We start from the raw sequence: 112,584 nt of genomic DNA on the forward strand, positions 1-112,584 counted from the left end.
GCAAAGCGCGCGCTGCCTCCCGGACACCCGGTTTCCGGCAGCGACTCCGGATCCAGGAGGACGATGTGCAAATCCGGGGGCAGCAACGGCATCAGCGCCTCAAGCTGCGGTGCGCATGCGTGATCGACCAGCATCACCCGCGCACCCGAGCGCTCGACAATGGCGGCGTTGCGTGCCAAGGGGAATTTGGGGTGCAACGGCACGTAGGCCATGCCCGCCGCGAGCACGCCGAGCAGACCGGTGTACGCCGAGACGCTGCGGTGCGCGAACAGGACGCAGTTGCGGCGCCCGTCCCCTGCATACGCCGCCAGCGCGGCACTCACGCGGCCCGCGCGTGCGCGCAGTTCCTCGTAAGCGTAAAAGCGGCCGTCGACCCACAAGGCGTGGTCGCCGGGCTGCCGCGCAGCTGTATCGAAGAAGAATGAATGCAACATCCCGCCTCCCAACCGAGCGGGCCGCCCCCCGTTGCGGGACCGGCGCGCTCTGAAACCCCATCCGAAAATTGTGCCGGCGCCGAGCCACCCGGCACGGTTGCGCGCCGATGTGCTTGCCTGGCGCGTGTTGTCTTGCCAACTTAGACGGCATTACCCGACAAGACAAGTTGCACCGCTTTAAATGTATTGAACTTGAGATCTTTTTCCATTCGTGCGAATGGGGGATGCGAATGGAGGCGGACTGCGCTCCACGATGGCGGCCTTCACGTAGCCGGGAGCGGGTGTGCGCCGGCCAGCCTTGCGCTGGCAACGTTCATGGCCGGTTTCCCCGCACCGTCGCGCGCCCTTGCGGGGTCCGTCCGCGCGCCACAATGGATGACGGGCCGCCCAGAAGGCTTAGTTCATCAAGCGCCGCGTATCTGGTATTGGCACGCACCGGACATCCTCGCGGCGTGCGCGCCGGACGAGCGGCGCAGGCGCAATGCGTGACGGCAGGGATCGCGGATGGGAAAGATCGTGGATGGGAAAGAAAGCGAGAACGGGAGAGGCGGCCGGGGCCGAACGGCCCCAGCGCGGAAACATTGCCAGTCGGCTGGCACCACGGGGATGCCTCCCCGGGCGCAGCCGACTGACCGATCGGGCCTTAGCTGACGCGCTCCAGCACGGCGGCGAAGAAGCCGTCGGTCTGGTGCAGGTGCGGGTAAAGCGCCAGCATCTCGGCATCTTCCGGCAAGCCGGGCACCGTGATCTTTTGCTCGGCCAGCACCTGTGCGGCGGGCACCAGGCGGAAGGCCGGGTGCGAGGCCAGGAAACCGCGCACGATGCCTTCGTTCTCGGCCTCCAGCACGCTGCAGGTTGCGTAGACTACGCGCCCGCCGACCTTTACCAGGCGCGCGGCGGACTCGAGAATGGCCGCCTGCTTGACGGTCAGCTCCAGCACCGATTGCGGCGACTGGCGCCACTTCAGGTCCGGATTGCGCCGCAGCGTGCCCAGGCCGCTGCAAGGCGCATCCACCAGCACGCGGTCGATCTTGCCGGCCAGGCGCTTGATCTTGGCGTCGTGCTCGGAGTCGATCAGCACGGGGTGCACATTGGACAATCCGCTGCGCGCCAGGCGCGGCTTGAGGTTGGACAGGCGCTTCTCGGACACGTCGAATGCATAGAGGCGGCCGGTGGAGCGCATCAGCGCGCCCAGGGCGAGCGTCTTGCCGCCCGCGCCCGCGCAGAAATCGACCACCATCTCGCCGCGCTTGGGCGCGACCAGGTTGCACAGCAGCTGGCTGCCTTCATCCTGCACTTCGACCAGGCCGTTGACGAACAGCGGCAGCTGGTTGAGCGCCGGCTTGCCGGCCAGGCGGATGCCGGACGGCGCCATCGGCGTCAACTCGGCCTTCAGCCCCGCGGTGGTCAGTTCGGCCAGCGCGGCCTCCTGCGTGGTCTTGACCAGGTTGGCACGCAGGTCCAGCGGCGCCGGGCGCAGCCAGGCATCGCCCAGCGCTTCGACAAAGGCTTCGTCGTGGCGCGCGGCCAGCTGGTCGAACAGCCATTCGGGCAGGTTGGCGCGCACGCGCGGCGCCAGGCTGGAACGCTCGATCGTGGTCAGGCGATCGAGCCATTCGCCCTCTTCCGGCAGCAAGAACGGCGTCAGTACGTCGCGGCCCAGCGTGGCGGCCAGGCCCAGCAAGGCCAGGCGGCGCTGCGAAGCACCCGTGCCGCTGGCGGCGAACTGCGCAAACTCCACGCGCCGGCGCAGCACGGCAAACACGGCTTCGGCGATGATGCCGCGCTCGCGATGGCCCAGCTTGGGGTTTTCGCGGAAGTAGTAGCTCACCACCACGTCGGACGGACGCGTGAACATCAGCACCTTGCCCAGCAGGCGGTCGATATGCTGGATATGGACAGCATGCAGGCCGCCATGCGGACCGCGGCCTTGCTGCGGGGCCTGGCCCTCGTTCGCATCGCGCGAGCGCGACAGGCGGATGGGCGTGCCCTTGTGATCCTTGTTCTTGTTGCGGACGGGCTGGCGGGCCCCTGCGGTATTGCGGCTCATGACTGCACCTCCGTAGCGGCAGCAAAGGCCGTAAACAGCTGGGATTCGGGTGGTTCGACCCGGACTACGCCGGCATGCACTTGCAGCCGGCCTTCGACATACCAGCGCACAGCGCGCGGGTAGATAACGTGTTCGCACGGCAACAGGCGCGTGGCCAGGCTCTCGGGCGTGTCGTCCGGCAGCACGTCAAGCGCGGCCTGGACGATGACGGGGCCGTGATCGAGCTCGGGCGTGACGAAATGCACGCTGGCGCCGTGGACCTTGACGCCCGCCTCAATGGCTTGCCGGTGCGTATGCAGCCCCGGAAAGCACGGCAGCAGCGACGGATGGATATTCAGCATGCGCCCGGCGTACTTGTCGACAAAGCCCGGCGTCAGGATACGCATGAATCCGGCCAGGACCACCAGGTCCGGCGCGAAAGCGTCGATGGCAGCGGCGAGCGCGGCATCAAAAGTGGCGCGATCATCATAAAGCTTGTGGTCCACCACGCCGGTAGCCACGCCGTGGTCGGCGGCATATTTCAGACCTTCGGCGTCTGGCCGGTTGGACAAGACCGCCGCTACGCGCGCCGGCCAGCCCTCGGCGGCGCAGGCGCTGACGATGGCTTCCATATTGGAGCCTCGCCCGGAAATCAGGATAACGATATTTTTCATCGCGCAATTCTACCAAGTCGGGGCCAGTACACGACCAAAGCGAGCGCATTAGGCACTTAAAACACGCGAAACCCTCGCCACAGCGCCATTTCGCATGGCCTATACGCAACGTGAACCCGCGTGCGGTGGATTGTGACGCCTCGCCCGCTCTGCTAGAGTGGCTGCTATCGTCCACGCGCAGTCCGTTAACACGGCTTCAAGTGACAACAAGGACGAACTGGGAAATTAGACGGGAAATCGCATGTCGAACGCTGCACCGACCTTGTTGGTGGTCGATGATCATCCTATGGCCTTGTCTGGCACAACCGCGTTTTTGGCGGAAGTGATGCCCGACATCGCCGTCCATGCTGCAGGAAGCGCCAAAGAAGCGTTGAATACCTTGCAGCAAGGACTCAGGCCTGACATCGTGCTGCTGGATATCTGGCTGACCGATGGTACCGGCTTCGACGCCATGCAGGCGCTCAAGACACTGGTACCTTCCGCTCGCTTTATTTTTATGTCGGCCGAGGCTACGCCTGAGATCGTGGGCCGCGCGCGCGCGCTCGCGGCCTGTGGCTTCGTCGGCAAGCACCTGGACGCCAACGCCTTCACCGCCGCCGTGCGCAAGGTGCTGGCCGGCGACACCTCCTTCCCGTCGGACGAAGCGCTCAGCGGCCGTGCTCAATCCTTCGGGCCCGCGCACGGTATTCCGGTCACGCCGGCGGAACTGGGCCTGACCCCGCGCCAGGGCTCGGTGCTGGCGCTGGTGCTGGAAGGCCTGCCCAACAAGGTCATCGCGCGCCGGCTGGGCCTGACGGAAAACACCGTCAAGGAACACGTCTCGGCCATCCTGCAGCGACTCGGCGTGCGCACCCGCATGCAGGTCATGTCGCGCATGGAGCGATTCCGCCTGCGCCAGTAACGCGCACCGGCGACGCCAGCGGCTCACGCTGACTGGGCAGGCGGCAAATAAAAAATGGGCCAGCGCGTCATGCGCCGGCCCATTTTCTTTATGCCTTCGCCGCTCAGGCGGGCCGCAGCCAGCGCCGCAGCAACAGTCTCAGCGCAGCCGGGTCGACCGGCTTGGGCAGCACGAAGTAGCCTGCCTCCTCGGCCGCTGCCAGCGCGGCGGATTTCAGGTCGCCCGACAAGAGCGCGCTGCGCGCCTGCGGCTGCGTGTTCTGCCAGCGTTCCAGCAGGTCCAGTCCGTTTTCGCTGCCAGGCAGGCGCAGGTCGCAGAAGATGATGTCCGGCTTGAGTCCCTGGAGGAACAGGCGGTCGGCATCCGCACCGTGCGCGGCGCAGGCTACCTGGATGCCCCACGCCTCCATCAGCGCAATCCATGCCTTGCGGATCTGGGTGTCGTCGTCGACCACCAGCACGGTGCCACGCAGGTGGTCGGGCTTGGCATCCTCGGCCTGCGCGTTGGCCCGCACGGTACGGATGGTTGCCACGGTCTCGGCCGCCACCGGCGCCAGCGAGAACCAGAACACCGATCCCCGGCCCGGCACGGAGCGCACGCCGTAGGTGCCGCGCATCAGCCGTACGCATTCCTTGAAGATCGCCAGCCCGAGTCCCAGGCCCTGGGACGGGTCGCGCTGCGGGTTGTGCACCTGGTAATACGGCGAGAAGATGTCCGGCAGATGCTCGGGCGTAATCCCGGCTCCGGTGTCCCACACCTCCACGCGGATATGCTTGCGGCGCTCGCGCGCGGTCACCAGCACGCCGCCGCGCCGGGTATAGCGCAGGGCGTTCTGCACAAGATTGAACAGCGCGCGGCGCAGCAGCACCGGCTCGGCCATGGCGTACAGCTCTTCGGGCACGCGCGGGGTCAGGGTCAGGCCGCTTTCTCGCGCGTCGGCGGCGAACTGGCTCATGACCTCGCTGATCAGATGGCTGAGCTCGCACGGCTCCAGCGTGGGCAGCACTTTGCGGCCCTCGAGCTTGGACAGGTCCAGCAGCGAGCGGAACAGCAGGTCGATGGTCTGGGTGCCGGCGGCCACCTGCTCCACCAGCGGATGGAGCGAGGATGACTTGTTGCGGGCGCGCAGCGCCTCCACCAGCATCACCAGCGCATGCACCGGCTGGCGAAGGTCATGGCTGGCGGCGGCCAGGAAGCGCGACTTTTCCTCGCTGGCATGCAGCGCCCTCTCCTTCTCCTCCTGGAATTGCTTGGCCAGCCTGCGGCTGTCGCTTTCCAGCTGGATGGCCCGCACCAGCGTGCGCTGCAGGTTCAGCGCATGGCGCGTGAGCATGATGGCGTACACCACCAGCAGCAATTGCACGTAGGTGCCATGGCCCGGGAAGGCGTACTCGGCCAGCAGGATATTGGGTACCAGGATCGGGATGCCGGCGTAGACCAGGTTGGAGGGCACCGGCGACTGCGCGGTAACGCCGCCCGCCAGCACGCCAAGCGCCAGCAGGTACAGCACGCTGGAAAAAACGGTGGAGCCGGTATAGAGATGCAGCAGCGCGGAGCTGCCCCAGGTCAGGCCGGTCAGGAAGGCCATCGCGCGCATATTGGCCCACCATTTGCGCGTGTGCGCCGAGCGGCTCATGGTGGCGCAGTCGCGCAGGTAGCCGAAGTAGAACCAGCTGGTGGCCGCGGTCAGCACCAGCATGACGCCGCACCAGCCCACCAGGGCACTGTGATCGGCGGCCGACCAGAAGGCGATCGCGGTCAATGCCGGAAGCACCACCGAGGCGACGATGGCGGTGGGGGAGACGCGATGGATGGTCGCCAGCAGCTTGGCCCGCGTTTCGGTATCGAGCGGAGGCCCTGGCGGCGGCAGGATTCGGTTTAGCAGCGCGTTCAAGGGAGGGCTGGGGGCAGCGAGTGCGATCCGCCGTATCATGCCGCCTTTTGGGGCACAACGCCATGACAATGGGTCGATCCGTGCACAAAAACGCCAGTCCGGGCACGCCGGCCACCGCCGCCAGGCCAAACTTGTCCACCATTCGCCTTATAATGCTCGCTTTACCCAAACGCTTGTTGCCGTCCTCGTGAAAGTCTTCCGTGGCCTGCCCAACGCCGAAAGCCGGGCGCCCTGCGCCCTCACCATCGGCAACTTTGACGGTGTGCACCGCGGCCACCAGTCTCTGCTCGCCCGCGCGCGCGCTGCGGCGGATGCACGCGGGCTGCCGCTATGCGTGATGACATTCGAGCCGCATCCGCGCGAATTCTTCACGCCGGAAAAGGCGCCAACGCGCATTGCGCTGCTGCGCGACAAGCTGGAAAGCCTGCGGCGCAACGGTGTCGACCGTGTTGTCGTTGAGCACTTCAATGCACACTTCGCGGCGCAGTCCCCGCAAGCATTCGTCGAAAACGTGCTCTGGCATGGCCTGCACACGCGCTGGCTGCTGGTCGGCGACGACTTCCGCTTTGGTGCCAGGCGCGCCGGCGATTTCGCCTATCTGCAACAAGCCGGCGTCCAGTTCGGCTTCGACGTGGAGCAGATGGGCTCGGTCTCCGAAGGCGGCGTGCGCATCTCCAGCTCCGCCGTGCGGCAGGCGCTGGGCGATGGTGATCTCGAACACGCGCGCCGCCTGCTTGGCCATGGCTATGCCATCAGCGGGCACGTGGTCCACGGCCGCAAGCTCGGTCGCGACCTGGGCTTTCCCACCATCAACCTGCGTATTTCCCACAAGCGGCCGGCGGTCAGCGGCATCTTCGTGGTGCAGGTGCACGGGCTGGCAGAGCACGCCATACCGGGTGTGGCCAGCATCGGCGTGCGCCCGACCATCGAAGATGCCGGCCGGGTGCTGCTGGAAGTGCACCTGTTCGACTTCAGTCAGAACGTCTACGGCAAGCTGGTGCGGGTCGAATTCATGAAGAAGCTGCGCGACGAAGCCCGTTTCGATGGCCTGGAGGCGCTGACCGCCGCCATTGCCAAGGACAGCGCGGACGCGCGCGCCTTCTTCGGCCTGACCGTGCCGGGCTCGCCCGAGGGCACGCCCCCGGCCGCGGGCAGCCGCGACTTCGCCACCTCCGCCACCGACCGAATTAGCTAGCGCCCCGTTCCCGCGCGGCGGGACCCGGGTCGCTACCCCAACCCGAAGCCAGCCCGCGGCACCCTCCGCAGCCGGTCCACGCTGTACCGCGCGCCCGCACCCAGCCGAGCTAGTGCCGCGCGCCAACCGAATTGCCCCGAGAATCGACATGTCCAACGACAAACGCGCCAAGCCCGAAAAAAGCAAGTACCCGGTCAACCTGCTCGAGACCCCCTTCCCGATGCGCGGCGACCTGCCCAAGCGCGAGCCGCTGTGGGTCAAGCAATGGCAAGACAAGCAGCTCTACAAGAAGATCCGGGCCGCTCGCAAGGGCGCCAAGAAGTTCATCCTGCACGACGGCCCCCCCTACGCCAACGGTGACATCCACATCGGCCATGCGGTCAACAAGGTCCTCAAGGACATGATCGTCAAGGCGCGCGGCCTGACCGGGCTGGATGCCGTTTATGTGCCGGGCTGGGACTGCCACGGCATGCCGATCGAGATCCAGATCGAAAAGCAGTTCGGCAAAGGCCTGCCGGTGCAGGAAGTGCAAGCGCGCGCCCGTACCTACGCCACCGAGCAGATCGCCCGCCAGAAGCTGGACTTCGAGCGCCTGGGCGTGCTGGGTGACTGGGAACATCCCTACCTGACCATGAACTACAGCAACGAAGCCGACGAGCTGCGCGCGCTGAGCAAGATCATGGAGAAGGGCTATGTGTTCCGCGGCCTGAAGCCAGTGAACTGGTGCTTCGACTGCGGCTCGGCGCTGGCCGAGGCCGAGGTCGAGTACAAGGACAAGACCGATCTGTCCATCGACGTAGGCTTCCCCTTCGCCGAAACCGACAAGCTGGCCCATGCCTTCAAGCTGCCGGCCGAGCAGCTCGCCGCCAAGCCGGGCTGGGTCGTGATCTGGACCACCACGCCCTGGACCATCCCGTCCAACCAGGCGCTGAACATGCACCCGGAAGTCGAATACGCGCTGGTCGATACCACGCGCGGCTTCCTGATCCTGGCCACCGAGCGCGTCGAAGAGCAGCTCAAGATCTATGAGCTGGAAGGCAAGGTGCTGGCCACCACCACCGGCGCAGCGCTGTCGGAGATCCGCTTCCACCACCCGCTGTCCAAGATGGACGCGGGCTACGACCGCCTGTCGCCGATCTACCTGGGCGACTACGTCACCACCGATACCGGCACCGGCATCGTGCACTCGGCGCCGGCCTACGGCGTGGAGGATTTCCAGTCGTGCAAGGCGCACGGCATGAACGACAGGGACATCATCAGCCCGGTCATGGGCGACGGCGTCTATGCCAGCACGCTGCCGCTGTTCGGCGGCGAGAAGATCTGGGACGCCAACCCCAAGATCGTCGAAGCGCTGAAAGCCTCGGGCAACCTGTTCAATTCGCACAAGTACACCCACAGCTATATGCACTGCTGGCGCCACAAGACGCCGATCATCTACCGCGCCACCTCGCAGTGGTTCGCGGGCATGGACGTGGATCCGGTCAACGAAGACGGCACCAACGGCGCGACCCTGCGCGAAACCGCGCTCGCCGGCATCGAGGCGACCGAGTTCTACCCGGCGTGGGGCAAGCAGCGCCTGCACAACATGATCGCCAACCGGCCCGACTGGACCCTGTCGCGCCAGCGCCAGTGGGGCGTGCCGATGGCCTTCTTCCTGCACAAGGAAACCGGCGCGCTGCACCCGCGCACGCCGGAGCTGCTGGAGGCAATCGCCAAGCGCGTGGAAGTGCACGGCATCGAGGCCTGGCAGACGCTCGACCCCAAGGAACTGCTGGGAGAAGAAGCCGCCATGTACGAGAAGAACCGCGACACGCTCGACGTGTGGTTCGACTCAGGCACCACGCACTGGACGGTGATCCGTGGCTCCCACCGCGAAGACCTGTACGACGCATCGGCCGACCTGCCCGACGGCCGCCTGGCCGACCTGTACCTGGAAGGCTCGGACCAGCACCGCGGCTGGTTCCATTCGTCGCTGCTGACCGCCTCGATGCTGTATGGCAAGCCGCCCTACAAGGCGCTGCTGACCCACGGCTTCACGGTGGACGGCGAAGGCCGCAAGATGTCGAAGTCGGTCGGCAACACGGTGTCGCCGCAGGACGTGTCGAACAAGATGGGCGCCGAGATCATTCGCCTGTGGGTGGCCTCGACCGATTACTCCGGCGAGCTGTCGATCTCCGACGAGATCCTGAAGCGCGTGGTGGAAGGCTATCGCCGCATCCGCAACACGCTGCGCTTCCTGCTGGCCAACCTGGCCGACTACGACCACGCACAGCACGCGCTGCCGGCGTCGGAATGGCTGGAAATCGACCGCTACGCGGTGGCCCTGACCGGGCGCCTGCAACAGGAAATCCTGTCGCACTACGACGGCTACGAGTTCCACCCGGTGGTCGCCAAGCTGCAGACCTTCTGCTCGGAAGACCTGGGCGGCTTCTACCTGGACGTGCTGAAGGACCGCCTCTACACCACTGCGGCCAACTCGAAGGAACGCCGCGCCGCGCAGAACGCCGTGTACCACATCACCCAGGCGATGCTGCACTGGATGGCACCGTTCCTGTCGTTCACCGCGGAAGAGGCCTGGCAGATCTTCGGCCATGGCACGGAGCACACCGACACCATCTTCACCAGCACCTACTACGACGTGCCGGCGATCGACCAGGCCGACGACCTGCTGCAGAAGTGGCACGTGATCCGCGAAGCCCGCGCCGAAGTCACCAAGCAGCTCGAGGCGGTGCGCGTGGACGGCGAGATCGGTTCCTCGCTGCAAGCCGAAGTCACCATCCAGGCCGGTGGCCCGGTGCTGGCCGCGCTGCAGAGCCTGTCCGACGACCTGCGCTTCGTGCTGCTGACTTCCGCTGCCAAGGTGGCCCCGGCGCCGGAAGGCGGCGACCTGCTGGTCACCGTGACGCCGTCGGTGCACGCCAAGTGTGAGCGCTGCTGGCACTACCGTGCCGACGTTGGCCGCGACCCGGCCCACCCCACCCTTTGCGGCCGCTGCGACAGCAACCTGTTCGGCGCCGGTGAACACAGGAGCCATGCCTGATGGCCGCCACCACCACGCGCACCGCGCGCGGCACCAAACGCGCCAGCAGCAAGGGCACCAAGGGCAGCAACACCACCCCGCTACTGTGGATGGCGTTCGCCCTGCTGGTGATCGTGCTGGACCAGTTCTTCAAGATCGTCATCGTGCGGACCTTCGCCTACGGCGAATCCCGTCCGGTAACGCGCTTCTTCAACCTGGTGCTGGTCTATAACAAAGGCGCCGCCTTCAGCTTCCTGGCGAATGCGGGCGGCTGGCAGCGCTGGTTCTTCACCGGTCTTGGCGTGGTGGTGGGGCTGTTCATCATCTGGATGCTGTACCGCCATACCGGGCAGCGCCTGTTCTGCTTCGCGATCTCGCTGATCCTGGGCGGCGCCATCGGCAATGTGGTGGACCGCGTGGTGTACGGCCATGTGGTCGACTTCCTCGACTTCTATGTGCGCAACTACCACTGGCCGGCCTTCAACGTGGCGGACTGCGCCATCACGGTGGGCGCTGTGCTGCTGATCGTCGACGAACTGCGTCGCGTTCGCCGGCACTGAGGCCACTCCAGCGTTCCGACCGCGCCCGCGTCATGCGGGCGTTTTTCATGGTGCCGGATGGCGACGCGCAAGGCGCGCCGGCAGCGCCGCCAACGCGCGCGCGGGCAAGCCGGTATTATTGACGCTTCTCCGGCGCGGGGGCAGCAGGCGCTGCCGCCTGCCGCGACAGCCGGACAACCACTTCAAGCGAAGAGCATATCCATGGATCTGCGAGGCAAGCATCTCGTCCTTGGCCTGACTGGCGGCATCGCCTGCTATAAGTCGGCCGAACTGGTCCGCCTGCTGACCAAGGCCGGCGCCACCGTGCAGGTGGTCATGACCGAAGGCGCCACCCAGTTCATCACGCCAGTGACCATGCAGGCACTCTCCGGGCGCACGGTCTTCACCTCCCAATGGGACGCGCGCGTGGGCAATAACATGGCCCATATCGATCTCTCGCGCGAAGCCGACGCCATCCTGGTCGCGCCCGCGTCCACCGATTTCCTCGCCAAGCTGACACACGGCCTGTGCGACGACCTGCTGACCACCCTGTGCATCGCCCGCAACTGTCCGTTGCTGGTGGCACCGGCCATGAACCTGCAGATGTGGCAGGCCCCCGCCACCCAGCGCAACGCCGCCCAGTTGCGCAAGGATGGCGTGACCCTGCTGGGCCCCGGCAGCGGCGATCAGGCGTGTGGCGAAGTCGGCGACGGCCGCATGCTGGAGCCATCGGAACTGCTTGCCGACATCATCGCGTTCTTCCAACCCAAGCCGCTGGCCGGGCGGCGCGTGGTCATCACGGCCGGGCCCACCTTTGAAGCCATCGACCCCGTGCGCGGCATTACCAACCGGTCCTCTGGCAAGATGGGCTTTGCCATCGCGCGCGCGGCCCGCGAGGCCGGCGCCGACGTGGTGCTGGTGGCGGGCCCGACGGGCCAGCCCACGCCGCGCGGCGTAGCCCGCACCGACGTGGAAAGCGCGCAGCAGATGCACGATGCGGTGATGGCGAGCCTGCCAGGCGCCGATGTGTTTATTGCGGTCGCGGCGGTGGCCGACTGGCGTCCCGCCGAAGTCGCCAGCCAGAAGCTGAAGAAGGCCAACGATAGCGACACGCCGACACTGCACTTCGTGCAGAACCCCGACATCCTTGCCGCCGTGGCCGCAAAGCCGAACGCGCCCTATTGCGTGGGCTTTGCCGCCGAGAGCGAAAAGCTCGAGCAATATGGCGAGCAAAAACGCCAGCGCAAGAACGTGCCCCTGCTGGTGGGCAATATCGGCCACCACACTTTCGGCATGGACGACAACGAGATCGTGCTGTTCGATGCCCAAGGCATGACCCGCCTGCCGCGCGCCGACAAGCTGACGCTGGCGCGCGACCTGGTCGCGGCCATCGCCCAGCGCCTGCCCGCGCGCCGTTGAATCGGCGCGCCCAGCCCCCGAACATCACCCGGCCCCGGCCCTGAACATGTCCGCAAGCAAACCCAAACTGCGCCTCTCGGTGCTCGACCAGAGCCCGGTCATCGCCGGCCACAACGCGCGCGATGCGCTGGCCGCCACCGTGGAGCTGGCGCAGGCCGCCGACGCGCTGGGCTACACCCGCTACTGGTGCGCCGAGCACCACGGGCTGCGCGGCGTGTGCAATCCGGCGCCGGAAGTCATGCTGGCGCGCCTGGGCAGCGTCACCAAGCGCATCCGGCTGGGCTCGGGCGGCGTCATGCTGCCTTACTACAGCCCCTTCAAGGTGGCGGAGCAGTTCCGCATGCTGGAGGGCCTGTTCCCGGGCCGCATCGATCTTGGCGTAGGACGCGCGCCGGGCGGCGACATGCGGACCGCACAGGCGGTGGCCATGGGCCAGTACAACCGGGGCGACCAGTTCGAGGAGCAGGTGCAGGACCTGTCCTGGCTGTTCCGTGGCGAGATGCCGCCCGGCCATATCGCCGAGGGCGTGGTGCTGCAGCCCGAGATCGACACGCGGCCGGAGCTGTGGGTGCTGGGATCGAGCGACTTCGGCGGTGCCCTGGCGGCACGCCTGGGGCTGCGCTTTGCCTTTGCTCACTTTATCAATCCGCATGCGGGGCACGCCGTCGCCCAGCAGTACCGCCGCGACTTCGAGGCGGGCTATGACGAGCGGCCTTATAGCGCGGCGGCGATCTTCGTGATCTGCGCCGACACCGAGGCCGAGGCGGCGGAGCTGGAGCGCGCCGTGGACCTGCGCCGGCTGCAGATGGCCTATGGCGTCAACGCGCCGATCCCCTCGCTCGCGCAGGCCGCGCAGCACGAGCTCAGCGAGCGCGACCGGCTGATCGTCGAGCGCGAGCGCCCGCGCACCATCTGCGGCACGCCCGAACAGGTGGCGCAGCGCATGCTGGCCCTGCGCGAGCGCTTCCTCGCCGACGAGCTGGTGGTGCTGAGCGTGGCCGCCAGCTACGCGGCGCGGCTGCGCACCTACGAACTGCTGGCGCAGGCGTTCGACCTGTCGGGCGATTAAGGGCGATTAAGGGCGATTAAGGGCGGCTAAGGGCGGCTGGGGGGCGACCAAGCTCGGCTATCATCTCGGGTTGCCAACGTTTTAGTTTTCCCGGGACCGACCAGCCATGACATTCGAAGCCAACCCCACCGTCGAAATCAAGGTGCTTGACGCACGCCTGCATGAATGGGGCCTGCCGGCTTACCAGAGCGATATGGCGGCGGCGATCGACCTGCACGCCTGCCTGGACGCCGCGCTCACCATCGAGCCGGGCAGCCCGGCGCAACTGGTGCCTGCCGGCATCTCCGTGCACATGGGCAACCCCTACATGGCGGCCACCATCGCGCCGCGCTCGGGCCTGGGCCACAAGAAAGGGCTGGTGCTGGGCAACTCGATCGGCGTGATCGACGCCGACTACCAGGGCCCGATCATGGTGAGCGTGTGGAACCGCAATGCGCCCGGCACCGAGCCGATCGTGATCCAGCCGGGCGAGCGCATCGCGCAGATGATGTTCGTGCCGGTGCTGCGGCCCGTGTTCAAGACCGTGGAAGTGTTCTCCGAAGACACCGTGCGGGGCGCGGGCGGCTTCGGCTCGACCGGCGTGCATCACGCCAAGAGCGGCAGCTAAGCGGGAAAGACGGCGCGTTTGACGATACGGCGTTAGCGCGCCTGCTCGAACAGCAGCGCCACGCCGCCGGCCAGCGCGGCCGGAATCAGGCTCTCATCGGGCCCCAGGTCGAGCGCTCCGACGCGCGCCTCGCGCCAGCCGCGGCGGGCCGCGGCCAGGTCGCTGGTGCGCAGCCGGATGGCGGCGTACCCCGGCACGGCGCGGCGCACATGCTCGGTGCCGGTCGCGGCGGCAAGCGCCTGCGGCGTGGTCACCACCAGCGTGGCACCATCCAGCGCCAGGCTGCAGATGTGATCGCTCAGTTGCGTCATCTCGCCGCCGGTCAGTTCGGCATAGGCACGCCCGGCAGCCTCGACCAGGGATGGCGCCACCACCAGGAACATCGTAGCGATGCCCAGGGCGCCGTTGGCATGCGTGGTCCATTCCGGACGCCACAGCAGCTCCGGCGTGCGGTGCTCGCAGATGAAGTAGCGCGCGCCCGGCGCATCGTCGATCGCGGCGACGCGGAAGGTCGCGGGATGCTCCGTGCCATCGTCCAGCCGCACCGGCCGCGAGAACTCGATCGGGTCCGAAGTGTGCCAGCCGCCACCGCGCAGCTGTGCCGCGTCGGTGAAGGTATCGCTGCTCTTGCAGGACAGCCCCGCGCAGCCACCCCCGGCCTCCTGCGCATCCCAGTAGTACTGCCGCGTCGGGCTGGGCGCGGTGACATGCAGCAGCTCAAGATAGTCGCGCGCCAGCATGACGCAATGATTCTGCGAGCCGAGCGTGTGGTAACCGCGCGGCGTCAGCGTGAAGCCAAACCCGCGCCAGGCTTGCGCCGCGGCGTCAAGGTCGGGACACACCATCACGGCGTGGTCTAGCGGTTCCATCGTCATCGCACCCTCTCGCTTCAATCGAACTGGATATTGGCCTTGCGCGCCACTGCCTGCCATTTGTCGTGCTCGTGGCGCACCAGGCTGGCCAGCTCGGCGGGGCTGCCGCCCACGATCTCGAAGCCCTGCATGGCCAGCGCATCCACCACGCGCTGCTGCCGCAACGACTGAACCAGGGCATCGTGCAGGCGCGCCACGGTCGGCTCCGGCAACCCGGCCGGGCCAAACACGCCGATCCATGAATAGGCTTCGAAACCGCGATAGCCTTGCTCGGCCACGGTTGGCAGCTGCGGGAACTGGCGCAGGCGGCTTGTGCCGGTCACGCCAAGCAGCTTGATCGTCTTGGCAGCCACATGCGCCTGCACCGCCGCATAACTGGAGAAAAACACGTCGACTTCATTGGACAGAACCGCCTGCACCGCCGGGCCGCCACCTTTGTACGGCACGTGGAGAAAGCGCACGCCGGCCTCGGTCGCCAGCGCCTCGGCGGCTAGCTGGTTAAGGCTGCCGATGCCGGAAGACGCATAGCGGACACTCTCCGGCTTCTGCCGCGCCATGGCGACCAGCTCCTTCACGTTGGACGCGGGCAACGACGGGTTGGCCGCGATCACCAGCGGAAAACGCACCAGTTGCGAGATCGGCGTGAAGTCGCGGAAGGTATCGTAGGGCAGGTTCTTGTAAGCAAACGGGTTGATGGCATGGGTGTCGAACGCCATCAACAGCGTGCTGCCGTCGGGCTTAGCCCGGGCCACGGTACTCGAAGCAACCAGGCCACCGGCGCCGGGCTTGTTGTCGATCACCACCGTCTGGCCGAGCCCGCTCTTCAGGCCGGGCTGCAGCTGGCGTGCGACGATATCGACGCTGCCTCCCGGAGGGAACGGCAACACCATGGCGATCGGACGGCCGGACGCGCCTGTCGTGGCATCGCCACCCAGGGCAGCCAGGCCAGGCACGGGAATCAGGGGCATCGCGCCAAATGGCAACGATTTGAGCAGCAGGCGGCGCAGCCGCGAGCGTTGGGATTGGGACATCGGGTACTCAGACGGATGGCGGGCATACAGCTGCGGTGCGCAGCCGCACCCGGCCAAAACAAAAAGGGCGGCATCGCTGCCGCCCTGTATTTTGCCCGAGGATAGCACGAATTGCAGGCAAGGTCCGCTCTGCCTGCCCTTCGCGCTTCGTCCTAGACTTCCGCTTTCTCGTTTTCCGGTGCTTCCGGCGGTTCCGCGGCAGCCTCGGCAAAGTCCAGCTTGATCTGGTCCTGCTCGTCGAGATCCACCACCACCCGGCCACCGGACACCAGCTTGCCGAACAAGAGTTCGTCAGCCAGCGCCTTGCGGATCAGGTCCTGGATCAGGCGCTGCATCGGCCGCGCGCCCATCAGCGGGTCGAAACCCTTCTTGGCGAGGAACTTGCGCAGGTGGTCGCTGAAGCTGGCTTCCACCTTCTTCTCATGAAGCTGCTCCTCAAGCTGCATCAGGAACTTGTCGACCACGCGGAGGATGATTTCCTCGTCGAGCGAACGGAAGCTGATGATGGCATCCAGCCGGTTACGGAACTCCGGCGTGAACATGCGCTTGATGTCGACCATCTCATCGCCCTGCTCGCGCGAAGACGTGAAGCCGATGGTGGCGCGGTTCATGGTTTCCGCTCCCGCGTTGGTGGTCATGATGATGATCACGTTGCGGAAGTCGGCGCGGCGGCCATTGTTGTCGGTCAGCGCGCCATGATCCATCACCTGCAGCAGGATATTGAAGATATCCGGATGCGCCTTCTCGATTTCGTCCAGCAGCAGCACGCAGTGCGGCTTCTTGGTGACGGCCTCGGTCAGCAGGCCGCCCTGGTCAAAGCCCACGTATCCCGGCGGCGCGCCGATCAGCCGGCTCACCGCATGGCGTTCCATGTATTCGGACATGTCGAAGCGCAGCAGCTCGATGCCCATGATGAAGGCAAGCTGCTTGGCCACTTCGGTCTTGCCCACCCCGGTCGGGCCGGAGAACAGGAAGGAGCCGATCGGCTTGTCCGTCTTGCCAAGGCCAGCGCGCGACATCTTGATGGCCGAAGCAAGCGCCTCGATGGCCGGCTCCTGGCCGAACACCACCGATTTCAGGTCGCGATCCAGGGTCTGCAGCTTGCTGCGGTCATCCTGGTTGACGCTCTGCGGCGGGATGCGCGCGATGCGCGAAACGATGTCCTCGATCTCGCCCTTGCCGATGGTCTTCTTCTGCTTGGACTTGGGCAGGATGCGCTGGGCTGCACCAGCCTCATCGATCACATCGATGGCCTTGTCCGGCAGGTGGCGGTCGGTGATGAAGCGCGCCGACAACTCGGCCGCCGCGGTCAGCGCCGCTGCCGCGTACTTGACGCCATGGTGCTCTTCGAAGCGCGACTTCAGGCCTCGCAGGATCTGCACGGTCTGGTCGACGGACGGCTCCACCACGTCGATCTTCTGGAAACGGCGCGACAGGGCCGCGTCCTTCTCGAAGATGCCTCGGTATTCGGTGAAGGTGGTCGCGCCGATGCACTTGAGCTGGCCCGACGACAATGCCGGCTTGAGCAAGTTGCTGGCGTCCAGCGTTCCGCCCGAAGCGGCGCCCGCGCCGATCAGCGTGTGGATCTCGTCGATGAACAGGATCGCGTTCGGATTGTCCTTGAGCGACTTGAGCACGCCCTTGAGGCGCTGCTCGAAGTCGCCGCGGTACTTGGTGCCGGCCAGCAGGGCGCCCATGTCGAGCGAGTACACGACCGCCTTCTCGAGGATGTCGGGCACTTCGTTCTTGGTGATGCGCCAGGCCAGGCCTTCGGCGATCGCGGTCTTGCCGACGCCCGCCTCGCCCACCAGCAGCGGGTTGTTCTTGCGCCGGCGGCACAGCACCTGGACCACCCGCTCGACTTCGCTCTCGCGGCCGATCAGCGGATCGATCTTGCCGGCCTTGGCCAGCGTGTTCAGGTTCTGGGTGAACTGCTCGAGCGGGCTCTCCTTGCCATCACCGCCTTCGCCCTCGGCCGTGCCGTCGCCGTGCTTGGCGGGCTCGGCCTGGTCCTTGCGGATGCCATGGCTGATGAAGTTGACCACATCCAGCCGGGTCACGCCCTGCTGCTGGAGGTAGTACACCGCGTGCGAGTCCTTCTCGCCAAAGATCGCCACCAGGACATTGGCCCCGGTCACTTCCTTCTTGCCGTTGGAAGTGGACTGGACATGCATGATGGCGCGCTGGATGACGCGCTGGAAGCCCAGCGTAGGCTGGGTATCCACCTCGTCGGTACCAGGCACCACGGGCGTGTTGTCCGCGATGAAGTTCTTCAGACTGGTGCGCAAATCCTCAATATTGGCTGCGCAGGCGCGCAAGACTTCCGCTGCCGTGGGGTTGTCAAGCAACGCCAGTAGCAGGTGCTCCACGGTTATAAACTCGTGGCGTGCCTGCCGGGCTTCAACAAACGCCATGTGCAGGCTGACTTCCAATTCTTGCGCAATCATGCTTCCTCCATCACGCACTGCAACGGATGACCCGCCTGCCGTGCGTGGGTTGACACCAGCTCGACCTTCGTTGCCGCGATATCCCTGGTATAGATGCCGCAGACCCCCTTACCCTCCCGGTGGACGGTCAACATGATCTGCGTTGCCGTCTCCCGGTCCCTGCTGAAATACTGCTGCAGGATCATCACGACGAACTCCATCGGGGTGAAGTCGTCATTCAGCAGCAACACCTTGTACATGGCGGGTGGTTTGAGCGCCTGCTCTTTCCGCTCCAGTACGGTGCCTGCTTCGCGTTGTGGGACATTTGCCAGCCGTGTAGCCATGGCTTTATTCTAACCCTTACGCACAACTCTGCAATTTGGGGAAAAGACACCGGATTCAAGAGGCCGATGCAGCGGCCATCCAGATTCCGTGGACGCCGAAGGCATCCGGGTTCACTCGTGGGTCACTTGAATGGGAAGGCGCACGCCATTGCGGTGCGCCCTTTCCCTCCAAAATACCATCTACAGCCGTTCCTTTCCCGCCACACCCTACCAGGAGTGGGGAATCTGCCAACTTGACAGTGCGCAGGTTTGACAGAAGAATCGTTCGCACATTCACGTCTGGTTACGCGAGCCAAGCAATAGTCCGGACTGAGTGATCCGTGAGCAGGGAGGCCCACGAATCCAGCGGCGGCGAGTCAGCACATCAAACTGGCCGCCACGCGGTGCCCGCACAGTCGTGCCTTTGCGCCCGACCCGGTTCCGTCCGGGCAGCGCGCAAGAACACTAGCCGGGCACCCACTGGCCGCGGCGCTTTCCCCCGCTCGTATCCTGCTTTTTTTGTTGGGGGAGTTTATGGCAAGCGGTATCGTCAAATGGTTCAATGACGCCAAGGGCTTTGGGTTCATCAAGCCGGACGACGGCGAAGAAGAACTGTTTGCGCACTTTTCGGCCATCCAGATGAATGGCTTCAAGACCCTGAAAGAGGGTCAGCGCGTATCCTTCGAAATCATCCAGGGCCCCAAGGGCAAACAAGCCACCAATATCCAGGATCACGCCTGAAGATTCGGTGCGCGGCCGCACCAGCCGGTAGAGCTTGAGGTGGCCACGACAGGATGCGGGGGGATCATCCCCGGAACGGGATCGGCCTGCCCTGCCCCAGAGCACGCAGGCTGAACAGCAGCACGTAACGCATCCGACAAAAAGCCCGGCCAGGTCAATGCCGGGCTTTTTGTTTGGCTCGCTGGTCGCGCCTTTTAGCCTGCCACTTCGATTCCTCATTGATTTCCGGTCGTTTTTGTAGCTCTTGGGGGGCTTTTTGCATAATTTTGGCTGTTTCCGCACATTCGAACGCCCCAAAATGTACGTCATTAGGCGCAAAATATCTTGCCCTCCAGTGCCAGCACTATCCAGCCAGTAGATCAACAGGAAGTCGCCGCCAACGTGGCATTCGCGATGGTCGGCCCAGCCGCCCATGAGCGCATGGTCCAGCCACTCAGGCCCGAACGGCGCGCCGTCGGCCTGTGGAAAGATGGCTAAGCACTTACATCGAGATTGCCGACTATGGCGGCAGCGCTAGTCTGCCGTGGGGGTAGGTGACGGGCCGCCCAGGAATCCGCGAGTAGGAAGGTGCCGACGAAGAATGCCACCCCTACGCAATAGGAGGCAATGATGCGCCACCGCCCGGGAGCATGTAGAACAAGCGCTAGCAACACAAGCACCAGGCCAATCAGAGCCAGGAGACAAGCCAGAGCAAGTGCGGCGCCGGCAACCGCCACCATTGGGCCGGTCGTCACCTGGTCGATGGTTGTTATCGGCGTAGCCACTGTGTAGGCGCCAAAGGCCACGCCCAGGAGCGCTAGGCCGATACTGATGCAGTCCACGGCGCGTGCAAGCCCGCCACTGGCCCTTTTCATCGGAGCCCCTCGTCAGCGACTCGCTGCGCCAGGGCGGTCCAACGCCGCGGGCTGTCTGGTGTCACATGCGCATAGTAGAAATGCCCTTCCCCTTTGTCTGCAATCATTTGTTTGCCGAGCAGAGGTGCCGCCACAGCTGCCGACTATGGCGGCAGCGCTAGTCTGCCGTGGGGGTAGGTGATGCCCAACCCAGGAACCAGCTAGCACAAATGCCCCCACGAACAGCGCAAGCCCGACGCAATAGGCCGCAAGGCTTCGCCATCGGTCAGGAGAGCGCCGCATGAGCGCTAGCAGTACCAGAATCAAGCCAATCAGCGTCAGCAGACACGCAGTTGCAAGCACAACAGCAGTAACAACAACCAATGAGCCGGTAGTGACCTGCGCGCGAGTGATAGGAGTGAGAAAGGTAAAGACTGCAAAGGCCAAACCCAAGAGCGCAAGGCCAATGGCGATGCAATCCACCGCACTCCCAACCCTGCTCCTAGTTTGTATCATCTGAGCCCCTCGGCGGCCACTCGCTGCGCCAAGGCGGCCCAACGGCGCAGACTGTCTGGCACCACATGCGCATAGTAAAAATGCCCTTCTCCTTTGCCTGCGATCATTTGCTTGCCCAGCAGCGGAGCCGCCACAGCAAGCTCGGCCCACGGCATCCCCGCGTAGATTGGATCTCCATGTTCGGTCAGATTGATCACGGTGGTCTTGCGAATACTTTTGTGGCTACGCAGATCCGCTAGAAACCCGGCCTCGATGGGTGAACCCACCAGTACTAGATGGTCAATCACGTGCCCGGCCCGGGCATAAGACCATGCAGTCTGAGCGGCCAGGAGGGAGCCATAGCTATAGCCGATCAGATTGAATTGGGATGCCTCTGCTGCCATGCCACTCATAATTGTCCATTCCCCGTTATCGCGCGAGCGGATGGCCAGGCCGGATCGGATGGCATCGATCAGCGTGCCTACGAACTCATAGTCCTTGGGAAGATCGATAGTCGCCGAGTTTGTGATGCCTGCAAAGCAGTGGGCAATCCCTGCCCTCCGGAACGCCTCGAGTTGTGGCCGCACGTAGTCGCCATCCAGTCCGGCCCCACCCCAATACAGAGTCCCGCGAGGCCGCAGCAGATAGACTTTCACAGGCGCGCGCTTCTCAATCGGAGTCAATGGAATTTGTATCGTATTGATTGGTTGCATCAGGCATCCTCCCCAAAAATCTCCAGCGTCATGGTCGCCGCGGTATCGCTCGAAATGCGCTCGGTCATACCGCTGTCGTCCGTTCGCGCCTCAATCGATCCGCCATCGCCTGTGAGGCGGTAGCGCCGGCGTGCCAGGGGTTGGCCGGAGTTTTCGTCCAAAAGTTGCACCTGTTGGTCGTAGCGGGGATTAGAGGCCAAGAAGGGCGCCGCGGGGAAATCCGTTGTGCCCGCGATAACTTCCTGCGCGCTTGCCATTCCAGCACTCTCGGCTTCGTCGTCGCACCAAGTCTCGCCGGCGAGAGTGGCGATAATGCTCGGACGTGTCGGGCACCTGCAGAGCACGATATCGCCATCAGCCGCCGTCTCGCCCATGAAGCTAATACGGCGCGGTCCGCCAGCCTTTGCAATGATGCCGGTGGTCTTGCAGGCTTCGCAGTAGGCTTGCCCACCGATAAGCGCTACCTGGTGGCCGGCACCGTCGCCAATAGTGAAAACTGGCCCGTCATACGGGAGGATGACGCCATCTGGTGAAAGCCTGTCGCCCACACACGCAACTCTGCGCATCATGGTTTGGCCTCCCAGGTTGCGGTCAACTGCTTCACGTTGTGCATACGTTCTCCCATGGATTGATTGATCGGCGTTTGGCGCCTCCCTACTTATGCGCGATACAGCACCAAAATCAATCGGACATTTCTGCAAGTGCGGAGAGCGTTTTCCTTATGTGTCCTATTCGGTCTTTTTTTATGTCGACCTGGCTGCACACTTGCCGGGTAGTACCTCCTGATACGACGGGATGAAAAAAACCCCGGCGACCTTTGCGTCGCCGGGGTTTTCGGTTCAGGCTGAGACGGCCTGATCTGCGCTTACATGTTGTCGATCATCACCTGCCCAAAGCCCGAGCACGACACCTGCGTCGCGCCTTCGAGCAGGCGGGCGAAGTCATAGGTGACCTTCTTCGACAGGATGGACTTCTCCATCGAGGAGATGATCAGGTCGGCGGCTTCGGTCCAGCCCATGTGGCGCAGCATCATTTCCGCGGAGAGGATTTCGGAACCCGGGTTCACATAGTCCTTGCCGGCGTACTTTGGTGCGGTGCCGTGGGTGGCTTCGAACATGGCCACGGAATCCGACAGGTTGGCGCCCGGGGCAATGCCAATGCCGCCAACCTGGGCCGCCAGCGCGTCGGAGATGTAGTCGCCGTTCAGGTTCAGCGTGGCGATCACCGAATATTCGGCCGGGCGCAGCAGGATCTGCTGCAGGAAGGCGTCGGCGATGGCGTCCTTGATGACGATTTCGCGGCCGGTCTTCGGGTTCTTGAACTTGCACCACGGGCCGCAGTCGATCAGCTCGGCGCCGAATTCCTGCTGTGCCAGCTCGTAGGCCCAGTCACGGAAGCCACCTTCGGTGAACTTCATGATGTTGCCCTTGTGCACGATGGTCACCGACGGCTTGTCGTTGTCGATCGCGTACTGGATGGCCTTGCGCACCAGGCGCTTGGTGCCTTGCTTGGAGACCGGCTTGACGCCAATGCCCGAGGTATCCGGGAAACGGATCTTCTTCACGCCCATTTCGTTCTGCAGGAAGGCGATCAGTTTCTTGGCCTGGTCGCTTTCCGCTTCCCATTCGATGCCGGCGTAGATGTCTTCCGAGTTCTCGCGGAAGATCACCATGTCGATCTTTTGCGGCTCGCGCACCGGCGAGGGCACGCCCTTGAAGTACGCCACCGGGCGCAGGCAGACGTACAGGTCCAGTTGCTGGCGCAGGGCCACGTTGAGCGAGCGGATGCCGCCGCCAACCGGCGTGGTCAGCGGGCCCTTGATGGACACCACGTAGTCCTTGAGGACTTCCAGGGTTTCTTCAGGCAGCCACACGTCAGGGCCATACACCTTGGTCGACTTCTCGCCGGCGTAGATCTCCATCCAGGAAATCTTGCGCTTGCCACCGTAGGCCTTGGCCACGGCTGCATCGACCACCTTGATCATCACCGGGGTGATATCCAGGCCCGTACCGTCGCCTTCGATGAATGGAATGATCGGATTGTCCGGAACATTCAGCGAAAAATCCTGGTTGACCGTGATCTTTTCGCCGGCCGGAACCTTGATATGTTGATACATGACGTCTCCAGTACGGAACGGGGGGTTGCAACGAGCCGCCGGATTCGTGACCAGACGGCGAGATTTGGGTGGCGCGTGGGCATTCTAACGGCGATTGGCGCGCGGGCGAGCCGCTGCGCACCACACGCGGACTGCCCGGCTATGCGTCACACGTACACAGGTCTTATATAAGACATAAGACCATTTTGTATTATGCAACAAAATTTCATGATCCGCCATCCTGGCCGGACCCGCGCCGGGCGGCGCGGGCTACGGCATACTGACGCCCCATACTGACGCTATTCATGCGCCTATCCGCGCGCCAGGCCCCAATACTCTCGATGACGCTGATCGCACTGAACAAACCCTTCGGCACCATGAGCCAGTTCTCCGCGCACCCGTCGCGCCCGACTCTCGCCGACTGCGTGCAGCGGCCCGGCGTGTATCCGGCGGGAAGGCTCGACGCCGACAGCGAAGGCCTGCTGCTGCTGACCGATGACGGCATCTTGCAGGCGCGCATTGCCGATCCGCATCACAAACTGCCCAAGACATATCTGGCCCAGGTCGAAAACGTGCCCGGCGAAGCCGCCCTGGCGCACCTGCGCAATGGCGTCGACCTAGGAGACTTCCGCACGCTGCCGGCGCGAGCGCGCTGCGTCGACGAGCCAGGCTTTCTGTGGCCACGCAATCCGCCGGTGCGATTTCGCGCCGCCATCCCGACCCAATGGCTCGAACTCGAGATCCGCGAGGGCAAGAACCGCCAGGTGCGCCGAATGACCGCGGCAGTGGGATTTCCGACTTTGCGCCTGGTGCGCGTGCAAATTGGCATGCTCGACCTGCGTACGCTCGGACTCGCGCCAGGGCAATGGTGCGAGATCGATCCGAGCGCGCTCGGCCTGGAAGCCGTAGCCGCGCCACGTCCCCGCGCGATCGTGCGGGGGGACGGCTCGAGGGCGGCGACCAGCCCCGCGGAGCGGCGCCACGCACGCCCTCGCGCAAAAAGTTACAAATATTAACAAGTCGTGGGTCAACGGCTCACCGCCTCGTTTCGTTTTTGACACTGACGCGTCGCATACGAGTACGAGTCAACTCTTCCGAATCGATTTACCTTCGAGGTTGTTAAGCATGAACAAACTGATCGCTGCTCTGGTTGCCGGCCTGTTCGCCACCGGCGTTTTCGCCCAAGCCGCCGCACCCGCACCGGCAGCGCCGGCTGCTGCAGCGCCTGCCGCCGAAGCACCGGCTGCAAAGCCCGCGACGAAGAGCGCCAAGAAGTCCAAGAAGCACGCTCACCACAAGACCAAGGCTGCTCCGGTTGCCAAGGCTGACGCTGCTCCGGCTGCCAAGGCTGAAGCTGCTGCAACGAAGTAAGCGTTTGCAGGCAGGCCGGGCTTCGTGCCCGGCAAGCAAGGCAGGTCGCCCGCAAGGCGCCTGCCTTTTTTCTTGCTCGCGACAGTAGGGCCTGCTGCAACGAAGTGGAATATTTGTCCGTGCCGCTCGCGCGGTAGCTGCGCTATGCTGGCGGCTGTCCCGAACCCGTCATTCGCCGCTCCAACTCATGCGCCCTTTGCTCAAGAACCTGTTCGTCAGCGGCTGCGCGCTCGCCGCCATGGCCGCCGCCTGTGCCCAGTCCCCGGCCAGCTTGCCGGTCAGGCAACTCACCGCTGGGATGTACGCGATCAAGGCGGAAATCGCCGCCACGCCGGAAGCCCGCGAGCTTGGCCTGATGTACCGCAAGACCATGCCCGCCAACGAGGGCATGCTGTTCGTGTTCGAAGAGAAAGCCGGACACTGCTTCTGGATGAAGAATACCGACCTGCCCCTGTCGATCGCCTTCCTGGCCGATGACGGGTCCATCGTCAATATCGAAGACATGGCGCCCCAGACTGAGAACAACCATTGCCCGCGCGCGGCCGTGCGCTACGCGCTGGAGATGAACAAGGGCTGGTTTGCGCAGAAGGGCCTGAAGGCCGGCGCGAAGATCGGCGGCCTGCCGCAGGCGCGCTAAAGAAAGAGGAAAAAGCAGGCGTGCGGCAGCATGGCTGCCACGCCTGCCGGCAACAGGATCAGTCGCGGAAGTTGTTGAAGTCCAGCGGCGCTTCGGGGACGTCCTTGCGCAGCAGCGCGATCACGCTCTGGAGATCGTCGCGCTTGGTCCCCGTGACACGCACGGCGTCACCCTGGATGCTGGCCTGCACCTTGATCTTGCTGTCCTTGATCATCTTGACGATCTTCTTCGACAGATCGCCGGTGACGCCCTTCTTGATGGTGATGACCTGCTTGACCTTGTCACCGCCGATGCGCTCGGTCTTGCCGTAGTCGAGGAAGCGCACATCGACATTGCGCTTGGCCATCTTGCTGATCAGCACGTCCTTGACCTGGCCGAGCTTGAAATCGTCATCGGCGAACGCGGTGAGTTCGTTCTCCTTGTGCTCGACCCGTGAATCCGAACCCTTGAAGTCAAAGCGGTTCGTGATTTCCTTGTTGGCCTGCTCGACCGAGTTCTTCACCTCGATCATGTTCGCTTCGCACACTACGTCAAACGACGGCATTGCATTCTCCTTGTCTTGCTGCGTGTTGCTTGTTGCCTGTACCGGGCGCGCGCCGGCTGGCGGCGGCGCTTACGTATAATCCAGCCTACCCTGCAGTCCGGTGCCGTCGACCCCGGCGGGCCGCTTCACCTTTCCCTTGCATGGCAGATTTCCTCGAATTTTATCCCCTGCGCCGCCACAATACATTCGGATTCGACGTGCGCGCGCGCTTTGCGGTGCACGTGCGCAGCGAAGCCGACCTGCTGGCCGCCCTGGCCGATCCCCGCGCGCAAGGCCTGCCGCTGGTGGTGCTCGGCGGCGGCAGCAATGTGGTCCTTACGCAGGACCTTGACGCGCTGGTGCTGCTGATGGAGATTCCCGGCTACGCGGTGGCCTCGGCGGATGCCGCCCACCTGGTGACGGCCGGTGCTGGCGAGAACTGGCATGCGCTGGTCTGCCGCACGATCGCCGACGGCCTTCCGGGCCTGGAAAACCTGGCCCTGATCCCCGGCACCGCGGGCGCCGCGCCGATCCAGAACATCGGCGCCTACGGCGTGGAGCTGCGCGAGCGCTTCGACAGCCTGCGCGCGTTCGACCGCCATAGCGGCGAATTCGTCCACCTGACGCTGGAGCAGTGCCGGTTCGCCTACCGGGACAGCCTGTTCAAGCGTGAGGGGCGGGACCGCTACATCATCACCGCCGTCACCCTGCGCCTGCCGCTGCCGTGGCAGCCAGTGCTGGGCTATGCGGAACTGGCGCGCGAACTGGCGCAAGATCCTGCGGCGCATCCCACGGCAGACCGCGTCCGCGACGCTGTGATCGCGATCCGCTCGCGCAAGCTACCCGACCCGGCCCAGGTCGGCAATGCCGGCAGCTTCTTCAAGAACCCGGTGGTGGGCGCCGAACAGCGCGACGCGCTGCTGATGCGGTATCCCAACCTGGTCAGCCATGCCCAGCCTGACGGCAGCTACAAGCTGGCAGCCGGCTGGCTGATCGACCAGTGTGGATTCAAGGGGGTCAGCGACGGCCCGGTGGGCGTCTATGGCAAGCAGGCGCTGGTGCTGGTGCACCACGGCGGCGGCACCGGGCAGGCGCTGCTGGCGCTGGCGCACCGCATCGCCGATGCGGTACAGGCCCGCTTCGGCGTGCGGATCGAACCCGAGCCGGTGGTGCTTTAAGCCGTCCGGGCTGCCGTGATCAACCGAAGTGGCAGACGTAGTCCAGCGTTTCGGTCACTTCGATATCGAAGCTGCTGTCGCCGGGCACATTGAACTGCTGGCCGGCGCCATAGGTATGCCACTGGTCTTCGCCAGCCAGCTTGACGCGGCACACGCCGCCATTGATTTCCATGATTTCCGGGGCGCCGGTGTTGAAGGTCAGGGCGGCGGGGAAGATCACGCCCAGCGTCTTGCGGGTGCCGTCCGGGAACAGCACGGTGTGGCTCACGCACTTGCCGTCGAAGTACAGGTTGGCTTTCTTGACGACGGATACGTTGTCGAACTGGCTCACGCTATTTCTCCTTGATGCTCTTGGTTCTGGATGACTGAATCGGGAATACCGCAGGGCAAGGCGGCGCAAAAAAGGGGCCATGACGGCCCCTCTTCTGTTGCATGCCTGCAGCCGGCTTACTCGCCGCGCTGGCGGCGAGCGTTTTCGGCGATGCGCATGCGCAGCGCGTTCAGCTTGATGAAGCCGCCGGCGTCGGCCTGGTTGTAGGCGCCGCCGTCATCATCGAAGGTCGCGATGGTCTTGTCGAACAGCGTGTCCTTGGAGTCGCGGGCGACCACGATCACATTGCCCTTGTACAGCTTGACGCGGACCCAGCCGTTGACCTTGGCCTGGGTGTGGTCGATCAGCACCTGCAGCGCGCGGCGCTCCGGGCTCCACCAGTAGCCGTTGTAGATCAGGCTGGCGTAGCGCGGCATCAGGTCGTCCTTCAGGTGAGCCACTTCGCGGTCGAGCGTGATCGACTCGATAGCGCGGTGGGCCTTCAGGATGATGGTGCCGCCAGGGGTTTCGTAGCAGCCACGGCTCTTCATGCCGACGTAGCGGTTTTCCACCAGGTCGAGGCGGCCGATGCCGTGCTTGCCGCCCAGGCGGTTCAGCTCGGTCAGCACTTCAGCCGGGGTCATGCGCTTGCCGTTCAGGCCAACGATATCACCGCCCTCGAACTCGACGTCCAGGTACTCGGCCGCGTCCGGTGCGTTCTCCGGCGACACGGTCCAGCGCCACATGTCTTCCTCGGCCTCGGCCTTGGGGTCTTCCAGGTGGCGGCCTTCGAAGGAGATGTGCAGCAGGTTGGCGTCCATCGAGTACGGGGCGCCGCCCTTCTTGTGCTTCATGTCGATTTCGATGCCGGCCTTTTCAGCGTAGGCCAGCAGCTTCTCGCGCGACAGCAGGTCCCACTCGCGCCACGGGGCGATGACCTTCACGCCCGGCTCGAGGCCGTAGTAGCCCAGCTCGAAGCGAACCTGGTCGTTGCCCTTGCCGGTAGCGCCGTGCGACACAGCGTCGGCGCCGGTGCTGCGCAGGATTTCGATCTGGCGCTTGGCGATCAGCGGACGCGCGATCGAGGTGCCGAGCAGGTACTCGCCTTCATAGACGGCATTGGCGCGGAACATCGGGAAGACGAAATCGCGCACGAACTCTTCGCGCAGGTCGTCGATGAAGATGTTTTCCGGCTTGATGCCGAACTTGAGCGCCTTCTGGCGGGCAGGTTCGAGTTCCTCGCCCTGGCCGATGTCGGCGGTAAAGGTGACCACCTCGCACTGATAGGTGTCTTGCAGCCACTTCAGGATCACCGAAGTGTCCAGCCCGCCGGAGTAGGCGAGCACGACTTTCTTGATATCGCTCATGTTCGACTCGATGCGAAAAGTAAGCGCGGCCAGCCACAAAGCCAGTCACGCGAGAAAAAGGGATGCGGAAAGACCGCTATTTTGACACGTCCGCCCCGGCTTGGGCGGCACTTGGCGAGCCGGGCGAGCATGCGGGCACCGGATTGGCGCGCCGCATGTGCGCCAATCGTGGCGCCACCCCGCCAATGTTCAGTAACGCCCGCAGAGCAGGTATTCCATCAGCGCCTTCTGCACATGCAGGCGGTTCTCAGCCTCTTCCCAGACCACGCTCTTGGGGCCATCGATCACGGCGGCCTCGACTTCCTCGCCGCGGTGGGCAGGCAGGCAGTGCATGAACAGGGCATCGTCGCCGGCGCGATCCATCATGGCGGTAGTCACCATCCAGTTCTGGAAGGCGCGCTTGCGCGCGTCGTTCTCGGCCTCATAGCCCATGCTTGTCCACACGTCGGTGGTGACCAGGTCGGCACCCTGGCAGGCGGTCAGCGGATCGTCGAACACCTTGACCAGATGAGCGGCCGTTGCCGGCACCATGGCCGGATCGAGCTGGTAGCCGGGAGGCGCCGAGAAATGGAACGTGAAGCCGAGGCGCTCTGCGGCCTGGATCCACGTGTAGGCCATATTGTTGGCGTCACCGATCCATGCGACGGTCTTGCCGCGGATGCTGCCACGCTGCTCGATGTAAGTGAAGACATCGGCCAGCACCTGGCAGGGATGGTATTCGTTGGTCAGCCCGTTGATCACCGGCACGCGCGAATGCGCGGCGAAACGCTCGATGATTTCCTGGCCGAAGGTGCGGATCATGATGATGTCGACCATGCGCGAGATCACCTGCGCCGCGTCCTCGATCGGCTCGCCGCGCCCCAGCTGGGAGTCGCGGGTGTTGAGGAAGACGGCATGGCCACCGAGCTGGTGGATGCCGGCCTCGAACGACAAGCGCGTACGAGTCGAGTTTTTCTCGAAGATCATGGACAGCGTGCGGTCGTGCAGCGGATGCCATGTCTCGTAGTTCTTGAACTTGGTCTTCAGAATCCGTGCGCGGTCCAGCAGGTACTCGTACTCGTCGGGAGTCAGGTCGCTGAACTGGAGGTAATGCTTGATCGAAGTTGGGCTCATAAAACAAAGAAGGCGGCTCGGTGGTGGCATGCCGCCATGAAGGGTTCATGACCTGACCATGCCGCGGAGCCGCCTTTCGCGTCGCTTACGCAATTTAACTGTAAGAATCATAAGGGATTATTGTGGCTTTGGCGAGCGTGCACGGCACCTCGCCCGGCATGGAGGCTTATGCGCGAGTCTTATATAAGATATAATACTGGCTGATTCACGCGGGGCCCGGCATACCCATGCCACCGCCCGCTGCCGGCATCAAAAGTGCCCCCGCCGACACCGACGCCCCCGCCGCCACGGCCGGAATGAAACGAACTAATCGTTTCCTGGCCGCGTCAAACGGGCTTCCGTTTGGTCAGTCTGGCGGGTTTACCGTCGAGTCACCCGTCTTATCCCCGCAGTCTCATGAATCCCACAGTTCGCGAATACTTCATCCAAGGCATCACCAAGGAAGGCAAGACCTTCCGCCCAAGCGACTGGGCTGAACGACTGTGCGGCGTGATGGCGCAATTCCGCCCCGAAGGCGACACCGGCGACCCCCGCATCACTTACTCACCTTACGTGCGGCCAGTGATGGCCGGCGGGCTGAAGAGCGTGGTGGTCGATGCGCGGCTGCGCGATATCGAGCCCAAAGCGCTCGACTTCGTCCTCAACTTCGCGCGCGACAACAACCTGCAACTGGTCGAGGCCTGCTCACTGGAGTGAGCTCGCACTGAAGCAGCTGCGGCATGGCCGCAGCTAGCCGCACATACCCTCAGGACAGGTGTCAGCCCAAAGCACGAAGCAAAGTACAAAGCAAAAAAAGCTCGTCAAATGACGAGCTTTTTTATCGGCTGGACTACCCCGTAAGGCGATCCACCCTGCCGGCTGACAACCTGACCAGAACCCTGGCACACCGCCGAGGCGGCGCAGCCACGCAATGGCCGGCGAACAGCCGGAAGGTGCCTGGCTTGCGCCCGGCACCAGTGCCTATATCAGGCAGCCATCGACTTGATAGCCGACGACAGGCGCGACTTGTGGCGCGCAGCCTTGTTCTTGTGCACGATCTTCTTGTCGGCGATAGCGTCGATGATCGATTGCGAGTTCTTGAAGATCTCGGCAGCAGCAGCCTTGTCGCCGGCTTCGATTGCCTTGCGAACAGCCTTCACTGCGGTACGCAGACGCGAACGCAGGCTGGAGTTGTGGGCGTTCTGGGCGACGGCCTGGCGCGCGCGCTTGCGAGCTTGTGCGGAATTTGCCATTTAAGTAGATTTCCTGAATTCAGATGCGTGCCCGACGGGAGGACGGAGCAAACCGCGGACACAATTAAGTGCACATCAAGCGACCCGGGATGCACTGGCACACGAATCCGGAACGCAACTAGCCTTGTGAATCGGCAATTATACACACAAGAAAAAGCGGCTGGCAAGCCGAGCCACACCTCATCTCGAGCAGGGCGAAGCAAACGCCGATATACGTGCATATCCGGGCGCCTGCGGGGCCAAACCGTATAATACGCGCCACACCGGCCCCGCCCTCGCGTGGCCTCGATGCAACTTTGGCGCGCGCCCGGCGTCTGAACCCGGTTCGCACCGGCGGTCCGACCCACGCTGCCGCCGCCACCCCTTGCCGCCGAACCATCTTGAACCTGCTCAAAGCGCTCGCCACCATCAGCAGCCTGACGATGCTGTCGCGCATCACAGGCCTTATCCGCGAGATCCTGATCGCGCGTGCCTTTGGCGCCTCGGACATGACCGACGCCTTCAACGTGGCGTTCCGCATCCCCAACCTGCTGCGCCGGATCTTCGGCGAGGGCGCATTCTCGCAAGCCTTCGTGCCCATCCTGGGTGAATACCACAGCAAGCGCGGCGAGACCGAGACCCGCGCGCTGATCGATGCCGTTGCCACGGTCATGACCTGGGTCCTGATGGGCGTCTCGCTGCTTGGCGTGATCGGCGCGCCGGTGGTCATGATGGTGGTCGCCACCGGCTTTCGCCAGCATGGCGGAGAAACCTATGACGCGGCGGTCTTCATGACGCGCGTGATGTTTCCCTACATCGGCCTGATCTCGCTGGTGGCGCTGGCCTCCGGCATCCTGAACACCTGGCGCCGCTTTGCCATGCCGGCCTTCACCCCGGTGCTGCTCAATATCTGCCTGATCATCGCCGCGCTGTTTGTCGGCCCGCATATGGCGCAGCCGATCTACGCGCAGGCCTGGGGCGTGCTGGTGGGCGGCATCCTGCAGCTGGCGGTGCAGATTCCGGCGCTCCGGCGCCTGGGCGTAATGCCGCGCCTGCGCTTTAACCTGCGCGCGGCCTGGGCGGAGCCGGGCGTGCGCCGCGTCATGCGGCAGATGGCGCCGGCGCTGCTGGCGGTCTCGGTGGCCCAGATCAGCCTGATCATCAATACCAATATCGCCTCGCGCCTGGCCGCCGGCAGCGTGTCCTACCTGACCTATGCCGACCGCCTGATGGAATTCCCGACCGCGCTGCTGGGCGTGGCGCTGGGCACCATCTTGCTGCCAAGCCTGTCGAAAGCCAGCGCCGAGGAAAACCGGGCCGAATACTCCGGCCTGCTGGATTGGGGCCTGCGCCTGACCTTCCTGCTGGCCGTGCCGTGCGCGGTCGGGTTGTTCGTGTTCGGCGCGCCGCTCACGGCGGTGCTGTTCAACTATGGCAAGTTCGACGCCCATGCGGTGGAAATGACCCGCCAGGCGCTGGTCTCCTACGGCATCGGCCTGCTGGGACTGATCCTCATCAAGATCCTGGCGCCGGGCTTCTATGCCCGCCAGGACATCCGCACCCCAGTCAAGATCGCCCTGCTGGTGCTGGTGATCACGCAGTTGTCCAACTACGTCTTCGTGCCGCGCTTTGGCCATGCGGGCCTGGCGCTGTCGATCAGCTTCGGCGCCACCGTCAACGCGCTGCTGCTGTTCCTGGGCCTGCGCAAGCGCGGCTTTTACTCGCCGGCCAAGGGCTGGTGGCTGTTCCTGGCCCAGTTGCTGACCGCCGTCACGCTGCTGGCGGGCATGCTGTTGTGGTTCGCCCGCAACTTCGACTGGGTCGCCCTGGGTGCCACGCCATTGTTGCGTATCGCCCTGCTGGCCTCGTGCCTGGTACTTGCGGCAGTCGTCTACTTCGGTACACTGTGGCTCATGGGGCTGAGATACTCCGCTTTCAAGCGGAGAGCCGGCTAACAAGCCCCCGCCTGCCAAACCTGCCCTTTTCGCCAGCGCCAGACGGCGCCGGCCAAGGGTTGCGGCAGCGCGCGGTGCAGGGTCAAGGCTACTGAGGTTGTGTCAGAATGAGATGAAGCGGTTCTGCCCAGGCGCGCGACCGCGGACGGTACCAACACCCTACCGTCCGGGAAGGCACGCCACGCCGCCAGCATTCATCCGGAACAGCCGCCAGGCCGCATTCAGGAACGCCGCAATGACAACCACGAAAGTCCTGGAATACTTTGCCAGTCTCGTGGCAGACGAGAACGGTATCCCGCTGACAGAGACCGTGCTCTCGATCGCCCAGGATGCCTATCCGGACCTGGACCTGCAGGCCGAGCTCGCAGCGCTCGACATGCTCGCGGTACGCCTGAAACGCCGCGTCGCCGAAGGTACGCCGGCCATCCAGCGCATGCGCCTGCTCAATCATTTCTTCTACCGCGACCTGGGCTTCGGCGCCAACGCGAACGATTACTACGACCCCGACAACTCGTACCTGAACGTCGTGCTCAAGCAGCGGCGCGGCATCCCGATTTCGCTGGCGGTACTTTATATGGAGCTGGGCCAGCATATTGGGCTGCCGCTCAAGGGCGTGTCCTTCCCTAACCATTTCCTGGTGCGGATGTCGATTCCGGCCGGCGAGGTGGTGGTGGACCCGCTCACCGGCGAGACCTTGTCCAAGGAACAGTTGCAGGAGATGCTCGATCCGCACCTGGAGCGCGAGGGCATCGCGGATCCCAACGAGGTGCCGCTGGGCCTGTTCCTGCAGGTGGCCAGCCACCGCGAGATCGTGGCGCGCATGCTGCGCAATCTCAAGGCGATTTATCTGCAGGAGTCGCGCTGGCAGCGCTTGCTGGCGGTGCAGAACCGCCTGGTGATCCTGTTGCCCGGATCGATCGAGGAGGTGCGCGACCGCGGGCTGGCGTATGCCAACCTGGAGTGCTTCCGCCCGGCGCTTGCCGACCTGGAAGCCTATGTGATGGCGCGCCCGGATGCGGCCGACACCACCCAGATCCGCGACCGCATGCCGGCGCTGCGCATGATGAGCCGCAGCGTAAGCTGAAAGTAACTGACACTCAGGCGGGGGCAGGCCGAGGCCCGCCCCCGCTGGCTCAGGAAGGACGGCGCTTGCCGCCCCGCACCAGCTTCCACAGGCCACCCAGCACCAGCGGCACCACAGCCGCGCCGATGCCCGCCAGCACGATCAGGTTCAGGTACTGCTTGATGAACGGCAGGTTGCCGAAGAAGTAGCCGGCAAACACCAGGCCCAGCACCCAGGCCGCCGCGCCGATCACGTTGAACAGCTGGAACTTGGCAAAAGTCATCTGCGACACGCCGGCCACGAACGGCGCGAAGGTACGCACGATCGGCAGGAAACGGGCCATCACCAGCATCTTGCCGCCATGGCGCTCGTAGAAATCGTGCGTCTTGCGCAGCGCCTGCTGGTCCAGGAAGCGCCAATGGCCGTCGAACACTTTCGGCCCGACCCAGCTGCCGACAAAGTAGTTGACAGTATTGCCGCCAATCGCCGCCACCAGCAGCAGGCCGACCAGCGCCCATTCATTCATGGCGTGCGTGGCGCAGAAGGCGCCGGCGATAAACAACAGGGAATCGCCCGGGAGAAAAGGCAGCACCACAAGCCCGGTCTCCGCGAACACGATGGCGAAGAGGATGGCGTAGACCCACGCACCGTAGTTCTGGATGACGGTGCCTAGGTATTTGTCGACGTGCAGCAGCATGTCGATGAACTGCAATGCGATATCCAATTCGATCCCCGTTCGATAATTTGCCGACATCATACAAGACCGGACAGGCGCCAAAGTCACCTTGCCCAACCACTTTTCATCCATTGCACGCCCATGGGCCAGGCGGCGCACCCACGTATAATTCCGCCCATGCCTGCCCAAGCCCCGCACCCCGCCCAGCCGCTCCGTCCCATCCGCCCCCTGCCCGACCAGCTGATCAGCCAGATCGCGGCCGGCGAGGTGGTGGAGCGCCCCGCCTCCGTGGTCAAGGAACTGCTGGAGAACGCGCTGGACGCCGGCGCCACCCAGCTCAACCTCCGCCTGGAGGAAGGTGGCGTGCGCCGCATCGTGATTGCCGACAACGGCTGCGGCATTCCCGCCGATGAGCTGCCGGTCGCGCTCAAGCGCCACGCCACCAGCAAGATCGCCTCGCTGGACGAGCTTGAAGCGGTGCTGACGCTCGGCTTTCGCGGCGAAGCGCTGGCCTCGATCGCCTCGGTGTCCGAGCTGACCCTGACCAGCCGCACCGCCAGCGATACCCACGCGATGCAGGTGATCGCCGACACCGGCGTGGTACAGCCCGCATCCGGCGGCGTGGGCACCACCGTCGACGTGCAGCACCTTTACTTCAACACGCCAGCGCGCCGAAAGTTCCTGAAATCCGAACAAACCGAGTTTGGCCACTGCCTGGAAATGGTGCGGCGCGCGGCGCTGGCGCGCCCGGACGTGGCCATCTCGGTCCATCACAATGGCAAGCCGATGGAGCACTGGAACGCCGGCGACGTCGCCACGCGCACCGCCCAGGTGCTGGGCGCCGACTTCGCCAACGCCCGGCTGCCGCTGGATGAAGAGGCCGGCAGCTTGCACCTGTACGGCTTTGCCGGGCTGCCCACCGCCTCGCGCGGGCGCCCGGACCAGCAGTTCTTCTTCGTCAACGGCCGCTACGTGCGTGACAAGCTGCTGACCCACGCGGTGCGCAGCGCTTACCAGGACGTGCTGCACGGCGACCGCTTCCCCTCCTACGTGCTGTGCATGGACCTGCCGCCCGAGATGGTGGACGTGAATGTGCACCCGTCCAAGATCGAAGTGCGTTTCCGCGAATCGCGCTCGGTGCACCAGTTTGTCTACCACGCCGTGCAGCGTTGCCTGGCGCGGCAGGCCGGCGAGCAAGGCGACAGCCTGCATACGTCGGTCGGCGCGGACGATCCGGCGGCGGTCGAGCCGATTGGCGGTGCCGGCGGATTCCCGGGCGCGCGAAGCTTTGGCGGCGGCTCCAGCGGCTCCGGTAGCCTCGGCGGCTTCGGCGGATCGGGCAGAAGCGGCGGCATGGGCGGCGGCGCCAGCCCGCGCCCGTGGGTCGACTATACGGCCGCCGCACGGCAGACCGAGCTCGGCGTGGCCCAGCCCCGGCAGGCCTACCTCGGCATGGTGCGCGACGCGATCCAGCCGGGCGGCGGGTTTTCACGCGGCCCCGGCGCCTATGTCCCGCCGGCCGGCCCGGGCGCCACGCCCCCGGCCTGGCTGGCCGATGCGCAAGCCGCGCGCGAGAACGACCCGCCCGGCCTGCTGGACCAGATGGCCCGCCAGGAACTTCCCGAAGACGAGGCCAGCCCGCTGGGCTATGCCATCGCGCAGCTGCACGGCATCTATGTGCTGGCGCAAAACGCGCGCGGCCTGGTGCTGGTGGATATGCACGCTGCCCACGAGCGCATCCTCTACGAGCAGATCAAGACCGCGCTCGAAGCGCGCGAACTCGCGGTGCAGTCGCTGCTGATCCCGGTTACGCTCACAGCCAGCCCCGTGGAGATCGGCACGGCCGAAGAGCACCAGGAAACCCTCACCCTGCTCGGCTTCGACATCGCGCAGGTCTCGCCCACCACGCTGGCGATCCGCGCGATTCCCGCGCTGCTCAAGCAGGCCGACACCGAAGCCCTGGCGCGCGACGTGCTGCGCGACCTGCAAGCCTTCGGCGGCTCGCGCGTGCTGGTCGAACGCCAGAACGAGCTGCTGGCCACGCTGGCTTGCCACAGCGCGGTGCGCGCCAACCGCAAGCTCACGCTGGAAGAAATGAACGCGCTGCTGCGGCAGATGGAGCAGACCGAGCGCGCCGACCAGTGCAACCACGGCCGGCCCACCTGGGTGCAGCTGACCGTGGCGGAACTCGACCGCCTGTTCCTGCGCGGGCAGTAAGCCGCGTGCCCGACGACTTGATGACAACCGCCTCATCCAGCAGCACCGCCGCGGCCGCATCAGGCCACGCCCCGGTGGTCTGCCTGCTCGGCCCCACCGCCTCCGGCAAGACCGCCGCGGCGCTGGCGCTGGCCGCGCAGACACCGATCGAGATCATCAGCCTGGACTCGGCCCTGGTCTACCGCGAGATGGACATCGGCACCGCCAAGCCCTCGCCCGCCGAGCTGGCCGCGGTGCCGCACCACCTGATCGACATCATCGACCCTGCCGATAGCTACTCGGCCGCCCAGTTCGTCACCGACGCCGAGCGGCTGATCGTGGAGATCCGCGCGCGCGGCCGCGAGCCGCTGATCGTCGGCGGCACCATGCTGTACTACAAGGCGCTGACGCAGGGCCTGAACGACCTCCCACAAGCCGATCCGGCCCTGCGCGCCGAGCTGGACGCGCTGGCCGCCGAGCGCGGCTGGCCGGCGCTGCACGCCATGCTGGGCGAGGTCGATCCGGTCACCGCGGCCCGCCTCGCGCCCAACGATGCCCAGCGCATCCAGCGGGCGCTGGAGATCCACCGCCTGTCCGGCCAGCCCATGTCGGCGCTGCTGGCGCGGCAGGCCGACGAGCGTGCCTTTGCCGGCGCCGCCGACCGGCGCTATCGCGTGATCGCGCTGGAGCCGTCGGACCGCGCCGTGCTGCACGCGCGCATCGCCGCCCGCTACGACGCCATGTTGGCTGGCGGCTTTATCGAGGAAGTGCAACGGCTGCGCGCGCGCGGCGACCTGCAGCCCACGCTGCCCTCGATCCGCTGCGTCGGCTACCGGCAGGTGTGGGAATACCTCGACGGCGAGACCGATTTCGACACCATGCGCGAGCGCGGCCTGGCCGCCACCCGCCAGCTCTGCAAGCGCCAGCTGACCTGGCTGCGCAGCACGCCCGAGCGGGAGGTTGTGGACTGCCTGGCGCCGGACTACGTCGCGCAGGTAGCGCGGCTGGCGCGGATCGGGCAAGCGTAGCGTCACTGGGGGGCAGGTGTGACGGATAAGCGATAATCGTCGTTTGTATCTTGCCGATGACGTCAAATCCCGCCATGTCTGCCACCGATTTCGTACTGCGCCCCGCCACTTCCGATGATTGCGAAACCTTGCTCGCGCTGATCAAGGGACTGGCCGAATACGAGAAACTCTCCCACCTGGTCGAAGCCACGCCGGAAAAGCTGCGCGAGGCGCTGTTTGGCCCGCGCCCGCATGCCGAGGCTGTGCTCGTGGAGGTCCCCGGCACCCAGGGCCCGCAGGCCGTCGGCTTTGCCTTGTTCTTCCACAATTTCTCGACCTTCCTGGCCAAGCCCGGGCTGTATCTGGAAGACCTCTATGTCGACCCCGCCTGGCGCGGCCATGGGCTGGGCAAGGTTCTGCTCAAGCATCTTGCGGCGCTGGCGGTGGAACGCGGCTGCGGCCGCTTTGAATGGAGCGTGCTGGACTGGAACACGCCTTCCATTGATTTCTACCGGGCAATGGGCGCGGACGTGATGCCGGACTGGCGAATTTGCCGGGTGACCGGGGAGGCGCTGGCGAAGCTGGGCGCGGCGCAGTCACTCCGCAGACCGTAGATCGACGGTCTGCGCCCGACGGGCAAAAAAAACGGCGCATGCCTGAGCATGCGCCGTTTTTTTATTGGAGCGGGACCGCTCAGGCCACGATGGTCTGTGCCTGGCCTTCTTCGCGCTCGCGGATCTCGCCAATCTGCCATACGGCTTCGCCAGCGGCTTGCAGATGACGAATGGCGCGGTCGGCGTCTTCCTTGGCGACGATCACCACCATGCCGATGCCGCAGTTGAACACGCGGTGCATTTCGTCATCGGCAACGTTGCCCTGGGCTTGCAGCCACTGGAACAGCGGCGGCAGGGTCCAGGCGTCGCGCTGCAGCACGGCGGTCACGTTCTGCGCCAGCACGCGCGGCACGTTCTCGGTCAGGCCGCCGCCGGTGATGTGGGCCATGCCCTTGACCGGCAGGGTCTCGATCAGCGACAGCAGCGGCTTCACGTAGATGCGGGTGGGCGCCATGATGGCGTCCTGCAGGCGCTGGCCGTGGAAATCGCCGTTCAGGTCCGGCTTGGCCACTTCGATGATCTTGCGCACCAGCGAGTAGCCGTTGGAGTGCGCGCCCGACGAGGCCAGGCCCAGCACCACGTCGCCCGGCACGATGGTGGTACCGTCGATGATGCGGCTCTTCTCCACGGCGCCAACCGCGAAGCCGGCCAGGTCGTACTCGCCATCGGGGTACATGCTGGGCATTTCGGCGGTTTCGCCACCGATCAGCGCGCAGCCGGACAGCTCGCAGCCGTGGGCGATGCCTTTGATCACGGTCGCCGCGGTTTCCACGTCGAGCTTGCCGCAGGCGAAGTAGTCGAGGAAGAACAGCGGCTCGGCACCCTGCACCAGGATGTCGTTGACGCTCATGGCGACCAGGTCCTGGCCCACGGTGTCGTGGCGGTTCAGCTGGAAGGCCAGCTTGAGCTTGGTGCCCACGCCGTCGGTGCCGGAGACCAGCACCGGCTCCTTGTATTTCTTGGACAGCTCGAACAGCGCGCCAAAGCCCCCGATGCCGGCCATCACGCCTTCGCGCATGGTGCGCTTGGCGAACGGCTTGATGCGATCGACGAGCGCGTCGCCCGCGTCGATATCGACGCCGGCATCGCGGTAGGAGAGGCCTGCCTGGCCGGAAGTGGGGGATGCGCTCATGGGAACCTGCTTTTCCTGGAGTATGAAGTGAGGAATGCGGCGCTCACGACGGCGATTTGCGGCCGCGAGTCCAGTAGAATTGCAATTTTAACGGATACGGGCTTCCGGCTTCCAGTTTCCGGTGTTCCGTGTCATGAAGTATTGTCCGCAGCCATTCCCGATGAAGATGATTCCGGCAGCCACCGGCCGTTCTGCCCGCGCCCTACAGGCGGTCAGCGCCTGCCAGCCGCGACGCGTTTACCTGACAGATGATCCGTACCCAAAGTAACCGATAAGTCATGTTTCAGCGTCCCAAGCAGCTATCGCTTGAACTTGGCAGTCCGCCGCCCTCGACCTTCGAGAATTTTTTCGTTGCGGTCAACCGCGAGCCGGTGCAGCGCCTGCGCGACCTGGCCACAGCGGTGGCGCAGGAGCGGGCCGCCGACCGCCTGATCTACCTGTGGGGCGAAGTGGGCTCGGGCCGCACCCACCTGCTGCATGCGGTCTGCGACAGCGGCTACCAGGCCGGCATCCGTTGCCGCTACCTGAGCCCGCATCACGCCTTGTCGGACTTCATCTTCGACCCGAGCTGCCAGCTCTACACCGTGGACGATGTGGAGCTGCTCGACGAAGCGCGCCAGATCGCCGTGTTCTCGCTGTACAACGAGGTCCGGGCGCATGTGCGCACCGCCATCGTGGTGGCCGGCAGCCAGGCGCCGCTGGCCATGCCGGTGCGCGAGGACCTGCGCACGCGGCTGGGCTGGGGCCTGGTCTATCAGTTGGCACCGCTGTCGGACGAGGACAAGATGGCGGCGCTGGTGCAGGCCGCGCGCGAGCGCGGGCTGCAGCTTTCACCGGAAATCCCGCACTGGCTGGTCACGCGCAAATACCGCGACATGCCCAGCCTGATGGCCCTGCTGGACGCGCTGGACACCTATTCGCTGGAGCGCAAGCGCGCCGTCACGCTGCCCCTGCTGCGGGAAATGTTTGCCGAGTTGCGCGAGTGAGCCAGGGCCTGCGCGCCGGCGCGCGTGACCCATGGCATGCACCGTGCTTGCCTTTGTTTGCATCCAGAGACGTTAAGAAAGCTCTCACAGTCCCGTTAATGTAAAATCGCCGCCCATGAATCTGGCATTGTTCGACCTCGACCACACCTTGCTCCCGACCGACAGCGACCACGAATGGGGCCGCTTCCTGGTGCGCCTGGGCGTTGTCGACGAGGAATTCTACCGCCGCAGGAACGACGAGTTCTTCGGCCATTACAAGGCTGGCACCCTGGATATCCAGGCTTTCCTGCGTTTCGCGCTGGCGCCGCTGGCGGCCAATCCGCGCGACCGCCTGGAAGCGTTGCGCGGCCAGTTCATGCGTGAAGTGATCGATCCGGTCATCACCCCGCAGGCGCGCGCACTGGTCTACAAGCACCTCGACGCTGGCGACCTGTGCGCCGTGGTCACCGCCACCAATAGTTTCGTCACCGCCCCGATCACGGCGGCCTTCGGTATCAAGCACCTGATCGCCACCGAGCCGGCCACCGTCAACGGCAAGCCCGACGGCGCCTTCACCGGCGAAGTGGCTGGCATTCCCAGCTTCCGCGAGGGCAAGATAACCCGGGTGGAAGCCTGGCTAAAGAGCATGGGCACCCAATGGGATGCCTTCGAAAACACCACCTTCTACAGCGATTCGGCCAACGACCTGCCGCTGCTGGAGAAGGTCAGCGAGCCGATCGCCGCCAACCCGGACGATCGCCTGCGTCACCACGCCGCCGCGTCAGGCTGGCGCATCATGGACCTGTTCTGACGTGATCAAAAAGCTAATCAACCGGCTGCTAGGCAAGCCGGGCACCCAGCAGCGCCCCGTCAAACGCCGTGGCCAGCGCGCCCATGCGCCGAATATCGTTGCGCATGCCGAGCACCAGATCGACCAGTCGCTGATCTCGCGCAACGCCATCAAGGTCACCTCCACGCTGCAGCAGGCAGGCTACGAGGCGTTTATCGTCGGTGGCGCGGTGCGCGACCTGTTGCTAGGCATCAAGCCCAAGGACTTCGACGTCGCCACCAACGCCACGCCTGACCAGGTGCAGGCGCTGTTCCGCCGCTCGCGCATCATCGGCCGGCGCTTCCAGATCGTGCACGTGACGTTCTATGGCGGGCGCGAGCAGGAGATCATCGAAGTCTCCACCTTCCGCGCGCTGGTCGACGCGGTGGCCAGCGAGACCTTGCCCGAAGGGCGCCGCCTCAAGCGCGCCGAGCTCGACAGCAAGACCCACGCGATCGATGCCTCGGGCCGCGTGCTGCGCGACAACGTGTGGGGCTCGCAGGCCGAAGATGCGGAACGCCGCGACTTCACCATCAACGCGATGTACTACGACCCCGCCCAGCAACTGGTGTACGACTACCACCAGGGCATGGAGGACATCCGCGCGCGCACGCTGCGCATGATCGGCGATCCGGTCACGCGCTACCGCGAGGACCCCATCCGCATGCTGCGCGTGGTGCGCTTCGCCGCCAAGACCGGGTTCACGATCGACGAGGACACCCGCCAGCCGATCGCCGACCTGGCCTCGCTGATCCACAATGTGCCCAGCGCGCGCCTGTTCGACGAGATGCTCAAGCTGCTGATGTCGGGCCATGCCTGGGCGTCGCTGCAGGAGCTGCGCAAGGCCGGCCTGCACCGCGGCCTGCTGCCGCTGCTGGATGTCGCGCTGGAGCAGCCGATGGGCCAGCGCTTCGTGCAACTGGCGCTGGACAACACGGACCAGCGCGTGCAGGTCGGCAAGCCGGTCTCGCCGGGCTTCCTGTTTGCCGCGCTGCTATGGCACCACGTGCTGCAGCGCTGGACCACGCTGCGCGAGGAAGGCGAGCACGCCATTGCCGCGCTCAATATCGCCATGGACGACGTGCTGGAGCGCCAGACCGGCCAGCTCGCCATCCAGCGCCGCTTTGTCACCGATATGCGGGACATCTGGGGCATGCAGCCGCGCTTCGAGAAGCGCGTGGGCCGCATGCCGTTCCGCCTGATCGAATCGCCGCGCTTTCGCGCCGGCTTCGATTTCCTCTACCTGCGCTGCGAATCCGGCGAGCAGCCGGCCGAGCTGGCGAAATGGTGGCAAGACTTCCAGGATGCCGATAGCCACGGCCGCGAGGACCTGATCGAAGCGGTGCGCCCGGTGCGCGGCGCCGGCAAGCAAGGTGGCGGCAGCGGCGGCGCGGGCGATGCCGAAGGCTTTGAGCACGCCGGAGATGGCGATAGCGGCGACAGCGGCGGCCCGGCACGGAAGAAGCGCCGTCGGCGCAGTCCGCGGAAATCGGATAAAGTTTCTCCGCGGAGTGATATGGACGCGAGCCAGGAATCCGGCTCCACTGCAGACCGGAAAACCGGCAAGGTACGCGTCCAGCCGGAGGAATCGTAATGACACTTGCCTTTATCGGCATCGGAGCCAACCTGGGTGACGCCCGGCAGGCTCTGAAAGATGCCATCGTGTGCCTGGCCCAGCAGGTCGGCATCACGGTGCTGGCGAGATCGTCGCTCTATCGCACGGCCCCGGTCGATGCAACGGGCAACGACTATTACAACGCGGTGGTCAAGGTAGAGACCTCGTTCACCGCCGCCCAGCTATTGCGCATCTGTCACCACATCGAGGATCAGTTTGGCCGCGAGCGGCCTTTCCGCAACGCACCACGCACCCTCGACCTGGACCTGCTGGTCTTTGGCGATGAAATCCACCAGGACGAAAAGCTGGTGGTGCCGCATCCACGCCTGGCCGAACGCGCCTTCACGCTGGTACCGCTGCTTGAGCTGGATGCCGAACTGGTTGTCCCCGGCCTTGGCCGCGCGGCGGATTACTTGGCCGCGGTCAGCGCGCAGCGCGTCGAGAAGGTCTCCTTTTGCAAGTGCACGCGGCAACTGGACGCGCGCGGCGAGTCCTGAAGCCATGGCCGGCAGCGGCAAGCCGGCCCCGCTTTATCCGCCCTGTACTGTGTAGTTAGTTCCCCCCTAGCCGACCGGACCCGCCCATGCTCGAACACCTGCGCCGCATCGTGGTGGAAGGCCCCATCGGAGCCGGCAAGACCGCGCTCGCGCAACGCCTGGCGCAAACCCTGCGCACCGGCGAATTGCTCGATGCGGCACGTGAAAACCCCTTCCTGGAACGCTACTACCGCGAGCCCGCGCGATACGCGCTGCCGCTGCAGCTGTCGCTGATGAACCAGCGCGCGCAGCAGCTCAAGGCCTGGCAGGCGGCACTGCTGGCGGGCCAGCGCATGGTGGGCGATTTCCTGTACACCAGGGACCGCCTCTACGCCGGGCTGACCCTGCCCGAGGACGAACTGGCGCTGTACGACGCCCTCGCCGCGCGCCTGCCTGCCCAGGGCCAGCGCGTGGACCTCGTCATCGTGCTGCAGGCCTCGCCCGCCCTGCTGCGCGAGCGCATCACCCGGCGCAACGCGCCCGGTGAGTCCAATATCGACGATGCCTATCTGGAGCGGCTGTCGGATGCCTACGGTGAGCTGTTCCACCGCTACGACGAGGCGCCGGTCATGATCGTCGACACCGCCCACTTCAGTCCTGTAGACAACGACGCCGATTTCCGTACACTACTGTCGCGCATCGAAAACATGCGTGGCCGCAAGGCCTTTCTCAATCTCGCTGCGCCCTGACAGGTTCTCCCGCCTGCCAGCCTTCACCATAACGACAGCAGTCGCTGCCGCGAATCCAGTGGCCCCATCCCAGGGCCGAGCGCCTCGCGCAGTACGAACTGAAAGGGGCAAAGGCCTTGCCGCACGGATACAGATGCGTTGATGCACTGATCATGAACGCACTGCGGCATTGCGGCAGGCCCGGCTCCCGTCTCTCTACCGGCCCAACGTCATGAGTTATCTCCTCGATCCCTCCCGCAAGACCGTCACCATCCCCAAGCTGCAAGCGATGCGCGCCGCAGGCGAAAAAATCGCCATGCTAACCGCCTACGACTCCAGCTTCGCCGCGCTGCTCGATTACTGCGGGGTCGAGGTGCTGCTGGTCGGCGACTCCCTTGGCAATGTCATGCAAGGCCAGCAGACCACGCTGCCCGTGACGCTCGAACAAGTTGTCTACCACACCGAATGTGTGGCGCGCGGCAACCAGAGCGCGCTGCTGGTGGCGGACCTGCCTTTCGGCACCTATCCCACCCCGGAAGCCGCCTTCACCAGCGCCGTGGCGCTGATGCGGGCCGGCGCGCAAATGGTCAAGCTCGAGGGCGGCGACTGGCTCGCGCCCACCGTCAAGTTCCTGGTCGAGCGCAGCATTCCGGTGTGCGGCCACATTGGCCTGACGCCGCAGTCGGTGCACGCGCTGGGCGGCTTCAAGGTGCAGGGCAAGACCGATGAAAGCGCGGCGCAGCTCAAGCGCGACGCACTCGCGCTGCAAGCCGCGGGCGCCCAGCTGATCGTGATGGAAGCGGTGCCGGCGGCCGTGGCTGGCGTGGTGACCGGCCTGCTGACCATCCCGACCATCGGCATCGGCGCCGGCGCGGATTGCTCCGGCCAGGTGCTGGTGCTGCAGGACATGATCAACGTCTACCCGGGCCGCAAGGCCAAGTTCGTGCGCAACTTCATGGAGGGCGCCGGCTCGATCGAGGCCGCCGTGCGCGCCTACGTGGCGGCCGTGAAGGACGGCAGCTTCCCGGCCGTCGAGCACACCTTCTCGGCCTGAGCGCGCGCCGGCGATGGAGATCGGTGCCGCCACCGTCGCGGCCTTTGCGCTTCTGGCCAGCGGTGACGGCGCCATCTGGTTCATCGTCTGGACCTCGCTGGTGGTGGCCGTGCTCGGGCTGGCGATTGCCACCGTGCCGGCCATCGGCGCGGCCTACCTGATCGCCAGCCACGATTTTCCCGGGCGGCGTGTGGTGGTGGTGGCGGCGCAGGCCTTCCTCTCCTTCCCAACCGTGCTGGTCGGGCTGGTCCTCTACCTGCTGTTCACCCGCCACGGGCCGCTGGGCCATTTCTCCCTGCTGTTTACCCGCGGCGGCATGGTGCTCGGGCAAGCGGTGATTGGCTTCCCGGTGGTGCTGGCGTTTGCCCTGTCCACCTTGCAGGGGGCGGATGTGCGGTTGCGTGAAACCGCCTGGGTGCTGGGCGCCGGGCGCTGGCGGACCTTTTTCACCGTCCTGCGCGAGATGCGCTTCGGCCTGATGGCCGCGCTGGTGGCGGGCTTTGGGCGGGTCATCGCCGAGGTGGGTTCGGCGCTGATGATCGGCGGCAATATCGAAGGCGCCACCCGGACCATCACCACCGCCATCGCGCTGGAAACCAGCAAGGGAGAATTCGCCCAGGGTATCGCGCTGGGCGTTGTGCTGATCGCACTGGCAGTGCTCGTCAATGTGATGCTGGCGTGGCTGCAAGGCGCGGGAGGATTTCGCCGATGAGCACCCTGCCCGCGCGACGCACGCCTGACGGGCAGGCGCTGCCACCTTCCCAGCTGCCGCCGCTGCTGACGGTGCGCGGTTTGCAGCGCCAGGTGGGCGCGCGGCGGCTGTTCGATATTGCCGAGCTTGTCTTCCCACGCGCCGCTTTGGTCGTGCTGACCGGTGTCAATGGCGCGGGCAAGAGCACGCTGCTGCGCATGGTGGCGGGGCTGGAGCGCGCCCCCGGCGCGACCGTGGCCTGGACCGGCGAGGACGGCAAGCCGCGCGACGCCGCGCTGGATCCGATGCCCGCCGCGCTGCGCCAGCGCATTGCCTACCTGCATCAGCATCCCTACCTGTTTCGCACTTCGGTGCACGAGAACATCGCCTATGGCCTGAAGGCGCGCGGCATGCCCGACGACGAAGTCAGGCGGCGCGTGGGTGCCGCGCTGGGCTGGGCCGGCATCACGCACGTCCAGGACACCGCCCCGGATTGCCTGTCCGGCGGCGAGGTGCAGCGCGTGGCACTGGCCCGCGCCAAGGTGCTGGAGCCCGATTTGCTGTTGCTGGACGAGCCCACCTCCAGCCTGGACGGCCACGCACGCGAACAGGTGATCGGCCTGGTGCAGGGCCTGGCCGCCGAGGGCCGCAGCGTGGTGATGGTCTGCCACGACCGCGAGCTGATCAACCTGCCGGGCGTGGTGCGCTGGAAGCTCGGCGACGGACGGCTGGATACGCGCCATCCCTAACGCCTGGCTCAGGGTGTTGCCGACAACTCCGCCGATAGCACGCCCCGCAGCGAATTCGCCAGCGCTAGTGCCTCCGCGCTCAGCAGCATGGCCCGTGTGACAACCGCCTCGCGCACCGTCCCGCCGAGGTAGCGCGCACCATCGCCCAGCACCGCAGCGCGCATCACGCCGGGCAGGATATCGGCAGCCAGCGGCGGCGTCAGCCACTCGCCTTGCACCTTGACGAACACCGAGCTGCGGCCGCCTTCGAGCAGCTCGCCGCGGGCGTTGAAGAACAGGCTGTCGAAGGCGCCGGCGCGTTCGGCAGCTTGCCAGCCGGCGTCATAGACAGCACGCGCGCTGGTCTTGTGGCGGCGCAACGCGTCCGCGACCGGCAGCGCCTGCGCTGCCAGCACCACGCGCACCGGGGCCGCGGTGAGCGGCGCCACCGGGCCGTGGGCAACGGTGAAGCTGCCCGCCTTGTCCAGCGCCAGCCGCAGGCGCCAGGTGCCGGCACCGAGATCCGCCACGGCCGCCTGCACTAACGCCAACGCGCGAGCGTGCTCAAACCCAAAACCGAAGCACGCAGCGGAAGCCGCCAGCCGCGCCAGATGCTGGTCCAGGCGCTGGCACGCTCCGTCTTCCACCCGCATGGTTTCGAACAAGGTAAAGCCCGGATCGTGCGCGGTCAGGAAGCGTGCCTTCCAGCCGCACTCGGCAAATTCCCCCGCGGCGTCGCTGTCATGCACGATGCCGCCGCCCACGCCCATCTCGCCCGCGCGCAGTCCGTCGGCGCCCTGCGCGCCCAATACCAGTGTGCGGATGGCGACCGACAGCGCAAAGGTACCTGGCCATGCCTGCGCTTGCCCTTCGCCGGGCGCATCGATCCAGCCGAGCGAGCCGGTGTAAAGGCCGCGCGGCGCGCTCTCCAGCTCGCCGATGATCTCCATGGTGCGCCGCTTGGGCGCGCCGGTGATGGAGCCGCAGGGAAACAGCGCGCGCATCAGATCCGCCAGGCTGGTGCCAGCGCGCGCCTTGGCGGTCACGGTGGAGGTCATCTGCAGGACCTGGCCGAAGGGCTGCACCACGAAGCGATCGGGCACGGCCACCGTACCCGGCACCGCGACGCGGCCCAGGTCATTGCGCAGCAGGTCGACGATCATCACGTTCTCGGCGCGGTTCTTGGCGTCGGCCGCCAGCGCCAGCGCGGCCTCGGCATCGCGCGCGTCGTCGCCCGTACGCGGCGCCGTGCCCTTCATCGGGCGGGTGAGCAACTGGCCCTGGCCGTCATGCCGGACGAACAATTCCGGCGACAGCGACAGCACCCAGCCATCGCCCGGCAGCCGCACCAGCCCGCCGTAAGGCACTGGCTGGGCGGCACGCAAGGCGGCATAGAGCGCCAGGGGATCGCCAAACTCGGCAAAGCGCAGGCGCTGCGTGAAGTTGACCTGATAGGTGTCGCCAGCTTCGATCCACTGGTGGATGCGAGCGATGGCGGCATGGAAAGCCGGCTCCGGCGTGTCGGCCAGGACATCCATCAAGCCGGCCTGCTGTTCCGAGGACGGCGCCAGCCATTGCGCGACCTGCGCCTTGTCCATTCGATGCATCTCCCTGAACCACAGCAGGCGCAGCGCGCCATCGTGGAAAGGCAATGCGCAATCGACATGGACCGGCACGCCAATCAGCGGGCCGCCGAATTCGTAAGGCGCAAACAACGTGGCGTGCCAGCCCTGGCGCCAGCCATCGGCCAGCAAGGCATCGAGCGTGCCGAGCGCGGAGGCATCCGGCAGCACGTCTTCACGTGCAAAGCCGGTGTACAGGCGCGAGGATGCCTCGCCGGATATGGCGGTAGCGTCGTCGAGCAGGACGAAGGGCTGGGCGACGCTGGCCGGGCCGGATACGGGCGCTTGCGGGATTGAGGAAGAAGACGAGCGGGTCAGGGAGACAGCCACGGCAAATCACCAGCGTAAATTGAGGTCGCCAGAAGGCGGGCGATATCGCATTATCGCGCGCGCGCCCTCTCCCCGGCCCTCTCCCACAAGTGGGAGAGGGCCGGGGAGAGGGGTGGCTTAGCTAGGCGCCACTTGAAGCGAAGCCCACGGTTTGAGCGCGCCAAAAAACAAAAAAGCCGGCCACGCATCAAAGCGTGGCCGGCCGCATGCTCCCAGGCCGGATCAGCTGAAGAAGCTCTTCACCTTGTCGAGCCAGGATTGCTCCTGCGGGCTGTGGCGCGAGCCACCTTCATGCACCGAGCGGTCGAACTGGCGCAGGATGTCCTTCTGCGCCTCGGTCAGCTTGACCGGCGTTTCCACGTTCACGTGCACGTAGAGGTCGCCGGGATAACCCGAGCGCACACCCTTGATGCCCTTGCCGCGCAGGCGGAAGGTCTTGCCAGGCTGGGTGCCTTCGGGCACCGGGAAGCTGGCCTTGCCGCCCAGCGTGGGCACTTCCAGGTCGCCGCCCAGCGCCGCGGTGGCGAAGGAGATCGGCATCTGGCAGTGCAGGTCGTCGCCGTCGCGCTCGAACACCGCGTGCTGCTTGATGTGGACTTCCACATACAGGTCGCCCGGGGGGCCGCCGTTGATGCCCGGCTCGCCATTGCCCGAGGAGCGGATGCGCATGCCCTCGTCGATGCCGGCGGGAATCTTCACTTCCAGCGTCTTCTGCGACTTCAGCTTGCCCTGACCGTGGCACTTGGTGCACGGCTTGGGGATGTGCTTGCCGGTGCCGTGGCACTTGGGGCAAGTCTGCTGCATCGAGAAGAAGCCTTGCGACACGCGCACCTGGCCCGCGCCATGGCAGGTCGGGCAGGTTTCGACGTTGGTGCCGGGCTCGGCGCCATTGCCGTGGCAATGCTCGCACTCGTCCCAGTGGGGCACCCGGATCTGCGCGTCGTGGCCGTGGGCGGCCTGCTCCAGCGTGATTTCCATGCTGTAGCGCAGGTCGGCGCCGCGGTACACCTGCGGGCCGCCGCCGCGGCGTCCGCCGCCAGCCTGGCCGCCTTGCTGGCCAAAAATATCGCCGAAGATGTCGCCGAAGGCTTCGGCGAAACCGCCGTAGGCCTGGCCGCCGCCGCCGAAGCCGCCCGCCATGTTGGGGTCGACGCCGGCGTGGCCGTACTGGTCGTAGGCTGCCTTCTTCTCGGGGTCCGAAAGCATCTCGTAGGCCTCTTTGACCTCCTTGAACTTCTCTTCGGAATCCTTGCTGTCCGGATTGCGGTCCGGGTGGTGCTTCATCGCCAGCTTGCGATAGGCCTTCTTGATCTCGTCGTCGCCGGCGTTCTTGCCCACCCCGAGCACTTCGTAAAAGTCACGTTTTGCCATGGTGGCTGCTTACCTGATGGGCCCGGAAGCGTCCAAAGCCCGCCCGGGCGAAATAGCAAAAAAGCCGAGCGAGGCATTCGACGGCGGTAACCCGCTTGGTCCAATGTCCGTCGCCCGGCGTCGGGATGGGGGCTGGCGCTGGTGTTGCGCACCGCGCCCCCGCCCCGCTCTTCCATTACTTCTTGTCGTTGACTTCCTTGAACTCGGCGTCCACGACGTTATCGTCCTGCGGATGGGCTTGCTGATGGCCCGCACCGGCAGCACCGGCACCGGCTGCTGCGCCCGCGGCGCCCGCTTCGCCGGCCTGGGCCTGCATGTCCGCATAGACACGCTCGCCCAGCTTCTGGCTGGCTTCGGACAGCGCGCTGACCTTGGCATCGATCTCGGCCTTGTCGCCGCCGCGTGCGGCGTCTTCCAGTTCCTTGATCGCGGCTTCGATCTTTTCCTTCTCTCCCGCTTCCAGCTTGTCGCCGTATTCGGTGACAGCCTTCTTGGTCGAGTGGATCAGCGCGTCGGCCTGGTTGCGGGCATCCGCCAGCTCACGGGCCTTCTTGTCTTCCTCGGCGTTGGCCTCGGCGTCCTTCACCATGCGCTGGATCTCGTCTTCCGACAGGCCCGAGTTCGCCTTGATGGTGATGCGGTTTTCCTTGCCGGTCGCCTTGTCCTTGGCGCCCACGTGCAGGATGCCGTTGGCGTCGATGTCGAACGAGACTTCGATCTGCGGCGTGCCGCGTGCGGCCGGCGCGATGCCTTCGAGGTTGAATTCGCCCAGCAGCTTGTTGCCGGTGGCCATTTCACGCTCGCCCTGGAACACCTTGATGGTCACGGCCGGCTGGTTGTCGTCAGCGGTCGAGAACACCTGCGCATGCTTGGTCGGGATGGTGGTGTTCTTGGTGATCATCTTGGTCATCACGCCACCCAGCGTTTCGATGCCCAGCGACAGCGGCGTCACGTCCAGCAGCAGCAGGTCCTTGCGGTCGCCCGACAGCACGGAGCCCTGGATCGCGGCGCCAACGGCGACGGCTTCGTCCGGGTTCACGTCCTTGCGCGCTTCCTTGCCGAAGAACTCCTTGACCTGTTCCTGCACCTTGGGCATGCGGGTCATGCCGCCGACCAGGATCACGTCATCGATTTCGCTGACCTTGACGCCGGCATCCTTGATGGCGATGCGGCACGGCTCGATGGTGCGCAGGATCAGTTCCTCGACCAGCGATTCCAGCTTGGCGCGGGTCATCTTCAGGTTCAAGTGCTTAGGACCGGAGGCATCCGCCGTGATGTACGGCAGGTTGATTTCGGTCTGCTGCGAGCTCGACAGTTCGATCTTGGCCTTTTCAGCGGCTTCCTTCAGGCGTTGCAGCGCGAGTACGTCCTTGGACAGGTCGACGCCCTGGTCCTTCTTGAACTCACCGATGATGTAGTCGATGATGCGCTGGTCGAAGTCTTCGCCGCCCAGGAAGGTGTCGCCATTGGTCGACAGCACTTCGAACTGCTTCTCGCCGTCAACGTCGGCGATCTCGATGATCGAGATGTCGAACGTGCCGCCACCCAGGTCATACACGGCGATCTTGCGGTCGCCCTTTTCGTTCTTGTCCAGGCCAAAGGCCAGCGCGGCCGCGGTCGGCTCGTTGATGATGCGCTTGACGTCGAGGCCTGCGATGCGGCCAGCGTCCTTGGTGGCCTGGCGCTGCGAGTCGTTGAAGTAAGCCGGCACGGTAATCACGGCTTCGGTCACCGGCTCGCCGAGGTAGTCTTCGGCGGTCTTCTTCATCTTGCGCAGCACTTCGGCGGACACCTGCGGCGGTGCCAGCTTCTGGTCGCGCACGGACACCCATGCGTCGCCGTTGTCGGCCTTGACGATGGTGTACGGCATCAGGCCGATGTCCTTCTGCACTTCCTTTTCTTCGAACTTGCGGCCGATCAGGCGCTTCACCGCATACAGGGTGTTGCGCGGATTGGTCACCGCCTGGCGCTTGGCAGGCGCGCCCACCAGGATCTCGCCGTCTTCCATGTAGGCGATGATCGAAGGGGTGGTACGCGTGCCTTCGGCATTTTCGATCACCTTGGGCGTATTGCCTTCCATGATCGCGACGCAGCTGTTGGTGGTACCGAGGTCGATACCGATGATCTTACCCATTATTCTCTCCTCTTGAGCCCCGCTATCCGCGGGGACTGCAATTCATCCTGAGGCCGAAATGTGGCCGTCCGGGGCCATTTCAAGGGCCGGAAGTGCAATTCCGACTAAATTCCTCGGCTTCTCCCTCTGATCAACGGCAGGCTGGCGGGCCAAGTTGAAGGGTGTTAGGAGACGTTGCGCGCCAAGTGTGGTTTTTGTGCTTCTTAAGTCATTTAAAATGGGCGCGGCTAACGGCCTCGCTGCCATAGGACATCGCTGCCCCCGCCGGCCCGGTTGAGCACGCGCGACAGCACGAACAGCAGGTCGGACAAGCGGTTCAGGTACTGGCGGGGCGCCTCGTTCAGGGCTTCCTGCGCGCCCAGCGCCACCAGCGCGCGCTCGGCGCGCCGGCACACCGTGCGGCACACATGCGCCACCGCCGCGGCCCGGCTGCCGCCCGGCAGGATGAACTCGGCCAGGCGCGGCAGGTTGGCATTGTAGTGATCCAGCCATGCGTCCAGCTGCAGCACCTGCTCGGGCTTGACCAGCACGTAGCCGGGGATGGAGAGTTCGCCGCCAAGGTCGAACAGGTCGTGCTGGATATGCAGCAAGGCCGAGCGGACATCGTCGGGCAGCGTCTCGGTGAGCAGCACGCCAAGGTTCGAGTTGAGCTCGTCCACATCGCCGATGGCGGCAATGCGCAGGCTGTCCTTGCTGGTGCGGCTGCCGTCGCCAAGCCCGGTGGTGCCGGCATCTCCGGTGCGGGTGGCGATCTTGGAGAGGCGATGGCCCATGCGGGTCTCCTGCGTTGGCGAATCCAGCATTATGGCGCGCATCCGGCCCTTCGCGTTAGCGCGCTGCCCGGTGCCGGGTGGCGGTTGCGGCGCCCGCCCAACGAGCCGCCCCGGGTGCGGCGTAGAATAACGGGATTCGCTTGATACGCTACCGGGTGCGATTACCGGCGCCGTTCAGCGCGGCCTTGCCATGGCCGGCGCTGCGCGTCCCCGGCCCCCACAGACCCGCCGGAGACGCCATGAACCAACCCCTTGCCCACGCCACGCTGGTGCGCCAACCCCTGCCCGCCGCCGTGCGTGACGCCTTGCAGGCCCGCTTCGGCGAACGCTTCTCCACCTCCCCCGGCGTCTGCGACCACCACGGCCGCGACGAGTCGCCCTTCCCGCCGGCAGCGCCGGACGGCGTGGTCTTCGCCCACACCACCGAGGAAGTGGCCGAGGTGGCCCGCCTGTGCAACGAGCACCGTGTGCCGCTGATCGCCTACGGCGCCGGTTCCTCGCTCGAAGGCCACCTGCTGGCGGTGGCCGGCGGCATCAGCCTGGACCTGTCGCAGATGAACAAGGTGCTGTCGGTACAACCCGAAGACCTGAACGTGACGGTGCAACCGGGCGTGACCCGCAAGCAGCTGAACCAGGAAATCAAGGACTCCGGCCTGTTCTTCCCGATCGACCCGGGCGCCGATGCCTCGCTGGGCGGCATGTGCGCCACGCGCGCCTCCGGGACCAACGCGGTGCGCTACGGCACCATGCGCGAGAACGTGCTGGCGCTGACGGTGGTCACCGCCGACGGCCGCATCATCAAGACCGGCACCCACGCCCGCAAGTCCTCCGCCGGCTACGACCTGACCCGCCTGATGATCGGCAGCGAAGGCACGCTGGGCATCATCACCGAGGTGACGGTGCGGCTGTACCCGCAGCCCGAAGCCATCTCGGCGGCCATCTGCAGCTTCCCCAGCATGGGCAGCGCGGTGCAGGCAACCATCGAGACCATCCAGCTGGGCGTGCCCGTCGCGCGCGTGGAGTTCGTCGACGCACTGGCCATCCGCGCCATCAACCGCCACGACAACCTCTCCATGCCGGAGGCGCCACACCTGTTCTTCGAGTTCCATGGCACCGAGGCCGGCGTCAAGGAGCAGGCCGAGACCGTGCAGCAGATCGCCGCCGACAATGGTGGCCAAGGCTTCGAGTGGGCCACGCGGCCGGAAGACCGCAGCCGCCTGTGGAACGCGCGCCATACCGCTTACTTCGCCATGCTGCAGCTCAAGCCGGGCTGCAAGGCGGTCACCACCGACGTGTGCGTGCCGATCTCCCGCCTGGCCGATTGCGTGACCGAGACCGAGCGTGACCTCAACGCGTCCAGCCTGCCTTGCCCCATCGTGGGCCATGTGGGCGACGGCAATTTCCACGTCGCGATCCTCACCGACCCTGAAAAGCCCGAGGAACTCGCCGAGGCCGAAACCATCAACCAGCGCATCGTGGAACGCGCGCTGGCCATGGGCGGCACCTGCACCGGCGAGCACGGCGTGGGGCTGCACAAGATGGATTTCCTGGTCAGCGAGCACGGCGAAGACGCGCTCGACCTGATGCGCGCCATCAAGAACGCGCTCGATCCCAACCACATCCTCAACCCGGGCAAGATCTTCCGCCCGGTACGCTAAGGGCTCGCGCGGCATGGCATCCGTGTTCAACCGCGTCCCGCCGCTGCACCTGCTGATCGCGTTCGAAGCCGCCGCCCGGCTGGGCAGCTTCGCGCGCGCAGCCGAGGAGCTGTCGGTCACGCCCAGCGCGGTGTCGCACCGCATCAAGAACCTGGAAGAGCTGTGGGGCGAGGACCTGTTCGTGCGCGCCAATGCCGCGCTGCGGCTGACGGCCGCTGGCACGCGCTACCTGCGCAATGTGCAGGATGCCCTCAAGGCGCTCAACGAACTGGCCCGGCCCGAGTACAACAAGCTGCGCACCCGCCTGCGCGTGGCGATCCCGCCCACCTTCGGCCGCCAGCACCTGGTGCCGCGCCTGCCCGAGTTCACGGCGCTGTACCCCCACATCGACACCGAGCTGCACCTGGCCATCCCCTTCCTGGACGTGAAGGCGGAAGACACCGATGTGGAGATCCGCTACGGCACCGGGCGCTACCCCGACCTGAAGACCACCAAGCTGCTGGTCGAGCCCGTGTTCCCGGCCTGCGGGCGCGAGTACTACGAGCGCATCGACGGCCGCGCCATCACCAAACCCGAGCACCTGCACAACCTGGTGCTGCTGCGCAGCCCGCTGGAGCCCTGGAAGCCGTGGTTCGAGACCGCGGGCCTGGACTGGCCCGAGCCCCAGACCGGCCCGCAATTCAACGACATCGGCCTGATGCTCGAAGCCATCGCCTCCAACCAGGGCGTGGCGCTGGTGCGCCAGCGCATGGCCCGGCACTGGCTGTCGCTGGGCCAGATGGTGCGGCTGCTGGACATCGAATCGGTGTCGCCGCACGGCTACTACATCGTCGAGCGCGAACAGGCGCCGCTCAAGCCGGAGGCACGGTATTTCGTCGACTGGCTGCTCAGCCTTGACTGGTAAGACTGGCTAGCTGTCCGGCCAACCCCATTCGGAGACACTCCCCATGCAGATCCGTCTGCTCACCCCCGCCGATGCTGGAGCCTTCCAGGCGCTGCGCCTCGAAGGCTTGCTGGAAGCGCCCGCCGCCTTCGGTTCCAGCTTCGAGGAAGAGCGCGACCTGCCGCTGGCCACCATCGCCGGCCGCCTTGAGGCAACGCCCGAAAAGGCCGTGATCGGCGCCTTGGAAGCCACCGAGGGCGGCACCGCGCTGGCCGGCGTGGTCGGGGTGATGCGCGAGGACAAGGCCAAGCAGCGCCATAAGGCGTTTATCTGGGGCATGTATGTGGCACCGGGCTATCGCGGCCGGCGCCTCGGGCGGCAGCTGATGGAACAGGCGCTGGCGGTAGCCACCGCCATGCCCGGGCTGCGCCAGGTCACGCTCAGCGTCAACGTCATCAATGCGCCAGCGATTGCGCTCTATGAGGCCATGGGCTTCGTGCGCTACGGCGTGGAGCCGCAGGCGCTCTATGTGGCACCGGACTACCACGACAAGCTGGAAATGGTGCACATGCTGGCGCCGCGCGGACAATAAAGCGCCCTGTTGGCGCCTTGCGCCGCGCCGGTGCTAAGCTGGATTGATACCGGCCAGCCCACGTACGATCGTCCCTGCCACCGCCCGCATGGCACGTTCCGGGCCCATGCCGGCATGAGCGATTTTGATCGGCCCACCATGCGGAATTCACGTTGCCACGAGGCTGCGCAGCCACCTGGCTGCGCTATAGTCCTTGCTCCCCACCCGCGTCCGCCCTGCCATGGCGGGCGCCGGCGGCCATAACAGGAGTTGCCATGAACGCCCCGCACGAAGTCTCACTGGTCGCCGACGACGCACGCCGCAGCGCGTTGCTCGCCGGCCTGGCGAAAATCCTGCCCGATGCGGCGTTGTTGTGGAAACCCGAAGACACCGTGCCCTACGAGTGCGACGGCCTGGCGGCCTACCGCCAGGTGCCGATGGCCGTGGCGCTGCCCGATAGCGAGGACCAGGTCTGCGCCATCCTGCGCCTGTGCCATTCGCTGCAGGTGCCCGTGGTGCCGCGCGGCGCCGGCACCAGCTTGTCCGGCGGGGCCATGCCGATCGCCACCGGCCTGGTACTGTCGCTGGCCAAGTTCAAGCGCATTGTCAGCGTGGACGTGCGCTCGCGCACCGCGGTGGTCCAGCCCGGCGTGCGCAATCTCGCTATCTCAGAGGCGGCCGCGCAGTACAACCTCTATTACGCCCCCGATCCTTCCTCGCAGATCGCCTGCACCATCGGCGGCAACGTCAGCGAGAACTCGGGCGGCGTGCATTGCCTGAAGTACGGCCTGACCGTGCACAACGTGCTGCGCGTGCGCGCCGTCACCATGGAGGGCGAAGTGGTGGAGTTCGGCTCGGAAGCGCCCGATGCGCCGGGGCTGGACCTGCTGGCAGCCGTGATCGGCTCCGAAGGCATGCTGGCGGTAGTCACCGAGGTGACGGTCAAGCTGATCCCCAAGCCGCAGCTGGCGCAAGTGATCATGGCCAGCTTCGATGACGTGGCCAAGGGTGGCAACGCGGTGGCCGATGTGATCGGCGCCGGCATCATCCCGGCCGGGCTGGAGATGATGGACAAGCCCGCCACCGCCGCGGTCGAGGAATTCGTGCGCGCCGGCTATGACCTGGACGCCGCCGCCATCCTGCTGTGCGAGTCCGACGGCACGCCGGAAGAAGTGGCCGAGGAGGTGGAGCGCATGAGTGAAGTGCTGCGCGCTTCCGGCGCGAGCCGCATCCAGGTGTCGCAAAGCGAGGCCGAACGGCTGCGCTTCTGGAGCGGGCGCAAGAACGCCTTCCCCGCCGCCGGGCGCATCTCGCCGGATTACTACTGCATGGACGGCACCATCCCACGCAAGCATATCGGCACGCTGCTCAAGCGCATCGAGGAGATGGAGCGCAAGTACGGGCTGCGCTGCATGAACGTGTTCCATGCGGGCGACGGCAATATGCACCCGCTGATCCTGTTCGATGGCGCGGACCAGGACGAATGGCACCGCGCCGAGCTGTTCGGCTCCGACATCCTGGAGAGCTGCGTGGAGCTGGGCGGCACGGTGACCGGCGAGCACGGCGTGGGCGTGGAGAAGCTCAATTCCATGTGCGTGCAGTTCTCCGCGGAGGAGCGCGAGCTGTTCTTTGGCGTCAAGGCGGCCTTCGACCCGGCGCGCCTGCTCAACCCGGACAAGGCCATCCCCACGCTGGCGCGCTGCGCCGAGTATGGCCGCATGCATGTGAAGCGCGGCCTGCTGCCACACCCTGACCTGCCCCGATTCTGAACATGGCCGCTCAAAACGCCACGCAACGCACCCGCAGCAGCGCGCAAACCCGCCAGCGCCTCGGCAAGCCCGAATCCGGCTGGCGCGAGCGCTGGTACACCATCATCTTCGAGGCCGGCACGCGTAACGGGCAGCTGTTCGACATCACCCTGCTGCTGGCCATCGTGGCCAGCGTGCTGATTGTGATGTTCGACAGCCTGCCGGCGGTAAGCCTGCGGCTGGGCCGCGTGTTCACGGTGCTGGAGTGGCTGTTCACGCTGTTGTTCACCGCCGAATACCTGATGCGCATCGTGGTGGTGCGCCGCCCCTTGCGCTATGTGTTCAGCTTCTTCGGCGTGGTCGATTTCCTGTCGATCATCCCCACGTGGCTCGCCTTCTTCGTGCCCGAGCTGGCGTTCCTGATCGACGTGCGCCTGCTGCGGCTGCTGCGCGTGTTCCGGATCCTCAAGCTGACGGTGTATTTCGAGGAAGCGCAGATCCTGTACCGCGCGCTGGCCAACAGCCGGCGCAAGATCTTCGTCTTCCTTGGCACGGTGTTCATCATCACCGTGATCCTCGGCACCGTGATGTATGTGGTGGAAGGCCCGCAGCACGGCTTTACCAGCATCCCCGTGAGCATGTACTGGGCAGTGGTGACATTGACCACCACCGGCTTCGGCGACATGGTGCCCAAGACGCCGCTGGGCCAGTTCATCACCTCGCTGACCATCCTGCTGGGCTACGGCATCATCGCCTTCCCCACCGGCATCGTGGGCGCTGAGCTGGCCGCCAGCATCATGAAGCGGCCGCTGACCACGCGCACGTGCAACCATTGCCTGACGGAAGGCCACGAGCCCGATGCCGGCTACTGCAAGCATTGCGGCAACGAGCTGCCGCCTTACCAGGACGAGAGCGAACGCGAGCCGGCAGGGTCCCGCGCCAGCGCCGGGGCGCCACCTCGCCGTCCCACTCCTTCCGCCTGACTTAGTTCAAGCCGACACCCGCCAGCCACCATGCCAGCCATGCCAGTCGACCAGCAAGCCACCCTCACCGCCTTTCGCGATGCCATCCGGCATGCCACCGACACGCGCGCGCCGCTGCGCCTGCGCGGCGGCGGCAGCAAGGATTTCTACGGCCAGCACACGCATGGGGTGCTGCTCGACACGCGCGCCTACAGCGGCATCGTCGACTACGACCCGCCCGAGCTAGTGATCACCGCGCGCTGTGGCACGCCGCTGGTCGAGATCGAGGCGGCGCTGGCCGAGCGGCGCCAGATGCTGGCGTTCGAGCCGCCGCACTTCAGCACCGGCGCCAATGCCAGTGACGTGGCCACGATCGGCGGCGCGGTGGCCGCCGGCCTGTCCGGCCCGCGCCGGCAAGCGGTGGGCGCGTTGCGTGACTTTGTGCTGGGCACGCGAGTGATGGACGGCCGTGGCGACGTCCTGAGCTTCGGCGGCCAGGTCATGAAGAACGTGGCCGGCTATGACGTCTCGCGGCTGATGTCCGGATCGCTCGGCACGCTGGGGCTGATCCTGGAAGTCTCGCTCAAGGTGCTGCCGATGCCCTTCGACGACGCCACGCTGCGCTTTGCGCTGGACGAGGCCGCGGCGCTCGATCGCCTCAACGACTGGGGCGGCCAGCCCCTGCCGATTGCGGCCTCGGCCTGGCACGACGGCGTGCTGCACCTGCGCCTGTCGGGCGCGGCGGCCGCGCTGCGCGCCGCGCGCGAGCGGCTTGGCGGCGAAGCCGTGGACGCCGCGCAAGCCGATGCATTGTGGCGCGGGCTGCGCGAGCAGAGCCACGCCTTCTTTGCCCCGGTGCAAGCTGGCCGGGCACTGTGGCGCATTGCCGTGCCAACCACCGCCGCACCGCTGGCGCTGCCCGGCGGGCAGCTGATCGAATGGGGCGGCGGCCAGCGCTGGTGGCTGGGCGGCAGCGACACCGCGGCCGACAGTGCCATCGTGCGCGCCGCGGCCAAGGCGGCCGGCGGCCATGCCACGCTGTTTCGCAACGGCGACAAGGCCGTGGGCGTGTTCACGCCGCTGTCCGCGCCGGTGGCTGCCATCCATCAGCGGCTCAAGGCGACGTTCGACCCCGCCGGCATCTTCAACCCGCAGCGCATGTACGCCGGCTTCTGAGCCACGGGCCGCACCGCGCCACACCGCATCGATCCCCAGCCAAGGCACCGGAGAGTCCCCGAACCATGCAAACCACACTGGCCGAATTCCTGCGCGACACGCCCGACGGCGAAGAGGCCAAGTCCATCGTCGGCAAATGCGTGCATTGCGGCTTCTGTACCGCGACCTGCCCCACCTACCAGTTGCTCGGCGACGAGCTGGACGGCCCGCGTGGCCGCATCTACCTGATGAAGCAGGTGCTGGAGGGCCAGCCCGTCACGGAAAGCACACGCCTGCACCTGGACCGCTGCCTGACCTGCCGCAACTGCGAATCCACCTGCCCTTCGGGCGTGAAGTACGGCCGTCTGGTCGACATCGGCCGCAAGGTGGTGGACGACCGCCTTGCGGCCGAAGGCATCCAGCGCCCGGCGCGCGAGCGTTTCGCGCGGTGGGCACTGCGCGAGAGCATGACGCGCCCGGCGCTGTTCGGCACGGCCATGCGCATGGGCCAGCGCGTGCGCCCGCTGTTGCCGCAGGCGCTGCGCAACAAGGTGCCGCAGGCGGTCGACGCCGGCACATGGCCGCGCACCACGCATGCACGCAAGATGTTGTTGCTCGACGGGTGTGTGCAGCCCTCGATGTCGCCCAACATCAATGCCGCCACGGCACGCGTGTTCGACCGCCTTGGCGTGCAGCTGGTGGTGGCGCGCGAAGCCGGCTGTTGCGGCGCCGTGCGCTATCACACCGGCGACCACGACGGCGGCCTCGACAATATGCGGCGCAATATCGACGCCTGGTGGCCGGCGGTGCAAGCCGGCGCGGAGGCCATCGTGATGACGGCGTCGGGCTGCGGCGTGATGGTCAAGGAATACGGCCACCTGCTGCGCAACGATGCCCGCTATGCGGATCGTGCGCGCCAGATCTCGGCGCTGACCAAGGATCTGTCGGAGCTGCTGCCGAACTTCGCCGACGCCCTGCAAGACGCGGCCTCCGAGGCAAGGAGCAGCAAAGGCAGCGACGGCACCAGCGGCCGGCGCGTGGCCTATCATCCGCCCTGCACGCTGCAGCACGGCCAGCAGATCCGCGGCAAGGTGGAAGCCCTGCTGACGGGCCTGGGCGTGGACGTCAAGCTCTGTGCCGACAGCCACCTGTGCTGTGGCTCCGCAGGCACGTACTCGGTGCTGCAGCCCGATTTGTCCTATCGGCTGCGCGACGAGAAGCTCGCCAACCTGCAGGCCTCGAAGCCCGAGGCCATCGTCTCGGCGAATATCGGCTGCATCACGCACCTGCAAAGCGGCACCGGCACGCCGGTGATGCACTGGATCGAGCTGGTGGACCGCATGCTGGGGTAGGCTGGACGTGTAGTGCCGGGTTACCATGCAGTGGCATTCACCCTTGCCTCTTTTCGCCCCGCACCCGCATGCTCCAGACCTTCGCCATCCTGCTGGTTTTCCAATCCGTCGGGGAAGCGCTCAGTTATTCCCTGAGCCTGCCCGTGCCCGGGCCGGTGATCGGCATGATCCTGCTGTTCGGCTGGCTCACGTTCGACGACCGGCTGCTGCCGGTGATCCAGGGGACCACGTCCGAGCTGCTCAAGCACTTGTCGCTGTTGTTCGTGCCGGCGGGCGTCGGCATCATGGTGCATGCGCACCGCATCGGCGGCGAGTGGCTGCCGATCGTGGTGGCGCTGGTGGTGTCCACCTGGCTGGCGATCGCCACCACCGCGCTGGTGGCGCGCGCGCTGATGGGCAAGCCCCGCCCACCCGAGGATGCCGGCGCGCAAGCCGGTTCGGGAGAACAAGCATGACGCCGCGCCTGAACGAGATCTGGGTCTATCTGGCGGCCAGCCCGCTGCTCGGCCTGACCGCCACCTTGCTGGCCTATGTCTTCGCGTTCCGCGTCTATGAGCGCGCGCGCTTCTCGCCGCTAGCCAATCCCGTGATGATTGCGGTCGCGATCCTGGTCACGCTGCTGACAGTGACCGGCACGCCGTACAAGACCTATTTCGATGGCGCGCAGTTCGTCCACTTCCTGCTCGGGCCCGCTACCGTCGCGCTGGCGGTGCCGCTCTACATGCAGCTGCCCAAGTTGCGCAAGCACGTGTTCCCGCTGCTGGGCGGGCTGCTGGCGGGATCGCTGGTGGCGGTGGTATCGGCCGTGGGCATCGCCTGGCTGCTGGGCGCTTCGCCCGAGACCATGCGCTCGCTAGCGCCCAAGTCGGTCACGATCCCGATCGCCATGGGCGTGGCCGAGAAGATCGGCGGCCTGCCCTCGCTGACCGCCGTGCTGGTGATGGCCACCGGCATCATCGGCGCAGTCAGCGCCACCAAGCTGCTGAACCTGCTGCGCATTGCCGACTACACCGTGCGCGGCTTCGCCACCGGCGTGGCAGCGCACGGCATCGGCACCGCGCGCGCCTTCCAGGTCAACCAGGAGGCCGGCGCCTTCGCCGCGCTTGGCATGGGCCTGAACGGCGTGCTGACCGCGGTGATGGTGCCGATGCTGGCGGCATGGATGCCGCGCTGATCCCTGCTGACAGGACGTTGTCAGGAGCCCCCGCGCATGATCCGTCTCTCCATCACCCCTGAGAGAGACCATCATGAGCGGACTGATCAACTGGCTTGAAATTCCTGTCACGGACATGACCCGTGCCATCCGGTTCTACGAGCAGGCCTTCGAGACCACCCTCAAACGCGAAACCATGGCGCAGATCGACATGGCTGTCTTTGCCAACCATGAGCCTGGCGGCGCACTGGTAGCCGGGGAGGGCTTCCGCCCTTCGGCCGACGGCTGCCTGCCTTACCTGCACACGCAGCAGCTCACGGCGCTGCTGGCGCGTGTCACCGCCGCCGGCGGCAAGACCGTGTTCGGCCCGCTGCAGCTGCCTGGCGATATCGGCCATATCGCGCATATCATCGACAGCGAAGGCAATCGCATCGGCCTGCACCAGCCGCTGGTAGGATAGTCGGCTGCCGCGATCGTGTTACCAATACCCGCATAGAACCAAGATGAAGCCTCGATGAGCCGCCGCGCCGACCGCCTTTTCCAGATCGTCCAGGTACTGCGCGGGCGCCGCCTCACCACGGCGGCGCTGCTGGCGCAGCGGCTCGGGGTGTCCGAGCGCACGGTGTACCGGGATATCCAGGCGCTGTCGCTGTCGGGCGTGCCGGTCGAGGGCGAAGCGGGCATCGGCTACCGGTTGCGGGCCGACTATGACGTCCCTCCGCTGATGTTCACCGCGATCGAAGTCGAAGCGCTGGTAGCCGGGCTGCGGCTGCTCAAGGCCTGGGGCGGCGGTGCGCTGGCCGCCGCTGCCGATCCCGCGCTGGAGAAACTGGTGGCGGCGCTGCCGCCCGCGCGGCGTCATGCGGCGCAGCAAAGCCGCGTGTTCGCCCCCGAATTCGTCAACCTGCCGCAGGTGCGCGATGCCTTTGACGTAGTGCACAGCGCCATGAGCGCGCAACGCCTGCTGCGCCTGGACTACACCGACGCGCAACAGCGCGCCACCGACCGCATCGTGCAGCCGCTGGGCCTGTTCTTCTGGGGCAACAGCTGGCTGCTGGCCGCCTGGTGCACCACGCGTACCGACTATCGCAGCTTCCGCCTGGACCGCTGCCGCGGCATCGTCATGCTGGAAGACCGCTTCCACGAAACACCCGACCGCTCGCTCAACGGCTTCCTGCGTGCAGTGCAGCACACCAGCGGCTAGCCGGCTGATCGGGTGATCTGGTGATCGGCTGACTCGGGACGCGTCCTACGCCGGCTCGGCCAGCAGCGTCTCGATGTCGCGCTTGATATCCTCGGGCTTGGTGGTGGGCGCGTAGCGCTTGAACACCGTCCCGTTGCGGCGCAACAGGAACTTGGTGAAGTTCCACTTGATCGCTTCCAGGCCAAGCACGCCCGGCTTCTCCGAGGTCAGCCAGCGATACAGCGGATGCGCGTTATCGCCCTTGACGTCGATCTTGCCGAACATCGGGAAGGTGACGTGGAATCGCGACTCGCAAAACTGGCCGATCTGCGCGGCGTCGCCCGGCTCCTGCTTGCCGAACTGGTTACAGGGAAAACCCAGCACTGCAAGGCCGCTGGCCGCGTACTGGTCCTGCAGCGCCTGCAGGCCGGCATATTGCGGCGTAAAGCCGCACTCGCTGGCCGTGTTCACGATCAGCAGCACCTTGCCGCTGAATTGCGACAGCGGCACCGGCAGGCCGGCCAGGGAGCTGGCTTCGAACTGGTAGACATTGCTCATGACGGAATCCTCGGGTGACACGGCGGTGGACGGCGGTGGTCGGCGATGTGCGCCCGCCGCTGGACAGTGTACTTTGCAACGCTGCCGTGGGTGCTCAGATCACATTCAGGTGTTCGGTGCCAGCACCCAGGTCGGGCTCGCGGTCCATGGTACCGTGCAGCTTGATCATCAAGCGCAGGTCGTTGAGCGAGTCGGCATTGCGCAGCGCGTCTTCGTAGGTGATCTTGCCGGCCTCGTAGAGATCGAAGAGCGCCTGGTCAAACGACACCATGCCCTGCTCGCGCGATTTCTTGATGACTTCCTTGAGCGCATGGATCTCGCCCTTGAAGATCAGGTCGGCCACCAGCGGCGTGCCGAGCATGATCTCCACTGCCGGCACCCGGCCCTTCTGCCCCTTGCGCGGCAACAGGCGCTGCGACACCATCGCCTTCAGGTTGAGCGACAGGTCGATCAGCAGCTGCTGGCGCTTTTCCTCGGGGAAGAAGTTGACCACGCGGTCGATGGCCTGGTTGGCATTGTTGGCGTGCAGCGTGGCCAGGCACAGGTGTCCCGTCTCCGCGTACTGCATCGCGTATTCCATGGTTTCCCGATCGCGGATTTCGCCGATCAAGATCACGTCGGGCGCCTGGCGCAGCGTGTTCTTCAATGCCACGTGCCAGGAGTCGGTATCGATGCCGACCTCGCGCTGCGTGACGATGCAGTTCTGGTGCGCGTGCACGTATTCGATCGGGTCCTCGATGGTGATGATGTGCCCGTACGAATGCGCATTGCGATGATCGAGCATGGCCGCGAGCGAGGTCGACTTGCCCGAGCCGGTGGCCCCGGTGACGATCACCAGTCCGCGCTTTGACATCACGATGTCATGCAGCGCCAGCGGCAGGTCGAGGTCTTCCACCGAAGGAATGCGCGTATTGATGGTACGCACCACCATGCCCGCCTTGCCCTGCTGGATGAACGCGGAGACGCGGAAGCGCCCGGCGTTGGGCACGGAGATGGCGAAGTTGCACTCGCGGCTGCCGTCGAACTCGCCCGCCTGCCGCTCGTTCATGATGGAGCGCACCAGGCCGAGCGCCTGGGTGGGGTTGAGCGGCTGCTGCGAGACTGGCGTGATCTTGCCGTCGACCTTGATGGCCGGCGGAAAATCCGCGGTGATGAACAGGTCCGAGCCGCGGTTGCCCACCATCAGCTCGAGCAGGTCGTTGATGTACTTGGCGGCGGATTCGCGATCGAGCATGGCGGTGTCCTGGTTCGGATGCGGCGGACTCGCCTCAGCCCGTGAATGAGTCGGGGTTCTTGGCAATGGCGCGGGCATCGCTGTAGTTGATGATGCCGCGCTTGATCAGGTCCGACAGGCACTGGTCCAGCGTCTGCATGCCAAGGCCGCTGCTGGTCTGCATCATCGAGTACATCTGCGCGATCTTGTTCTCGCGGATCAGGTGACGGATCGCCGGCGTGGCGATCATGATCTCGTGCGCCGCTGTACGGCCGTTGCCGTCGCGCGTCTTGAGCAGCGTTTGCGAAATCACTGCTTCCAGCGATTCCGACAACATGGTGCGCACCATGTCTTTTTCTTCGGGCGGGAACACGTCGACAACCCGGTCGATGGTCTTGGCCGCCGAGCTCGTGTGCAGCGTGGCGAACACCAGGTGGCCGGTTTCGGCCGCGGTCAGCGCCAGGCGGATGGTTTCCAGGTCGCGCAGTTCGCCCACCAGCACCACGTCGGGATCCTCACGCAGCGCGGAGCGCAGCGCGTTGGCGAAGGAATGCGTGTGCGGCCCCAGCTCGCGCTGGTTGATCAGGCTCTTCTTGGACGTGTGCACGAACTCGATCGGGTCCTCCACCGTGAGGATGTGGCCCATGTCGTGATCGTTGCGGTGGTCCACCATCGCCGCCAGCGTGGTGGACTTGCCCGAGCCGGTCGGGCCGGTCACCAGCACCAGGCCGCGCGGCTTCATGCACAGGTCAGCGAATACCCCCGGCGCGCGCAGGTCTTCCAGCGTCAGTACCTTGGAAGGAATGGTCCGGAACACGGCGGCGGCGCCACGCTGCGTGTTGTAGGCATTGACCCGGAAACGCGAGAGGCTGGCGATCTCGAAAGAAAAATCGATTTCCAGCCGTTCCTCATATTGCTTGCGCTGGGTGTCGCTCATGATGTCGTACACCATGGCGTGGACATCCTTGTGGCCCATAGCGGCCACATTGATGCGGCGCATATCGCCGTGGATACGCACCATCGGCGGCATGTCTGCCGAGAGATGGAGATCGGACGCCTTGTTCTTGACGGCGAAAGCTAATAGCTGCGCGATGTCCATCTATAATGACCCCACCCTTTTTGTCGTACTTATTGTTGTACTTCTTGATATGTTCGCCGGATTATGTCTGTAATCGCCGCCAACTTGCAAGCCGTCAACCGGCGCGTCGCGGCAGCCGCACAACAGGCCGGGCGGCCGGCCGGTGAAGTCACGCTTCTGGCGGTTTCGAAGACCTTCCCCGCCGCCGCCGTGCAGGCTGCGTTCGACGCCGGCCAGCGCGCCTTTGGCGAGAACTACGTACAGGAAGGCGTGGACAAGATTGCGCAGCTTGGCGATTTGCGCGACCAGATAAGCTGGCACTTCATCGGCCCCCTGCAAAGCAACAAGACGCGTGCCGTGGCCGAGCAGTTCGACTGGGTCCATGCCATCGACCGCCTGCGCATCGCCGAGCGGCTGTCGGCGCAGCGGCCCGCCGGCATGCCGCCGTTGCAGGTCTGCCTGCAGGTCAATATCAGCGGCGAAGCCAGCAAGAGCGGTGTCGCGCCAGACGAAGTGCCCGCGCTGGCACGCGCCGTGGCGGCGCTGCCCGGGCTGCGGCTGCGTGGCCTGATGGCCATTCCGGAACCGCAGAGCGAGTTGGCGGCCCAGCGCCGGCCGTTTGCCGCGCTGCGCACCCTGGCCGAGGACTTGCGCGCCGCCGGGCTGGATGTGGACACGCTCTCGATGGGCATGTCCGCCGACATGGAGGCCGCCATTGCCGAGGGTGCTACCGTGGTGCGCATCGGCACCGCCATTTTCGGCGCGCGCGACCATGCCACGGCCCCCGAGGCGACACAGGCCAGGCCGGCCTGAACGCCGGCCCCCTTCTTCCCAGACGATTTCCAGCAAGAGACCGATATGCTCAAGACTCTCACCTTTGGTTTCCTCGGCGGCGGCAATATGGCCACCGCCCTGATCGGCGGCCTGATCGCCCGGGGCGTGCCAGCCACCTCGATCCGCGTGGTCGATCCGTTCGATGAAGCGCAGGCGCGCCTGCGGCGCGACCTCGGGGTGCATGCGGCAGGCGCGCCCGACGCCGCCTTTGGCAAGAGCGATGTGCTTGTGCTGGCGGTCAAGCCGCAGCAGTTCCGCGAAGCGGCGGCATCGCTGCTGCCGCACCTGGGCGACAACCTGATCGTGAGCGTGGCCGCCGGCATCCGCCTGGCCGACATGCAGCGCTGGTTCGGCGGGCGCACCCGCCTGGTGCGCGCCATGCCCAACACCCCGGCGCTGGCCGGCATGGGCATGACCGGCCTGGCAGCGGTAGCCGGGCTGGCGCAGCAAGACCGCGACATCGCCAGCGCGCTGGCCGAAGCGGTGGGCAAGTGCGAGTGGGTGGAAGGCGACGCACAGATCGACGCAGTCACCGCCATCTCCGGCAGCGGCCCGGCCTACGTCTTCTACTTCATCGAAGCCATGGAGAAAGCGGCCGTGGAGCTCGGCCTGAGCGCCCCGCAAGGGCGCGCGCTGGCAGTGGAAACCTTCCGCGGCGCCGCGGCCCTGGCGGCACAGTCGGAAGAGCCGGTCAGCCTGCTGCGCGAGCGCGTGACCTCAAAGGGCGGCACCACCTACGCCGCGCTCACCGCCATGCAGGCCGCCGGCATCGGCGAAGCCTTCGTCAAGGCCATGCACGCCGCGGCAGAACGCGCGACGGAAATGGGCGCGGAGTTCGGGAAGGACTGAGTGAAGGCTTTTCTGCCAGGGTGACCTCCCAGCGCGCTCGCCGGAGCCGGCCAAAAAGGCCAAAACCGCCTGGGATGACGACGGCTGTCTCTCCCTCGCCCCTCAGGGGGAGAGGGCCGGGGAGAGGGGTGGCTTAGCTAGGAGCCACTCAAAGCGAAGCCCGTGGTTTTTTCCAGCACGACGGCATGACGAGCGCCCGCCCTCTCCCACAAGTGGGAGAGGGGAGCAACCCGTCGGGAAGCTAGCGCTTGCCGCTATCTGACGTGCAACATCCTTCAGCGCAGCGCATAAGCCGCCGCCACCCCGGCAAACACACAAGCGCCCAGCCAGTTGTTGTGCCGGAACACGGCAAAGCACTTCATGCGATCCCGCTCGCGAAGCAACGTGTAGTGATACACCGCGCATCCCGCCGCCGCCGCCAGCCCGATCCAGTACGGCCAGCCCAGCCCGAACTGCGTACCAGCCCAGGCCATCAGCCCCAGGAACACCGCATAGCAGATCATGATGGCGGCGACATCAAAGCGCCCGAACGTGATGGCCGACGTCTTCATGCCGAGCAGCAAGTCATCGTCGCGGTCCACCATGGCATAGGCGGTATCGTAGGCCACCGCCCAGAACACATTGGCCAGCAGCATCACCCACGCCACCACCGGCACATGGTCCTGCACCGCGGCAAACGTCATCGGGATGCCAAAGCCGAAAGCAATGCCAAGGTAGGCCTGCGGGATGGCAAAGAACCGCTTGAAGAACGGATAGGTGGCAGCAAGGATCACGGCCACCACCGCCAGCCACTTCGTGAGCCCGTTGAGCGGAATAATCAGCAGGTAGGCCAGCAAAGTCAGCACCACCGCCACCATCACCGCTTCCCACGACTTGATCTTGCCCGCGGTCAGCGGCCGCTCCTTGGTGCGCTTGACGTGTTTGTCGAAGTCGCGGTCGGCCCAGTCGTTCATGGCGCAGCCGGCAGAGCGCATCAGGAAGGTGCCGATGACGAAGATCCAGAACAGGCTCCACACCGGCCGGCCGCCCGAGGCCATCCACAGTGCCCACAGCGTGGGCCACAGCAGCAGCAGCGTGCCGATGGGCTTGTCGAGGCGCACCAGGCGCGCGTACAGGGCTAAGCGTTCAAACATGGCGAGGGGCCCGCGGCACGGGGCCGGGCAAGGCAATGGCATTCAACGAAAAACGCGCCGCGACCCGGTCAGGGCGCGGCGCGCATGGCCGGCAGCACACGAAGGCCGACGGTGGTGTCGATTCAGGGCATCAGGCCAGCATCGAGCGCAGCATCCACGCGGTTTTTTCGTGCGTCTGCATGCGCTGGGTCAGCAGGTCGGCGGAGGGTTCGTCGCCTGCGGCGTCGATGGCCGGGAACAGCGAGCGCGCGGTGCGCACCACGGCTTCCTGGCCTTCGACCAGCTTGCGGATCATCTCGGTGGCTTCGGGCACGCCCTCTTCCTCCGGGATCGACGACAAGCGGGCGTATTCCTTGTAAGTGCCCGGCGCCGGGTAGCCCAGCGCACGGATACGCTCGGCGATCGAGTCCACGGCGAGCGCCAGCTCGGTGTATTGCGTCTCGAACATCAGGTGCAAGGTGTTGAACATCGGACCCGTGACGTTCCAGTGGAAGTTATGGGTCTTGAGATAGAGCGTGTAGGTATCCGCCAGCAACTTGGACAGGCCTTCCGCGATTTTCTTGCGTTCCTTGTCGGAAATGCCGATGTTCACGCTCATCTCATTCTTCTTTGCCATGATAGGTACGCTCCAGTCTGGGGTGGCTCTGACAACCGCCGCGCCACGGGGCGCGGCACAACCCGCACATTATGGCATCACCCGGTAAAGGCAGACAAACCCTTGGCCGCGTCCAGGAACATCGCGACCGCGCCCAGCGCGGTCGCCGCCAGCCCGATCTCCGTGCGCCACAGCTTGCGCTGCAGGCGCGCCGCGTCCGCGCGGCGGGGTCGATCGTGGGCGACGTGCTGCAATTGCTGAAACTCGCTGACGAACAGTCTGAACATGGCCATGATGGTTCTCCTTGCCGGGCTTTCAAGGTGGCCCCGGGCCGGGGCCACCCGCACTGCCCTATTTCATTGCTTGCGCATTACTTCAGGTTGAGCGCGCGCTTGACGCCCTCGCCATAAGCCGGATCGGCCTTGGTGAAGTGCTCCAGCTGCACCCGCACGATGTTTTCCGGCACGCCCTGCATGGCCGCCGCAATGTTCGCGTACAGACGCTGGCGCTGGGCCTCGTCGAACAGGCGGAACAGTGCGCCAGGCTGGCTGTAGTAATCGCTGTCGACACGGTGGTCGAAGCGGTCGGCCGCGCCATCCAGGGCCAGGGGCGGCTCGATGGCGCGCTCGCTGGCCGCGTAGGCGCCTTCGCGGTTCGGCTCGTAGTTGAGCTTGCCGCCCTGGTTGCCGTCCACGCGCATCGCGCCATCGCGGTGGAAGGTATTGTGGAACGGGCACTTGGGCGCGTTCACCGGGATCTGGTTGTGGTTCACGCCCAGGCGATAGCGCTGCGTGTCGCCATATGAGAACAGCCGGCCCTGCAGCATCTTGTCGGGCGAGAAGCCGATGCCCGGCACGATGTTGGACGGGTTCATCGCGACCTGCTCCACCTCGGCGAAGTAGTTGTCCGGGTTACGGTTGAGCTCCAACACGCCCACGTCGACCAGTGGATAGTCCTTGTGCGGCCACACCTTGGTGAGGTCGAACGGGTTGATGTGATACTTGGCCGCATCGGCTTCGGGCATGACCTGCACGCGCACGTTCCAGCGCGGGAAGTTGCCGCGCTCGATGTTCTCGAACAGGTCGCGCTGCGCGCTTTCGCGGTCGCCCGCCACCACCTTGGCCGCTTCCTCGTTGGTCCAGTTGGCGATGCCTTGCTGCGACTTGAAGTGGAACTTCACCCAGAACCGCTCGTTGGCCGCATTGATGAACGAGAAGGTATGCGAGCCGAAACCATGGATCTGGCGATAGTTCTGCGGCAGGCCACGGTCGCTCATCAGGATGGTGACCTGGTGCAGCGATTCCGGATGGCGCGACCAGAAATCCCACACGGCGATCGGATCGCGCAGGTTGGTGCGCGGATTGCGTTTCTGCGTGTGGATGAAATCCGGGAATTTCAGCGGGTCGCGCACGAAGAACACCGGCGTGTTGTTGCCCACCACGTCCCAGTTGCCTTCATCGGTATAGAACTTGACCGAGAAGCCGCGCACGTCGCGCTCGGCATCCGCCGCGCCACGCTCGCCCGCCACCGTGGAGAAGCGCATGAACATCGGCGTCTCTTTGCCAACGCGGGCAAAGATCGAGGCCTTGGTAAAACGCGAGATGTCATGGGTGACCGTGAACTTGCCGTGGGCGCCCGAGCCCTTGGCGTGCACGCGCCGCTCGGGGATGACTTCACGGTCGAAGTGAGCGAGCTTCTCCAGGAACCACACGTCCTGCAGCAGCATCGGGCCGTGCGGGCCGGCAGTCTGCGAATTCTGGTTGTCGGCTACCGGCGCGCCTGCGGCGGTGGTGAGAGTGTCCTTGTCCTTGCTCATCTTGGCCTCATTTTTCTTGGGTTGGAACGGGGGAATCTGGCTGGGGCGGGATGCGGCAGAGCCGCTGGGAAATATCAGTAATCAGTACACCGTGGCGTAACAGGCCAGGCAGTCGGCCATGCGGCCGGCCAGTGCGCTCAGGAGCTCGCCGGCGGCGGTCAAGCTGGGGTTTTCGCCTTTCATGTGCGACTCCTTGTCGGTTACAGCGTGTGGATTACAGCGCGCAATGCGTCGATGGAGGAAGTCTACGGAAGGGCTATTGAATTTGACATTCAATTATTTCTAACTATGAAATAGAGCAAGCCTATGCCATGCCTGCGCGCCAGCATGGCGTAGGCCAAAGACACAGTGAAGTCAGAAAAATCGAGGGGGGAGAAAAAACAAGGCGGGGAAAGCGTGCCGCCGGCGTTGAGCGCCGGCAGGCAGGGCGCGCTCAGGCGGCTTCAGCCAGTTCCTTGGCGGCGAGCATGCTGACGCCGGGCAAGTCGCAGGCAGCCACCGCGCGGCGCAGCGCTTCCATGGCCGGCAGGCGGGTAAAGCTCTTGCGCCAGGCCAGCACCACGCGCCGGTCGGGCACGGGATCGGTGAAAGGCACGTAGGCCAGCAGGTCGTTCTTGTTGGGTTTCAGGTCCGGCACCGAAGTCCGCGGCAACACCGTGATGCCTACGCCACTTGCCACCATATGGCGGATGGTTTCCAGCGAGGAGCCTTCGAAGGTCTTCTGGATGCCGTCGGCCGCCTGCGAGAAGCGCGACAGCTCCGGGCACACGCCCAGCACCTGGTCGCGGAAGCAATGCCCGCTGCCCAGCAGCAGCATGGTCTGCTGCTTGAGTTCGTCGGGATCCACCTTGCCGGCATGCTCCAGATGGTGGCCGCGCGGCACCGCCACCACGAAAGGCTCGTCATACAGCGGCTGCACGGTCAGCCCGGAATCGGCAAAGGGCTCGGCCATGATGGCGCAATCGATCTCGCCTTGCTTGAGCAGCTCGATCAGCTTGACCGTGTAGTTCTCCTGCAGCATCAGCGGCATCTGCGGCACGGTCTGGATCATTTCCTTGACCAGCGTGGGCAGCAGATAGGGCCCGATGGTGTAGATCACGCCAAGCCGCAACGGCCCGGCCAGCGGATCCTTGCCCTGCTTGGCGATCTCGCGGATGGCCATGGTCTGCTCCAGCACGCGCTGGGCCTGCGCCACGATCTGCTCGCCGATCGGCGTCACCGAGACCTCGGAGGTGCCGCGCTCGAAGATCTGCACATTGAGTTCGTCTTCCAGTTTCTTGATCGCCACCGACAGCGTCGGCTGCGACACGAAGCAGGCTTCGGCTGCCCGGCCGAAATGGCGCTCGCGCGCTACGGCGACGATGTACTTGAGTTCGGTGAGCGTCATGACTTATCAATTTTCGTTAAGCGATAGATTTTACCTTCGATTCGATGTTCTGTCAGAGATGACAAGCAAAGCGGCGCAGGCGATACCTGGCCGCCTGCGCCGGGTGAGTCCCCGCCATCACATCAGGCCTTCAGGTAATGCTCCCTGCCACCCAGCCAGCGCAGCAGGTGCGCCTCCACCGCCTCCGGGAAACGCGCCAGCATCAGCTCGGCGGCCTCCTGGGCATAATCGACCAGCCAGGCGTCGGTGTTCAGATCGGCGAAACGCAGCATTGCCTCGCCGGACTGGCGCGCGCCGAGGAATTCGCCGGGACCGCGTATCTGCAGGTCGCGCCGGGCGATCTCGAAGCCGTCGGTGGTCTCGCGCATGGTCGCCAGGCGCTCGCGCCCGGTGGGCGACAGCGGTGCCTGGTACATCAGCAGGCAGACCGATTCCGCACTGCCCCGCCCTACCCGGCCGCGCAACTGGTGCAACTGCGCCAGGCCAAAACGCTCGGCATGCTCGATCACCATCAGCGAGGCGTTGGGCACGTCCACCCCCACCTCGATCACGGTGGTGGCTACCAGCACCTGCAACCGGTTGGCGGTGAAGTCTTCCATCACCGCGGCCTTCTCCGCCGGCGGCAGGCGCCCGTGCACCAGTCCCACCTTGAGCTCGGGCAAGGCGGCGACCAGGGTTTCATAGGTTTCCACCGCGGTCTGCAGTTGCAGCGCCTCGCTCTCTTCGATCAGCGGGCAGACCCAGTAGACCTGGCGGCCATCGGCGGCGGCGTGGTGCACGCGCTCGATCACCTCGTCGCGGCGCGCGTCGTTGACCAGCCGGGTCACCACCGGAGTGCGCCCGGGCGGCAATTCGTCGATCACCGAGACGTCGAGGTCGGCGTAGTAGGTCATGGCCAGCGTGCGCGGGATCGGCGTGGCCGACATCATCAGCTGATGCGGCACGGTTTCCGCAACCTTGCCAGCCTTGCCCGGCGCGGCGGCTGCATCGGGGTCCGCCTTGCCGCGCAGCGCCAGCCGCTGGGCCACGCCGAAGCGATGCTGCTCATCGACCACGGACAAGCCCAGGCGGGCAAACTTGACGCTGTCCTGGATCAGCGCGTGGGTGCCGATGGCCAGCTTGGCCTCGCCGGACTCGACCTTGGCCGCGGCCTCGCGCTTGGCGCGCGTCTTCAGGCTGCCGGCCAGCCACACCACCGGCACGCCCAGCGGCTCCAGCCAGGCGGAGAGCTTGCGGTAATGCTGCTCGGCCAGGATTTCGGTGGGTGCCATCAACGCGGCCTGGTAACCGGCATCGATGGCCTGGCAGGCGGCCAGCGCCGCCACGATGGTCTTGCCACTGCCGACGTCGCCCTGCAGCAGGCGGTGCATCGGGTGGGGCGCGCCCATGTCCTTGGCAATCTCTTCCACCACGCGCTGCTGCGCGCCGGTCAGCTTGAACGGCAGCGCGGCCAGGAAGGCGGTCAGCAGGCCGCCCGCGCGGCGCGGCATGGGCGGCGCGCTCTTGTCGCGCCGCGCCGCCTGGGAGCGCTTGAGGGAGAGCTGCTGCGCCAGCAGCTCATCGAGCTTGATACGTTGCCAGGCCGGGTGCGAGCGCTCGATCAGCGCGTGCTCGTCCACGTCCTGGGGCGGTGTGTGCAGCAGGCGCAGGCACTCGGGCAAGGCTTGCAGCTTGAGCTGGGCTAGCGGGCCCTGCAGCACGGGCGCCGGCAGGGTCTCGGGCAGCGGCGTGCGTGACAGCGCGCCGCCGATGGCCTTGCGCAGGTAGCTCTGCGGGATGCCGGCGGTGCTCGGGTAGACCGGGGTCAGCCGCTCGGGCAGCGCCTCGCCGGGCGTTACCGAGCGCACCGTGGGATGGACCATCTCCGCGCCAAAGAAGCCGCCGCGCAGCTCGCCGCGCACCCGCAGGCAGGCGCCTTCGGCCATCAGCTGAGTCTGGCTGCCGTAGAAATTAATGAAACGCAGCGTCAGCTCGCCGGTATCGTCGGCGATCTTGACCACCATCTGGCGGCGCGGGCGCAGGCTGACCTCGTTGGAGGTGACCACGCCCTCGACCTGCACCGTCAGCCCCATGCCCGCGCGCCCGATGGCATCGGCGATCGGCAGCAGCGTGGTCTCGTCCTCGTAGCGCATCGGCAAGTGCAGCACCAGGTCGACATCGCGCTTGAGCCCGAGCTTATGCAGGCGGGCCATGGCCGAGGACGGCTTGCCGGCGGCAGCGCCCTTGGCCACCGCCTTGCCCGCGCGGCCCGGCTTGTCCCCGGCGCGCGCCGCGGGCGGGCTGTCGTTGGTTTCCGGGGTTCGGTCGGGAGCGGTTCCTGGCATCTGGGGCGTGGCTGGCGATTCGGGTCGGCGCGCGCGCCTGGTGGCACGCGCTGGTTGGCACAAATAGGCGATATCACGCGCGCCCGGGCGGCGCAGCCGCCCCAAGCCTTACAATATCGGATTCGCCGATTGTACCTATGCCGGCCGCGCCACCGCGCGGTCTGCGGCCGTTTTTGCCCCCATGATGCTGACGCTGTCCGATTTTGACTTTGCCCTCCCGCCCGAACTGATCGCCCAGACCGCCTTGCCGGAGCGCGGCGCGAGCCGTCTGCTGGTGGTGGAAACGGACGCCGGTGAGGGCACCACCCGCCTCACAGACCGCGCGTTTACCGACATCGTCGACTACCTGCGCCCCAACGATTTGCTGGTGTTCAATGACACCCGCGTCATCAAGGCGCGCTTCTTCGGGCAAAAGGGCAGCGGCGGCAAGGTCGAGGTGCTGGTCGAGCGGGTGCTGGACAGCCACACCGTGCTGGCCCAGGTGCGCGCGTCCAAGACGCCGCCGGAGGGCAGCAAGCTGCGCCTGGCGGATGCCTTCGACGTCACTGTGGGCCCGCGCGTGGACCAGTTCTTCACGCTCACCTTCCCCGAGCCGGCACTGGACCTGATCGAGCGCCACGGCCGCCTGCCGCTGCCGCCGTACATCACCCACGATCCCGACGCCTTCGACGAAACCCGCTACCAGACGGTCTACGCCCGCGCCCCCGGCGCGGTGGCCGCGCCCACCGCCGGCCTGCATTTCGACGAGGCCCTGTTCGCCCGGCTTGACGCGCTGGGCGTGCGCCGCGGCTTCCTGACCCTGCACGTGGGCGCCGGCACCTTCCAGCCGGTGCGCACCGAGAACCTGGCCGAGCACAAGATGCACGCCGAGTGGTACGAGGTGTCGGATGCGCTGGCCCAGGCCGTGCTCGACACGCGCGCCGCCGGAGGCCGGGTGATCGCGGTCGGCACCACGTCCCTGCGCGCGCTGGAGTCCGCCGGCGCCACCGATGGCACGCTGGCCGCCGGCCGCGGCGACACCGAGATCTTCATCACGCCCGGCTACCGCTTCCGCGTGGTCGATGCGCTGATCACCAATTTCCACCTGCCCAAATCGACCTTGCTGATGCTGGTGTCGGCGCTGGCCGGGGTGGAGCCCATCCGCGCCGCCTACCGCCATGCGGTGGCCGAGCGCTACCGTTTCTTCAGCTACGGCGACGCCATGCTGCTGACGCGCCAGCCCCAGCCCTGAGCGCGCCGCGCCAGCCCGAACCTGAATCCCGAATCCCGCCATGCTCAACTTCGAACTGCTCACCACCGACGGCAACGCCCGCCGCGGCCGCGTCACCCTCAACCACGGCGTGGTCGAGACCCCGATCTTCATGCCGGTCGGCACCTACGGCTCGGTCAAGGCGATGTCGCCACTCGAGCTCGGTGAAATCAACGCCCAGATCATCCTGGGCAATACCTTCCACCTCTGGCTGCGCCCCGGGCTGGACGTGGTGGAAAAGCACGGTGGCCTGCACCGCTTCATGGGCTGGGACAAGCCGATCCTGACCGACTCAGGCGGTTTCCAGGTGTTTTCGCTGGGCGCGCTGCGCAAGATCACCGAGGAGGGCGTGACCTTTGCCTCGCCGGTCAACGGCGACAAGCTGTTCCTGTCGCCCGAGATCTCGATGCAGATCCAGCGCACGCTGAACTCCGACATCGTGATGCAGTTCGACGAGTGCACGCCGTACGAAATCGATGGCCGCCCCGCCACCCACGCGGAAGCGGCCGCCTCCATGCGCATGAGCCTGCGCTGGGCCAAGCGCTCGATCGACGAGTTCAACAGCCTGGGCAACCCCAACGCGCTGTTCGGCATCGTCCAGGGCGGCATGTTCGAGGACCTGCGCGACGAGTCGCTGGCCGGCCTGGCGGAGCTGGACTTCCACGGCTACGCCATCGGCGGCCTGTCGGTCGGCGAGCCCAAGGAAGACATGATGCGCGTGCTGGAGCACGTGGGCCCGCGCCTGCCCGCGCACAAGCCGCACTACCTGATGGGCGTGGGCACACCCGAAGACCTGGTGGCCGGCGTGGCGTCGGGCGTGGACATGTTCGACTGCGTGATGCCGACCCGCAATGCCCGCAACGGCTGGCTGTTCACGCGCTTTGGCGACGTCAAGATCAAGAATGCCGTCCACCGCAACGACACCCGCCCGCTGGACGAGTCCTGCGGCTGCTATACCTGCCGCAACTTCTCGCGCTCCTACCTGCACCACCTGCACCGGGTTGGCGAGATTCTGGGCGCGCGCCTAAACACCATCCATAATCTGCATTACTACCTGGAACTGATGAGCGAGATGCGCGAAGCTATCGAGGAACACCGCTTCGAGGCCTTCCGCCTTCGGTTCGCCGCCGATCGCGCGCGCGGGGCGCAGTCGGCCACGCCCGCCCCGGCGTGAACTTTCTGCACGGCCCGGGTCGAATAGCGGTGCCCGCAGCTGCCAAGCGGCTCGCAAGGCGCACCGAACAAACCCGTACTACACCGTAAATGCCCGGATCGGGCATGGAATGCGGTTGCAAGCGGGTGGTAGAATGATCGACTAACTGATTGACTTTGTGACGGAGAAGCAACGTGCTGATTTCTAACGCATTTGCCCAGACTGCCGGTGTCACCGGCGGCGCGGCGGGTGGCCTGATGAGTTTCCTGCCTATTATCCTGATGTTCGCGGTGCTGTGGTTCATCATGATCCGCCCGCAGATGAAGCGCCAGAAGGAATCGAAGGCAATGCTGGAAGCCCTGGCCAAGAACGACGAAGTCGTGACCGCTGGCGGCATTCTCGGCCGTGTCACCAAGGTCAACGAACAATACGTGACCATCGAAATCGCCGCGGGCACCGAAATCACGGTGCAAAAGAGCGCGGTTACCACGGTGCTGCCCAAGGGCTCGCTGAAGTCGCTCTGAGCACCGCGGCCGCGGGCGTGGCGTCGCTTGACTCAGGCGCCGCCCAGCTTCTCCCGCACCGCCTGCCTGCTTTTTCGCCCTTCCCGGCACGCCTTTAGCGCGCGTGCCCCTGCAGCCGCCTGATCCAGCACGGGTTATCCGTGGATGCCAGGCGGCTGTTTGCCAACCGGTGCGGTGGTGCCAACTGCCCGCTGACGGTCTCGTCGGCGCCACCAACCGAAGAACGACTGGCCAAAGATGAATCGTTATCCGCTTTGGAAATACCTCGTGATCCTGGTGGCTCTGGCCATCGGCATCACCTATACGCTGCCGAACTTCTTCGGCGAGGCGCCTGCCGTGCAGGTCTCCTCCGCCAAGGCCACGGTCAAGGTCGACCTGGCCATGCAAAAGCAGATCGAGCAGGTGCTGGCGCAGAACAACCTGCAGCCCGACGGCATGTTCTTCGACCTGAACGGCCAGTCCGGCTCGGTCAAGGCGCGCTTCAAGACGCCCGACGAGCAGCTCAAGGCCAAGGACGTGCTGACCCGCGCGCTCAACCCCGACCCCAATGACGCCACCTACGTGGTCGCGCTGAACCTGCTGTCGGGCTCGCCGCGCTGGCTCACCGCCATGCACGCGCTGCCGATGTACCTGGGGCTGGACTTGCGCGGTGGCGTGCACTTCCTGCTGCAAGTGGACATGAAGGGCGCGGTCGACAAGAAGCTCGACAGCCTGGCCGGCGACGCCCGCACCCTGCTGCGCGACAAGGGCATCCGCCATGGCGGCATCGACCGCGACGGTGACCGCTTGACGGTGCGCTTCAACAATGCCGACGACGCCAGCAAGGCACGCGGCATCCTGGCCGACAACCTGCGCGAGCTGGCGTTCACCCCGGATGGCAACAACATTTCCGGCGTGTTCACCGATGCGGCACGCAAGACGGTGCAGGATGCGGCGGTCAAGCAGAACATCACCACCCTGCACAACCGGGTCAACGAGCTCGGCGTGGCCGAGCCGGTGATCCAGCAACAAGGCGCCGACCGCATCGTGGTGCAGTTGCCTGGCGTGCAGGACACCGCAAAGGCCAAGGACATCATCGGCCGCACCGCCACGCTGGAAGCCCGCCTGGCCGACCCCGACGCGCCGCGCAATCCGCGCCCGGGCGACCCGATCCCCTTCGGCAGCGAGCTGTTCACGCAAGGCAACGGCGCCCCGGTGGTGCTCAAGAAGCAGGTGATCTTCACCGGCGACCGCATCGAAAGCGCTTCGGCAGGCTTCGACCAGAACCAGCGCGCCTCGGTCAACATCAAGCTCGACGCTCAAGGTGGCCGCGTGCTGCGCGACGTCTCGCGCGAGAACATCGGCAAGCCGATGGGCATCGTGCTGTTCGAGAAGGGCAAGGGCGAAGTGCTGACGGTGGCAACGATCCAGTCCGAACTGGGCTCCAGCTTCCAGATCACCGGTTCGTACTCCACCGAAGCCGCCAACGACCTGGCCCTGCTGCTGCGCGCCGGCTCGCTGGCCGCGCCGATGGAAATCATCGAAGAACGCACCATCGGTCCGTCGCTGGGCGCGGACAACATCAAGAAGGGCTTTGACTCGGTGGCCTACGGCTTTGCCGCCATCGCCGTCTTCATGATGCTGTACTACATGCTGTTCGGCGTGTTCTCGGTGGCCGCGCTGGCCATCAACCTGCTGCTGCTGGTGGCGGTGCTGTCGATGCTGCAGGCTACGCTGACGCTGCCCGGCATCGCCGCTATCGCGCTGGTGCTCGGCATGGCCATTGACGCCAACGTGCTGATCAACGAGCGGATCCGCGAGGAACTGCGCGCGGGCGCTTCGCCGCAGATGGCGATCGCCGTCGGCTTCGACCGCGCCTGGGCCACCATCCTGGACTCCAACGTGACCACCCTGATCGCGGGCCTGGCGCTGCTGGCCTTCGGCTCCGGCCCGGTGCGCGGCTTTGCCGTGGTGCACTGCCTGGGCATCATGACCTCGATGTTCTCGGCGGTGTTCTTCAACCGCGGCCTGGTGAACCTCTGGTACGGCCGCAAGAAGAAGCTGCAAAGCGTGGCGATCGGCCAGATCTGGAAGCCGGGCTCGGACAGCCAGGGCACCGTCGCCAAGTAAGCATCATGGATGTCCGCGCGCACAGAACGCGCACGGACATCCAACCAGCATAGAACGGCAGCAGGCGCTGCCGTACAAAACAGGATTCAACATGGAATTCTTCCGCATCCGGCGCGATATTCCGTTCATGAAGCACGCGTTGATCTTCAACGTGATTTCCTTCCTGACGTTTGCCGCCGCCGTATTCTTCCTGGCACACAAGGGCCTGCACCTGTCGATCGAGTTCACCGGCGGCACGGTGATGGAGGTCAACTACCAGCAGACGGCCGACCTGGAGCGCATCCGCGGCCAGGTCAGCAAGCTTGGCTACACCGACGTGCAGGTGCAGAACTTCGGCACCTCGCGCGACGTGATGATCCGCCTGCCCCTGCAAAAGGGCCCGGACGGCAAGCCCGCCACCTCGGCCCAGCAGAGCGAGCAGGTCATGACGGCGCTGCAGACAGCCGCGCCTGACGTCAAGCTCCAGCGTGTCGAGTTCGTCGGCCCGCAGGTGGGCAAGGAACTGGCCACCGACGGGCTGCTGGCGCTGCTGTGCGTGGTGGCCGGCATCGTGATCTACCTGTCGTTCCGCTTCGAGTGGAAGTTCGCAGTGGCCGGCATCATCGCCAACCTGCACGACGTGGTGATCATCCTGGGCTTCTTCGCCTTCTTCCAGTGGGAATTCTCGCTGTCGGTGCTGGCGGCGATCCTGGCGGTGCTGGGTTACTCGGTGAACGAGTCGGTGGTGATTTTCGACCGGATTCGCGAGAACTTCCGCAAGTACCGCAAGATGACCACGCACGAGATCATCGACAACGCGATCACCAGCACCATCTCGCGGACCATCATCACCCACGGCTCGACCGAAATGATGGTGCTGTCGATGTTCTTCTTCGGCGGCCCTACCCTGCACTACTTCGCGCTGGCGCTGACCGTCGGCATCTTGTTCGGCATCTACTCCTCGGTGTTCGTCGCCGCGGCGCTGGCCATGTGGCTGGGCGTCAAGCGCGAGGACCTGGTCAAGGGCGAGAAGAAGCCGGGCGACGTCGACCGCGACGACCCGAACTTCGGCGCGCAGGCCTGACGGGCCGGCCGCGGATAGATTCAAAGGCAGCAAAAAAGGGCACCTTCGGGTGCCCTTTTTTTTTGTCATGCCGTTGCGACTCGGAACGCGCTCGGAGCGCGCTCGGGATTCGCTCAGAACTGCTCGATCCACACCGCCAGGCGATCCGCGGCAAACTCCGCGGTGCGATCGGTGGGGCGGTAGACGATGGAGTCGCCCTCCCGCACAGCCTTGAGCGCGCCGCCGGTTTCATCCAGCCACAGCAGCCCGGCCAGCCAGGTGACATGCTGCGCGGACACCTCCTTATCCACCGGTTCGCCCAGGTACTCGGCAAGCGCGGCGCCCTGGATCCACACCAGGGCATCGCCATCGCGGCGCACGTTGGCCGCACCTTCCGTTGCGGCCAGCGTCTCGGCCAGTGCCGCCACCGCATCGCCGGCTCCACGGCCGGCGAGCTGCGTGCGCAGCGCGGCGAGCTTGAGCGCCACGGCGTGGCCGAAGGTGCCGCTGCGGCGGCTTTCCGCCGCCACCAGGTCGGCGTAGTCCATCAACAGCCAGTCCGGCTCGGGATTCTGCACGCCAACCAGCGCGGCCGAGGCCAGGTAGGTGTCCACCGGCTGGAAGCGCTCCGGGCCGATCAGGCTGGCCGACAGCGTGCGGATCAGGCCGATGCGCGCGGCAATGGTCTGCCGCTGCAGCACGCTCAGCTTCTCGCGCAGCAACTGGTCGCGCTCCTTGCGCAGGCCAGCCATCTCAAGCGCCTGCTTGAGCTCCATGCGCAGCGAGGTGATATCCCACGGCTTCTTGATATAGCGATGGATCTGGCCCTCGTTGACGGCCGCGACCGTATGCTCGATCTCCGAGTAAGCGGTGGTCAGGATCCGCACGATATGCGGATAGCGCTCGCGCGCGTAGCGCAGCAGCTCGTTGCCGTACTCGCCCGGCATGCGCTGGTCGGAGACCAGGACCGCAAGGCTGTCCGCGTGCGCATCCAGCAGCGCCTTGCCCTCTTCGACCGAGCCACCGGTCACGACCGGCGCCAGGGCTCCGATGGCACGCTGGAAATACTTGACGGCCGTCGCCTCGTCATCGACGAACAGAATCGCCGGTGATGGTGCCTGCGTGGCATTCGGTTCGTTCATCGATCACTCCTATGCATTCGACTCTTGGTATTGGGGAAATCCAGCGTCACTGTGGTACCCGCACCGGACGTAGACTCGATCCGGATGCCGCCACCGAAAGACTGCATGACACGGTTGCAAAAAATCATGCCCAGTCCGTTGCCGCCGGTACTCGCATGGGTGGTGACCGGATCCACCAGAAGGCGCCCCATCACCTCAGGTGGTATGCCCGGGCCGTTGTCGCAGATGCGGATCGCGGCATCGGGCTCGGCCACCACCACGAAGCGCAGCGAAGGCGCGTCGACGCCGTCGAGCGCCCGCAGCGCATTGGACAACAGCGACGACAGCACCAGCGCCACGCAATTGGGCAGCGTGCGCACGGCAAAGTCGTCATGCATTTCGATCTTTACCCACTCACGCTGCGGCCCGGCAAAGGGGTAGGTGTCGAGCAGCGCGGCGATCAGGCCGCCGGCGGTCACTTCCCGGCTGGCGCCCGCTTGCGTGCTCGGCCGGCTGCCGCTGCTGCGCACCGACTGCAGGAACGACGAAATCACGGCCAGGCAATACTGCGCGTTGTCGTGCATCGACGTGGCCGCCTGGCCAATCTCGCTCTGGCGCAGCGGATTGTATTCCGCCGCGATACGGCTTTCGATACCGCGCGCAAAATTTGCGATCGCCGCCAGCGGCGTGTTCAGTTCGTGCGCCAGGAAGGCCAGCGTCTCGTCGATCGCCATCAGGCGCTGATGGCGGATCGAGCGTTCGCGATAGCGCTCGGCGGCCAGCCGCAGCGCTTCGCGCACCTGGCCCAGCTCGATGGGCTTCTCCAGGATGCGGAACACTTCGCCAGTGTTGACCGTCTGCAACAGCATGTCCTTGTCCGCGTAGGCGGTCACCAGGATGCGCACGATCTGCGGGTACTCAAGCGCAACCTGGCGCAGCAGGTCGCCGCCATCGCGCCCCGGCATGCGGAAATCCGTCACCAGCACGGCGATGCGCGCGCTCTCCCGGCGCAGGATGCGTACCGCTTCGTCGGCGCCGCTGGCGACCAGCACCTCGTACTCCGTGCCGACCGCGCGGGCGAAGTACTTGCATGCCATTTCCTCGTCATCGACGTAGAGCACGGTAAGCCGTGGTTGACGGGCGTCGCTCATGGCATTCTCAGTCGGCTCGGGGCAGGTCGAAGCTGAACGAGGCCCACTGGCCCAGTTCGCTCTCGGCAAACAGCACGCCGCCGTGACGCTCGATCACCGCGTAGCTGATCGACAGGCCAAGGCCCAGGCCCTGGCCGACTTCGCGCGTGGTGAAGAACGGCTCGAACACGCGCGCCAGGTGCTCTTGCGCTATGCCCGGCCCGTTGTCCTTCACGGTCACATGCAGCCGGCGCTCAACCCACTTCACCGTGGTATGGATGGCGGGGGCCTGCGTGCCGGCCTTGCGCATGGCCAGCGCGGCGTTGGAAAACAGGTTGATCAGGACGCCGATCACCGCGGCTTCGTCGCCCAGCACCAGCGTATCGGTCGGCAGCTCGCGCGTGACGGCCACCCCGCGCAGCTCATGCGCGGTCAGCCGGATCGAGGAATCGAGCGCCTTCTCGAACAGGAAGGGCGTGCCTTCCGCTTCAGCACCGGGCTTGCGATAAGCGAAGGTCTTCAGGTCCGACACGATATGCTGGATGCGTTGCATGCCCTGCTTGGCGTCGACCAGGCACTCCTGCAGCATCGGCTCGTTCTTGGCCACCGGTTCTTCCAGCGCGACCTCGATCGCCATCAGGCAGAAGTTGACCGGGTTGTTGACCTCGTGCAGCAGGCCCGCGGCCAGTGTACCGATGGCGGCCATCTTTTCCTGCTGCAGCATCTGGCCCTTGATGTCGACCAGCTTGCGGTTGATCACTTCGAGCTCGCCGTTCTTCTCCGCCACTTCGGCCTTCAGCCGGAACAGCATGAAGCGCGCCCGTTCATTGAAGAAGGTATAGACCGCGCTGGCCGCCGCGGCGAACAGCAGGAACAGCGAATTGACGATGAAGGTGCCAGCCGGCTCGATGCCGCCGGAATGCAGCACGCAGGCGAGCAGGTAAAACAGGTAGGACAGGATCCCGAAGACCAGGTTCTGCCACAGGCCGAACGGCAGCGCGATGCCAGACGCGAAGATCGCGAGATTCAGCCCGACGTAATACGGCGACTCCACGCCATCGGTATGCCAGATCATCCACGAGATCATGATCTGCGGCAGCAGCAGCCACGACAGCGTCAGCCATGGCGCAAAACGGCGCCCTGCCGTGCTGTACAACAGCATCACGATGCCGGCGATCAGCAGCGACACCAGCACGCGCGCCACGGCGAAGGGCGCCTGCAACTGCGGGTACTGGCCGTAGTCCAGCCCCACGCCGAGCAGCACCAGCACGATGGCGGTATAGGCGCCGCCGCGGCTGAAGGCCAGGCGGAAATCCGCCAGCTCGGTCTGGTAACCCGCGTAAAGTTGATTGGTGCTCATGGCTGGGCCGGCTACTGGCGTTTCAGAGGATGATCGCTTCCGCGAACACATTGACCCCGGTCTGGTCGACATAGAGCTTGTGATCACGGGATTGTTCGGGCAGCAGCATACTCATCCTGGCCTCGTCGCGATAGATCAGGTACCACTCCAGCAGGTGTTCCATGCCGAATTTCTCCGGATTGTCCGAATGGACGTTGGTTACCAGCAACTGGCCGCCCGGCCGCGTACGCGCAGCAAAATAGCTCAGCAGGCGGGAACACACCTTATCGGACAGGTAGTCGAACAACCCGGCGCAATACACCGCATCGAACTCGCGCAGCCCGGCGTCGTCCGGCGCGATCTTGCGCTTGAGCAGCTCATGTACCGATTGATGCACCATCTCCACCGACACCTTGTGCCCCGCCGAGGCGGCCGAGCTCTCGATGGAGGACTTGGTGTAAGCCAGGGTCTCCTCGCTGAAGTCGACCAGTTGGAACGACAGCAGCTCGGGCTGCGGATACTCGCGCACGAAGCGCTGGATCTCGAAGGCCGGGCCGCAGCCGACATTGAGGATGCGAAATGGCCTGCCGGCCGCGCGGGCGGCATCGGCCTGGCGCGACAGGAAATCGACCAGCAGGTCGATCCGGTTGCGGTGGGCGGTCGCCACGGCCGCCTTGAGGAAGGCCGTATTGACGATCTGGAAGTAGGTGGTCGGGCCCTGCTGCGGATCGTTCAGGATCTGGTTGACCATCTCATAGTCGCCCGCATAGCCCAGCGGCTTGGTGAAGGTGCGGTAGACAAAGGGAGCGCGCAGCAGCAGCGGATGCAGGGCCGATTGCGCGTATGTGCGGTGCACCGGCGCGATCTCCGCGTCCACCTGCTCGGCCTCGCCTTCAAGCCGGTCGAGGTAGGTCTTGACCTTGAGCATGATTGGCGTGGCGAGCTCATAGAACACGTCCTCGCGCAGCCGTCCGTCGGTCTTGGGCAGGTTCTCGGTCAGGTCGACCTGCTCGACCCAGCGCGAGACTTCCGAGAGAAACGCGCGCATTTCATTGACCACGATCTGGTAATCGCGCCGGATATTGAAGCGCGCATCCCAGTCGTTGATGAACAGTTCGGCCTCGCGCCCAACCGATTTTGGCTCATTGGGCAGGTCGCTCAGCTCGCGCCATTCGTCGATCAGCGTCAGCGATACCACCGCGGTGAGGCCGGTGTTCACCAGGCTCATCACCACCGCCTTGCCCAGGTAGGCGTTCTTGCTGCCCATGCGCACACTCAGCTCGCTCAGCACCTCGCTGACCTGGACGATCGAGTATGGATTGTAGATTTCCATCACCAGAGCTTTTCTCTGGAGATTGATAATTGTGCCCCGCACCTGCTCGCCCTGCGAGTTGCGGAAACTAACCACCGGATCGATTTGCGTTTGGGAGTACACGGTATTGCGCCAGAGAAATCCGAAAAACGCTGCCGGCCGCCCAGTTCAACATGCATCATTGACTGGCCGGGTACAGCTCGTAGGGCGATGGATCGCTACGCTAGGCCAGTATCAGGGGGTACTGCTGGGATACATGTCGGTAATCGGTTGCGGGCATGGGCGTCCTGATGTTGGCACGCGCGCGACTACACCCTGGTAACTGTGACTGAGACTGAAACTGCGTGAGGCTGTACTGGGTGAGACTGTAACTGAATCTTAGCGGATCATTGTACTGTGGGCGTCAAGTGCAGACAACACAACCTGCGCAAGCCCGCCCGCCGAGCCGGGAACGACGGAAACCGCCGGAAATAAAGCAAAAGGCCGGGAATGCTCCCGGCCTTTTGCCTTGCTGCTTGCATGCGCGGCGCCGCGGGACAAAGCCCGGGCATCGCGCAGCCTGTGCCGTCCGTCCTGGCCGGCCTTTTTAGTCGACGCTTGGCCGGCGCTTAGTCCGCCTTTACACCTTCGACCTGGATCGCCAGCTTGACCTCGGGCTTGAAGCCCATCTTCACGCCGTAGTCGATACCGAAATCGGCACGGCTGAAGGTGCCCACCGCGTCAGCACCACAGGCTTCGCGCTTGAGCATCGGATGCTGGATGCACTTGAAGTCGCGGATCTCCAGCTTGACCGGCTTGGACACGCCGTGCAGGGTCAGCACGCCATCGACTTCGGTCGGCACATCGCCGTTGAACTTGGAGAACTTGCCCTTGTAGGTGGCTTCGGGGAAGGCTTCGACGTTGAACATGTCAGGGCCCTTCACGTGCTGGTTCAGCTTGCTGTTGCCGAAGTCGACCGAGGCGGGATCGATCTTGATGTCCACCGAGCCGGTCTTCGCAGCACGGTCCAGCGTCACCACGCCGCTCGACTTTTCGAACTTGCCGCGCCAGGTCGACAGGCCACCCAGGTGGTCGGCTTCGAAGCTCGGGTACGTGTGGGTGGGATCGAGGTTGTAGGTCACCGTGTTGGCGGATGCAACGCCGACGACGGACAGGGCCGCGACAGCGGCGAGGATGGTGCGCAATTTCATGAGAGCTCCCGGCAAAAAGTTGGGGATGAACAGCAAAAGGAATGGCAGGGAAGATGGGCGCCGCGCGCTTACTTCTTAGCCACGGTCACGATACGGAATTTGATCTGGACATCGTCGGCCACCACGGAAGTGTCCTTCCATTCGCCGTCGCCGATGTTGTACACGGTGCGCTTGATCGGCAGCACGCCTTCAAACACCTGGCCGCCGGCATCCTGGCGATAGCTTGCCGGAATCACGACGTCCTGGGTCTTGCCCTTGATGGTGAGCTTGCCCGTCACCTCATACTTGCCGGCGGCGCCGGCCTTGATGCTGGTCGACTGGAACAGCGCCTTGGGGTACTTGGCCGCGTCGAACCAGTCGCGCCCCTTGACCTCCTTGGTGGTCTCGGCGTCGCCGATCTCGAAGCTGGACACGTCGATCTCGACCTTGGCCGAGGACGTGGCCAGCTTGGCGGGATCGAACGCGACCGTGGCGTCGAACTTCTTGAACTTGCCCTCCATCGGCACGCCGATCTGGCGGGCCGTCGCGGTGACCGAGCTCTTGGCTGCGTCGACCTGGGCCCAGGCGTAGTTGGCTGCGATGCCGGCAGTGGCCAGCGTGGCTGCCATCAGGAGCGCGCTCGGGCGGGGAATGCGTTTCATTAAAAACTCCTGTCGCTAAGAGGGCCATGCGGCCCTCGGTCATTTATCAGTATGTCGGTATGTCGGTACGTCGGCTTACTTGAGGAACGGCAGCATGCGCGCCAGCGTGCCATCGCGCTCGATGAACTGATGCTTGATGGCAGCCGCCGCATGCACTACGACGATCACGGCCATCAGGTAGTTCAGCCAGATGTGGGCCAGCTTGAGGATTTCCTTGAGCTCATCGTTCTTCTCGATCAGCGCGGGCAGCTGCCAGATGCCGAGGTAGACCACGGGAACCCCTGAAGCCGAGCTGTACAGGTAGCCCGTGATGGGCACCACCACGATCAGCGCGTAGAGCAGCAGGTGAGCCGCGTGCGCGGCCTTGGCCTGCCAGGCCGGAGTGCCCGCGGCCGGTGCCGGCGCGCGGTGGGTGGCGCGCCACAGCACGCGCAGCACGGCGATGGCAAAGACGGTCACGCCGATCCACTTGTGCCAGGAAAACAGCTTGAGCTTGAGCATCGACAAGCCTGGGATGCTGGTCATGTACAGGCCCAGCCCGAAGGCGGCGAAGATCAGCAGCGCGATGATCCAGTGCAGGCCGATTGCCGTCGCCCCATAGGCGGAGGACGTCGGCTGCGGCGCTGCGGCAGCGCCAGCGTGGGCGCCAGCTTTGGCTTGGGAATGCATGGATAAGGACCCCTTCACTATCTTTTACTGAACGGCAATTACTGCTGCTCTTTGAATTCTCGCATTATTGTGCGGCGGGCAGGTTGCGGAACGGTCCGAAATTCATGAAATCATTCAAACCATTTGAAGTGACATTTCGCCGCAGCCGGCAAGCCGTGCCCGCGCCGGCCGCCCGTCAACAAAAAAGCCATCCCCGGGGATGGCTTTTTTTGCACCGCGCCGGCCCGCAGGCCGGGAGCATCACACGCGTTCGGCGAGGCTGACAGCGCGACCGATATAGGTGGCCGGGGTCATTTCCAGCAGCAGCTTCTTGGCATCGTCGGGGATCGCCAGGCCGGTGATAAAGGTTTGCAGCGCCTCGCGCGAGATGCCCTTGCCGCGCGTGAGTTCCTTGAGCTGCTCGTAGGGATTGGGCACGCCAAAGCGGCGCATGACCGTCTGCACCGGCTCGGCCAGCACTTCCCAGCAGTTGTCGAGGTCTTCGTCCAGGCGCTCGGGGTTGGTTTCCAGCTTGCCCAGGCCGCGCAGGCAGGCCTCATAGGCCAGCAGGCTGTAGCCGAAGGCCACGCCCATGTTGCGCAGCACGGTGGAGTCGGTCAGGTCGCGCTGCCAGCGCGACAGCGGCAGCTTTTCCGACAAGTGGCGCAGCACCGCGTTGGCCAGGCCCAGGTTGCCTTCCGAGTTCTCGAAATCGATCGGGTTGACCTTGTGCGGCATGGTCGACGAGCCGATTTCGCCGGCCTTGGTGCGCTGCTTGAAGTAGCCCAGCGAGATATAGCCCCAGATGTCGCGGTTCAGGTCGAGCAGGATGGTGTTGGCGCGGGCGATGGCGTCGAACAGCTCGGCCATGTAATCGTGCGGCTCGATCTGGATGGTGTAGGGATTGAAGGTCAGGCCCAGGCGCGTTTCGATCACCTGCTTGGAGAACGCCTCCCAGTCGAAGCTGGGGTACGCCGACAGGTGGGCGTTGTAGTTGCCGACCGCACCGTTCATCTTGCCCAGCAGCTCCACCCGCTGGATGCGCTCGATGGCGCGCGCCAGGCGTGCCGCCACGTTGGCCATTTCCTTGCCCAGCGTGGTCGGGCTGGCCGGCTGGCCGTGGGTGCGCGAGAGCATCGGCTGGCTCGCATTGGCATGCGCCAGCTCCACCAGGCGCGCGTGCACGCGTTGCAGCGTGGGCAGGATCACGCCTTCGCGGGCGCCCTTGAGCATCATGCCGTGCGAGGTGTTGTTGATGTCTTCCGAGGTGCAGGCGAAATGGATGAACTCGCTCGCGGCTTCCAGTTCGGCGTTGCCCTTGACCTGTTCCTTGAGCCAGTACTCCACGGCCTTCACGTCATGGTTGGTGACCGCCTCGATCTCCTTGATGCGCGATGCCTGGGCTTCGGTGAAGTTGTCCACCAGCGCCAGCAGGGCCGCTTCCGAGGCCGGCGAGAACTTCGGCATGTCGGGCAGGCCGGCTTGCGACAGCGCGATCAGCCAGTGCACTTCCACCTTGACGCGGTTGCGCATGAAGGCCGCTTCCGAGAGCCACTCGCGCAGCGCATCGGCCTTGGAGGCGTAGCGGCCATCGATGGGAGACAGGGCGGTGAGCGGGGAGAGCGAAGAAGAAGACATGCTGGGAGACCGGAGGGATGGAGGGAAGTGGTTACGCAAGCGTGGCCGGGCGGGCAGGTTGCGCGGGCAAATAGCCGGGCGAGGCCCGCGCGGGCCGAAGTGGCCGGCGACATGGCCGAAACCGCTCTAAAGAGGGGAAAAGACACAAAAACAGGTCCAATTCGCCTCAAAAAGTGAACAATTCGGCGCAAAAACCGACTGACGGCACGACGGAAAGCGGGCATTTTACCATCGCGGCCCGCCTTCTGTGGACGCGTTCGCGGGGCCGGGCAGCGCTCGCGTCTCGGCATGACGACACGGCGGGCGGGCGCCGCGCACGCCCGGCACATCCCGGACGGGGCACGGGTATACTCGCGCTCGCCGATCCGCTAGCCTGTTATGAAGTGCATCGGGCATGCCGGCCGCGCGAGGCGCGACCGATGCACTTCATAACAAGCTCGAGGGGAGTCCATGAAGCTGTATGCATCGCAAACCAGCCCTTACGCGCGCAAGGTGCGCGTAGTGATGGCGGAAAAGAAGATCGATTACCAGATGGTCGAGGTTGACGTGTGGTCGCCGGACACCACCATCTCCCAGTTCAATCCGCTGGGCAAGGTACCGTGCCTGGTCATGGAAGACGGCGGCGCGATTTTCGACTCGCGCGTGATCGTCGAATACGTCGACACCCTGACGCCCGTCAGCCGCATGATCCCGCAAGGCGCCCGCGAACGCGTCGAAGTGCGTTGCTGGGAAGCGCTGGCCGATGGCCTGCTCGACGCCGCCCTGCTGGCGCGCCTGGAACACACGCAACGCGAGCCCGAGCAGCGCAGCGAGCGCTGGGTCAAGCGCCAGCTCGGCAAGATCGACGCGGCGCTGGCGGCCATCGCCGACGGCCTGGCCGACCGGCCCTGGTGCTCGGGCAACCATTACTCGCTGGCCGACGTGGCCGTGGGCTGCGCGTTGTCGTACCTCGACTTCCGCTTCCCGGACATCGCCTGGCGTGAGCGCCACCCGCGCCTCGCCGTGTACCAGGACAAGCTCGCCAAGCGCCAGTCGTTCATCGACACGGAACCGCCGCGCGCCTGACGCGCCGGTCGACGAGAAGATAAAAAAACCGGCCATCGAGCCGGTTTTTATCTTCCCGCGCAGCGCGCAGCCGGCGAACTAGCGGATGATGCCGCCGCCCAGGCAGACATCGCCGTCGTACAGCACCGCCGACTGGCCCGGCGTAACCGCCCACTGCGCCTGCGCAAACGTCAGTTGCAGGGCATCGTCGCCCGCCCCCGTCACCGTGCACGGCGCATCGCTCTGCCGATACCGCGTCTTGGCCGACAGCGTGGTGCCCACCGCCGGGCCGGTGCCCGCCACCCACGACAAGTCGGCAGCGTCGAGCGTGGGCGTCAGCAGCCACGGATGCTCATGGCCCTGCACCACATACAGCGTGTTGCTGGCCATGTCCTTGCGCGCCACGTACCAGGCGTCGCCATTGCCCGCGCGGCTGCCGCCCAGGCCGATGCCCTTGCGCTGCCCCAGCGTGTAGAACGCCAGGCCGATATGCTGGCCGACTTCCTTGCCGTCCGGCGTCTTCATCGGCCCCGGCTTGGTCGGCAGGTAGCGGTTGAGAAAATCGCGGAACGGCCGCTCGCCGATAAAGCAGATGCCGGTGGAATCCTTCTTCTTGGCATTGGGCAGGCCAATCTCCGCAGCGATCTCGCGCACGCGCGTCTTGGGCATCTCGCCCAGCGGGAACAGCGTGCGCGACAACTGCGCCTGGTTCAGCCGGTGCAGGAAGTAGCTCTGGTCCTTGGTGTGGTCAAAGGCCTTGAGCAGCTCGAAGCGGCCCGTGCCGGCACCCACATCCGCCCCCGCTTCGCGCACGCGCGCGTAGTGGCCGGTGGCGATCGTGTCCGCGCCCAGCGACATGGCGTGGTCCAGGAAGGCCTTGAACTTGATCTCGGCATTGCACAGCACGTCGGGATTGGGCGTGCGGCCGGCCGAGTATTCGCGCAGGAAGTCCGCAAAGACGCGATCCTTGTACTCGGCGGCGAAATTGACCGCTTCCACGTCGACGCCGATGAGGTCGGCCACCGAGACCACGTCCAGCCAGTCCTGCCGGGTCGAGCAGTACTCGCTGTCGTCGTCGTCTTCCCAGTTCTTCATGAACAGGCCGATCACCTCATAGCCTTGCTGCTTGAGCAGCCAGGCTGTCACCGACGAATCCACGCCACCCGACATGCCCACCACCACGCGCTTGCCCTGGCTCATGACGGCACTCCGCCGCCCACCACGGAAGGATGGGTGTAGAGCGCGTCGAGCGCGAAGCGCTTGCCGGCCAGGTAATCCTCGATGCAGGCCAGCAGCAGCGGCGTGCGATGGCGCTCGGGACAAGCGCGGATTTCGTCGGCGCTCATCCACACGGTGCGCACGATGCCCACGTCGAGCTGGCGCCCGGCATCGAGCGCGCCCAGCTCGCCGGTAAAGGCGAAGCGCACATAGGTGATGTCTCCGCCCGGCCGCGCCACCGTGCCGGCCGAGTGCGGGCGGGCCATATAGCAGCCCAGCAGCGCGCGCGGCTCGAACGTGTGCGCGGTTTCTTCCAGCGTTTCGCGGATGACGGCGTGAATCAGGCTTTCGCCCGGGTCAAGATGGCCGGCAGGCTGGTTCAGCCGCAGGCCGTCGGGGGTTTCTTCTTCCACCAGCAGGAAGCGGCCGCCGCGTTCGATAACCGCGGCGACAGTGACGCTGGCCTTCCAGTCGTGTGACATGATGCACAAATTTTAGGCAATCCGGCATTCTACCGGTTGCTGCCCTTTCGCGCATCCCGCGCAACCGGCGCAGCCGGCGCAGCCGGCGCCGCGCCCGCGCCGACGCTAAGCTGGCAGCAAAGTGCGCTCCACGTCCTCCACCGCCGGCAGCGAAGCGATCACCTGGTCCAGCCGTTCGCGCAGCGCGCGGCTGGCCGGCGCCAGTGGCCGCCTGACCTCGGATCCTGCCAGCCCGCACAATGCCAGCGCGGTCTTGACCGGGGCCGGATTGGGCTCGGAGAACAGCAGCGAGATCAACGGCGCCAGGCTCGCAAACAACGCACGCGCTGCGGCAACATGGCCTTGCGCCACCAGTTGCAACAGCCGCACGAACAAATCCGGGCGAATGTGCGCGCAAGCCGGAACCACGCCGTCGCCACCCGCTAGCAGGTGGTCCAGCATGGCCGCGTCCTCGCCGCAGAAGACTGCGAGCCGATCGTTGCCGACCAGGGCGCGAAGACCGGCCGCGTCGCACTCTTTGACTGCGACGACGCGCGGATGCGCGGCCAGCCGCTGCACCAATGCCGGCGACATATTGCAACCGGTCCGCTTGGGCACGTTGTAGAGCATCAGCGGGCGCCAGGTGGCATCCGCCACGCGCTCGACATGCCAGGCAATGCCCTCGTCGCCGGGCCGCAGGTAGTACGGCGGCGGCACCAGGTAGCCCGCCAGGTCGAAGCGGTCGAGCTGGCGCACCTGCTCGCAAACCACGCGGGTATCCACGCCGCCAACGCCGGCCAGCACCGGCAGCGCACCGTCCACCGCCTCCAGCACCGCGGCGGTAAACATCAGCCGCTCATCCCGCGTGAGCAAGCCGCCCTCCCCGGTCGTGCCCAGGATGACCAGCCCATCCACGCCGCTGGCCGCATAGTGCGCGGCCAGCCGCTGCGCGCAGGCCAGGTCCAGCTCGCCGCCCTGCATCGGCGTCACCAGCGGCAGCCACAGCGTCGCGCGGCTGCCTTCGCGCAAGCCCGCCATCGTGTCAGTGCGCGGCATGGTCTTGTCCCAGTACCGTGGTGACGCCGAACTCGGCGGCCGGCAGGGCCATCATGATGGCGTGCATGGCAGCGTCGCGGCCGCCGCGCTCGACTTCCACATGCAGCGTGGTCTCGCCATGGCGGTGGTCCACTTCCACCACATAGATGCGCGCCAGCTGCCCGATCGCGCGGTGCAGCGACTGGCGCAGCGCGAAGACCTGGCTCGATGCCACCGCCAGGCGCAGGCGAATCCAGCTGTGCGCGGTATCCGCGCCAAGCGCTGGCACGGGGGCCAGCGCGGCGTCGATGCCGGACGCATCAAGGCGCGCGGTGCGGGGTTCGGTGCGGGAAAGACGGCGGCGTGGCACGCAAGCAAAGGCCACGGCAAGGCTCGACTGTCGCATTTGAGCGGGACCCGCGCTGGGCGGGTCGTCTGTTGGAGATGCAACCATGCTATGCAAGGCCGCCTCAAGTTGATGCAGTAATCGCCGCCGCCGCCATCAAAATGTCATCAAGATGGCGCGGCATGCTCAGAACGTCTTGGTGAGCGACGCGAAGGCAGCTGCCTTGCCGATATAGCGGCCGGGCACATTGGTGTAGACCGACTTGTTGGCGTTGGTGTCGATATAAGCGATCGCCAGCGCAAAGCCCTTGCCCAGGTCCTTGGTCAACCCCAGCTTCCAGTCCGTGTACGAGGCGTCCGTGACATTCCTCACCTTCTGGTAGCCGACGTGCGCATTGAGCGTCAGGTCCCAGACGTTCAGCGGCACATTGGCCGACAGGTCCACGTAGTAGCTGTTCTTGCTGTCGTTGAAGCCGAACAGGTTGGTCACTGCATGCGAGTATTTCAGGAACACCGGGCCGTAGCCGATGCCGCCGTACAGCTCCGTCGTGTACGGGCGTGTGTAGCCGGCCGGATAATCGCCGGGGTAGTAGTACTCCAGCACGCCGACGTCGTAATTCCATTCGAGCCCGCCCAGCGTGAAGGTGTTCTTGAAGCCGCCATAGAAATCCATCTCGATTGGCGCCGACACCTTGGCGTTGCTGTCGCCAAGCCAGCTGATGCTGGAGTTCCAGTTGCCCACGTAGAGGCCGCTTGCATGCGTGTAGTCGAACCCGCCCTGGATCGCCGGGCGGCGATTGGACTGCATCAGGCCCCGGTAGCGATATTCGCTGGCCAGTGTGACGTTGGCCGTGAACGTGTGCGGCGACGCGTCGGCGGCTGCGGCCGCATCGGGTGCGCCCTGCGCGAAGGTGGCCGGTGCGGCGAGAAGCGTGACGCAAGACAGGGTAGCGAGGCAGACGTGCGAAACGTGGAAGCGAAGAGCAGTCATGGATAACTTGGCAATTGGAAAAGACATCGATCGGTGGACAGCCATGCGTGAGGCGATGGCCGAAGCCACGGCGAGCGTCAGGACGACAGTGGCCGCGGCGCGACCGGAACAGTACGGGCACGCGCCTAAAATCGGTGTCAAGAAAATAGCGGCCCGCCAAGGGATGGCGTAAAAATCGTAAAGGGAACGTCCCGGCACGCCCTGGCATGAACCGGCAGTCCCTGCGAGGGGGGGATGCGAGGGTGATGCGGTTGCGCAAAAGCCGACCGGCCGGTCACCACATATCGTCAGATTCCTGTAAGCTGCGAAAAAATTGTGCGCTGCGTTCGGCTTGGCCGGGCGCATGGCAGACACAAAGGGCAGGCACAAAAGAGCCAAAGACGTCCGCCCGCCTAGCAGATCAGTGGCATTGTCAGAATGAGCCGAAGCGGTTCTGGTCGAGCGCGTTGCCATGTCGTAGCGGTCGTACGACAAGCTCGCGCGCCAACGCCAGAATCATTTTGACAGCGCCTCAAAGACGCCAGCAAAAGGAGAAATTGACGATGCACATCGGCATCCCGCAGGAGACGCGGGCAGGTGAGACTCGTGTCGCCGCCACCCCGGAGACGGTCAAGAAGTACGTGACCCAGGGCCATCAGGTCATCGTCCAGTCCGGAGCCGGCGTACGCGCCAGCGTGCCGGACTCGGCGTATGAGGCCGTCGGCGCCACCATTGGCACCGCGGCGCAAGCCTTCGGCGCGCAGTTGGTGCTCAAGGTCCGCGCCCCCGTCGATGCCGAGCTCGCGCTGATGAAGCCGGGCGCCGTGCTGGTCGGCATGCTCAATCCCTTCGACGCAGAGAACAACGCGCGCATGGCAGGCGCCACGCTGACAGCCTTCGCGCTGGAAGCCGCGCCGCGCACCACGCGCGCGCAGAGCATGGACGTGCTCTCCTCCCAGGCCAATATCGCCGGCTACAAGGCCGTGCTGGTCGCCGCGCATCATTACCAGCGTTTCATGCCCATGCTGATGACCGCCGCCGGCACCGTCAAGGCGGCCCGCGTGCTGATCCTCGGCGCCGGCGTGGCGGGCCTGCAGGCCATCGCCACCGCCAAGCGGCTGGGCGCTGTCATCGAAGCCTCCGACGTGCGCCCCGCCGTCAAGGAACAGATCGAATCGCTGGGCGCGAAATTCCTCGATGTGCCCTTCGTCACCGACGAAGAGCGCGAGATCGCGCAGGGCGTGGGCGGCTATGCCCGCCCCATGCCACCCGACTGGATGCGGCGCCAGGCCGAACTGGTGCACGAGCGCGCCAAGGCTGCCGACATCGTCATCACTACCGCGCTGATCCCGGGCCGCCAGGCGCCGGTGCTGCTCAAGGAAGAAACGGTGCAGGCGATGAAGCCGGGCTCGGTGGTGGTCGACCTCGCCGCGGCGCAGGGCGGCAACTGCCCGCTGACGGTGGCTGACGAAGTGGTGGAACGCCACGGCGTCACGCTGATCGGGCACACCAACCTGGCCAGCATGGTGGCGGCCGACGCGTCGGCGCTATATGCGCGCAACGTGCTCGACTTCCTCAAGCTCGTCATCGACAAGGAAGGCCAGTTCACGCTGAACCTGGAGGACGATATCGTCGCCGCCTGCCTGATGTGCAAGGATGGCCAGGTGGTCCGCGGCGCGTCCTGAAGCGGCAGCGGGCCCGCCGCGGCCCGGTCGCTTTAGAATGGGGCCAGGCGGTTCCGGCCAGGTGCACGGTAGCGCGCCTGCTGCTACCGGGCTGTACAGCCGGTACGGCTGGCCGATACCCAGGCCCCGGAACCATGCCAAATGGCCCGCCAGGACTCAACCCCAGGGGCCTCCCTACAAGCTCATCCAGCATCAACCAAGGACGTATCACCCATGCAACGCATCATGCTCCGCGCCAAGCTCCATCGTGTCACCGTGACACAGGCGGACCTCAACTATGAGGGGTCATGCGGCATCGACGAGAATCTGCTCGAAGCGGCCGACATGAAGGAGTTCGAGAAAATCGAGCTATACAACGTCAACAATGGCGAGCGCTTCTCCACCTACATCATCAAGGGCGTCCGCGGCAGCGGCGAGATCTCGCTCAACGGTGCTGCCGCGCGGCGCGCGCACCTGGGCGACCATCTCATCATCTGCACCTACGCGCCGATGAGCGATGAAGAGATCGCCACCTACAAGCCGAAGATCATCCTGGTGGACGACAACAACGCCATCAAGGAAATCAAGAAGGTGTAAGCGGATGAGGACATCGCGCCGGGAGCCAACGCCGGTGCGATGCCCGCATCCGGCATGCCATTTTCGGATTCAGCCGTACCGTCGCCCCTGGGGCGAGGGTACCGACGCGACAGACGACAACGCGGCACCAGGCGGGGCATCGATGCAGTAGGCGCTCACAGGCGCCTGGCCAGGCAAAAGAACACGGGACAACCGCGCAGCAAGGCATTCAAGCAACGGAGGAGAAGTCGATGGAAATGGTGAACCACACGGTGATCAACCTGATCATCTTCGTGCTGGCGATCTACGTGGGCTACCACGTGGTCTGGACGGTGACGCCCGCCCTGCACACCCCGCTGATGGCCGTGACCAATGCGATCTCGGCCATCATCATCGTCGGCGCCATGCTGGCTGCCGGCCTGACCGAGGGCCCCGTGGGCCGCACCATGGGCACGCTGGCAGTTGCGCTCGCCGCGGTCAACGTGTTCGGTGGCTTCCTGGTGACGCAGCGCATGCTGGAGATGTTCAAGAAAAAGGAACCCAAGGCCAAGGCCGGCAAGGGTCATGAGGAGGGCGCCAAGTGAGCATGAACCTCGTCACCCTGCTCTACCTGCTCGCCTCGGTCTGCTTCATCCAGGCGTTGAAGGGCCTGTCCCATCCCAGTTCCGCGCGGCGCGGCAACGCCTTCGGCATGATCGGCATGGCCATCGCCGCGGTGACCACGCTGGTGCTGATCGTCAAGCTCAAGAATGAGTTCCTGGCCATCGGCGCGGGCCAGTCGTCGGTTGCCGAAGGCATGGCGCTGATCTTTGGCGCGCTGGTGGTCGGCGGCGGCATCGGTGCCTTCGTGGCGCGACGGGTCGAGATGACCAAGATGCCCGAACTGGTAGCCGCCATGCACTCGCTGATCGGTATGGCCGCGGTCTGCATCGCGGTGGCCGTGGTGGCCGAGCCGTCGGCGTTCAGCATCACGCCGCCGGGCTCGCACGATATCCCGTTTGGCAACCGCATCGAGCTGTTCATCGGCTGCTTCGTGGGGGCCATCACCTTCTCCGGTTCGGTGATCGCCTTCGGCAAGCTGTCGGGCAAGTACAAGTTCCGCCTGTTCCAGGGCGCACCGGTGTCCTTCGCCGGGCAGCATCTGCTGAACCTGCTGCTGGCCGTGGCCATGATCGGCTTCGGCATCATCTTCTGCCTGTCGCAGGACTGGCTGCCCTTCCTGCTGATGCTGGCGATCGCCTTTGTACTGGGCGTGCTGATCATCATCCCGATCGGCGGCGCCGACATGCCGGTGGTGGTGTCGATGCTCAACTCGTACTCGGGCTGGGCGGCGGCGGGCATCGGCTTTTCGCTGAACAACCCGATGCTGATCATCGCCGGCTCGCTGGTGGGGTCAAGCGGCGCCATCCTCTCGTACATCATGTGCAAGGCGATGAACCGCTCGTTCTTCAATGTGCTGCTTGGCGGCTTTGGCGGCGCGCCCGCGGCGGCCGCTGCCGGCGGCCAGGCGCAGCGCAACGTGAAGTCCGGCTCGGCCGACGACGCGGCCTTCCTGATGGGCAATGCCGAGACCGTGATCATCGTCCCGGGCTATGGCCTGGCGGTGGCGCGCGCGCAGCATGCGCTCAAGGAACTGACCGAGAAGCTGGTCGAGAAAGGCGTGACGGTGAAGTACGCCATCCACCCGGTGGCGGGCCGCATGCCGGGCCACATGAACGTGCTGCTGGCCGAGGCCGAGGTGCCTTACGACCAGGTGTTCGAGATGGAGGACATCAACAGCGAGTTCGGCCAGGCGGATGTGGTGCTGGTGCTGGGCGCCAACGACGTGGTGAACCCGGCCGCCAAGACCGATCCCAACTCGCCGATTGCCGGCATGCCGATCCTGGAAGCCTACAAGGCCAAGACCATCATCGTGAACAAGCGTTCGATGGCCGCCGGCTACGCGGGCCTGGACAACGAACTGTTCTACATGGACAAGACCATGATGGTGTTCGGCGACGCCAAGAAGGTGGTGGAAGACATGGGCAAGGCGGTCGAGTAAGCACGCCGGAAGCACCGGAAACGGGCACCCGCCCGTTTCCGGTGCCGCGAGGAGAGCGACGAAGCGCGACGCTGTCGCGCTTTTTTCCACCCCGTCGAGGTCCGGTTGCGCGGGAGCGCTAGCGCGCTATACTGGTTTCCGGTCACCGGCCATGGCACACGCCGGTCATCCAAAAAGGGCCAGGTGTAGTCCAGCGCGGTGGGCCGCTCCGAACCGATCCGTCCGCTGGCCTTGCCGCGCCGGATCCCCAGCCGCGCCAAACCACCCGCCCGAAGTGTCTGCCGACACCGGAGCCGAACGCAACATGACATTCAACCCCCAGGACAGGAATCTGTCGGTCTTCCATCACCCGATCCTCACGGTGCTCGTCGACGACAGTAAATCGTTCATCGACAGCCTGGCGTTCCAGATGGATCCGTCGCGGCCGGTGGTGACCTTCACCGATCCCCGCGAAGCCCTGCAATGGATCCGCGAGACCTACACCACGCGCTCGACCGGCTTCCTGCCCGTGCGGGTCACGCACGACGACCTGACCTTCCTGACCGAGCGGCGCACCGTGCAGCTCGATATCGACCGTATCTACCGGCAAATCCACGACTACAACCGCTTTGTGCAGCCAGGCGTGATCGTGGTCGATTATTCGATGCCGCAGATGAACGGGCTGGAGTTCTGCCAGGCCCTGCAGGATCTGCCGTGCAAAACCATCCTGCTGACCGGCACCGCCGACGAAGGCATTGCCGTGCAGGGCTTCAACCATGGGCTGATCGACCGCTACGTGAAGAAGCATGACAGCAACATGGTCGAGCGGCTGGACCAGGAGATCGACGCACTCCAGCAGCAGTATTTCGCCACCCTGTCGCGCACGCTGCGCGACCTGCTGACGCGCCACTCGTTTTCCTTCCTGTCGGACCCCGCGATCTGCGAGCGGGTGCGCCAGGTCACCGCGCGCTACGGCTTTGTCGAGTACTACCTCTACCCCAACCCGGCCGGCATCCTGATGCTGACGGCGCAGGGCCAGGCCACGCTGATGGTGATCGAGACACGCGCCGGCCTGATCAACCAGGTGGAATCCGCAGAGGCTTACGATGCGCCGGCGGCCCTGATCGAGGGACTGCGCGAGGGCCGCATCGTGCCTTTCTTCTGGCCAGGCAACGGCATGTACACGCCGGCCTGCATCGATTGGGAGCAATATTGCCTGCCGGCCGAGCGCTGCGAAGGGCGTGAGGATTATTTCTACGCGCTGTTCGACCTGCCGCGCCATCTGCTGCAGGAGCCGGTGGTCAGCTTCCAGGGCTTCCTGGACGATTTCGCCCGTCACCCCGAGCGGGTCACCGGGCGCGCAGCGCGCTGAGCCATACAGCGCAGGAGAGGCTCGCTCTCCTGCGCGTGCCGCATCAGGCTGAAGGTTGCGCCGGGGCGTTGCGATTGCCGCCTCGCACCATGTCGAAACGGAACAGCCGGCACTCGATATTGCCGTTGTACAGCGGCGTGCGGCGCGACTCCTTGAGCCGCAGGCGGCGCGGCAGCGTCAGGTCGCCAGTAAACACCCATGCCTGCCAGCCGGCGAAATGCTGTTTGAGCGTGGTGGCAAAGGCGCTGGCGAACTGATTGGCGGCTTCGTCGTCGATCTCGTCGACCGGTGCTTCGTCCATCGGCCGCCGGCGTTCTCCCCGCACGGCAATCCGCTCGCCATACGGCGGATTCATCAGCATCAGGCCGGGTGCCGCGAACGGCGGCTGCGCAAAGCGCGCATCCACCTGCTTCAACCGCACTTCGCCGGGCAAGCCCGCGCGTTCCCAGTTGGCTTGCGACATCGACAGCAGGTCAGTGGAAATATCGCTGCCGGCGAGTTCCAGGGGCTCGGACGCGACGCGCTTGCGCGCGGCCTCCTCGTCATCCCGCGCAGCCGCCTTCAGCGCGTTCCACGTCTTGTTGTCGGCGCCCTTCAGGCGCTCGAAGCCAAAGCTGCGGTTGGCGCCAGGCGCAAGGCCAAGGGCCACCTGGGCCGCTTCCACCAGGAAGGTGCCGCTGCCGCACATCGGATCGTAGAACGGGCGTTCGGTCTGGCCTGGCACCCAGCCGGCCAGGCGCAGGATGCCGGCGGCCAGGTTTTCCTTCAGTGGCGCTTCGCCCTTCTCCAGGCGCCAGCCCCGCTTGAACAGCGGATCGCCCGAAGTGTCGAGGTAGAGCGTGCAATCGTGCTCGGTCAGGTGGGCATAGATCCGCACATCCGGATTTACGGTATCGACGCTGGGCCGCTCGCCCGAGCGCTCGCGCATGGCGTCGCAAACGCCGTCCTTGATACGCAGGGCGATGAAATTCAGGCTCTGCAGCGGCGAGCGATGCGACGTAACGTCCACCCGGAGCGTCTCATCCGGCGTGAACCAATGATCCCAGCGCTGAGCGCGCACCAGATCATAGATGTCGTCTTCGCGCCGGTAACCGCGGTTGGCGACCCGCATCAGCACCCGGCTGGCAATGCGCGAGTGCAGGTTGACTGCGTAGGCCGCGGCCATCTCGCCCGAGAAAGTGACGCCACCGGGCATTTCGCGATGGACCTGGATGGGGGCGAGCCTGGCCAGGCCGGGCCGGGCTGCGATCTCGTGCAACTCTTCGGCAAGTGCGCTCTCGAGGCCGCGCGGGCAGGAGGCAAAAAAGGCTTGGGACATGGCTTGGGAATTCCTGCAAACAAAAACGTCCGCCGTAGCGGACGGGGTCGGATAGCGCGCAGTGTACCGCGCTCCGGGGCTTCAGCCCGCCGCTAGGGCGCGATCGAGGAAGTCCAGGCGGTCCTGGCCCCAGAAAGGCTGGCCGTCATAGACGTACCACGGTGCGCCGAACACGCCGACGGAAACCGCGTCCTGGGTGTGCTGCGTATAGGCGGCCTGGACAGCCTGCGCGTCGCTCGCCTTGAGCAGCGCCGCGCCTTCCAGGCCGATGCTGTCGGCCAGCTGCGCCAGCGTGGCGGCGTCAGCGATATTGCGCTGCTCGGCCCACAGGGCGCGGCCAATGACGCCGATCAGCGCCATCGCGCGGGCGGTGCCATGGGCCAGCTGCACGGCGATGACCAGCTTGCTGGCGGCATCGCCGGAGACCGGGAAAAAGGTCGGCTGCGGGTTCAGCGGCAGGCCAAGAAACTCGCTCCAGCGGGCCAGCTCGACCAGGCGGTAGGCCTGGCGCTGCGGCGGACGCTGCGCCAGCGGCAAGCCCCCCGAAACAGAGAACACGCGGCCCAGGTCGCAGGGCTTGATATTGACTTGCACGCCATGCTTGGCCGCAATCGCGGTGAAGCGTTCGTGGCCAAGGTAGACGAAAGGCGATTGCGGGGTGAGGTAGTAGTCGACCTGCTTGCTCATCATGTCCTCTGGACGGAGTGGGGCGAGACAACCGCGCGGTGAATGCGGCAATGCTGCGTGAAACGAATTCAATACGATACGAGAAAAAACCCAAACCCGGCGGCCCGCGCAGGCGATGCGCGCGGCCGCCGGCCAACGCGCGTCAGAACGGCTTGACCACCACCAGGATCACCACCGCCAGCAGCACCAGCACCGGCAACTCATTGAACCAGCGATAGAAGGTGTGCGACCGCGTATTGCGCCCGCCCTCGAACTTCCTGAGCAGCACGCCGCAGCCATGGTGATAGCCGATCAGCACCACCACCAGCGCCAGCTTGGCATGCATCCAGCCCTGCCCCGGACCGCGCCCGATCCCGTAGCCGATATACAGCCACAGCCCGAACACCAGCGCCGGCACCGCCAGCATGGTCATGAAGCGGTAGAGCTTGCGCGCCATCAGCAGCAGGCGCTGCACGCTGGCCGGCTCGCGCTCCATGGCGAGGTTGACGAAGATGCGAGGCAGGTAGAACAGGCCGGCGAACCAGGAGACAACGAAAACGATGTGCAGCGCTTTAACCCAGAGCATCTGGCCTTTTTTCTGGTTGGGTTCCCATGGGAACGCATGGGAACGGTGAAATGGTGAAACGGTGGGGATGCGCAACGGGAGCTGGCACAGAACGCGTGCCGCCTCCCGCTCAGGTACGGATCTCGCCGTGGCCGAACACCACGTACTTCAGCGAGGTCAGGCCTTCCAGACCGACCGGGCCGCGCGCGTGCAGCTTGTCGTTGGAGATGCCGATCTCGGCGCCCAGGCCGTACTCGAAGCCATCGGCAAAGCGCGTCGACGCATTGATCATCACGCTGGCCGAGTCCACCTCGCGCAGGAAGCGCATGCCGGTGGTGTAGTCCTCGGTGATGATGGAATCGGTATGCGCCGAGCCGTAGGTGTTGATGTGCTCGATGGCCTCGTCCAGCCCGGCCACGGTGCGGATCGCCAGCACCGGCGCCAGGTACTCGAGCCGCCAGTCTTCTTCGGTGGCGTCGACCAGGCCGGTGAAACCGGCGGCTTCCAGCGTGGCGCGGGTGGCGGCGCACACGCGCAGCTCCACGCCCTTTTCCTGGTAGATGCGGCACAGCGGCGGCAGCGCCGCGGCGGCGACATCGCGCGCGACCAGCAGCGTTTCCATGGTGTTGCAGGGCGCGTAGCGCTGGGTCTTGGCGTTGTCGGCAACGCGCACTGCCTTGTCCAGGTCCGCGTCGACATCGATATAGACGTGGCAGATGCCGTCCAGGTGCTTGATCATGGGCACCCGCGCTTCTGCCATCAGGCGCGCGATCAGGCTCTTGCCGCCGCGCGGCACGATCACGTCGACATATTCGGTCATGGTGACGAGGCGGCCAACCGCGGCGCGGTCGGTGGTCGAGATCACCTGCACCGCTTCGGGCGGCAGGCCGGCGGCGGCCAGGCCCTCGGCCACCAGGGCGGCGAGCGCGGTATTGGAATCGATCGCCTCGGAGCCGCCGCGCAGGATGGTGGCGTTGCCCGACTTCAGGCACAGCGCGGCTGCGTCGATGGTCACGTTGGGACGCGACTCGTAGATGATGCCGATGACGCCCAGCGGCACCCGCATCTGGCCCACCTGGATGCCGGTGGGACGGAATTTCATGTTGCTGATCTCGCCGATCGGGTCTGCCAGCGCGGCGATCTGTTCCAGGCCGGCGGCCATGGTGTCGATCGCCTTGTCCGAGAGCGTCAGGCGGTCGATGAAAGCGGCGTCCTGGCCGTTGGCGCGGGCACGCTCCACATCGCCGGCGTTCACGGCCTTGAGGTGCGCGGCGTCGCGGCGGATGGCGGCGGCGATGGTCAGCAGGGCGCGGTTCTTGTCCGCGGTGGAGGCGCGCGCCATGGCGCGGGAGGCGGCGCGGGCCTGCTGGCCGACGCGGTCCATGTACTGCTTGAGATCGAGCTCGTTCATATTCCTGGCCAGGGGACCCGGCCCTCAATGCTTGGTTTTTTGTCGGCTACGGCTGGCTATGCGGGTCGCTGGCAGTGATCGCCAATGACCACGCTCAGGCTACGCGGGCTTACCGGGCGATGGACAGCGCCAGCTGCAGCAGGCCATCCCAGGGCTCCGCCGGCATGCCTTCGGCGCGCAGGCCCTTGACCTGCCGGTCCAGCTTGGCGGCCATGCCCAGCGCAGCTTCCAGCTGCGCCAGCGAGAGGCGCTGCGCGGCCTGCGGCACCAGCTTTTCGCGCGGGCCCCAGATACGCAGTTCACGCGTCAGGACACCGATCTGCTTGCCTGCCGCCAACCCTTGCCGGACCTTGGATAATACGCGAATTTCCTCGGTCAGCGCCCACAGCACCAGCACCGTGGCCTCGCCCTCCCCGCGCAGCCCTTCGAGCATGCGCACCAGGCGCGGCACGTCGCCGCTGAGCATGGCTTCGGAGAGCTTGAAGACGTCGTAGCGGGCCACGTTGAGCACCGCATCGTGCACCTGCTCGAAGGTCAGCGGACCAGCGGGGTACAGCAGCCCGAGCTTCTGGATTTCCTGGTGCGCGGCCAGCAGGTTGCCTTCGACCTTGTCGGCGATGAACTGCAGCGCGCGCCGCCCCGGTTCACCGGGCTCGACCCGCTGCTGCTGCAGCGCCAGCCGCTCGCCGACCCAGGCCGGCAGCCGGGTGCGGTCGACGGAATCGACCTTGATCGACACGCCGGCGGCGTCCAGCGCCTGGAACCAGGCCGACTTGGCCGTGGCGAAGTCCAGCCGCGGCAGCGTGATGAACATGACCACGTCCGGCGAGGGCTGGGCAGCCACCGCGCGCAGCGCCTCGCCGCCATCCTTGCCGGGCTTGCCGGAGGGAATCCGCAGCTCGACGATCTTGCGGTCGCCGAACAGCGACATCGATTGCTGCGCCTGGACCACGTGGCCCCAGTTGAAGCCGCGCTCGGAGGACAGCACCTCGCGCTCCGTGAAGCCGGCCTCGCGCGCAGCCTGGCGCAGGCGGTCGACCGCCTCGAGCACCAGCAGGTGCTCGTCGCCATGCACCACGTAGAGCGGTGCCAGGCCGCGTCCCTTGGCCTGGCGCAGGTGCGCTTCGAGTCCATCGAGCTTGAGCTGCATGCCGTGCGCTTCGTTCCTCTGTCCTTGCCGTATTGGGCTTGTCTGGCAGGCGCTTTCCGCGCCGCTCAGATGGCCTTGACCGCGCTCAGCCGGCGAATCAGCTGCTGCACGATGTCACGCTGCATGTCGCGATAGAGCTGCTGCTCTTCGTAGTCCTTGGCCAGCGTGTTGGCTTCGTTGTAGGTCAGGTCGCGCGTGAGCACCAGTTGCGACGGCGCGATCAGCTCCTGGCCGCCGGCGTCACGCAGGCGGAAGGTGAAGCGCTGCGTCAGGCGATACTCGCGCACCACGCCGGTGGTGGTGATCGACAGCACCGTCTTGGTACGCGTGTCCTGCAGCACATCGAGCAGGGCATCCGCTTCTTTCGGGTCGGTCACGATCTGCGTGTCCGACCCGTTGCGGATGGCGCGGCGCAAATCGGAGCCCATCAGCGTATTGGGCGGAATGCTCACATACAGCCGCTTGAATGCGAAGTCCGCGTTGCCGCGCATGTGAAACCCGCAGCCGCCCAGCAGGCCGGCCAGCAGCAGCGTGGCCAGGACCTTGCGGCGGCCCTGCAGCGGTCGATCCAGCTTCTGTCCATCCATTTGGGCAGCTCCCTTGTTGGCTTCTCTGGCGCTGGTTACAGCGTCGCGTTAAAGAACCACATTAACGAGGCGGCCCGGGACCACCACGATCTTCTTCGGCGCGGCGCCGTCAGCGAACTTGGCAACGATCTCGCTGGCGGCAGCCATGGCCTCGATGGCGGCGCGGTCGGCATCGGCCGGCACCTTCAGGCTGCCGCGCACCTTGCCGTTGATCTGCAGCACGAGGTCCAGCTCGCTTTGCACCAGCGCGGATTCGTCCACCTGCGGCCAGGCTGCGTCGAGCAAGTCGCCGTACTGCGTGGCGTAGCCGAGCGCTTGCCACAGCCCGTGGGTGACGTGCGGCACCACCGGGTACAGCACGCGCAGCAGGATGCCCAGGCCCTCGCGGCGCGCGGCGGGCGTGGCCTGCTTGGCGTCTTCCAGCGCGTTGAGCATCTTCATGGTGGCGGACACCACGGTGTTGTACTGGATGCGCTGATAGTCGTAGTTGGCCTGCTTGAGCACGCCGTGGATCTCGCGGCGCAGCGCTGCGTCGGCGTCGCCGGACGCCGCGGCATTGCCCGCCGCGGCAATCGCCTCGGCGTTGGCATAGCCGTAGTTCCACACCCGGCGCAGGAAGCGCGAAGCGCCCTCCACGCCCGAGCCGCTCCACTCGAGCTGCTGCTCGGGCGGCGCGGCGAACATGACGAACAGGCGCGCGGTGTCGGCGCCGTACTGGTCGATCAGGGCCTGCGGGTCAATGCCGTTGTTCTTGGACTTCGACATCTTCTCCACGCCGCCGATCACCACCGGCTGGCCATCCGCCTTGAGCACGGCGCCCAGCGGGCGGCCGCGCTCGTCGGTGCTGACGTCGACTTCGGCCGGGTTGAACCAGGTCTTCTTGCCGGCCGCGTCCTCGCGGTAGTAGGTATCGTTGAGCACCATGCCCTGCGTGAGCAGGTTGGAGAACGGCTCGTTGAACGTGACCAGGCCCATGTCGCGCATGACCTTGGTCCAGAAGCGGGCGTACAGCAGGTGAAGGATCGCGTGCTCGATGCCGCCGATGTACTGGTCCATCGGCATCCAGTAATCGTTGCGCGCATCGACCATGGTGGCCGCGTCCGGGCAGGTATAGCGCATGTAATACCAGCACGAATCGATGAAGGTATCCATGGTGTCGGTCTCGCGGCGCGCCGGCTTGCCGCACGACGGGCAGGTGCACGCGAGGAAACGCGGATCCTTGGCCAGCGGGTTGCCGGTGCCGTCCGGCACCAGGTCTTCCGGCAGCACCACCGGCAGGTCCTGCTCCGGCACCGGCACCACGCCGCAGTCGTCGCAATGGATCAGCGGGATCGGCGTGCCCCAGTAGCGCTGGCGCGAGATGCCCCAGTCGCGCAGGCGCCAGGTGATCTTCTTCTCGCCCAGGTCCTTGGCACCGAGATCGGCTGCGATGGCTTCCACCGCAGCCTTGTAGTCCAGTCCGTCGTATTTGCCGCTATGGATGCAGGTGCCGTGCTCCTTGTCGCCATACCACTCCTGCCAGGCTTCGGTGGAGAACGGCTGGCCCTTTTTCGCGTCAGCCATGTCGATCACTTGCTTGATCGGCAAGCCGTACTTGTTGGCAAAGGCAAAGTCGCGCTCGTCGTGTGCGGGCACGCCCATCACAGCGCCGTCGCCATAGCTCATCAGCACGTAGTTGCCAACCCACACCTCGACCTGCTCACCGGTAAGGGGGTGCAGCACCTTCAGGCCGGTGGGCATGCCCTTCTTTTCCATCGTCGCCATATCGGCTTCCATCACCGAGCCGTGCTTGCACTCGTTGATGAAGGCGGCCAGCTCAGGATTGGTCGCGGCGGCATGGGTGGCCAGCGGGTGCTCGGCGGCGACCGCGCAGAAAGTCACGCCCATGATGGTGTCGGCGCGCGTGGTGAACACATAGAGCTTGCCGTCGCCGATCAGCTTGCCGTCGTCACCGGCGATGGCATGCGGAAACCCGAAGCGCACGCCCACGCTCTTGCCGATCCAGTTCTGCTGCATGATCTTGACGCGCTCGGGCCAGCCCAGGCCGTCCAGATCGCCGAGCAGTTCCTCGGCGTAGTCGGTGATGCGCAGGTAGTACATCGGGATCTCGCGCTTTTCAACCAGCGCGCCCGAGCGCCAGCCGCGCCCGTCAATGACCTGCTCGTTGGCCAGCACGGTCTGGTCGACCGGATCCCAGTTCACCGTGCCAGTCTTGCGGTAGGCGATGCCCTTTTCCAGCATCTTGAGGAACAGCCACTGGTTCCAGCGGTAGTAGTCCGGGCTGCAGGTGGCGACTTCGCGCGACCAGTCGATGGCCAGGCCCATCGACTGCATCTGCCGCTTCATTTCAGCGATGTTGTTGTAGGTCCAGGCCGCCGGCGCCACGCCATTGTTGAGCGCGGCGTTTTCCGCCGGCATGCCGAACGCGTCCCAACCCATCGGCATCAGCACGTTGTGCCCGTTCATGCGCAGATGGCGCGCCATCATGTCGTTGATGGTGTAGTTGCGCACGTGGCCCATATGCAGCTTGCCCGACGGGTAAGGCAGCATCGAGCAGGCATAGAACTTCGGCTTCTCGCTGCCGTCGGCCAGCTTCGCCTCTTCCGATACGCGGTACGCATCGATGGCTTGCCAGTGTTGCTGGGCGGCTTGTTCAACGGCTGAGGGAAGGTATTTGTCTTGCATGTTCAGGACAACGGCGCGGTGCGTCGGCGTGCGAAAAGCGTGGAAAAGATAAGCGGCGGGCAAGCCTTGCGGCGCCCGCCTGCGCTGGAACGGCGAAAGTGCCGATTATAACCGTCGGCACTTGCGGCGCAGGGCGTGCCGGGGGCCTTACTTCAGGCCAAGCACGTCCTGCATGTCGAACAGCCCGGTGGGCTTGTCGGCGAGGAAGCGCGCTGCGCGTAGCGCGCCTTCGGCATATGACTGGCGGCTGGACGACTTGTGCGTGATCTCGATGCGCTCGCCGATGCCGGCGAACATCACGGTGTGGTCGCCCACGATATCGCCGCCGCGCACGGTGGCAAAGCCAATGGAATTGGGGTCGCGCGGGCCGGTGTGGCCTTCGCGGGCAAACACGCCGCAGGTCTTCAGATCGCGGCCCAGTGCCTTGGCCACCACCTCGCCCATCGCCAGCGCGGTGCCCGACGGGGCATCCACCTTATGGCGGTGGTGCGCCTCGATGACTTCGATGTCGTAGCCGGAAGACAGCAGCTTGGCGGCAACTTCCAGCAGTTTGAACGTGGCATTGACGCCCACGCTCATATTGGCGGAGAACACCACGCCAATGTGCTTGGCAGCCTCGGCGATGGCGGCACGGCCGGCGTCGTCAAACCCGGTGGTGCCGGTGACCACCTTGACGCCCAGGCGCCTGGCCGCTGCCAGGTGCACGAGCGTGCCCTCGGGCCGGGTGAAGTCGATCAGGCAGTCGGCGCCAGCGAGGGCGGTCTCGATATCCGAGGTGATCACCACGCCCGTGGCGCGGCCCAGCAGCAGCCCGGCATCCTGGCCCAGCGCCGGGGCGCCCGGCACATCCAGCGCGCCCGACAGGGTGACGCCTTCGGTGGCGAGTACGTGTTCGATCAGCATACGGCCCATGCGGCCGGAGGCACCTGCGATGGCGATATTCATGGCGTGTCAGCAGTCAAAATACAAGCCGGCCGCGTGACGCGGCCGGCATTCGGGCCTGAAGGCTCAGTTGGTCGGGCTGGCGGGGCCACCGGCCGCGCCGGACGAGGCGGCGGCAGCCGGCGCTGCCGGCGCAGGCGCTGCGGCGGGAGCCGCTTCCGGTGCTGCGGCCGGGGCTGCAGCCACTTCAGATGCCGCGGCAACGGTTTCGGCCGGTGCCTTAGGCGTCGGTGCCTTGCCCAACTGCATGGCCTTCATGCCGTCGATTTCGGCGATCAGCTCGTATTCGGACGGCAATTCGTCGCCACCGAACTTGACCAGCTTGTCGCCATCGAAGAACACGGTATAGCGGCGCTGCTGCACCACCGGCGTATTGCCGCGGCGGAACGAGAACACGTAGTCCCAGCGATTGCCGTGGAACACATCGGCCAGCAGCGGCGTGCCGAGCAGGAACTTGACCTGCTCGCGCGTCATGCCTTCACGCAACTGGGCGGCGGCTTCACGCGAGACAAAGTTGCCTTGCACGATATTGATACGGTACGGCGTGATCGCGTTGGCGACCTTGCGCGACGTATTGTCATAGGTGGAACACGCAGCCGTTAGCAGGGTAGCTGCAGCCAGCACAGTAGTAACCAGCGTCGGACGCATGGCGGACGAACGAAATGAACGCATGTATCTCGCTTCTAGAAGGGAGAGAAAAGTGCCGATTCAGGCCCTCACGGCGCGTGCCATGAGGCGGCAGCGGCGATGGATCATCGCGAGCGCAGCCTAGGGCAGGTGACCGAGCCCCGGGCAACCGCCGGGGCGACTTTTGCCGCCAAAACCCTTATGATTCAATTATCCAGACATTGTACTCTAGGGAGTCACGCCCATGCCGAGTCCGGCGGACCTCAAAAATATCGGTCTTAAAGCGACCGTACCCCGTCTGAAGATCCTCGAGATCTTCCAGACCAGCGAGCAGCGCCATCTCAGTGCGGAAGACGTTTACCGCATCCTGCTCAACGAACAGATGGATATCGGCCTTGCAACCGTCTATCGCGTGCTGACCCAGTTCGAGCAGGCTGGACTGCTGTCGCGCAACAACTTCGAATCCGGCAAAGCCATTTTCGAGCTGAATGAAGGCAAGCATCACGACCACCTGGTCTGCATCGATTGCGGCCGCGTGGAGGAATTCTACGACTCCGAGATCGAGCGTCGCCAGCAAAGCATCGCAAACGAGCGCGGCTTCGCCCTGCAAGAACACGCATTGTCGCTCTATGGCAGCTGCACCAAGCACGAGTGCCCCCACCGGCCCAAGCGCTAAGCCAGCCGCGGCTTGCCCCGCGAACATAAAAAAACCGGCGCCAGCGCCGGTTTTTTTATTTCAAGCCTGCTTCACGATTCCGAATGATCCTGCTCGGCAACGATGTGCAGGCCGCGCGCAACCGCCGGCACGCCGACGAATTCGCCCACGACCTGGCGGAACAGCCCGCGTGCCCACACCAGCATCGGGTGGGTGTTGCGGCTGCGGTGCCAGAACATGTTCAGGCCCAGCGTGGTGTTGAGTTCTGCCGGCAAGGGGAAGGCCTTGAGGCCGTAGGTCTCGCAAGCCATGTCCTTGGTCAGCGCATTGACCGTGAAGATCATGTCGGTCTGCGCGGCCAGCTCCGACTGTGCGCGCCAGGAATGCACCGTCAGCGTGGCATTGCGCTTTAGCCCGCGCTGCTGCAACGCGTAGTCCAGCGGGATCAGCGACGGTGCCGGACGGCCATTGCCGCCCGAATGCGCCATGAAGATGTGGCCGCAGTCGAGATACTGCTCGAGCGTGCAGGTGCCCTTGAGCACCGGATGGTTTTTACGCGCGCAAACCCAGAGGTTGAGCGACGTCACCATCTCTTCCACGATTTCGGGATGCCGGGTCGGGAATGGCGAGAACGCCAGGTCCAGCTCGTTGCCGCGCATGGCGGCCACATCCGACTCCCAGGAATGGGATTCGACCAGCTTGATATGCAACTCCGGCGCCAGTTGCTTGATGCGCAGGATAAAGCGG

At 65.6% G+C, this 112,584-nt stretch carries 106 protein-coding genes and 1 pseudogene (2 of these 107 cut by a window edge); 52 read left to right on the forward strand and 55 right to left on the reverse strand.

Annotation, left to right across the window (positions count from 1 at the left end; all coding sequences use genetic code 11):
• From ACX12D_RS16085 to purN, 3 genes are all read right to left on the reverse strand, one after another.
• A protein-coding gene (locus tag ACX12D_RS16085) for an amino acid adenylation domain-containing protein (RefSeq protein WP_459371908.1) crosses the window boundary here: on the reverse strand, positions 1-434 show its start. 1,222 nt of this gene lie to the left of the window's left edge; the window shows 434 of its 1,656 coding nt (coding positions 1-434); its start codon is at positions 432-434; its stop codon lies off the left edge, out of view.
• 643 nt (positions 435-1,077) lie between these two features.
• Positions 1,078-2,484: an RsmB/NOP family class I SAM-dependent RNA methyltransferase gene (locus ACX12D_RS16090; RefSeq protein WP_441636600.1), complete on the reverse strand. Its 1,407-nt coding sequence runs from the start codon at positions 2,482-2,484 to the stop codon at positions 1,078-1,080.
• Complete coding sequence (gene purN, locus ACX12D_RS16095) at positions 2,481-3,137, reverse strand: phosphoribosylglycinamide formyltransferase (RefSeq protein WP_459371909.1); 657 nt, start codon at positions 3,135-3,137, stop codon at positions 2,481-2,483. The genes ACX12D_RS16090 and purN overlap by 4 nt, the downstream gene beginning before the upstream one ends.
• A gap of 241 nt (positions 3,138-3,378) precedes the next feature.
• On the opposite strand from purN, the gene ACX12D_RS16100 reads away from it, so the two are divergent.
• Positions 3,379-4,038 (forward strand): response regulator, encoded by a 660-nt coding sequence (locus ACX12D_RS16100; protein ID WP_459371910.1) that lies wholly within the window; start codon positions 3,379-3,381, stop codon positions 4,036-4,038.
• Positions 4,039-4,141: 103 nt separating this feature from the next.
• On the opposite strand, the gene ACX12D_RS16105 is transcribed toward ACX12D_RS16100, so the two are convergent.
• Entirely contained in the window at positions 4,142-5,971 is a 1,830-nt protein-coding gene (locus ACX12D_RS16105; RefSeq protein WP_441636594.1) for a hybrid sensor histidine kinase/response regulator, read from the reverse strand.
• 148 nt (positions 5,972-6,119) lie between these two features.
• Here ACX12D_RS16105 and ACX12D_RS16110 point away from each other — a divergent pair, with 148 nt between their 5' ends.
• The 6 genes from ACX12D_RS16110 (at position 6,120) to dut (ending at position 13,780) form a co-directional block, all read left to right on the forward strand.
• Entirely contained in the window at positions 6,120-7,127 is a 1,008-nt protein-coding gene (locus tag ACX12D_RS16110) for a bifunctional riboflavin kinase/FAD synthetase (RefSeq protein WP_459371911.1), read from the forward strand.
• Between the two features lie 148 nt (positions 7,128-7,275).
• Complete coding sequence (ileS, locus tag ACX12D_RS16115) at positions 7,276-10,167, forward strand: isoleucine--tRNA ligase (protein WP_459371912.1); 2,892 nt, start codon at positions 7,276-7,278, stop codon at positions 10,165-10,167.
• A complete protein-coding gene (gene lspA / locus ACX12D_RS16120; RefSeq protein ID WP_459371913.1) occupies positions 10,167-10,706 on the forward strand; it encodes a signal peptidase II in 540 nt (179 codons plus the stop codon). The genes ileS and lspA overlap by 1 nt, the downstream gene beginning before the upstream one ends.
• Before the next feature lie 201 nt (positions 10,707-10,907).
• A complete protein-coding gene (coaBC, locus tag ACX12D_RS16125) occupies positions 10,908-12,104 on the forward strand; it encodes a bifunctional phosphopantothenoylcysteine decarboxylase/phosphopantothenate--cysteine ligase CoaBC (protein ID WP_441636586.1) in 1,197 nt (398 codons plus the stop codon).
• A gap of 46 nt (positions 12,105-12,150) precedes the next feature.
• Positions 12,151-13,173: an LLM class flavin-dependent oxidoreductase gene (locus tag ACX12D_RS16130; RefSeq protein ID WP_459371914.1), complete on the forward strand. Its 1,023-nt coding sequence runs from the start codon at positions 12,151-12,153 to the stop codon at positions 13,171-13,173.
• A 106-nt stretch (positions 13,174-13,279) separates the two neighbouring features.
• Positions 13,280-13,780: a dUTP diphosphatase gene (dut, locus tag ACX12D_RS16135; RefSeq protein WP_441636582.1), complete on the forward strand. Its 501-nt coding sequence runs from the start codon at positions 13,280-13,282 to the stop codon at positions 13,778-13,780.
• A 32-nt stretch (positions 13,781-13,812) separates the two neighbouring features.
• Here the strand turns inward: dut and ACX12D_RS16140 are convergent, their stop codons facing one another.
• From ACX12D_RS16140 to clpS, 4 genes are all read right to left on the reverse strand, one after another.
• Positions 13,813-14,655 carry a VOC family protein gene (locus tag ACX12D_RS16140; RefSeq protein ID WP_459371915.1) on the reverse strand — a complete coding sequence of 281 codons (843 nt, stop codon included), beginning with the start codon at positions 14,653-14,655 and terminating at the stop codon, positions 13,813-13,815.
• Between the two features lie 14 nt (positions 14,656-14,669).
• A complete protein-coding gene (locus ACX12D_RS16145; protein WP_459371916.1) occupies positions 14,670-15,683 on the reverse strand; it encodes a Bug family tripartite tricarboxylate transporter substrate binding protein in 1,014 nt (337 codons plus the stop codon).
• 152 nt (positions 15,684-15,835) lie between these two features.
• Positions 15,836-18,130 (reverse strand): ATP-dependent Clp protease ATP-binding subunit ClpA, encoded by a 2,295-nt coding sequence (gene clpA / locus ACX12D_RS16150; protein ID WP_043349328.1) that lies wholly within the window; start codon positions 18,128-18,130, stop codon positions 15,836-15,838.
• Positions 18,127-18,453, reverse strand: a complete 327-nt coding sequence (gene clpS / locus ACX12D_RS16155) for an ATP-dependent Clp protease adapter ClpS (RefSeq protein WP_006157525.1) — start codon at positions 18,451-18,453, stop codon at positions 18,127-18,129. Before clpS ends, clpA begins: the two co-directional genes overlap by 4 nt.
• A gap of 513 nt (positions 18,454-18,966) precedes the next feature.
• On the opposite strand from clpS, the gene ACX12D_RS16160 reads away from it, so the two are divergent.
• The gene (locus tag ACX12D_RS16160; protein WP_006157526.1) at positions 18,967-19,173 is read left to right on the forward strand and encodes a cold-shock protein; all 207 of its coding nucleotides are present in this window, start codon (positions 18,967-18,969) and stop codon (positions 19,171-19,173) included.
• 357 nt (positions 19,174-19,530) lie between these two features.
• On the opposite strand, the pseudogene ACX12D_RS16165 reads toward ACX12D_RS16160, so the two are convergent.
• From ACX12D_RS16165 to icd, 4 genes and pseudogenes are all read right to left on the reverse strand, one after another.
• A pseudogene (locus ACX12D_RS16165) lies at positions 19,531-19,587 on the reverse strand (type II toxin-antitoxin system mRNA interferase toxin, RelE/StbE family); the annotation flags it as partial.
• Between the two features lie 931 nt (positions 19,588-20,518).
• Complete coding sequence (locus ACX12D_RS16170) at positions 20,519-21,214, reverse strand: hypothetical protein (protein WP_459371917.1); 696 nt, start codon at positions 21,212-21,214, stop codon at positions 20,519-20,521.
• Positions 21,214-21,783 (reverse strand): PAAR domain-containing protein, encoded by a 570-nt coding sequence (locus tag ACX12D_RS16175; RefSeq protein ID WP_459371918.1) that lies wholly within the window; start codon positions 21,781-21,783, stop codon positions 21,214-21,216. Before ACX12D_RS16175 ends, ACX12D_RS16170 begins: the two co-directional genes overlap by 1 nt.
• 296 nt (positions 21,784-22,079) lie before the next feature.
• Positions 22,080-23,330, reverse strand: a complete 1,251-nt coding sequence (gene icd, locus ACX12D_RS16180; RefSeq protein ID WP_459371919.1) for an NADP-dependent isocitrate dehydrogenase — start codon at positions 23,328-23,330, stop codon at positions 22,080-22,082.
• A gap of 320 nt (positions 23,331-23,650) precedes the next feature.
• Here icd and ACX12D_RS16185 point away from each other — a divergent pair, with 320 nt between their 5' ends.
• The 3 genes from ACX12D_RS16185 (at position 23,651) to ACX12D_RS16195 (ending at position 25,317) form a co-directional block, all read left to right on the forward strand.
• Complete coding sequence (locus tag ACX12D_RS16185) at positions 23,651-24,325, forward strand: pseudouridine synthase (protein WP_459371920.1); 675 nt, start codon at positions 23,651-23,653, stop codon at positions 24,323-24,325.
• Positions 24,326-24,434: 109 nt separating this feature from the next.
• Complete coding sequence (locus tag ACX12D_RS16190) at positions 24,435-24,680, forward strand: hypothetical protein (RefSeq protein ID WP_441636568.1); 246 nt, start codon at positions 24,435-24,437, stop codon at positions 24,678-24,680.
• Between the two features lie 187 nt (positions 24,681-24,867).
• The gene (locus ACX12D_RS16195; protein ID WP_459371921.1) at positions 24,868-25,317 is read left to right on the forward strand and encodes a DUF192 domain-containing protein; all 450 of its coding nucleotides are present in this window, start codon (positions 24,868-24,870) and stop codon (positions 25,315-25,317) included.
• 58 nt (positions 25,318-25,375) lie between these two features.
• Here the strand turns inward: ACX12D_RS16195 and ACX12D_RS16200 are convergent, their stop codons facing one another.
• Positions 25,376-25,861, reverse strand: a complete 486-nt coding sequence (locus ACX12D_RS16200) for a YajQ family cyclic di-GMP-binding protein (protein ID WP_006157531.1) — start codon at positions 25,859-25,861, stop codon at positions 25,376-25,378.
• Between the two features lie 140 nt (positions 25,862-26,001).
• On the opposite strand from ACX12D_RS16200, the gene murB reads away from it, so the two are divergent.
• Entirely contained in the window at positions 26,002-27,018 is a 1,017-nt protein-coding gene (murB, locus tag ACX12D_RS16205; protein WP_459371923.1) for a UDP-N-acetylmuramate dehydrogenase, read from the forward strand.
• Between the two features lie 19 nt (positions 27,019-27,037).
• Here the strand turns inward: murB and ppnP are convergent, their stop codons facing one another.
• From ppnP to argF, 3 genes are all read right to left on the reverse strand, one after another.
• Positions 27,038-27,349 carry a pyrimidine/purine nucleoside phosphorylase gene (gene ppnP / locus ACX12D_RS16210; RefSeq protein ID WP_441636562.1) on the reverse strand — a complete coding sequence of 104 codons (312 nt, stop codon included), beginning with the start codon at positions 27,347-27,349 and terminating at the stop codon, positions 27,038-27,040.
• Positions 27,350-27,465: 116 nt separating this feature from the next.
• Positions 27,466-28,695 (reverse strand): argininosuccinate synthase, encoded by a 1,230-nt coding sequence (locus ACX12D_RS16215; RefSeq protein WP_035867543.1) that lies wholly within the window; start codon positions 28,693-28,695, stop codon positions 27,466-27,468.
• 189 nt (positions 28,696-28,884) lie between these two features.
• Positions 28,885-29,808, reverse strand: a complete 924-nt coding sequence (gene argF / locus ACX12D_RS16220; RefSeq protein ID WP_043349360.1) for an ornithine carbamoyltransferase — start codon at positions 29,806-29,808, stop codon at positions 28,885-28,887.
• A 396-nt stretch (positions 29,809-30,204) separates the two neighbouring features.
• On the opposite strand from argF, the gene ACX12D_RS16225 reads away from it, so the two are divergent.
• Positions 30,205-30,504 (forward strand): DUF3579 domain-containing protein, encoded by a 300-nt coding sequence (locus ACX12D_RS16225; protein ID WP_006157536.1) that lies wholly within the window; start codon positions 30,205-30,207, stop codon positions 30,502-30,504.
• 269 nt (positions 30,505-30,773) lie between these two features.
• On the opposite strand, the gene rpsT is transcribed toward ACX12D_RS16225, so the two are convergent.
• Positions 30,774-31,040 (reverse strand): 30S ribosomal protein S20, encoded by a 267-nt coding sequence (gene rpsT, locus ACX12D_RS16230; protein ID WP_006157537.1) that lies wholly within the window; start codon positions 31,038-31,040, stop codon positions 30,774-30,776.
• A 380-nt stretch (positions 31,041-31,420) separates the two neighbouring features.
• Here rpsT and murJ point away from each other — a divergent pair, with 380 nt between their 5' ends.
• Complete coding sequence (gene murJ / locus ACX12D_RS16235; RefSeq protein ID WP_441636557.1) at positions 31,421-32,974, forward strand: murein biosynthesis integral membrane protein MurJ; 1,554 nt, start codon at positions 31,421-31,423, stop codon at positions 32,972-32,974.
• A gap of 235 nt (positions 32,975-33,209) precedes the next feature.
• Positions 33,210-34,058, forward strand: a complete 849-nt coding sequence (locus ACX12D_RS16240) for a SirB1 family protein (protein WP_459371926.1) — start codon at positions 33,210-33,212, stop codon at positions 34,056-34,058.
• A gap of 49 nt (positions 34,059-34,107) precedes the next feature.
• Here the strand turns inward: ACX12D_RS16240 and ACX12D_RS16245 are convergent, their stop codons facing one another.
• A complete protein-coding gene (locus ACX12D_RS16245) occupies positions 34,108-34,734 on the reverse strand; it encodes a VTT domain-containing protein (RefSeq protein ID WP_241754543.1) in 627 nt (208 codons plus the stop codon).
• A gap of 156 nt (positions 34,735-34,890) precedes the next feature.
• Here ACX12D_RS16245 and mutL point away from each other — a divergent pair, with 156 nt between their 5' ends.
• From mutL to ACX12D_RS16260, 3 genes are all read left to right on the forward strand, one after another.
• Positions 34,891-36,930, forward strand: coding sequence for a DNA mismatch repair endonuclease MutL (gene mutL / locus ACX12D_RS16250; RefSeq protein WP_459371927.1), 2,040 nt, complete (start codon positions 34,891-34,893; stop codon positions 36,928-36,930).
• 20 nt (positions 36,931-36,950) lie between these two features.
• Positions 36,951-37,937: a tRNA (adenosine(37)-N6)-dimethylallyltransferase MiaA gene (gene miaA, locus ACX12D_RS16255; RefSeq protein ID WP_459371928.1), complete on the forward strand. Its 987-nt coding sequence runs from the start codon at positions 36,951-36,953 to the stop codon at positions 37,935-37,937.
• Positions 37,938-38,011: 74 nt separating this feature from the next.
• Positions 38,012-38,530, forward strand: a complete 519-nt coding sequence (locus ACX12D_RS16260) for a GNAT family N-acetyltransferase (protein WP_459371929.1) — start codon at positions 38,012-38,014, stop codon at positions 38,528-38,530.
• 79 nt (positions 38,531-38,609) lie between these two features.
• Here ACX12D_RS16260 and purM read toward each other — a convergent pair whose 3' ends face one another.
• Positions 38,610-39,662, reverse strand: coding sequence for a phosphoribosylformylglycinamidine cyclo-ligase (gene purM, locus ACX12D_RS16265; RefSeq protein WP_441636548.1), 1,053 nt, complete (start codon positions 39,660-39,662; stop codon positions 38,610-38,612).
• 278 nt (positions 39,663-39,940) lie between these two features.
• Between purM and hda the strand changes: the two genes are divergently transcribed.
• The 8 genes from hda (at position 39,941) to ACX12D_RS16305 (ending at position 46,769) form a co-directional block, all read left to right on the forward strand.
• Complete coding sequence (gene hda / locus ACX12D_RS16270; RefSeq protein WP_043349383.1) at positions 39,941-40,648, forward strand: DnaA regulatory inactivator Hda; 708 nt, start codon at positions 39,941-39,943, stop codon at positions 40,646-40,648.
• 115 nt (positions 40,649-40,763) lie between these two features.
• The gene (locus ACX12D_RS16275) at positions 40,764-41,438 is read left to right on the forward strand and encodes a histidinol-phosphatase (RefSeq protein ID WP_459371931.1); all 675 of its coding nucleotides are present in this window, start codon (positions 40,764-40,766) and stop codon (positions 41,436-41,438) included.
• Between the two features lies 1 nt (position 41,439).
• A complete protein-coding gene (pcnB, locus tag ACX12D_RS16280; RefSeq protein WP_459371932.1) occupies positions 41,440-43,050 on the forward strand; it encodes a polynucleotide adenylyltransferase PcnB in 1,611 nt (536 codons plus the stop codon).
• Positions 43,050-43,568 (forward strand): 2-amino-4-hydroxy-6-hydroxymethyldihydropteridine diphosphokinase, encoded by a 519-nt coding sequence (folK, locus tag ACX12D_RS16285; protein ID WP_441636541.1) that lies wholly within the window; start codon positions 43,050-43,052, stop codon positions 43,566-43,568. Before pcnB ends, folK begins: the two co-directional genes overlap by 1 nt.
• An 86-nt stretch (positions 43,569-43,654) precedes the next feature.
• Positions 43,655-44,296 carry a deoxynucleoside kinase gene (locus ACX12D_RS16290; RefSeq protein WP_459371933.1) on the forward strand — a complete coding sequence of 214 codons (642 nt, stop codon included), beginning with the start codon at positions 43,655-43,657 and terminating at the stop codon, positions 44,294-44,296.
• A 211-nt stretch (positions 44,297-44,507) separates the two neighbouring features.
• The gene (panB, locus tag ACX12D_RS16295) at positions 44,508-45,329 is read left to right on the forward strand and encodes a 3-methyl-2-oxobutanoate hydroxymethyltransferase (protein WP_459371934.1); all 822 of its coding nucleotides are present in this window, start codon (positions 44,508-44,510) and stop codon (positions 45,327-45,329) included.
• A gap of 13 nt (positions 45,330-45,342) precedes the next feature.
• Complete coding sequence (locus ACX12D_RS16300; RefSeq protein ID WP_459371935.1) at positions 45,343-46,041, forward strand: ABC transporter permease; 699 nt, start codon at positions 45,343-45,345, stop codon at positions 46,039-46,041.
• Positions 46,038-46,769, forward strand: a complete 732-nt coding sequence (locus tag ACX12D_RS16305) for an ATP-binding cassette domain-containing protein (protein WP_459371936.1) — start codon at positions 46,038-46,040, stop codon at positions 46,767-46,769. Before ACX12D_RS16300 ends, ACX12D_RS16305 begins: the two co-directional genes overlap by 4 nt.
• 8 nt (positions 46,770-46,777) lie before the next feature.
• On the opposite strand, the gene ACX12D_RS16310 is transcribed toward ACX12D_RS16305, so the two are convergent.
• The 4 genes from ACX12D_RS16310 to ACX12D_RS16325 all read right to left on the reverse strand — a co-directional run bounded on the left by ACX12D_RS16310 (position 46,778) and on the right by ACX12D_RS16325 (position 52,978).
• Positions 46,778-48,700: a chorismate-binding protein gene (locus ACX12D_RS16310; protein ID WP_459371937.1), complete on the reverse strand. Its 1,923-nt coding sequence runs from the start codon at positions 48,698-48,700 to the stop codon at positions 46,778-46,780.
• A 222-nt stretch (positions 48,701-48,922) separates the two neighbouring features.
• Positions 48,923-50,071: a molecular chaperone DnaJ gene (gene dnaJ, locus ACX12D_RS16315; protein ID WP_150985979.1), complete on the reverse strand. Its 1,149-nt coding sequence runs from the start codon at positions 50,069-50,071 to the stop codon at positions 48,923-48,925.
• Between the two features lie 175 nt (positions 50,072-50,246).
• Positions 50,247-52,205, reverse strand: coding sequence for a molecular chaperone DnaK (gene dnaK, locus ACX12D_RS16320; RefSeq protein ID WP_459371938.1), 1,959 nt, complete (start codon positions 52,203-52,205; stop codon positions 50,247-50,249).
• A 227-nt stretch (positions 52,206-52,432) separates the two neighbouring features.
• A complete protein-coding gene (locus ACX12D_RS16325) occupies positions 52,433-52,978 on the reverse strand; it encodes a cob(I)yrinic acid a,c-diamide adenosyltransferase (protein WP_150985977.1) in 546 nt (181 codons plus the stop codon).
• Positions 52,979-53,217: 239 nt separating this feature from the next.
• Between ACX12D_RS16325 and ACX12D_RS16330 the strand changes: the two genes are divergently transcribed.
• From ACX12D_RS16330 to ACX12D_RS16380, 11 genes are all read left to right on the forward strand, one after another.
• The gene (locus ACX12D_RS16330; protein WP_459371939.1) at positions 53,218-54,636 is read left to right on the forward strand and encodes an FAD-binding oxidoreductase; all 1,419 of its coding nucleotides are present in this window, start codon (positions 53,218-53,220) and stop codon (positions 54,634-54,636) included.
• 13 nt (positions 54,637-54,649) lie between these two features.
• Positions 54,650-55,540: a LysR substrate-binding domain-containing protein gene (locus tag ACX12D_RS16335; RefSeq protein ID WP_150985975.1), complete on the forward strand. Its 891-nt coding sequence runs from the start codon at positions 54,650-54,652 to the stop codon at positions 55,538-55,540.
• 43 nt (positions 55,541-55,583) lie between these two features.
• A complete protein-coding gene (locus ACX12D_RS16340; RefSeq protein ID WP_459371940.1) occupies positions 55,584-56,111 on the forward strand; it encodes a GNAT family N-acetyltransferase in 528 nt (175 codons plus the stop codon).
• A gap of 254 nt (positions 56,112-56,365) precedes the next feature.
• Positions 56,366-57,859: an FAD-linked oxidase C-terminal domain-containing protein gene (locus ACX12D_RS16345; RefSeq protein WP_459371941.1), complete on the forward strand. Its 1,494-nt coding sequence runs from the start codon at positions 56,366-56,368 to the stop codon at positions 57,857-57,859.
• A 2-nt stretch (positions 57,860-57,861) separates the two neighbouring features.
• The gene (locus tag ACX12D_RS16350) at positions 57,862-58,821 is read left to right on the forward strand and encodes an ion transporter (protein WP_459371942.1); all 960 of its coding nucleotides are present in this window, start codon (positions 57,862-57,864) and stop codon (positions 58,819-58,821) included.
• A gap of 39 nt (positions 58,822-58,860) precedes the next feature.
• Complete coding sequence (gene glcE, locus ACX12D_RS16355; RefSeq protein WP_459374043.1) at positions 58,861-59,976, forward strand: glycolate oxidase subunit GlcE; 1,116 nt, start codon at positions 58,861-58,863, stop codon at positions 59,974-59,976.
• A gap of 65 nt (positions 59,977-60,041) precedes the next feature.
• Positions 60,042-61,307, forward strand: a complete 1,266-nt coding sequence (gene glcF / locus ACX12D_RS16360; protein ID WP_459371943.1) for a glycolate oxidase subunit GlcF — start codon at positions 60,042-60,044, stop codon at positions 61,305-61,307.
• 68 nt (positions 61,308-61,375) lie between these two features.
• The gene (locus ACX12D_RS16365; RefSeq protein ID WP_150985969.1) at positions 61,376-61,762 is read left to right on the forward strand and encodes a CidA/LrgA family protein; all 387 of its coding nucleotides are present in this window, start codon (positions 61,376-61,378) and stop codon (positions 61,760-61,762) included.
• A complete protein-coding gene (locus tag ACX12D_RS16370) occupies positions 61,759-62,481 on the forward strand; it encodes an LrgB family protein (RefSeq protein ID WP_174422941.1) in 723 nt (240 codons plus the stop codon). Before ACX12D_RS16365 ends, ACX12D_RS16370 begins: the two co-directional genes overlap by 4 nt.
• A 73-nt stretch (positions 62,482-62,554) precedes the next feature.
• Positions 62,555-62,920, forward strand: a complete 366-nt coding sequence (locus ACX12D_RS16375) for a VOC family protein (RefSeq protein WP_459371944.1) — start codon at positions 62,555-62,557, stop codon at positions 62,918-62,920.
• Between the two features lie 54 nt (positions 62,921-62,974).
• Positions 62,975-63,664, forward strand: a complete 690-nt coding sequence (locus tag ACX12D_RS16380) for a helix-turn-helix transcriptional regulator (protein WP_459371945.1) — start codon at positions 62,975-62,977, stop codon at positions 63,662-63,664.
• A gap of 45 nt (positions 63,665-63,709) precedes the next feature.
• On the opposite strand, the gene ACX12D_RS16385 is transcribed toward ACX12D_RS16380, so the two are convergent.
• From ACX12D_RS16385 to ACX12D_RS16395, 3 genes are all read right to left on the reverse strand, one after another.
• On the reverse strand, positions 63,710-64,201 hold the full coding sequence (locus tag ACX12D_RS16385) for a glutathione peroxidase (protein WP_459371946.1): 492 nt from the start codon (positions 64,199-64,201) through the stop codon (positions 63,710-63,712).
• A 94-nt stretch (positions 64,202-64,295) separates the two neighbouring features.
• Positions 64,296-65,435, reverse strand: a complete 1,140-nt coding sequence (locus tag ACX12D_RS16390) for a PilT/PilU family type 4a pilus ATPase (RefSeq protein WP_459371947.1) — start codon at positions 65,433-65,435, stop codon at positions 64,296-64,298.
• Between the two features lie 34 nt (positions 65,436-65,469).
• Positions 65,470-66,513 (reverse strand): type IV pilus twitching motility protein PilT, encoded by a 1,044-nt coding sequence (locus ACX12D_RS16395; protein WP_459371948.1) that lies wholly within the window; start codon positions 66,511-66,513, stop codon positions 65,470-65,472.
• A 63-nt stretch (positions 66,514-66,576) separates the two neighbouring features.
• Here ACX12D_RS16395 and ACX12D_RS16400 point away from each other — a divergent pair, with 63 nt between their 5' ends.
• On the forward strand, positions 66,577-67,305 hold the full coding sequence (locus ACX12D_RS16400) for a YggS family pyridoxal phosphate-dependent enzyme (RefSeq protein WP_459371949.1): 729 nt from the start codon (positions 66,577-66,579) through the stop codon (positions 67,303-67,305).
• 45 nt (positions 67,306-67,350) lie between these two features.
• Positions 67,351-68,175: a pyrroline-5-carboxylate reductase gene (gene proC / locus ACX12D_RS16405; protein WP_459371950.1), complete on the forward strand. Its 825-nt coding sequence runs from the start codon at positions 67,351-67,353 to the stop codon at positions 68,173-68,175.
• 275 nt (positions 68,176-68,450) lie between these two features.
• On the opposite strand, the gene ubiA is transcribed toward proC, so the two are convergent.
• The 6 genes from ubiA to recG form a co-directional block, all read right to left on the reverse strand.
• Positions 68,451-69,308, reverse strand: coding sequence for a 4-hydroxybenzoate octaprenyltransferase (gene ubiA, locus ACX12D_RS16410; RefSeq protein WP_459371951.1), 858 nt, complete (start codon positions 69,306-69,308; stop codon positions 68,451-68,453).
• Positions 69,309-69,438: 130 nt separating this feature from the next.
• Positions 69,439-69,924, reverse strand: coding sequence for a Dps family protein (locus ACX12D_RS16415; RefSeq protein ID WP_416049654.1), 486 nt, complete (start codon positions 69,922-69,924; stop codon positions 69,439-69,441).
• A 77-nt stretch (positions 69,925-70,001) separates the two neighbouring features.
• Positions 70,002-70,196 (reverse strand): hypothetical protein, encoded by a 195-nt coding sequence (locus ACX12D_RS16420; RefSeq protein ID WP_441636498.1) that lies wholly within the window; start codon positions 70,194-70,196, stop codon positions 70,002-70,004.
• 77 nt (positions 70,197-70,273) lie between these two features.
• The gene (locus tag ACX12D_RS16425) at positions 70,274-71,719 is read right to left on the reverse strand and encodes a catalase (protein WP_441636496.1); all 1,446 of its coding nucleotides are present in this window, start codon (positions 71,717-71,719) and stop codon (positions 70,274-70,276) included.
• 433 nt (positions 71,720-72,152) lie between these two features.
• The gene (locus ACX12D_RS16430; protein ID WP_043349480.1) at positions 72,153-73,106 is read right to left on the reverse strand and encodes a LysR substrate-binding domain-containing protein; all 954 of its coding nucleotides are present in this window, start codon (positions 73,104-73,106) and stop codon (positions 72,153-72,155) included.
• A gap of 122 nt (positions 73,107-73,228) precedes the next feature.
• Complete coding sequence (recG, locus tag ACX12D_RS16435) at positions 73,229-75,430, reverse strand: ATP-dependent DNA helicase RecG (RefSeq protein WP_459371952.1); 2,202 nt, start codon at positions 75,428-75,430, stop codon at positions 73,229-73,231.
• A gap of 184 nt (positions 75,431-75,614) precedes the next feature.
• On the opposite strand from recG, the gene queA reads away from it, so the two are divergent.
• The 5 genes from queA to secF all read left to right on the forward strand — a co-directional run bounded on the left by queA (position 75,615) and on the right by secF (position 81,528).
• The gene (gene queA / locus ACX12D_RS16440) at positions 75,615-76,661 is read left to right on the forward strand and encodes a tRNA preQ1(34) S-adenosylmethionine ribosyltransferase-isomerase QueA (RefSeq protein ID WP_459374044.1); all 1,047 of its coding nucleotides are present in this window, start codon (positions 75,615-75,617) and stop codon (positions 76,659-76,661) included.
• Positions 76,662-76,701: 40 nt separating this feature from the next.
• Positions 76,702-77,853, forward strand: a complete 1,152-nt coding sequence (gene tgt / locus ACX12D_RS16445; protein WP_459371953.1) for a tRNA guanosine(34) transglycosylase Tgt — start codon at positions 76,702-76,704, stop codon at positions 77,851-77,853.
• Between the two features lie 173 nt (positions 77,854-78,026).
• Positions 78,027-78,356 carry a preprotein translocase subunit YajC gene (yajC, locus tag ACX12D_RS16450; RefSeq protein WP_459371954.1) on the forward strand — a complete coding sequence of 110 codons (330 nt, stop codon included), beginning with the start codon at positions 78,027-78,029 and terminating at the stop codon, positions 78,354-78,356.
• A gap of 237 nt (positions 78,357-78,593) precedes the next feature.
• A complete protein-coding gene (secD, locus tag ACX12D_RS16455; RefSeq protein ID WP_459371955.1) occupies positions 78,594-80,465 on the forward strand; it encodes a protein translocase subunit SecD in 1,872 nt (623 codons plus the stop codon).
• Positions 80,466-80,556: 91 nt separating this feature from the next.
• Positions 80,557-81,528 (forward strand): protein translocase subunit SecF, encoded by a 972-nt coding sequence (gene secF / locus ACX12D_RS16460; protein WP_459371956.1) that lies wholly within the window; start codon positions 80,557-80,559, stop codon positions 81,526-81,528.
• A 113-nt stretch (positions 81,529-81,641) separates the two neighbouring features.
• On the opposite strand, the gene ACX12D_RS16465 is transcribed toward secF, so the two are convergent.
• From ACX12D_RS16465 to purB, 8 genes are all read right to left on the reverse strand, one after another.
• Complete coding sequence (locus ACX12D_RS16465) at positions 81,642-82,649, reverse strand: response regulator (protein WP_459371958.1); 1,008 nt, start codon at positions 82,647-82,649, stop codon at positions 81,642-81,644.
• Positions 82,646-83,779 carry an ATP-binding protein gene (locus tag ACX12D_RS16470; RefSeq protein ID WP_459371960.1) on the reverse strand — a complete coding sequence of 378 codons (1,134 nt, stop codon included), beginning with the start codon at positions 83,777-83,779 and terminating at the stop codon, positions 82,646-82,648. Before ACX12D_RS16470 ends, ACX12D_RS16465 begins: the two co-directional genes overlap by 4 nt.
• 7 nt (positions 83,780-83,786) lie before the next feature.
• On the reverse strand, positions 83,787-85,118 hold the full coding sequence (locus tag ACX12D_RS16475) for a sensor histidine kinase (protein ID WP_459371961.1): 1,332 nt from the start codon (positions 85,116-85,118) through the stop codon (positions 83,787-83,789).
• Positions 85,119-85,140: 22 nt separating this feature from the next.
• Entirely contained in the window at positions 85,141-86,532 is a 1,392-nt protein-coding gene (locus tag ACX12D_RS16480) for a class I SAM-dependent methyltransferase (RefSeq protein ID WP_459371962.1), read from the reverse strand.
• 485 nt (positions 86,533-87,017) lie between these two features.
• The gene (locus tag ACX12D_RS16485; protein ID WP_459371963.1) at positions 87,018-87,599 is read right to left on the reverse strand and encodes a YceI family protein; all 582 of its coding nucleotides are present in this window, start codon (positions 87,597-87,599) and stop codon (positions 87,018-87,020) included.
• A gap of 68 nt (positions 87,600-87,667) precedes the next feature.
• Entirely contained in the window at positions 87,668-88,240 is a 573-nt protein-coding gene (locus ACX12D_RS16490; protein WP_459371964.1) for a YceI family protein, read from the reverse strand.
• A gap of 75 nt (positions 88,241-88,315) precedes the next feature.
• Positions 88,316-88,909: a cytochrome b gene (locus ACX12D_RS16495; RefSeq protein WP_459371965.1), complete on the reverse strand. Its 594-nt coding sequence runs from the start codon at positions 88,907-88,909 to the stop codon at positions 88,316-88,318.
• A gap of 240 nt (positions 88,910-89,149) precedes the next feature.
• Positions 89,150-90,526: an adenylosuccinate lyase gene (gene purB / locus ACX12D_RS16500; protein WP_459371966.1), complete on the reverse strand. Its 1,377-nt coding sequence runs from the start codon at positions 90,524-90,526 to the stop codon at positions 89,150-89,152.
• 450 nt (positions 90,527-90,976) lie between these two features.
• Between purB and ACX12D_RS16505 the strand changes: the two genes are divergently transcribed.
• Positions 90,977-91,591, forward strand: coding sequence for a glutathione S-transferase family protein (locus tag ACX12D_RS16505; protein WP_459371967.1), 615 nt, complete (start codon positions 90,977-90,979; stop codon positions 91,589-91,591).
• Between the two features lie 78 nt (positions 91,592-91,669).
• Here ACX12D_RS16505 and mnmA read toward each other — a convergent pair whose 3' ends face one another.
• From mnmA to ACX12D_RS16530, 5 genes are all read right to left on the reverse strand, one after another.
• Positions 91,670-92,770 (reverse strand): tRNA 2-thiouridine(34) synthase MnmA, encoded by a 1,101-nt coding sequence (gene mnmA / locus ACX12D_RS16510; RefSeq protein ID WP_150985946.1) that lies wholly within the window; start codon positions 92,768-92,770, stop codon positions 91,670-91,672.
• The gene (locus ACX12D_RS16515) at positions 92,767-93,270 is read right to left on the reverse strand and encodes an NUDIX hydrolase (RefSeq protein ID WP_459371968.1); all 504 of its coding nucleotides are present in this window, start codon (positions 93,268-93,270) and stop codon (positions 92,767-92,769) included. Before ACX12D_RS16515 ends, mnmA begins: the two co-directional genes overlap by 4 nt.
• A gap of 105 nt (positions 93,271-93,375) precedes the next feature.
• Positions 93,376-94,305 carry a 4-hydroxy-tetrahydrodipicolinate synthase gene (gene dapA / locus ACX12D_RS16520; protein WP_459371969.1) on the reverse strand — a complete coding sequence of 310 codons (930 nt, stop codon included), beginning with the start codon at positions 94,303-94,305 and terminating at the stop codon, positions 93,376-93,378.
• The gene (locus ACX12D_RS16525; protein ID WP_459371970.1) at positions 94,292-94,690 is read right to left on the reverse strand and encodes a hypothetical protein; all 399 of its coding nucleotides are present in this window, start codon (positions 94,688-94,690) and stop codon (positions 94,292-94,294) included. The genes dapA and ACX12D_RS16525 overlap by 14 nt, the downstream gene beginning before the upstream one ends.
• 126 nt (positions 94,691-94,816) lie before the next feature.
• Positions 94,817-95,620 (reverse strand): TorF family putative porin, encoded by an 804-nt coding sequence (locus tag ACX12D_RS16530; RefSeq protein ID WP_459371972.1) that lies wholly within the window; start codon positions 95,618-95,620, stop codon positions 94,817-94,819.
• Here ACX12D_RS16530 and ACX12D_RS16535 point away from each other — a divergent pair.
• From ACX12D_RS16535 to ACX12D_RS16560, 6 genes are all read left to right on the forward strand, one after another.
• The gene (locus ACX12D_RS16535; protein ID WP_459371973.1) at positions 95,619-95,792 is read left to right on the forward strand and encodes a hypothetical protein; all 174 of its coding nucleotides are present in this window, start codon (positions 95,619-95,621) and stop codon (positions 95,790-95,792) included. The two genes, ACX12D_RS16530 and ACX12D_RS16535, sit on opposite strands and share 2 nt — an antisense overlap.
• Before the next feature lie 370 nt (positions 95,793-96,162).
• Positions 96,163-97,284 carry a Re/Si-specific NAD(P)(+) transhydrogenase subunit alpha gene (locus ACX12D_RS16540; protein WP_150985941.1) on the forward strand — a complete coding sequence of 374 codons (1,122 nt, stop codon included), beginning with the start codon at positions 96,163-96,165 and terminating at the stop codon, positions 97,282-97,284.
• A 213-nt stretch (positions 97,285-97,497) separates the two neighbouring features.
• The gene (gene panD, locus ACX12D_RS16545) at positions 97,498-97,860 is read left to right on the forward strand and encodes an aspartate 1-decarboxylase (protein WP_006157598.1); all 363 of its coding nucleotides are present in this window, start codon (positions 97,498-97,500) and stop codon (positions 97,858-97,860) included.
• Between the two features lie 230 nt (positions 97,861-98,090).
• Entirely contained in the window at positions 98,091-98,423 is a 333-nt protein-coding gene (locus ACX12D_RS16550; protein ID WP_045240719.1) for an NAD(P) transhydrogenase subunit alpha part 2, read from the forward strand.
• Between the two features lie 2 nt (positions 98,424-98,425).
• Positions 98,426-99,880, forward strand: a complete 1,455-nt coding sequence (locus tag ACX12D_RS16555) for an NAD(P)(+) transhydrogenase (Re/Si-specific) subunit beta (protein WP_459374045.1) — start codon at positions 98,426-98,428, stop codon at positions 99,878-99,880.
• A 304-nt stretch (positions 99,881-100,184) separates the two neighbouring features.
• Entirely contained in the window at positions 100,185-101,231 is a 1,047-nt protein-coding gene (locus tag ACX12D_RS16560) for a response regulator (protein ID WP_043349537.1), read from the forward strand.
• A 43-nt stretch (positions 101,232-101,274) separates the two neighbouring features.
• Here ACX12D_RS16560 and ACX12D_RS16565 read toward each other — a convergent pair whose 3' ends face one another.
• From ACX12D_RS16565 to ACX12D_RS16605, 9 genes are all read right to left on the reverse strand, one after another.
• Positions 101,275-102,549 (reverse strand): THUMP domain-containing class I SAM-dependent RNA methyltransferase, encoded by a 1,275-nt coding sequence (locus tag ACX12D_RS16565; RefSeq protein WP_150985939.1) that lies wholly within the window; start codon positions 102,547-102,549, stop codon positions 101,275-101,277.
• 81 nt (positions 102,550-102,630) lie between these two features.
• Positions 102,631-103,236: a DsbA family protein gene (locus ACX12D_RS16570; protein WP_459374046.1), complete on the reverse strand. Its 606-nt coding sequence runs from the start codon at positions 103,234-103,236 to the stop codon at positions 102,631-102,633.
• A 142-nt stretch (positions 103,237-103,378) separates the two neighbouring features.
• Entirely contained in the window at positions 103,379-103,801 is a 423-nt protein-coding gene (locus ACX12D_RS16575; RefSeq protein WP_459371974.1) for a CopD family protein, read from the reverse strand.
• A 109-nt stretch (positions 103,802-103,910) separates the two neighbouring features.
• Positions 103,911-105,191 carry a glutamate-5-semialdehyde dehydrogenase gene (locus ACX12D_RS16580; RefSeq protein WP_459371975.1) on the reverse strand — a complete coding sequence of 427 codons (1,281 nt, stop codon included), beginning with the start codon at positions 105,189-105,191 and terminating at the stop codon, positions 103,911-103,913.
• 109 nt (positions 105,192-105,300) lie between these two features.
• Positions 105,301-106,341, reverse strand: a complete 1,041-nt coding sequence (holA, locus tag ACX12D_RS16585; RefSeq protein ID WP_441633785.1) for a DNA polymerase III subunit delta — start codon at positions 106,339-106,341, stop codon at positions 105,301-105,303.
• A gap of 65 nt (positions 106,342-106,406) precedes the next feature.
• A complete protein-coding gene (locus ACX12D_RS16590) occupies positions 106,407-106,928 on the reverse strand; it encodes an LPS-assembly lipoprotein LptE (protein ID WP_052494686.1) in 522 nt (173 codons plus the stop codon).
• A 48-nt stretch (positions 106,929-106,976) separates the two neighbouring features.
• On the reverse strand, positions 106,977-109,613 hold the full coding sequence (gene leuS, locus ACX12D_RS16595) for a leucine--tRNA ligase (protein WP_459371976.1): 2,637 nt from the start codon (positions 109,611-109,613) through the stop codon (positions 106,977-106,979).
• A gap of 147 nt (positions 109,614-109,760) precedes the next feature.
• Positions 109,761-110,558 (reverse strand): 4-hydroxy-tetrahydrodipicolinate reductase, encoded by a 798-nt coding sequence (dapB, locus tag ACX12D_RS16600; protein WP_459371977.1) that lies wholly within the window; start codon positions 110,556-110,558, stop codon positions 109,761-109,763.
• 63 nt (positions 110,559-110,621) lie between these two features.
• Positions 110,622-111,227: an outer membrane protein assembly factor BamE gene (locus ACX12D_RS16605; protein WP_459371978.1), complete on the reverse strand. Its 606-nt coding sequence runs from the start codon at positions 111,225-111,227 to the stop codon at positions 110,622-110,624.
• 199 nt (positions 111,228-111,426) lie between these two features.
• On the opposite strand from ACX12D_RS16605, the gene fur reads away from it, so the two are divergent.
• Entirely contained in the window at positions 111,427-111,858 is a 432-nt protein-coding gene (gene fur / locus ACX12D_RS16610; protein ID WP_441633794.1) for a ferric iron uptake transcriptional regulator, read from the forward strand.
• 71 nt (positions 111,859-111,929) lie between these two features.
• Here the strand turns inward: fur and ACX12D_RS16615 are convergent, their stop codons facing one another.
• On the reverse strand, positions 111,930-112,584 hold the 3' portion of the coding sequence (locus ACX12D_RS16615) for a LysR family transcriptional regulator (RefSeq protein ID WP_459371979.1). Its footprint extends 335 nt past the window's final position; 655 of the gene's 990 nt are visible here — the last part of the coding sequence; the start codon falls outside the window, past its right edge — the gene reads right to left on this strand; the stop codon is at positions 111,930-111,932.

Source organism: Cupriavidus sp. PET2-C1, from assembly GCF_054515855.1.

Coding starts and splice junctions, on each gene's coding strand:
- ACX12D_RS16305 (WP_459371936.1), top strand. CDS start 46,038: ATGAGCACCCTGCCCGCGCGACGCACGCCTGACGGGCAGGCGCTGCCA.
- ACX12D_RS16515 (WP_459371968.1), bottom strand. CDS start 93,270: ATGTCACACGACTGGAAGGCCAGCGTCACTGTCGCCGCGGTTATCGAA.
- folK (WP_441636541.1), top strand. CDS start 43,050: ATGACACTTGCCTTTATCGGCATCGGAGCCAACCTGGGTGACGCCCGG.
- ACX12D_RS16340 (WP_459371940.1), top strand. CDS start 55,584: ATGCAGATCCGTCTGCTCACCCCCGCCGATGCTGGAGCCTTCCAGGCG.
- tgt (WP_459371953.1), top strand. CDS start 76,702: ATGCTCAACTTCGAACTGCTCACCACCGACGGCAACGCCCGCCGCGGC.
- ACX12D_RS16300 (WP_459371935.1), top strand. CDS start 45,343: ATGGAGATCGGTGCCGCCACCGTCGCGGCCTTTGCGCTTCTGGCCAGC.
- ACX12D_RS16335 (WP_150985975.1), top strand. CDS start 54,650: ATGGCATCCGTGTTCAACCGCGTCCCGCCGCTGCACCTGCTGATCGCG.
- ACX12D_RS16350 (WP_459371942.1), top strand. CDS start 57,862: ATGGCCGCTCAAAACGCCACGCAACGCACCCGCAGCAGCGCGCAAACC.
- ubiA (WP_459371951.1), bottom strand. CDS start 69,308: ATGTTTGAACGCTTAGCCCTGTACGCGCGCCTGGTGCGCCTCGACAAG.
- dnaK (WP_459371938.1), bottom strand. CDS start 52,205: ATGGGTAAGATCATCGGTATCGACCTCGGTACCACCAACAGCTGCGTC.
- ACX12D_RS16530 (WP_459371972.1), bottom strand. CDS start 95,620: ATGACTGCTCTTCGCTTCCACGTTTCGCACGTCTGCCTCGCTACCCTG.
- ACX12D_RS16325 (WP_150985977.1), bottom strand. CDS start 52,978: ATGGGCCATCGCCTCTCCAAGATCGCCACCCGCACCGGAGATGCCGGC.
- miaA (WP_459371928.1), top strand. CDS start 36,951: ATGACAACCGCCTCATCCAGCAGCACCGCCGCGGCCGCATCAGGCCAC.
- ACX12D_RS16560 (WP_043349537.1), top strand. CDS start 100,185: ATGACATTCAACCCCCAGGACAGGAATCTGTCGGTCTTCCATCACCCG.
- icd (WP_459371919.1), bottom strand. CDS start 23,330: ATGTATCAACATATCAAGGTTCCGGCCGGCGAAAAGATCACGGTCAAC.
- ACX12D_RS16505 (WP_459371967.1), top strand. CDS start 90,977: ATGAAGCTGTATGCATCGCAAACCAGCCCTTACGCGCGCAAGGTGCGC.
- panB (WP_459371934.1), top strand. CDS start 44,508: ATGAGTTATCTCCTCGATCCCTCCCGCAAGACCGTCACCATCCCCAAG.
- panD (WP_006157598.1), top strand. CDS start 97,498: ATGCAACGCATCATGCTCCGCGCCAAGCTCCATCGTGTCACCGTGACA.
- ACX12D_RS16345 (WP_459371941.1), top strand. CDS start 56,366: ATGAACGCCCCGCACGAAGTCTCACTGGTCGCCGACGACGCACGCCGC.
- holA (WP_441633785.1), bottom strand. CDS start 106,341: ATGCAGCTCAAGCTCGATGGACTCGAAGCGCACCTGCGCCAGGCCAAG.
- secF (WP_459371956.1), top strand. CDS start 80,557: ATGGAATTCTTCCGCATCCGGCGCGATATTCCGTTCATGAAGCACGCG.
- proC (WP_459371950.1), top strand. CDS start 67,351: ATGCTCAAGACTCTCACCTTTGGTTTCCTCGGCGGCGGCAATATGGCC.
- ACX12D_RS16170 (WP_459371917.1), bottom strand. CDS start 21,214: ATGCAACCAATCAATACGATACAAATTCCATTGACTCCGATTGAGAAG.
- recG (WP_459371952.1), bottom strand. CDS start 75,430: ATGCCAGGAACCGCTCCCGACCGAACCCCGGAAACCAACGACAGCCCG.
- leuS (WP_459371976.1), bottom strand. CDS start 109,613: ATGCAAGACAAATACCTTCCCTCAGCCGTTGAACAAGCCGCCCAGCAA.
- glcF (WP_459371943.1), top strand. CDS start 60,042: ATGCAAACCACACTGGCCGAATTCCTGCGCGACACGCCCGACGGCGAA.
- purM (WP_441636548.1), bottom strand. CDS start 39,662: ATGAGCGCATCCCCCACTTCCGGCCAGGCAGGCCTCTCCTACCGCGAT.
- queA (WP_459374044.1), top strand. CDS start 75,615: ATGCTGACGCTGTCCGATTTTGACTTTGCCCTCCCGCCCGAACTGATC.
- ACX12D_RS16130 (WP_459371914.1), top strand. CDS start 12,151: ATGTCCGCAAGCAAACCCAAACTGCGCCTCTCGGTGCTCGACCAGAGC.
- ACX12D_RS16090 (WP_441636600.1), bottom strand. CDS start 2,484: ATGAGCCGCAATACCGCAGGGGCCCGCCAGCCCGTCCGCAACAAGAAC.
- ACX12D_RS16145 (WP_459371916.1), bottom strand. CDS start 15,683: ATGTCCCAATCCCAACGCTCGCGGCTGCGCCGCCTGCTGCTCAAATCG.
- ACX12D_RS16395 (WP_459371948.1), bottom strand. CDS start 66,513: ATGGACATCGCGCAGCTATTAGCTTTCGCCGTCAAGAACAAGGCGTCC.
- ACX12D_RS16475 (WP_459371961.1), bottom strand. CDS start 85,118: ATGAGCACCAATCAACTTTACGCGGGTTACCAGACCGAGCTGGCGGAT.
- mnmA (WP_150985946.1), bottom strand. CDS start 92,770: ATGAGCCAGGGCAAGCGCGTGGTGGTGGGCATGTCGGGTGGCGTGGAT.
- ACX12D_RS16590 (WP_052494686.1), bottom strand. CDS start 106,928: ATGGATGGACAGAAGCTGGATCGACCGCTGCAGGGCCGCCGCAAGGTC.
- fur (WP_441633794.1), top strand. CDS start 111,427: ATGCCGAGTCCGGCGGACCTCAAAAATATCGGTCTTAAAGCGACCGTA.
- ACX12D_RS16555 (WP_459374045.1), top strand. CDS start 98,426: ATGAACCTCGTCACCCTGCTCTACCTGCTCGCCTCGGTCTGCTTCATC.
- ACX12D_RS16225 (WP_006157536.1), top strand. CDS start 30,205: ATGAATCCCACAGTTCGCGAATACTTCATCCAAGGCATCACCAAGGAA.
- ACX12D_RS16495 (WP_459371965.1), bottom strand. CDS start 88,909: ATGCATTCCCAAGCCAAAGCTGGCGCCCACGCTGGCGCTGCCGCAGCG.
- ACX12D_RS16535 (WP_459371973.1), top strand. CDS start 95,619: ATGGATAACTTGGCAATTGGAAAAGACATCGATCGGTGGACAGCCATG.
- ACX12D_RS16490 (WP_459371964.1), bottom strand. CDS start 88,240: ATGAAACGCATTCCCCGCCCGAGCGCGCTCCTGATGGCAGCCACGCTG.
- ACX12D_RS16160 (WP_006157526.1), top strand. CDS start 18,967: ATGGCAAGCGGTATCGTCAAATGGTTCAATGACGCCAAGGGCTTTGGG.
- rpsT (WP_006157537.1), bottom strand. CDS start 31,040: ATGGCAAATTCCGCACAAGCTCGCAAGCGCGCGCGCCAGGCCGTCGCC.
- ACX12D_RS16195 (WP_459371921.1), top strand. CDS start 24,868: ATGCGCCCTTTGCTCAAGAACCTGTTCGTCAGCGGCTGCGCGCTCGCC.
- ACX12D_RS16465 (WP_459371958.1), bottom strand. CDS start 82,649: ATGAACGAACCGAATGCCACGCAGGCACCATCACCGGCGATTCTGTTC.
- ACX12D_RS16140 (WP_459371915.1), bottom strand. CDS start 14,655: ATGACGATGGAACCGCTAGACCACGCCGTGATGGTGTGTCCCGACCTT.
- ACX12D_RS16330 (WP_459371939.1), top strand. CDS start 53,218: ATGAACCAACCCCTTGCCCACGCCACGCTGGTGCGCCAACCCCTGCCC.
- dnaJ (WP_150985979.1), bottom strand. CDS start 50,071: ATGGCAAAACGTGACTTTTACGAAGTGCTCGGGGTGGGCAAGAACGCC.
- ACX12D_RS16380 (WP_459371945.1), top strand. CDS start 62,975: ATGAGCCGCCGCGCCGACCGCCTTTTCCAGATCGTCCAGGTACTGCGC.
- ACX12D_RS16365 (WP_150985969.1), top strand. CDS start 61,376: ATGCTCCAGACCTTCGCCATCCTGCTGGTTTTCCAATCCGTCGGGGAA.
- secD (WP_459371955.1), top strand. CDS start 78,594: ATGAATCGTTATCCGCTTTGGAAATACCTCGTGATCCTGGTGGCTCTG.
- ACX12D_RS16370 (WP_174422941.1), top strand. CDS start 61,759: ATGACGCCGCGCCTGAACGAGATCTGGGTCTATCTGGCGGCCAGCCCG.
- ACX12D_RS16390 (WP_459371947.1), bottom strand. CDS start 65,435: ATGCTCGATCGCGAATCCGCCGCCAAGTACATCAACGACCTGCTCGAG.
- ACX12D_RS16245 (WP_241754543.1), bottom strand. CDS start 34,734: ATGCTGCTGCACGTCGACAAATACCTAGGCACCGTCATCCAGAACTAC.
- ACX12D_RS16525 (WP_459371970.1), bottom strand. CDS start 94,690: ATGCGACAGTCGAGCCTTGCCGTGGCCTTTGCTTGCGTGCCACGCCGC.
- dut (WP_441636582.1), top strand. CDS start 13,280: ATGACATTCGAAGCCAACCCCACCGTCGAAATCAAGGTGCTTGACGCA.
- ACX12D_RS16100 (WP_459371910.1), top strand. CDS start 3,379: ATGTCGAACGCTGCACCGACCTTGTTGGTGGTCGATGATCATCCTATG.
- ACX12D_RS16400 (WP_459371949.1), top strand. CDS start 66,577: ATGTCTGTAATCGCCGCCAACTTGCAAGCCGTCAACCGGCGCGTCGCG.
- murB (WP_459371923.1), top strand. CDS start 26,002: ATGGCAGATTTCCTCGAATTTTATCCCCTGCGCCGCCACAATACATTC.
- ACX12D_RS16200 (WP_006157531.1), bottom strand. CDS start 25,861: ATGCCGTCGTTTGACGTAGTGTGCGAAGCGAACATGATCGAGGTGAAG.
- ACX12D_RS16565 (WP_150985939.1), bottom strand. CDS start 102,549: ATGTCCCAAGCCTTTTTTGCCTCCTGCCCGCGCGGCCTCGAGAGCGCA.
- ACX12D_RS16215 (WP_035867543.1), bottom strand. CDS start 28,695: ATGAGCGATATCAAGAAAGTCGTGCTCGCCTACTCCGGCGGGCTGGAC.
- ACX12D_RS16420 (WP_441636498.1), bottom strand. CDS start 70,196: ATGGCCATGTTCAGACTGTTCGTCAGCGAGTTTCAGCAATTGCAGCAC.
- glcE (WP_459374043.1), top strand. CDS start 58,861: ATGCCAGTCGACCAGCAAGCCACCCTCACCGCCTTTCGCGATGCCATC.
- ACX12D_RS16240 (WP_459371926.1), top strand. CDS start 33,210: ATGACAACCACGAAAGTCCTGGAATACTTTGCCAGTCTCGTGGCAGAC.
- argF (WP_043349360.1), bottom strand. CDS start 29,808: ATGAGCCCAACTTCGATCAAGCATTACCTCCAGTTCAGCGACCTGACT.
- mutL (WP_459371927.1), top strand. CDS start 34,891: ATGCCTGCCCAAGCCCCGCACCCCGCCCAGCCGCTCCGTCCCATCCGC.
- clpS (WP_006157525.1), bottom strand. CDS start 18,453: ATGGCTACACGGCTGGCAAATGTCCCACAACGCGAAGCAGGCACCGTA.
- clpA (WP_043349328.1), bottom strand. CDS start 18,130: ATGATTGCGCAAGAATTGGAAGTCAGCCTGCACATGGCGTTTGTTGAA.
- ileS (WP_459371912.1), top strand. CDS start 7,276: ATGTCCAACGACAAACGCGCCAAGCCCGAAAAAAGCAAGTACCCGGTC.
- ACX12D_RS16175 (WP_459371918.1), bottom strand. CDS start 21,783: ATGATGCGCAGAGTTGCGTGTGTGGGCGACAGGCTTTCACCAGATGGC.
- ACX12D_RS16430 (WP_043349480.1), bottom strand. CDS start 73,106: ATGACGCTCACCGAACTCAAGTACATCGTCGCCGTAGCGCGCGAGCGC.
- ACX12D_RS16470 (WP_459371960.1), bottom strand. CDS start 83,779: ATGAGCGACGCCCGTCAACCACGGCTTACCGTGCTCTACGTCGATGAC.
- ACX12D_RS16190 (WP_441636568.1), top strand. CDS start 24,435: ATGAACAAACTGATCGCTGCTCTGGTTGCCGGCCTGTTCGCCACCGGC.
- ACX12D_RS16385 (WP_459371946.1), bottom strand. CDS start 64,201: ATGAGCAATGTCTACCAGTTCGAAGCCAGCTCCCTGGCCGGCCTGCCG.
- hda (WP_043349383.1), top strand. CDS start 39,941: ATGTTTCAGCGTCCCAAGCAGCTATCGCTTGAACTTGGCAGTCCGCCG.
- ACX12D_RS16605 (WP_459371978.1), bottom strand. CDS start 111,227: ATGCGTTCATTTCGTTCGTCCGCCATGCGTCCGACGCTGGTTACTACT.
- ACX12D_RS16570 (WP_459374046.1), bottom strand. CDS start 103,236: ATGAGCAAGCAGGTCGACTACTACCTCACCCCGCAATCGCCTTTCGTC.
- ACX12D_RS16550 (WP_045240719.1), top strand. CDS start 98,091: ATGGAAATGGTGAACCACACGGTGATCAACCTGATCATCTTCGTGCTG.
- ACX12D_RS16485 (WP_459371963.1), bottom strand. CDS start 87,599: ATGAAATTGCGCACCATCCTCGCCGCTGTCGCGGCCCTGTCCGTCGTC.
- ACX12D_RS16425 (WP_441636496.1), bottom strand. CDS start 71,719: ATGAGCAAGGACAAGGACACTCTCACCACCGCCGCAGGCGCGCCGGTA.
- ACX12D_RS16275 (WP_459371931.1), top strand. CDS start 40,764: ATGAATCTGGCATTGTTCGACCTCGACCACACCTTGCTCCCGACCGAC.
- purB (WP_459371966.1), bottom strand. CDS start 90,526: ATGTCTTCTTCTTCGCTCTCCCCGCTCACCGCCCTGTCTCCCATCGAT.
- ACX12D_RS16575 (WP_459371974.1), bottom strand. CDS start 103,801: ATGCTCTGGGTTAAAGCGCTGCACATCGTTTTCGTTGTCTCCTGGTTC.
- purN (WP_459371909.1), bottom strand. CDS start 3,137: ATGAAAAATATCGTTATCCTGATTTCCGGGCGAGGCTCCAATATGGAA.
- dapA (WP_459371969.1), bottom strand. CDS start 94,305: ATGCCGCGCACTGACACGATGGCGGGCTTGCGCGAAGGCAGCCGCGCG.
- ACX12D_RS16260 (WP_459371929.1), top strand. CDS start 38,012: ATGTCTGCCACCGATTTCGTACTGCGCCCCGCCACTTCCGATGATTGC.
- coaBC (WP_441636586.1), top strand. CDS start 10,908: ATGGATCTGCGAGGCAAGCATCTCGTCCTTGGCCTGACTGGCGGCATC.
- ACX12D_RS16375 (WP_459371944.1), top strand. CDS start 62,555: ATGAGCGGACTGATCAACTGGCTTGAAATTCCTGTCACGGACATGACC.
- ACX12D_RS16415 (WP_416049654.1), bottom strand. CDS start 69,924: ATGGCAAAGAAGAATGAGATGAGCGTGAACATCGGCATTTCCGACAAG.
- dapB (WP_459371977.1), bottom strand. CDS start 110,558: ATGAATATCGCCATCGCAGGTGCCTCCGGCCGCATGGGCCGTATGCTG.
- ACX12D_RS16185 (WP_459371920.1), top strand. CDS start 23,651: ATGACGCTGATCGCACTGAACAAACCCTTCGGCACCATGAGCCAGTTC.
- ACX12D_RS16105 (WP_441636594.1), bottom strand. CDS start 5,971: ATGATACGGCGGATCGCACTCGCTGCCCCCAGCCCTCCCTTGAACGCG.
- ACX12D_RS16580 (WP_459371975.1), bottom strand. CDS start 105,191: ATGAACGAGCTCGATCTCAAGCAGTACATGGACCGCGTCGGCCAGCAG.
- lspA (WP_459371913.1), top strand. CDS start 10,167: ATGGCCGCCACCACCACGCGCACCGCGCGCGGCACCAAACGCGCCAGC.
- ACX12D_RS16290 (WP_459371933.1), top strand. CDS start 43,655: ATGCTCGAACACCTGCGCCGCATCGTGGTGGAAGGCCCCATCGGAGCC.
- ACX12D_RS16540 (WP_150985941.1), top strand. CDS start 96,163: ATGCACATCGGCATCCCGCAGGAGACGCGGGCAGGTGAGACTCGTGTC.